Source organism: Bradyrhizobium sediminis (genome assembly GCF_018736085.1).
In the GTDB taxonomy this organism is placed as follows: Bacteria; Pseudomonadota; Alphaproteobacteria; order Rhizobiales; family Xanthobacteraceae; genus Bradyrhizobium; species Bradyrhizobium sediminis.
Map to the genome: position 1 here is coordinate 1,002,501 of NZ_CP076134.1, position 111,890 is coordinate 1,114,390.

General features: G+C 64.3%; 112 protein-coding genes, 1 tRNA gene and 2 pseudogenes (1 of these 115 only partly in view). 69 read left to right on the forward strand and 46 right to left on the reverse strand.

The features are described from left to right. The first annotated feature begins 379 nt into the window (after positions 1-379). The gene (locus tag KMZ29_RS04790; protein ID WP_249779824.1) at positions 380-583 is read left to right on the forward strand and encodes a hypothetical protein; all 204 of its coding nucleotides are present in this window, start codon (positions 380-382) and stop codon (positions 581-583) included. 2 nt (positions 584-585) lie between these two features. Here KMZ29_RS04790 and KMZ29_RS04795 read toward each other — a convergent pair whose 3' ends face one another. The 3 genes from KMZ29_RS04795 to KMZ29_RS04805 all read right to left on the reverse strand — a co-directional run bounded on the left by KMZ29_RS04795 (position 586) and on the right by KMZ29_RS04805 (position 3,638). Continuing rightward, on the reverse strand, positions 586-1,893 hold the full coding sequence (locus KMZ29_RS04795) for an NAD(P)H-dependent oxidoreductase (protein ID WP_215622678.1): 1,308 nt from the start codon (positions 1,891-1,893) through the stop codon (positions 586-588). A gap of 131 nt (positions 1,894-2,024) precedes the next feature. Next, positions 2,025-2,825, reverse strand: a complete 801-nt coding sequence (locus KMZ29_RS04800) for a phytanoyl-CoA dioxygenase family protein (RefSeq protein WP_215622679.1) — start codon at positions 2,823-2,825, stop codon at positions 2,025-2,027. A gap of 138 nt (positions 2,826-2,963) precedes the next feature. Further along, positions 2,964-3,638: a GntR family transcriptional regulator gene (locus KMZ29_RS04805; protein WP_215622680.1), complete on the reverse strand. Its 675-nt coding sequence runs from the start codon at positions 3,636-3,638 to the stop codon at positions 2,964-2,966. A 171-nt stretch (positions 3,639-3,809) separates the two neighbouring features. Here KMZ29_RS04805 and KMZ29_RS04810 point away from each other — a divergent pair, with 171 nt between their 5' ends. After that, a complete protein-coding gene (locus KMZ29_RS04810; RefSeq protein WP_215622681.1) occupies positions 3,810-4,619 on the forward strand; it encodes a class I SAM-dependent methyltransferase in 810 nt (269 codons plus the stop codon). 28 nt (positions 4,620-4,647) lie between these two features. On the opposite strand, the gene KMZ29_RS04815 is transcribed toward KMZ29_RS04810, so the two are convergent. From KMZ29_RS04815 to KMZ29_RS04830, 4 genes are all read right to left on the reverse strand, one after another. Beyond that, positions 4,648-5,169: a GNAT family N-acetyltransferase gene (locus tag KMZ29_RS04815; protein ID WP_215622682.1), complete on the reverse strand. Its 522-nt coding sequence runs from the start codon at positions 5,167-5,169 to the stop codon at positions 4,648-4,650. A 48-nt stretch (positions 5,170-5,217) separates the two neighbouring features. Continuing rightward, on the reverse strand, positions 5,218-5,532 hold the full coding sequence (locus KMZ29_RS04820) for a hypothetical protein (RefSeq protein WP_215622683.1): 315 nt from the start codon (positions 5,530-5,532) through the stop codon (positions 5,218-5,220). Positions 5,533-5,536: 4 nt separating this feature from the next. Next, positions 5,537-6,109, reverse strand: a complete 573-nt coding sequence (locus KMZ29_RS04825; protein ID WP_215622684.1) for a helix-turn-helix domain-containing protein — start codon at positions 6,107-6,109, stop codon at positions 5,537-5,539. Between the two features lie 65 nt (positions 6,110-6,174). After that, a complete protein-coding gene (locus KMZ29_RS04830) occupies positions 6,175-6,987 on the reverse strand; it encodes an alpha/beta fold hydrolase (protein ID WP_215622685.1) in 813 nt (270 codons plus the stop codon). 257 nt (positions 6,988-7,244) lie between these two features. On the opposite strand from KMZ29_RS04830, the gene KMZ29_RS04835 reads away from it, so the two are divergent. After that, the gene (locus KMZ29_RS04835) at positions 7,245-7,787 is read left to right on the forward strand and encodes a methylated-DNA--[protein]-cysteine S-methyltransferase (protein ID WP_215622686.1); all 543 of its coding nucleotides are present in this window, start codon (positions 7,245-7,247) and stop codon (positions 7,785-7,787) included. Positions 7,788-7,830: 43 nt separating this feature from the next. Here KMZ29_RS04835 and KMZ29_RS04840 read toward each other — a convergent pair whose 3' ends face one another. The 4 genes from KMZ29_RS04840 to KMZ29_RS04855 form a co-directional block, all read right to left on the reverse strand. Further along, entirely contained in the window at positions 7,831-8,700 is an 870-nt protein-coding gene (locus KMZ29_RS04840; RefSeq protein ID WP_215622687.1) for an MBL fold metallo-hydrolase, read from the reverse strand. Positions 8,701-8,726: 26 nt separating this feature from the next. Further along, positions 8,727-9,341 (reverse strand): glutathione S-transferase family protein, encoded by a 615-nt coding sequence (locus KMZ29_RS04845; RefSeq protein ID WP_215622688.1) that lies wholly within the window; start codon positions 9,339-9,341, stop codon positions 8,727-8,729. Between the two features lie 173 nt (positions 9,342-9,514). After that, positions 9,515-10,357, reverse strand: coding sequence for a fumarylacetoacetate hydrolase family protein (locus KMZ29_RS04850; RefSeq protein ID WP_215622689.1), 843 nt, complete (start codon positions 10,355-10,357; stop codon positions 9,515-9,517). A gap of 118 nt (positions 10,358-10,475) precedes the next feature. Next, complete coding sequence (locus tag KMZ29_RS04855; RefSeq protein ID WP_215622690.1) at positions 10,476-11,324, reverse strand: MBL fold metallo-hydrolase; 849 nt, start codon at positions 11,322-11,324, stop codon at positions 10,476-10,478. 116 nt (positions 11,325-11,440) lie between these two features. Between KMZ29_RS04855 and KMZ29_RS04860 the strand changes: the two genes are divergently transcribed. Continuing rightward, the gene (locus tag KMZ29_RS04860) at positions 11,441-11,851 is read left to right on the forward strand and encodes a DUF3775 domain-containing protein (RefSeq protein ID WP_215614744.1); all 411 of its coding nucleotides are present in this window, start codon (positions 11,441-11,443) and stop codon (positions 11,849-11,851) included. Positions 11,852-11,854: 3 nt separating this feature from the next. Here KMZ29_RS04860 and KMZ29_RS04865 read toward each other — a convergent pair whose 3' ends face one another. Continuing rightward, on the reverse strand, positions 11,855-12,844 hold the full coding sequence (locus KMZ29_RS04865) for an NADPH:quinone reductase (protein WP_215622691.1): 990 nt from the start codon (positions 12,842-12,844) through the stop codon (positions 11,855-11,857). Next, a complete protein-coding gene (locus KMZ29_RS04870; protein ID WP_215622692.1) occupies positions 12,845-13,630 on the reverse strand; it encodes an SDR family oxidoreductase in 786 nt (261 codons plus the stop codon). Positions 13,631-13,776: 146 nt separating this feature from the next. Between KMZ29_RS04870 and KMZ29_RS04875 the strand changes: the two genes are divergently transcribed. Then, positions 13,777-14,538: an SDR family NAD(P)-dependent oxidoreductase gene (locus tag KMZ29_RS04875; RefSeq protein ID WP_215622693.1), complete on the forward strand. Its 762-nt coding sequence runs from the start codon at positions 13,777-13,779 to the stop codon at positions 14,536-14,538. A 200-nt stretch (positions 14,539-14,738) separates the two neighbouring features. Here KMZ29_RS04875 and KMZ29_RS04880 read toward each other — a convergent pair whose 3' ends face one another. Both KMZ29_RS04880 and KMZ29_RS04885 read right to left on the reverse strand, forming a co-directional pair. Beyond that, positions 14,739-16,340, reverse strand: a complete 1,602-nt coding sequence (locus KMZ29_RS04880) for a GMC family oxidoreductase (protein ID WP_215622694.1) — start codon at positions 16,338-16,340, stop codon at positions 14,739-14,741. Between the two features lie 144 nt (positions 16,341-16,484). After that, entirely contained in the window at positions 16,485-17,918 is a 1,434-nt protein-coding gene (locus KMZ29_RS04885; RefSeq protein WP_215622695.1) for a coniferyl aldehyde dehydrogenase, read from the reverse strand. A 297-nt stretch (positions 17,919-18,215) separates the two neighbouring features. Here KMZ29_RS04885 and KMZ29_RS04890 point away from each other — a divergent pair. The 4 genes from KMZ29_RS04890 to KMZ29_RS04905 all read left to right on the forward strand — a co-directional run bounded on the left by KMZ29_RS04890 (position 18,216) and on the right by KMZ29_RS04905 (position 23,484). After that, positions 18,216-18,292: transfer RNA gene (locus tag KMZ29_RS04890), tRNA-Met, on the forward strand. 121 nt (positions 18,293-18,413) lie between these two features. Next, positions 18,414-19,730: an aspartate aminotransferase family protein gene (locus KMZ29_RS04895; protein ID WP_215622696.1), complete on the forward strand. Its 1,317-nt coding sequence runs from the start codon at positions 18,414-18,416 to the stop codon at positions 19,728-19,730. A 44-nt stretch (positions 19,731-19,774) separates the two neighbouring features. Further along, positions 19,775-21,439, forward strand: a complete 1,665-nt coding sequence (locus KMZ29_RS04900) for a hydantoinase B/oxoprolinase family protein (RefSeq protein WP_215622697.1) — start codon at positions 19,775-19,777, stop codon at positions 21,437-21,439. A 2-nt stretch (positions 21,440-21,441) separates the two neighbouring features. After that, the gene (locus tag KMZ29_RS04905) at positions 21,442-23,484 is read left to right on the forward strand and encodes a hydantoinase/oxoprolinase family protein (RefSeq protein WP_215622698.1); all 2,043 of its coding nucleotides are present in this window, start codon (positions 21,442-21,444) and stop codon (positions 23,482-23,484) included. Positions 23,485-23,592: 108 nt separating this feature from the next. Here the strand turns inward: KMZ29_RS04905 and KMZ29_RS04910 are convergent, their stop codons facing one another. Continuing rightward, positions 23,593-24,807 carry a mandelate racemase/muconate lactonizing enzyme family protein gene (locus KMZ29_RS04910; RefSeq protein WP_215622699.1) on the reverse strand — a complete coding sequence of 405 codons (1,215 nt, stop codon included), beginning with the start codon at positions 24,805-24,807 and terminating at the stop codon, positions 23,593-23,595. Positions 24,808-24,964: 157 nt separating this feature from the next. Between KMZ29_RS04910 and htpG the strand changes: the two genes are divergently transcribed. Then, entirely contained in the window at positions 24,965-26,842 is a 1,878-nt protein-coding gene (gene htpG, locus KMZ29_RS04915) for a molecular chaperone HtpG (protein WP_215622700.1), read from the forward strand. A gap of 12 nt (positions 26,843-26,854) precedes the next feature. Here htpG and KMZ29_RS04920 read toward each other — a convergent pair whose 3' ends face one another. Next, positions 26,855-27,070, reverse strand: a complete 216-nt coding sequence (locus KMZ29_RS04920) for a Fis family transcriptional regulator (RefSeq protein ID WP_369810077.1) — start codon at positions 27,068-27,070, stop codon at positions 26,855-26,857. A 47-nt stretch (positions 27,071-27,117) separates the two neighbouring features. After that, positions 27,118-27,489, reverse strand: coding sequence for a type II toxin-antitoxin system RelE/ParE family toxin (locus tag KMZ29_RS04925; RefSeq protein ID WP_215622701.1), 372 nt, complete (start codon positions 27,487-27,489; stop codon positions 27,118-27,120). A gap of 228 nt (positions 27,490-27,717) precedes the next feature. On the opposite strand from KMZ29_RS04925, the gene KMZ29_RS04930 reads away from it, so the two are divergent. Next, positions 27,718-28,872 (forward strand): DUF3095 domain-containing protein, encoded by a 1,155-nt coding sequence (locus KMZ29_RS04930; protein WP_215622702.1) that lies wholly within the window; start codon positions 27,718-27,720, stop codon positions 28,870-28,872. Positions 28,873-29,229: 357 nt separating this feature from the next. Here the strand turns inward: KMZ29_RS04930 and KMZ29_RS04935 are convergent, their stop codons facing one another. Further along, entirely contained in the window at positions 29,230-29,673 is a 444-nt protein-coding gene (locus KMZ29_RS04935; protein WP_215622703.1) for a hypothetical protein, read from the reverse strand. A gap of 186 nt (positions 29,674-29,859) precedes the next feature. Continuing rightward, complete coding sequence (locus KMZ29_RS04940; protein WP_215622704.1) at positions 29,860-30,648, reverse strand: SDR family NAD(P)-dependent oxidoreductase; 789 nt, start codon at positions 30,646-30,648, stop codon at positions 29,860-29,862. 225 nt (positions 30,649-30,873) lie between these two features. Between KMZ29_RS04940 and KMZ29_RS04945 the strand changes: the two genes are divergently transcribed. From KMZ29_RS04945 to KMZ29_RS05030, 18 genes are all read left to right on the forward strand, one after another. Then, on the forward strand, positions 30,874-31,287 hold the full coding sequence (locus tag KMZ29_RS04945) for a YciI family protein (protein ID WP_215624139.1): 414 nt from the start codon (positions 30,874-30,876) through the stop codon (positions 31,285-31,287). A gap of 146 nt (positions 31,288-31,433) precedes the next feature. Further along, a complete protein-coding gene (locus KMZ29_RS04950; RefSeq protein WP_215622705.1) occupies positions 31,434-31,850 on the forward strand; it encodes a YciI family protein in 417 nt (138 codons plus the stop codon). 72 nt (positions 31,851-31,922) lie between these two features. Then, complete coding sequence (locus tag KMZ29_RS04955) at positions 31,923-32,657, forward strand: TetR/AcrR family transcriptional regulator (RefSeq protein ID WP_215622706.1); 735 nt, start codon at positions 31,923-31,925, stop codon at positions 32,655-32,657. 105 nt (positions 32,658-32,762) lie between these two features. Next, positions 32,763-33,239 carry a DUF2852 domain-containing protein gene (locus tag KMZ29_RS04960; RefSeq protein WP_215624140.1) on the forward strand — a complete coding sequence of 159 codons (477 nt, stop codon included), beginning with the start codon at positions 32,763-32,765 and terminating at the stop codon, positions 33,237-33,239. A gap of 171 nt (positions 33,240-33,410) precedes the next feature. Next, positions 33,411-34,169, forward strand: a complete 759-nt coding sequence (locus KMZ29_RS04965; RefSeq protein WP_215622707.1) for a serine acetyltransferase domain-containing protein — start codon at positions 33,411-33,413, stop codon at positions 34,167-34,169. Between the two features lie 411 nt (positions 34,170-34,580). Then, positions 34,581-35,294, forward strand: coding sequence for a protein TolQ (gene tolQ / locus KMZ29_RS04970; RefSeq protein WP_215622708.1), 714 nt, complete (start codon positions 34,581-34,583; stop codon positions 35,292-35,294). Positions 35,295-35,390: 96 nt separating this feature from the next. Further along, positions 35,391-35,861 carry a biopolymer transporter ExbD gene (locus KMZ29_RS04975; protein ID WP_215605006.1) on the forward strand — a complete coding sequence of 157 codons (471 nt, stop codon included), beginning with the start codon at positions 35,391-35,393 and terminating at the stop codon, positions 35,859-35,861. Between the two features lie 54 nt (positions 35,862-35,915). After that, on the forward strand, positions 35,916-36,848 hold the full coding sequence (gene tolA / locus KMZ29_RS04980; RefSeq protein ID WP_215622709.1) for a cell envelope integrity protein TolA: 933 nt from the start codon (positions 35,916-35,918) through the stop codon (positions 36,846-36,848). 117 nt (positions 36,849-36,965) lie between these two features. Beyond that, positions 36,966-38,264: a Tol-Pal system beta propeller repeat protein TolB gene (gene tolB, locus KMZ29_RS04985; RefSeq protein WP_369810113.1), complete on the forward strand. Its 1,299-nt coding sequence runs from the start codon at positions 36,966-36,968 to the stop codon at positions 38,262-38,264. A gap of 194 nt (positions 38,265-38,458) precedes the next feature. Then, on the forward strand, positions 38,459-40,792 hold the full coding sequence (locus KMZ29_RS04990; protein WP_215622711.1) for a putative bifunctional diguanylate cyclase/phosphodiesterase: 2,334 nt from the start codon (positions 38,459-38,461) through the stop codon (positions 40,790-40,792). Between the two features lie 166 nt (positions 40,793-40,958). Then, the gene (locus KMZ29_RS04995) at positions 40,959-41,702 is read left to right on the forward strand and encodes an N-acyl amino acid synthase FeeM domain-containing protein (RefSeq protein ID WP_215622712.1); all 744 of its coding nucleotides are present in this window, start codon (positions 40,959-40,961) and stop codon (positions 41,700-41,702) included. A gap of 3 nt (positions 41,703-41,705) precedes the next feature. Beyond that, positions 41,706-41,891 carry a hypothetical protein gene (locus KMZ29_RS05000; protein WP_215622713.1) on the forward strand — a complete coding sequence of 62 codons (186 nt, stop codon included), beginning with the start codon at positions 41,706-41,708 and terminating at the stop codon, positions 41,889-41,891. Positions 41,892-41,992: 101 nt separating this feature from the next. Continuing rightward, a complete protein-coding gene (gene pal / locus KMZ29_RS05005) occupies positions 41,993-42,484 on the forward strand; it encodes a peptidoglycan-associated lipoprotein Pal (protein ID WP_215605009.1) in 492 nt (163 codons plus the stop codon). 164 nt (positions 42,485-42,648) lie between these two features. Beyond that, positions 42,649-43,665, forward strand: a complete 1,017-nt coding sequence (gene ybgF / locus KMZ29_RS05010; RefSeq protein ID WP_215622714.1) for a tol-pal system protein YbgF — start codon at positions 42,649-42,651, stop codon at positions 43,663-43,665. A 91-nt stretch (positions 43,666-43,756) separates the two neighbouring features. Continuing rightward, positions 43,757-44,881 carry a tRNA lysidine(34) synthetase TilS gene (tilS, locus tag KMZ29_RS05015; protein ID WP_215624141.1) on the forward strand — a complete coding sequence of 375 codons (1,125 nt, stop codon included), beginning with the start codon at positions 43,757-43,759 and terminating at the stop codon, positions 44,879-44,881. 213 nt (positions 44,882-45,094) lie between these two features. Further along, positions 45,095-47,011 carry an ATP-dependent zinc metalloprotease FtsH gene (gene ftsH / locus KMZ29_RS05020; protein WP_215605012.1) on the forward strand — a complete coding sequence of 639 codons (1,917 nt, stop codon included), beginning with the start codon at positions 45,095-45,097 and terminating at the stop codon, positions 47,009-47,011. A 179-nt stretch (positions 47,012-47,190) separates the two neighbouring features. Next, positions 47,191-48,435: a glycosyltransferase family 87 protein gene (locus KMZ29_RS05025; RefSeq protein WP_215622715.1), complete on the forward strand. Its 1,245-nt coding sequence runs from the start codon at positions 47,191-47,193 to the stop codon at positions 48,433-48,435. Positions 48,436-48,664: 229 nt separating this feature from the next. Beyond that, positions 48,665-49,339: a TetR/AcrR family transcriptional regulator gene (locus KMZ29_RS05030; protein ID WP_215622716.1), complete on the forward strand. Its 675-nt coding sequence runs from the start codon at positions 48,665-48,667 to the stop codon at positions 49,337-49,339. Between the two features lie 26 nt (positions 49,340-49,365). On the opposite strand, the gene pyk is transcribed toward KMZ29_RS05030, so the two are convergent. Both pyk and KMZ29_RS05040 read right to left on the reverse strand, forming a co-directional pair. Continuing rightward, positions 49,366-50,802 (reverse strand): pyruvate kinase, encoded by a 1,437-nt coding sequence (gene pyk / locus KMZ29_RS05035; protein ID WP_215622717.1) that lies wholly within the window; start codon positions 50,800-50,802, stop codon positions 49,366-49,368. After that, on the reverse strand, positions 50,799-51,395 hold the full coding sequence (locus tag KMZ29_RS05040; protein ID WP_215622718.1) for a DUF1036 domain-containing protein: 597 nt from the start codon (positions 51,393-51,395) through the stop codon (positions 50,799-50,801). The genes pyk and KMZ29_RS05040 overlap by 4 nt, the downstream gene beginning before the upstream one ends. Before the next feature lie 201 nt (positions 51,396-51,596). On the opposite strand from KMZ29_RS05040, the gene KMZ29_RS05045 reads away from it, so the two are divergent. The 3 genes and pseudogenes from KMZ29_RS05045 to KMZ29_RS05055 all read left to right on the forward strand — a co-directional run bounded on the left by KMZ29_RS05045 (position 51,597) and on the right by KMZ29_RS05055 (position 53,830). After that, positions 51,597-51,905 carry a DUF1244 domain-containing protein gene (locus tag KMZ29_RS05045; RefSeq protein WP_215614780.1) on the forward strand — a complete coding sequence of 103 codons (309 nt, stop codon included), beginning with the start codon at positions 51,597-51,599 and terminating at the stop codon, positions 51,903-51,905. A 220-nt stretch (positions 51,906-52,125) separates the two neighbouring features. Next, a pseudogene (locus tag KMZ29_RS05050) lies at positions 52,126-53,238 on the forward strand (IS4 family transposase); the annotation flags it as partial. Between the two features lie 319 nt (positions 53,239-53,557). After that, entirely contained in the window at positions 53,558-53,830 is a 273-nt protein-coding gene (locus KMZ29_RS05055) for a DUF2312 domain-containing protein (RefSeq protein WP_215605018.1), read from the forward strand. A gap of 108 nt (positions 53,831-53,938) precedes the next feature. Here the strand turns inward: KMZ29_RS05055 and KMZ29_RS05060 are convergent, their stop codons facing one another. The 3 genes from KMZ29_RS05060 to KMZ29_RS05070 form a co-directional block, all read right to left on the reverse strand. Then, positions 53,939-55,537, reverse strand: a complete 1,599-nt coding sequence (locus KMZ29_RS05060) for a peptidoglycan L,D-endopeptidase MepK (protein ID WP_215622719.1) — start codon at positions 55,535-55,537, stop codon at positions 53,939-53,941. Between the two features lie 258 nt (positions 55,538-55,795). Further along, entirely contained in the window at positions 55,796-57,886 is a 2,091-nt protein-coding gene (locus KMZ29_RS05065; protein ID WP_215622720.1) for a L,D-transpeptidase family protein, read from the reverse strand. A gap of 408 nt (positions 57,887-58,294) precedes the next feature. Next, a complete protein-coding gene (locus tag KMZ29_RS05070; RefSeq protein ID WP_215622721.1) occupies positions 58,295-59,806 on the reverse strand; it encodes a sigma-54-dependent transcriptional regulator in 1,512 nt (503 codons plus the stop codon). A gap of 139 nt (positions 59,807-59,945) precedes the next feature. Here KMZ29_RS05070 and KMZ29_RS05075 point away from each other — a divergent pair, with 139 nt between their 5' ends. From KMZ29_RS05075 to KMZ29_RS05135, 13 genes are all read left to right on the forward strand, one after another. Then, positions 59,946-61,811: a M3 family oligoendopeptidase gene (locus KMZ29_RS05075; RefSeq protein WP_215622722.1), complete on the forward strand. Its 1,866-nt coding sequence runs from the start codon at positions 59,946-59,948 to the stop codon at positions 61,809-61,811. Positions 61,812-61,824: 13 nt separating this feature from the next. Beyond that, positions 61,825-62,412 (forward strand): dioxygenase family protein, encoded by a 588-nt coding sequence (locus tag KMZ29_RS05080; protein ID WP_215622723.1) that lies wholly within the window; start codon positions 61,825-61,827, stop codon positions 62,410-62,412. Positions 62,413-62,522: 110 nt separating this feature from the next. Beyond that, positions 62,523-62,726 carry a hypothetical protein gene (locus KMZ29_RS05085; RefSeq protein ID WP_215622724.1) on the forward strand — a complete coding sequence of 68 codons (204 nt, stop codon included), beginning with the start codon at positions 62,523-62,525 and terminating at the stop codon, positions 62,724-62,726. Positions 62,727-62,770: 44 nt separating this feature from the next. Next, positions 62,771-62,995 (forward strand): AbrB/MazE/SpoVT family DNA-binding domain-containing protein, encoded by a 225-nt coding sequence (locus tag KMZ29_RS05090; protein WP_215605024.1) that lies wholly within the window; start codon positions 62,771-62,773, stop codon positions 62,993-62,995. Between the two features lie 13 nt (positions 62,996-63,008). After that, positions 63,009-63,413, forward strand: a complete 405-nt coding sequence (locus tag KMZ29_RS05095) for a type II toxin-antitoxin system death-on-curing family toxin (RefSeq protein ID WP_215605025.1) — start codon at positions 63,009-63,011, stop codon at positions 63,411-63,413. Between the two features lie 96 nt (positions 63,414-63,509). Next, the gene (locus KMZ29_RS05100; protein ID WP_215622725.1) at positions 63,510-63,662 is read left to right on the forward strand and encodes an aa3-type cytochrome c oxidase subunit IV; all 153 of its coding nucleotides are present in this window, start codon (positions 63,510-63,512) and stop codon (positions 63,660-63,662) included. A 132-nt stretch (positions 63,663-63,794) separates the two neighbouring features. Then, complete coding sequence (locus tag KMZ29_RS05105) at positions 63,795-64,925, forward strand: Re/Si-specific NAD(P)(+) transhydrogenase subunit alpha (protein WP_215622726.1); 1,131 nt, start codon at positions 63,795-63,797, stop codon at positions 64,923-64,925. 145 nt (positions 64,926-65,070) lie between these two features. Then, entirely contained in the window at positions 65,071-65,388 is a 318-nt protein-coding gene (locus tag KMZ29_RS05110; protein ID WP_215605028.1) for a proton-translocating transhydrogenase family protein, read from the forward strand. 43 nt (positions 65,389-65,431) lie between these two features. Then, positions 65,432-66,829 carry an NAD(P)(+) transhydrogenase (Re/Si-specific) subunit beta gene (locus KMZ29_RS05115; protein ID WP_215622727.1) on the forward strand — a complete coding sequence of 466 codons (1,398 nt, stop codon included), beginning with the start codon at positions 65,432-65,434 and terminating at the stop codon, positions 66,827-66,829. Between the two features lie 19 nt (positions 66,830-66,848). After that, complete coding sequence (locus KMZ29_RS05120; protein WP_215622728.1) at positions 66,849-67,655, forward strand: alpha/beta hydrolase; 807 nt, start codon at positions 66,849-66,851, stop codon at positions 67,653-67,655. 43 nt (positions 67,656-67,698) lie between these two features. Then, positions 67,699-69,120, forward strand: a complete 1,422-nt coding sequence (locus KMZ29_RS05125; protein WP_249779825.1) for a sodium:proton antiporter — start codon at positions 67,699-67,701, stop codon at positions 69,118-69,120. A 52-nt stretch (positions 69,121-69,172) separates the two neighbouring features. Beyond that, entirely contained in the window at positions 69,173-69,457 is a 285-nt protein-coding gene (locus tag KMZ29_RS05130; RefSeq protein ID WP_215622729.1) for a cupin domain-containing protein, read from the forward strand. Positions 69,458-69,647: 190 nt separating this feature from the next. Continuing rightward, positions 69,648-70,565 carry a flagellar biosynthesis protein FlhF gene (locus tag KMZ29_RS05135; protein WP_369810078.1) on the forward strand — a complete coding sequence of 306 codons (918 nt, stop codon included), beginning with the start codon at positions 69,648-69,650 and terminating at the stop codon, positions 70,563-70,565. A gap of 19 nt (positions 70,566-70,584) precedes the next feature. On the opposite strand, the gene KMZ29_RS05140 is transcribed toward KMZ29_RS05135, so the two are convergent. The 4 genes from KMZ29_RS05140 to purE form a co-directional block, all read right to left on the reverse strand. Next, positions 70,585-71,142, reverse strand: a complete 558-nt coding sequence (locus KMZ29_RS05140; RefSeq protein WP_249779826.1) for a tetratricopeptide repeat protein — start codon at positions 71,140-71,142, stop codon at positions 70,585-70,587. Between the two features lie 199 nt (positions 71,143-71,341). Beyond that, a complete protein-coding gene (gene rpsU / locus KMZ29_RS05145) occupies positions 71,342-71,641 on the reverse strand; it encodes a 30S ribosomal protein S21 (protein ID WP_215622731.1) in 300 nt (99 codons plus the stop codon). 174 nt (positions 71,642-71,815) lie between these two features. Next, a complete protein-coding gene (locus KMZ29_RS05150; RefSeq protein ID WP_215622732.1) occupies positions 71,816-72,925 on the reverse strand; it encodes a 5-(carboxyamino)imidazole ribonucleotide synthase in 1,110 nt (369 codons plus the stop codon). Beyond that, a complete protein-coding gene (gene purE / locus KMZ29_RS05155; protein WP_215622733.1) occupies positions 72,922-73,410 on the reverse strand; it encodes a 5-(carboxyamino)imidazole ribonucleotide mutase in 489 nt (162 codons plus the stop codon). Before purE ends, KMZ29_RS05150 begins: the two co-directional genes overlap by 4 nt. Positions 73,411-73,646: 236 nt before the next feature. Here purE and KMZ29_RS05160 point away from each other — a divergent pair, with 236 nt between their 5' ends. After that, the gene (locus tag KMZ29_RS05160; RefSeq protein WP_215622734.1) at positions 73,647-74,342 is read left to right on the forward strand and encodes a GGDEF domain-containing protein; all 696 of its coding nucleotides are present in this window, start codon (positions 73,647-73,649) and stop codon (positions 74,340-74,342) included. Between the two features lie 77 nt (positions 74,343-74,419). Here the strand turns inward: KMZ29_RS05160 and KMZ29_RS05165 are convergent, their stop codons facing one another. Together KMZ29_RS05165 and KMZ29_RS05170 are read right to left on the reverse strand one after the other, a co-directional pair. After that, positions 74,420-74,671 (reverse strand): hypothetical protein, encoded by a 252-nt coding sequence (locus KMZ29_RS05165; RefSeq protein WP_215605036.1) that lies wholly within the window; start codon positions 74,669-74,671, stop codon positions 74,420-74,422. 28 nt (positions 74,672-74,699) lie between these two features. After that, positions 74,700-74,900: a hypothetical protein gene (locus KMZ29_RS05170; RefSeq protein WP_215614796.1), complete on the reverse strand. Its 201-nt coding sequence runs from the start codon at positions 74,898-74,900 to the stop codon at positions 74,700-74,702. A 216-nt stretch (positions 74,901-75,116) separates the two neighbouring features. Here KMZ29_RS05170 and KMZ29_RS05175 point away from each other — a divergent pair, with 216 nt between their 5' ends. Next, positions 75,117-75,497: a response regulator gene (locus KMZ29_RS05175; protein ID WP_215622735.1), complete on the forward strand. Its 381-nt coding sequence runs from the start codon at positions 75,117-75,119 to the stop codon at positions 75,495-75,497. Positions 75,498-75,566: 69 nt separating this feature from the next. Here KMZ29_RS05175 and KMZ29_RS05180 read toward each other — a convergent pair whose 3' ends face one another. Beyond that, on the reverse strand, positions 75,567-75,773 hold the full coding sequence (locus KMZ29_RS05180; RefSeq protein WP_029581811.1) for a YdcH family protein: 207 nt from the start codon (positions 75,771-75,773) through the stop codon (positions 75,567-75,569). A gap of 236 nt (positions 75,774-76,009) precedes the next feature. Here KMZ29_RS05180 and KMZ29_RS05185 point away from each other — a divergent pair, with 236 nt between their 5' ends. After that, a complete protein-coding gene (locus KMZ29_RS05185) occupies positions 76,010-76,195 on the forward strand; it encodes a YdcH family protein (protein WP_215605039.1) in 186 nt (61 codons plus the stop codon). Between the two features lie 125 nt (positions 76,196-76,320). On the opposite strand, the gene KMZ29_RS05190 is transcribed toward KMZ29_RS05185, so the two are convergent. Beyond that, on the reverse strand, positions 76,321-77,424 hold the full coding sequence (locus tag KMZ29_RS05190) for an NAD(P)/FAD-dependent oxidoreductase (protein ID WP_215622736.1): 1,104 nt from the start codon (positions 77,422-77,424) through the stop codon (positions 76,321-76,323). Positions 77,425-77,716: 292 nt separating this feature from the next. On the opposite strand from KMZ29_RS05190, the gene KMZ29_RS05195 reads away from it, so the two are divergent. Together KMZ29_RS05195 and KMZ29_RS05200 are read left to right on the forward strand one after the other, a co-directional pair. Beyond that, the gene (locus KMZ29_RS05195; RefSeq protein WP_215622737.1) at positions 77,717-80,410 is read left to right on the forward strand and encodes a sensor domain-containing protein; all 2,694 of its coding nucleotides are present in this window, start codon (positions 77,717-77,719) and stop codon (positions 80,408-80,410) included. A 128-nt stretch (positions 80,411-80,538) separates the two neighbouring features. After that, on the forward strand, positions 80,539-82,008 hold the full coding sequence (locus KMZ29_RS05200; protein ID WP_215622738.1) for a glycerol-3-phosphate dehydrogenase: 1,470 nt from the start codon (positions 80,539-80,541) through the stop codon (positions 82,006-82,008). A 249-nt stretch (positions 82,009-82,257) separates the two neighbouring features. On the opposite strand, the gene KMZ29_RS05205 is transcribed toward KMZ29_RS05200, so the two are convergent. Continuing rightward, the gene (locus tag KMZ29_RS05205; protein ID WP_215622739.1) at positions 82,258-82,683 is read right to left on the reverse strand and encodes a rhodanese-like domain-containing protein; all 426 of its coding nucleotides are present in this window, start codon (positions 82,681-82,683) and stop codon (positions 82,258-82,260) included. A gap of 89 nt (positions 82,684-82,772) precedes the next feature. Then, complete coding sequence (locus KMZ29_RS05210) at positions 82,773-83,441, reverse strand: ArsR/SmtB family transcription factor (RefSeq protein WP_215622740.1); 669 nt, start codon at positions 83,439-83,441, stop codon at positions 82,773-82,775. 72 nt (positions 83,442-83,513) lie between these two features. Here KMZ29_RS05210 and KMZ29_RS05215 point away from each other — a divergent pair, with 72 nt between their 5' ends. The 15 genes from KMZ29_RS05215 to KMZ29_RS05285 all read left to right on the forward strand — a co-directional run bounded on the left by KMZ29_RS05215 (position 83,514) and on the right by KMZ29_RS05285 (position 96,530). Further along, the gene (locus KMZ29_RS05215) at positions 83,514-84,254 is read left to right on the forward strand and encodes an MBL fold metallo-hydrolase (RefSeq protein ID WP_215622741.1); all 741 of its coding nucleotides are present in this window, start codon (positions 83,514-83,516) and stop codon (positions 84,252-84,254) included. A 3-nt stretch (positions 84,255-84,257) separates the two neighbouring features. Continuing rightward, positions 84,258-85,559, forward strand: a complete 1,302-nt coding sequence (locus KMZ29_RS05220; protein WP_215622742.1) for an MFS transporter — start codon at positions 84,258-84,260, stop codon at positions 85,557-85,559. A 27-nt stretch (positions 85,560-85,586) separates the two neighbouring features. Next, positions 85,587-85,952 carry an SHOCT domain-containing protein gene (locus KMZ29_RS05225; RefSeq protein WP_215622743.1) on the forward strand — a complete coding sequence of 122 codons (366 nt, stop codon included), beginning with the start codon at positions 85,587-85,589 and terminating at the stop codon, positions 85,950-85,952. 74 nt (positions 85,953-86,026) lie between these two features. Continuing rightward, positions 86,027-86,386, forward strand: a complete 360-nt coding sequence (locus KMZ29_RS05230) for a DsrE/DsrF/TusD sulfur relay family protein (protein WP_249779827.1) — start codon at positions 86,027-86,029, stop codon at positions 86,384-86,386. Positions 86,387-86,448: 62 nt separating this feature from the next. Next, positions 86,449-87,558: a YeeE/YedE family protein gene (locus KMZ29_RS05235; protein WP_215622745.1), complete on the forward strand. Its 1,110-nt coding sequence runs from the start codon at positions 86,449-86,451 to the stop codon at positions 87,556-87,558. Then, entirely contained in the window at positions 87,555-88,688 is a 1,134-nt protein-coding gene (locus KMZ29_RS05240) for a cysteine desulfurase family protein (protein WP_215622746.1), read from the forward strand. Before KMZ29_RS05235 ends, KMZ29_RS05240 begins: the two co-directional genes overlap by 4 nt. Beyond that, positions 88,685-89,410: a class I SAM-dependent methyltransferase gene (locus tag KMZ29_RS05245; RefSeq protein WP_249779828.1), complete on the forward strand. Its 726-nt coding sequence runs from the start codon at positions 88,685-88,687 to the stop codon at positions 89,408-89,410. The genes KMZ29_RS05240 and KMZ29_RS05245 overlap by 4 nt, the downstream gene beginning before the upstream one ends. A gap of 26 nt (positions 89,411-89,436) precedes the next feature. After that, a complete protein-coding gene (locus KMZ29_RS05250; RefSeq protein WP_249779829.1) occupies positions 89,437-90,243 on the forward strand; it encodes a nucleoside phosphorylase in 807 nt (268 codons plus the stop codon). A 162-nt stretch (positions 90,244-90,405) separates the two neighbouring features. After that, positions 90,406-91,497, forward strand: coding sequence for a helix-turn-helix domain-containing protein (locus tag KMZ29_RS05255; protein ID WP_215622747.1), 1,092 nt, complete (start codon positions 90,406-90,408; stop codon positions 91,495-91,497). A gap of 113 nt (positions 91,498-91,610) precedes the next feature. Beyond that, positions 91,611-92,507: a sterol desaturase family protein gene (locus KMZ29_RS05260; RefSeq protein ID WP_215622748.1), complete on the forward strand. Its 897-nt coding sequence runs from the start codon at positions 91,611-91,613 to the stop codon at positions 92,505-92,507. Further along, on the forward strand, positions 92,504-93,154 hold the full coding sequence (locus KMZ29_RS05265) for a class I SAM-dependent methyltransferase (protein WP_215622749.1): 651 nt from the start codon (positions 92,504-92,506) through the stop codon (positions 93,152-93,154). Before KMZ29_RS05260 ends, KMZ29_RS05265 begins: the two co-directional genes overlap by 4 nt. A gap of 138 nt (positions 93,155-93,292) precedes the next feature. Continuing rightward, entirely contained in the window at positions 93,293-94,468 is a 1,176-nt protein-coding gene (locus KMZ29_RS05270) for an ABC transporter ATP-binding protein (protein ID WP_215622750.1), read from the forward strand. Continuing rightward, on the forward strand, positions 94,465-95,379 hold the full coding sequence (locus KMZ29_RS05275; protein ID WP_215622751.1) for an ABC transporter permease: 915 nt from the start codon (positions 94,465-94,467) through the stop codon (positions 95,377-95,379). The genes KMZ29_RS05270 and KMZ29_RS05275 overlap by 4 nt, the downstream gene beginning before the upstream one ends. After that, positions 95,379-96,194: an ABC transporter permease gene (locus tag KMZ29_RS05280; RefSeq protein ID WP_215622752.1), complete on the forward strand. Its 816-nt coding sequence runs from the start codon at positions 95,379-95,381 to the stop codon at positions 96,192-96,194. Before KMZ29_RS05275 ends, KMZ29_RS05280 begins: the two co-directional genes overlap by 1 nt. A gap of 105 nt (positions 96,195-96,299) precedes the next feature. Next, a complete protein-coding gene (locus KMZ29_RS05285) occupies positions 96,300-96,530 on the forward strand; it encodes a hypothetical protein (RefSeq protein ID WP_215622753.1) in 231 nt (76 codons plus the stop codon). Here KMZ29_RS05285 and KMZ29_RS05290 read toward each other — a convergent pair. After that, positions 96,527-98,482 (reverse strand): AsmA family protein, encoded by a 1,956-nt coding sequence (locus KMZ29_RS05290; protein ID WP_215624146.1) that lies wholly within the window; start codon positions 98,480-98,482, stop codon positions 96,527-96,529. The genes KMZ29_RS05285 and KMZ29_RS05290 overlap by 4 nt on opposite strands. Positions 98,483-98,921: 439 nt before the next feature. Here KMZ29_RS05290 and KMZ29_RS05295 point away from each other — a divergent pair, with 439 nt between their 5' ends. Next, positions 98,922-99,641, forward strand: coding sequence for a CoA transferase subunit A (locus KMZ29_RS05295; RefSeq protein ID WP_215622754.1), 720 nt, complete (start codon positions 98,922-98,924; stop codon positions 99,639-99,641). A gap of 11 nt (positions 99,642-99,652) precedes the next feature. After that, positions 99,653-100,303, forward strand: coding sequence for a 3-oxoacid CoA-transferase subunit B (locus tag KMZ29_RS05300; RefSeq protein ID WP_215622755.1), 651 nt, complete (start codon positions 99,653-99,655; stop codon positions 100,301-100,303). Between the two features lie 215 nt (positions 100,304-100,518). On the opposite strand, the gene KMZ29_RS05305 is transcribed toward KMZ29_RS05300, so the two are convergent. The 7 genes from KMZ29_RS05305 to KMZ29_RS05335 all read right to left on the reverse strand — a co-directional run bounded on the left by KMZ29_RS05305 (position 100,519) and on the right by KMZ29_RS05335 (position 107,160). Next, entirely contained in the window at positions 100,519-102,117 is a 1,599-nt protein-coding gene (locus KMZ29_RS05305) for an ABC transporter permease (protein ID WP_215624147.1), read from the reverse strand. A gap of 138 nt (positions 102,118-102,255) precedes the next feature. Next, the gene (locus KMZ29_RS05310) at positions 102,256-103,284 is read right to left on the reverse strand and encodes a Fe(3+) ABC transporter substrate-binding protein (protein ID WP_215622756.1); all 1,029 of its coding nucleotides are present in this window, start codon (positions 103,282-103,284) and stop codon (positions 102,256-102,258) included. Between the two features lie 173 nt (positions 103,285-103,457). Then, positions 103,458-104,348 carry an SUMF1/EgtB/PvdO family nonheme iron enzyme gene (locus tag KMZ29_RS05315; RefSeq protein ID WP_215622757.1) on the reverse strand — a complete coding sequence of 297 codons (891 nt, stop codon included), beginning with the start codon at positions 104,346-104,348 and terminating at the stop codon, positions 103,458-103,460. Between the two features lie 74 nt (positions 104,349-104,422). Next, the gene (gene nirK / locus KMZ29_RS05320; RefSeq protein ID WP_215622758.1) at positions 104,423-105,517 is read right to left on the reverse strand and encodes a copper-containing nitrite reductase; all 1,095 of its coding nucleotides are present in this window, start codon (positions 105,515-105,517) and stop codon (positions 104,423-104,425) included. Between the two features lie 250 nt (positions 105,518-105,767). Further along, the gene (locus tag KMZ29_RS05325) at positions 105,768-106,346 is read right to left on the reverse strand and encodes a TetR/AcrR family transcriptional regulator (protein ID WP_215622759.1); all 579 of its coding nucleotides are present in this window, start codon (positions 106,344-106,346) and stop codon (positions 105,768-105,770) included. Between the two features lie 59 nt (positions 106,347-106,405). Further along, positions 106,406-106,792, reverse strand: a complete 387-nt coding sequence (locus KMZ29_RS05330) for a cupin domain-containing protein (RefSeq protein ID WP_215605068.1) — start codon at positions 106,790-106,792, stop codon at positions 106,406-106,408. 155 nt (positions 106,793-106,947) lie between these two features. Beyond that, positions 106,948-107,160 carry a hypothetical protein gene (locus KMZ29_RS05335; protein WP_215622760.1) on the reverse strand — a complete coding sequence of 71 codons (213 nt, stop codon included), beginning with the start codon at positions 107,158-107,160 and terminating at the stop codon, positions 106,948-106,950. Positions 107,161-107,390: 230 nt separating this feature from the next. Between KMZ29_RS05335 and hemN the strand changes: the two genes are divergently transcribed. Further along, positions 107,391-108,743: an oxygen-independent coproporphyrinogen III oxidase gene (hemN, locus tag KMZ29_RS05340; protein WP_215622761.1), complete on the forward strand. Its 1,353-nt coding sequence runs from the start codon at positions 107,391-107,393 to the stop codon at positions 108,741-108,743. An 81-nt stretch (positions 108,744-108,824) separates the two neighbouring features. On the opposite strand, the gene KMZ29_RS05345 is transcribed toward hemN, so the two are convergent. Both KMZ29_RS05345 and KMZ29_RS05350 read right to left on the reverse strand, forming a co-directional pair. Then, positions 108,825-109,556 (reverse strand): PilZ domain-containing protein, encoded by a 732-nt coding sequence (locus KMZ29_RS05345; RefSeq protein WP_215622762.1) that lies wholly within the window; start codon positions 109,554-109,556, stop codon positions 108,825-108,827. Between the two features lie 146 nt (positions 109,557-109,702). Continuing rightward, positions 109,703-110,425, reverse strand: a complete 723-nt coding sequence (locus KMZ29_RS05350; protein ID WP_215622763.1) for a Crp/Fnr family transcriptional regulator — start codon at positions 110,423-110,425, stop codon at positions 109,703-109,705. Positions 110,426-110,608: 183 nt separating this feature from the next. Here KMZ29_RS05350 and KMZ29_RS05355 point away from each other — a divergent pair, with 183 nt between their 5' ends. Then, a complete protein-coding gene (locus tag KMZ29_RS05355; RefSeq protein WP_215622764.1) occupies positions 110,609-111,808 on the forward strand; it encodes an NnrS family protein in 1,200 nt (399 codons plus the stop codon). A gap of 48 nt (positions 111,809-111,856) precedes the next feature. On the opposite strand, the pseudogene KMZ29_RS05360 reads toward KMZ29_RS05355, so the two are convergent. Then, positions 111,857-111,890, reverse strand: a pseudogene (locus KMZ29_RS05360) (metallophosphoesterase family protein); its annotated part runs 77 nt beyond the window's last position; the annotation flags it as partial.

A 111,890-nucleotide genomic window follows, 5' to 3' on the forward strand; every position in this document is an offset into this window, starting at 1 on the left:
GCTTCCTCCTCTGTTTTTTTTATGTCGCGTTATCGACGAGGGGCAACGATCTTGAATGTCGCTTTTTTATCGCCGACGGCCGACGTTGAGATTGGTACCGGAAACCCGGACCTCGAAAGCAAACCCCCTGATTCTTGGGTGCGATCGAAACCTGAACATCCCGGACCGCCGGCAGGATGACCAATCGGTTCCCAGGAATCAAGGGCGTCGCTCCGCTTCTGCTTTACAACGCAGTTGCGAAGAGACCCGGCATGGTGGCGCCCTCCACCCAAGCCGAACGATCGATGCACGTTTTGCGGGCAATAGCTCGTGACGCAGCAGACTGACGCGCTCCCCCTTCATCTGCTAGGCAGGGGCAGGAAATCGCACCGAAGAACGTGTGAATGGCAGTCAAGAAGGTCGTGGTCGCGGGCGCGACGGGTCAAGCCAGATCAGCACCAAGGACGCGATGCGCCGCAACCTGATGGCGGTGCTCAAGCCGGCGGCGCCGTCGCTCAACCACGTCGCGTTGCTGCAGGGCAACAAAGCCTACGGCGTGCATGTCCGCCCGCTCAAGGTGCCGGCGCGGGAGGGCCGCTCTTAACGTCATTTCGAAAACGCCGCTTCCATCGCCCGTCGCGTCTTCACGGTGTCGCTACCGGCATCGATCTCGACGTCGCTCCAGCGCACCACGGCGCCGTGGGCGACATCGTTCTTCAGCTTCACCCGGTGCGCGAGCCCGATCGGCAACGCTCCGGCCGCAACGCTGGCCGCGGCCGGCATCAGTTTGCCCCACACTGTATAGCCGCCTTCGCCGTCGAGCATTTCGCCGGCGCGCAGGTCGCGCTTGGCAACGGAGGCGACGTCGCCGCGAAAACCGTGCGGTTGCCCGGTCGGCTCGTTGCGCAGCGCCGCCGACAGGATCGAGATGTTCAGCTCCAGCCCGATCAAATGATACGGCTTGTACATCGCCGCATAGCGACCCGATGAATCCGTCTTCAAGCCGTATTGCCTGAAACAGTCCGCGGCGTAGTCGTTCGGCGCTTCCAGCACGACATAGACGCCCCAGCGCAGATCGCGGAACACCGGCCGGCCGTCGCGCTCCAGCGACGACACCACTTCGACGACGCCGGATTTCTCCAGCACGCCGCCTTTGTCGCGCGGCCGCATCACATGCGGCAGGTCGTCGACGCCGCAGGGCGGAAACAGCAATCCGCCGCCGGGCACATCGAGCCCGGTGGCGTTGGCGATCGCCGCCATCTCGATGGCGGACTTGGTGCCGTCGAGAAACGAGTTGAACATCTGCGGATTCATGCCGGCCGACTGCGCCTCGCCGGCGGTGAGCCCGTAATGGCCCCAGACGCCGGCTGGCGTGACGTCGTGATAGGCAGGCAGATATTTTGTCCCCTTGCCGGCGGCGACCACGCGAAAGCCGGTGGCGCGGGCCCAGTCCACCATTTCGGCTGTCAGCGCCGGCTGGTCGCCATAGGCCAGCGAATAGACCACGCCGGCCTTGCGGGCTTCCTCCGCCAGGAGCGGCCCCGCCAGCACGTCGGCCTCGACATTGACCATGACGATGTGCTTGCCGGCCGCGATCGCCGCGCGGGCATGCCGGATGCCGACCGCGGGATTGCCGGTGGCCTCCACGATCACGTCCATCGCGCCGCCCGCGATCGCCCGCACGCCGTCGTCGGTGAAGGCGGTGGCCGCGATCCGCGCCTCGTCCCAGCCGACCGTGCGGCAGGCTTCGCGGGCGCGATCGCGGTCGAGATCGACGATGACAGGCACTTCCAATCCCGGCGTGTGCGGCACCTGCGCGAGGAACATCGAGCCGAATTTGCCGGCGCCGATCAGCGCGACGCGGACCGGTTTGCCGGCTTCGCGGCGGGCGTTGAGGAGGTGCGAGAGGTTCATGGGAATCCGATCAAATTTTCACTCGCGTCATTCCGGGCCACGCGTCTTCGCGTGGACCCGGAATTCCGAGATGATTTGCGCGAGATTCCGGGTTCGCGCCTTCAGCGCGCCCCGGAATGACGGGTGAGAGGCTACTCCGCCGCCTGGCGATGCGCCCGCGCCAAATGCAGCAGCGCGTCGTCATCCACGGTCTTGATCGGCGTGAAGTCGCGATGGGCGATATATTCCGGCCGCGTCGGGGTGCGGATGTAGTTCGAGATCGCATTCAGCGTCAGATAGACGATCTTGCGCGGATAGGGCGTGATGTTGCCGGCCGAGCCGTGCACCAGATTGCCGTGGAACATCAGCATGCCGCCGGCCTTGCCGGTCGGCGCGACGATGCCGCCCTCCTTCACCAGCCGCGTCACGGTTTCCTCGTCCAGCGTCCACAACGGATAGCTGGTGGTCTCGAGGTCGTGCGAAGCCTTGAGGTCGCCGGCGTGCTGGCTCTTCGGCACCAGCATCAACGGGCCGTTGATCGGCATCACCTCGTCGAGGAAGATCGCGATATTCATCGCGCGCGGCTGCGGCATGCCGTCGTCGCGCTTCCAGGTGCCGTAGTCCTGGTGCCATTGCCAGACGTCGCCGGTGAAGGCCGATTTGGCGTTGATCTTGTACTGGTGCATGTAGACCCTCTCGCCGAAGATCTGCTCCACCGGCTCGATCATGCGCGGATGTGCGCCGAGCAGCCCGAACGCCTCGTTGTAGAGATGGGCGGCAAAGGCGGTGCGCGGTGCGCCGCTCTTCTCGCGCCATACCTCCGGGCGGTTGGTGTCGTAGATGCTGACGGCCTCGCGCGCCAGCAGGTCGACTTCCTCCTGGCTGAACAATTCAGGCAGGAACAGCCAACCCTCGCGATTGAAATAGTCGATCTGTTCTGGAGTGAGTTTCATCGGTTTCCTCCCTTGAGTTTTCTATCGTTGTCATTCCGGGGCGCGCAAAGCGCGAACCTCAGATGTGCAATTGCACATCGGGGAATCTCGAGATTCCGGGTTCGAGGCTGCGCCTCGCCCCGGAATGACGGCGTCTAGCTACGCCGCCTGATCGGTCGCCTTCAGTCTCTCCTCGGTCATCCGTCCGGCGCCCAGCGCATGCGCCAGCGCCGCGCCTTCGGCCGCCCTGGCGTTGCTGGAAAGAATATGCGCGGCAATGGTCTCGTGCTCGGCCCAGGCGCTTTCGCGATAGTCGAGTTCGGCCAGCACCGTCGCCATCGAGCGCCGCATATGCGGCCACTGCGGCGCGATCATTTCCTCGATCGCGGGATTGCCGGACAGCGCGTAGATCGCGCGATGGAAGTCGACGTCGAGCGCGATCAGCCTCGCCAGAGGCGCCTTGCGGTTCGTGGAGCGCCCGGCCTGCAGCGCCGCCTCGAGCTGCGCGCGTCCGGCAGCATCGGTCCTGGCCCGCCCGGCCGCGAGCCGGGCCGCCAGCGCCTCGATGGCGCCGCGCACTTCGTAGAGCTGGCGGATGCGCAGGGGATCGAGCCGCGTCACTTCGAAACCCCGGCGGCCGCTTTCGGCGACCAGGCCCTGCCGGTGCAACAGATGCAGCGCGTGGGAAACCGGCTGGCGCGACACCCCGAGATTTTCAGCGAGTTCGTTCTGCCGGATGCGCTGCCCCGGCGGCAGGGTGCGGTCGATGATGGCTTCGAGGATCCGCGCATAGACCTGGTCGATCAGGTTGGGGAGCGGGTTCAACGGAATCATGCCGGCCGTCCTCATTCGGAATACGGAATTCCGTATTCCATACAAAATATCGAGGGGGCGCGGCAGGGTCAAGTGTCAGGCTGGTGGTTCCGGATTGAACCCCGGGGGGCCGGCTACTTGCTGGACCGGGGCCCCGCGCTATGCTGCGGCCGGGGCGATCGGAGGTTCGTCATGAGCAACGACGCAGCCGGCTTCATCGGCAACATCCCGCAGTACTATGATCAGGGCCTCGGCCCTAACATCTTCGCCGATTACGCCGCCGACATTGCGCAGCGCACCGCCGCCGGCAATCCGTTGCGGGTGCTGGAGACCGCGGCCGGCACCGGCATCGTCACCCGCAGGCTGCGCGACGCCTTGCCCGCGGATGCTCATCTGATCGCGACCGATCTCAATCCGCCGATGCTCGACATCGCCCGCGCCAAGTTCGGGGCCGGCGAGCGCGTAGCGTTCCAGCCGGCCGACGCCGTGGCGCTTCCCTTCGCCGAGGAAAGCTTCGACGCGGTGGTCTGTCAGTTCGGAATCATGTTTTTTCCGGACAAGGCCAGATCCTGCGCCGAGGTTTTTCGCGCGCTCGCCCCCGGCGGCCGCTACCTGTTCAGCGTCTGGGATTCCCATCGCCACAACCCGTTCGGCCGGATCGCGCACGAGGTCGCAGGAAGTTTCTTTCCCGCGGATCCGCCGCAGTTCTACAACGTGCCGTTCTCCTGCCACCAGATCGATCCGATCAAGGAGATGCTGCTGGCGGCGGGTTTCGATGATCTCGGCATTGCCGTCGTCAGGCTGAACAAGGTGATTGCGGACACGGCGGGTTTTGCGCAGGCCCTGATCTTCGGCAATCCGCTGATCGAGCAGATCCGGGCGCGCGGTGGCGTCGAACCCCAACGTATCGTTGACGCGATGCTGCAAGCGGTTCGGCGTGAATTCGGCGGCGGCCGTATGCCGCTTCAGGCGATCGTGTTTTCCGCGACCAAGCCACGATGACCGTGCTCACCTGTCGCCGACGTCCGTCTCAGGCGCCGATCCGCTTCCAGTAGATCAGGGTCCCTGTCAGGCCGCCCTGCGGCTTCAGGGCATAATCCGGAATCTCTCCGGTCAATCTGAAACCCAGTTTCTCGTACAGTCCCGCCGCGCCGCCGTCGGTCGCGGTGTCCAGCACCAGCAGCGTGCGGTTTCGCTCGATCGCGCAGGCCTCCGCCGCCCGCATCAAGGCGGTGGCCACGCCGCGGCCGCGATGGCTGAGGCGGGTCATCATCTTGGCGATCTCGGCGCGATGCGGCTGATTGGGCGGACAATCCAGCAGCAGGGTGACGGTGCCGGCGAGCACATCGCCATCCCAGGCGCCGAGGATGATGCGTTCGTCGCGGCCGGCGGCCGCCAGCGCGCCGTCCCAGAACGCGCCTGCCGCATCCTGCGGCAGCGGATGCATGAAGCTGACCGATCCGCCGTTCGCGACCGTCTCGATCAGGATTTCGCTCAGCATCTTCCGAATATCGGGTGAGGCGTTCAGCGCGCTAATTTCGATCGCGGACATTTGGTTGGTCCCGGTGAATCAAAGCCGCCTTGTTGCGGTCCTGTTCGCTCATCTGCGCTTCAACGATCGCGCCGTCTTGATCTCGGCAATTCTCTCGACGTCCTCGATCTGGAGATGGCGGCCGCGTTCCAGAATTTCCAAGGTGTATTCCTCGTAGGTGAGCCCGAGCCGTTCCGCCTTGCGCAGGCGAAACATGACGATTCCGGGCGAGACGTTGTGCCAGGCCGCGCGGTGCGCCGCTTTCCAGTAGAAGTAGTTTCCGATTCCGCCGTCGCCCCATTCCGGCCGGTGCTCCTGCTCCAGCGGCGGCCCGCCATTGTGGCCGACCGAGGCGTCCGAGGCTTTGGCGTCGATCCCGGCCATCGCACTAGCTCCGCGCGAGCACGACGAGATAGGTGCAAGGGGATTTCGTTTCGTTGGCGAAGGTGGTCTCGGCGGGCGCGCCGAATCCGAGGCAGTCGCCGGTGGCCAGCACATTGCGTTCGCCGTTCTCGATGATGACGAGTTGGCCCGACTGCACCCAGACCGCCTGACGGATCCGCGCGTAGGAGGAGGCCGGCAGCACCACTTTCTTCCCGGCGGGCATTTCGACCTGGATGACCTCGACCGGATGGTCGGGCCGGGCGAACACCTGCTTGCGCGAATATCCCGTGGCGGGATCGTGCCACACCGGCTGGTCGGCGGCGCGCGACAGCAGCGGCTGGACGCCTTCACCCTCGGCGCGCACCAGCAGCCCGGCGAGGGTGAGGTCGAAGGCGCTGGCCAGCCGCACCAGGATCACTGCGGTGGGGCTCAATTCCTCGCGCTCGATCTTGCTGATGGTCGCCTTGGAAACCCCCGACCGCTCGGCGAGGTCCGCCAGCGACCATCCCCGCGCATCCCGCTCCAGCCGAAGCCGTCGCGCGATACGGGTGCCGGTATCGTCTCCTATAATAGACATATGTTTCGTATAATAGAAAATTGCGTTTCTTGCAAGGGCGGGTGACGGACCGCCGTCGGGCGCGATCAGCTCGCTGCCAGAAACTCCAGCACGATCTCGCAATATTTTTGCGGCGCCTGTTCGAACATCGGGTGCGTGGCGCCCGGGATGACAGCCGTCTTCGAACCCTTCACATGCGCCGCCAGAGTGTGCAGCACCTGCGGCAGCGCGCCCTTGGTTTTAGCGCCGCCGATGAACAGCGTCGGCGTCCTGATCGCTTCCGCGTCGGCTCTCGAGAACGGCGGGCGCTCGTCCCTGACCTGGCCGATCAGCGTCATCGCATTGTCGCGCAGCAACTGCTTCGGCGTCGCGGGCAGCCGGTTCCAGGCGCCGGGGCCTTCCAGCGTATCCATGAAATAGGCCAGCCCGCCGTCGATATCGCCGGCCGCGATTTTCTCGGCCGATACCGCGAACCGTGCCGCCAGCGGCGAGGGCCCGGGCTTGAAGGCCGGATCGAGTGAGGCGTCGAGCTCGCCGCCGGGTTCGGCCAGGATCAGCCGGCGCAACAGGTCGGGCCGGCGCTGCGCGACCCGAAACGAGATATGCCCGCCGCGCGAATGCCCCATCAGGTCGACCGGCCTGGTGTCCAGCTTCTCGATGAAGGCGGTGACGTCGTGGACATGCTGCGCGATCGAATAGGTGTCACCGACGCCGTCCCAATGCTCGGGAAAGAAATGCCGCAACGACACCGCGATCACGCGATGTCTTCGCGACAGCGGTCCGAGCACCGCCGACCAGATCCGGAAATCGCACAGCGAACCGTGTACGCACACCAGCGGCGGGCCCTCGCCGACCTCGAGATAGGCCATGTCGTATCCATTGACGTGCAGCTTTTGCATGGGGGTCTCGCCGGGGGCTGGGCTATGGCGCCTGTACACATCCGGACGTCATACGCGGGCTTGACCCGCGTATCCATCCGTCTTCGCAAAGAAGCGCTTTTCAAAGATGGGTCACCGGGTCAAGCAGTGACGGCGGCGTTTCGCGGGGGACGGCACAAAGTTCCCCCGGAATCCGGGTGGATCGCAACAATCTCCAAGCCTATCTTCCGGGCCAGCATCAAGCTCACAGCATGGGGCGATCAGATCTGGAGCCAGTCATGACCGGTCACACTTTTGCAATCTTCGACACAGCGATCGGCCGCTGCGGCATCGTATGGCGCGCGCGCGGCATCAATGGGGTGCAGCTGCCGATGGGCAGCGAAGACAAGACCCGCATCCGGATCCGCCAGAGCCACGGCGATATCGCGGAGGCGCCGCCGCCGGCGGAAGTGCAACGCGCGATCGACGGCATCGTCGAACTGCTCGCGGGCAAGCCGAACGATCTCACGGACATCGTGCTCGATCTCGACGGCGTTCCCGAATTCAACCGCGGCGTCTACGACATCGCGCGCACCATCCCGCCGGGCAAGACCATGACCTATGGTGATATCGCCAGGCGGCTCGGCGGGGTCGAGCTGTCGCGCGACGTCGGCCAGGCGCTCGGCCGCAATCCCTGTCCGGTCGTGGTGCCGTGCCACCGCGTGCTCGCCGCCGGCGGCAAGCCCGGCGGCTTCTCCGCCAACGGCGGCGTGGTGACGAAACTGAAAATGCTCGCGATCGAAGGCGCGGTGGTCAATCACACGCCGAGTCTGTTCGACTAAATCCTACTCCCTCGCCCAGCAAGCGGGGAGAGGTGAGAGCAGGCTACATTGCCTCGCAGGTAAAACCCTTGCCCGAGCGGCGGATCTTCCCGGTGGACGGCGAAGGGAAATGCGCGGTGCAGCACAGCGTATCGGTATCGCAATAGCGCTCCAGGAAAGCGCGCCGCGTCTTCGCCGCCTGTGCCGCATCGACGTCGAATCTCGGCGACAGTTCCGGGTAGCGTGTCTGCAGCGGGGTGTGCATCAGGTCGCCGCTGACGACGGCGAGATCCCTGCCGCGGCCGAAGGCGAATGCCATGTGCCCCGGCGTATGGCCCGGCGTCGGCAGGATGCGCAGATGATCGCCGATCTCGTAATCGTCGCGCACCATCTCGGCCTGCCTGGCCGCGACCACCGGCAGCACGCTGTCGGCAAACGGCGGCACTTCCGCCTTGGCGTTCTGCTCGGTCCAGTAATCGAACTCGCTTTTGCCGAACACGTAGCGCGCGTTCGGAAAGGTCGGCAGCCAGCGGCCGTTCTCTAGCCGCGTGTTCCAGCCGACGTGATCGACATGCAGATGCGTGCACATCACGAAGTCGATGTCGTCGACCGAAAAGCCGGCCGAAGCCAGCGCCCGCATGTACCCGTTGTCGGTCTTCATGTTCCATTTCGGCCGCAGCGGCCGCGGCTTGTCGTTGCCGATGCAGCTGTCGACCAGGATAGTGTGATGCGGCGTCTTCACCACGTAGGACTGGAAACACAGGATCAGCGTGTCCCCGACGTCGAGCGCGCCGGCCTCTCGCATCCACGCCCGGTTCTCTGCAAGCTGCTCCGGCGTCAGTGCCGGAAACATGTCCAGCGCCGGCAGGAAGCTGGTTTCCTGCTCGATGATGCGATGGATGGTGAGATCGCCGACGGTGAACTTCAGGCTCATGGAAACTTCCCTGGCAACTTCCTGCTTCAGGCCGGCGGCGGCAGCGAGATCTTCACCGACGGCCGCTCCAGCATCTTCTGGTGGAAGGCGTCGAGTTTCGGAAACGCCTTGCGCCAGCCGCAATCGGCGAAGCGGAAATCGGCATAGCCGAGCACGCAAGCGAGCGCGATCTGCGCGATGTCGAGCGGGCGCGACAGCGTCTCCGCCTGCTTCTCGAATCGCGCCATGCCGTTCCAGGCCCGGGCCCAGTGGTCGTCGGCCCACGCCTGCCAGCGCAGCGGCTCCGGCCGCACCAGGTTCTCGTAGCGGCACAGCAGCATCGAATCGAGCATGCCCTGCAGCATGGAGTGCTCGGTCTTTACCTTCCAGCGCATCGGCCCTGAAGCCGGGATCAGCTTGCCGCCGCCGGCCAGCTCGTCGAGATATTCGACGATGACATACGAATCGAGGATCACGTCGCCGTTGTCGAGGATCAGGACCGGCAGCTTCTTCAGCGGCGTGATCTTCGAATATTCGTCATTGGGCTGGCCCGGCACCACGGTCGCCGGAATGAATTCGATTCTATCGATCAGCCCGAGTTCGATCGCGGCGATGCGCACCTTGCGGGCGAACGGCGAGGCCGGGGAGAAGGAGAGTTTCATGTTGTTGTTCCTTGTTCTTTCCTTCGTCATGGCCGGGCTTGACCCGGCCATCCACGCGTTTCTTTCCGCTAGACGGCTAAGACGTGGATGCCCGGGTCATAGGCGAGCGGAAGCGACGCCGTTCTTCGAACGGCTATGCCCGGGCATGACGAGTGGATGGAAACGGCAGCGCCTCACGCCGCGATGATTTCCTGGCGCTGTTCGCCGAGGCCCTCGATGCCGAGCGTGACTACGTCGCCGACGTTGAGGTACTGCGGCGGCTTCATGCCGGTGCCGACGCCGGGCGGCGTGCCCGTGGTGACGATGTCGCCTGGCAGCAGCGTCATGAACTGCGAGACGTAGGAGATGCATTTCGCCATGTTGAAGATCATGGTCGAGGTCGATCCGGTCTGGCGGCGCTGGCCGTTGACGTCGAGCCACATCGACAATTTCTGCACGTCCGGGATTTCGTCCTTGGTGGCGACCCAGGGGCCGAGCGGGCCGAAGGTGTCGTGCGACTTGCCCTTGGTCCACTGGCCCAGGCGCTCGATCTGGAAGTTGCGCTCGGAAACGTCGTTGCAGACGCAGTAGCCGGCGATGTGATTGAGCGCGTCGGCCTCGGAGACATATTTGGCGCGGGTGCCGATGATGGCGGCGATTTCGACTTCCCAGTCTAGCTTGGTCGAACCGCGCGGCTTCTCCACCGGATCGTTGGGGCCGGAGAGCGCCGTATTGGCCTTGATGAAGAAGATCGGCTCGGACGGAATCGGATTGCCGGTTTCCTTGGCATGGTCGCTGTAGTTGAGGCCGATGGCGACGAATTTGGAGATGCCGGTAACGGGCGCGCCGAACCGCGGCTTGCCGCTGACGGCCGGAAGCTTGGATGGATCGAGCGCGGCAAGCCTGGCCAGCGAGGCCGGCGAATAGGCCTCGCCATCGAGATCCCTGATGTGCGCGGAGAGATCGCGCAACTGGCCCGATTTGTCGATCAGGCCGGGCTTTTCCTGGCCTTTTGCCCCGTAACGAACAAGCTTCATTTATCGCTCCCTTTTGAAGGTCTTATTGGCTTGAATGCTTCATGGAACAGCGCGCCGGGAAATTCAACCACGGACTGCGCGCTGCATTGCAGCCCTCCTCATCCTGGGGGAGCCAGGCTCACACATGGGCCACGAATTTGAAGGCGTCGCCGTCGCGCTTGATATGGCCGGCGTTGAAATGACCGCCGATCACCAGTGTCGGCGTATCGGCAAAGCGCGAGAACAGCTCGCGCCGCGTCACGGCCGATTGGGCGGGATCGGAATCCGCGGTCGACGACCAGTCGAGATGCGCCATCTGGCAGGGGTGATGGGCGACGTCGCCGGTGAGCAGGCCCTGTTCGCCTGCCGACTGGATATGGATGCTCATATGGCCCGGGCTGTGGCCGGGCGTCGGGATCAGGGTGATTTCGTCGCAGACCCGGGCGTCGCTGGCGACCAGATCGGCCCTGCCGACGTCCGCGACCGGCTTCACGGAATCATTGAACACCGCCACCTTGTCGGGCGCGTCGCTGTGGTCGCGCCAGTGCTCATATTCGCTTCTGCCGAACAGGTAGCGCGCGTTGGCAAAGGTCGGCACCCACTTTCCGCCGATCAGCCTGGTGTTCCAGCCGACGTGGTCGACATGCAGATGCGTGCACAGCACGGTGTCGATGCTGTCGGGCGGAAATCCCGCCGCCGTCATGGTTTCGAGGAAGGGTTCTTTCCGGTTATTCCAGGTCGGCACGTTGCGGCCTTCCTTGTCGTTGCCGAGCCCGGTGTCGACCACGATCCGCCGCGACGGCGTTTCGACGACAAGCGAATGGATCGACATCTTGAGCCGGCCTTCGTCGGTCGCGAAAGGGGGAATGAGCCAGGGGTGTTTCTGGATTTCCTCGTTGGTGGCCAGTGGCAGGATGAACCTTGTGCTTCCGACCGTCTCCAATTCGACGATTTTGGTGATTTTGACCCGGCCTATGGTCCAACGCATCCGGTATTCCCCGTATCTTGTTTGTTGGGGGCAAAGATGCTGGTTTCCTGAAGTCTGCGCAATGGATCATCTCGTCTCGGAACGCGTTGGTCGGGCACGGAAAAGAGGAGCGGAGCATGCCAGAACTAGCCATTTCGGCCGAAAAAGTTCGCTTTCTGATCGAGAAAATGCGGGAATTCGACGTCAAGGAGGGGGACTCCGATCCGGATTCCGGCTCGAACGCCGCCGACGACAACATGATCGACGTGCTCGAGGATAATGCCGACGACCCCGTGGTGGGCGAGATCACCGGCTTCATCAACGCCATGAGCGAGGACGAGCAGATCGATCTGGTCGCCCTGATGCGGCTCGGGCGCGGCGACGGCACCATCGAGGATTGGGACGATCTGCGCCGCGAGGCCGCCGACGGCCGCAACAATCGCACCGCCAGCTACCTGCTCGGCGAACCCCTGGTCAGCGATTACCTCGCCGAAGGCCTCGATGCGTTCGGCGAGACCTGGACCGACGAGCGCACCACGCCGGTGTGACGGTCAGCGCGCGCAGTCGACGATGACGGTGCCGAGCTTGTCGCCTTTCTCCACTGCGAGATGGGCCTGTGCGGTGTCCGACAGCGGAAATTGTGCGGCGACGTTGTGGATGCGCTTTCCCGCGGCGAGCCATTTCGAGATGTCGGCCTGCGCCGCCGCCAGCACAGGCTGCGGCAGCGCGAACAGCACCAGCGCGCGCAGCGCGATGCATTTCTCCATCAGCTCGCGCATCGGCACCACGGGATTGCGATTGCCCTGGGTGGCGTAGACGGCGATGGTCGAATTGAGCGCCATCAGCTTCAGCGTGGTGGCGATGTTGCCGCCGAAATCGACATCGACCACGCGATCGACGCCGCGCCCTTCGGTGAAGGCCATCGTCCTGGCCACCACGTCCTCGGTCTTGTAGTCGATCACGAGGTCGGCGCCGGCAAGCCGCGCCTGTTCCGCCTTCAGCGCCGAACTGACGGTGGCGATCACCCGCGCGCCGCCCCATTTCGCTAGCTGCACGGCGTAATGGCCGACCGCGCCGGCGCCGCCGGTGACCAGGACGGTCTGGCCCGCAACCGGTCCGTCGCCGAACAGGCAGCACCACGCGGTCATGCCGGGAATGCCGAGCGTCGCGCCGGCCGCGAACGACACGTTGTCCGGCAGCGGCGTCACCAGATGCCCGGCCAGCGCAATATATTCCGCGGCGGTGCCGAAGGCGCGGCCGTTGCGCTGGCCGTTGAACAGCCAGACCCGTTCGCCGACTTTGAGCCGCGTCACGCCGTCGCCGACCTGATCGACGATCCCGGCGCCGTCGCTGTCAGGGATCACGCGCGGGAACTCCATCGCGCGATAGCTGCCGGCGCGGCGGCCGACATCGGCGGGATTGACGCCGGAGGCCTCCAGCCGGACCCGGACTTCGCCGGGCCCTGGCACCGGCGTCGGCATCTCGCCAAAGGTCAACACATCGGGCGCGGCGCCCGTGCGCTCGTACCAGACCGCCTTCACTTACAGCGTGCCCGGGAACGCGCCGCCATCGAGCAGGATGTTCTGCCCGGTGATGAAGCCGGCCTTGGCGCCGCAGAGAAATGCGCAGGCCTGACCGAATTCCTCGGGGTCGCCGAAGCGTCCGGCCGGATTGAGTTTGGCGCGCTCCGCCAGCAACTGGTCGACCGTGATGCCGCGTCGCTCGGCTTCCGTCTTCGCGACCGCGCCGCGCAGGCGGTCGGTGTCGAACGGGCCCGGCAACAGGGCGTTGATGGTGACGTTGTTGGCAACGGTCTTGCGTGCGATGCCGGCGACGAAGCCGGTGAGGCCGGCGCGCGCGCCGTTGGAGAGGCCCAGCACCTCGATCGGCGCCTTCACCGCCGCCGAAGTGATGTTGACGATGCGGCCGAATTTGCGCGCCATCATGCCGTCCACCGTCGCCTTGATCAGCTCGATCGGGGTCAGCATGTTGGCGTCGATCGCCTTGATCCAGTCGTCGCGGGTCCAGTTGCGGAAATCGCCGGGCGGCGGGCCGCCGGCGTTGTTGACCAGGATATCCGGATCGGGACAGGCTTTCAGCGCGGCTTCGCGGCCCGCGGGCGTGGTGATGTCGCCGACCACCTCGGTCACGGTGACGCCGGGATTAGCCTTGCGGATTTCGTCGGCGGTCTTCTTCAGCGCCTCGGCGCCGCGCGCCGTCAGGGTGACATGGACGCCTTCGTTGGCGAGCGCCATGGCGCAGGCGCGGCCCAGCCCCTTGCTCGATGCGCAGACGATGGCGCGGCGGCCTTTGATTCCAAGATCCACTATCTCACTCCCGTTTTTTCGGATGTTTTTGAAAAGCCTGACGCGGCCACTCTAGCCAACATCACCGGCCCTGATAAGACCCCGGCTTTGCGCGGGCCGAAATCGTCTGTATCAAGGCGCGCATATCACGCTTGGAGAAATTCGTCATGTCCGGCCTGTTCGACGTCAGCAAGGAAGTCATTCTCGTCACCGGCGCCAGCCAGGGGCTGGGACGGCAGTTCGCGCGGGTGCTGTCGGCCCATGGCGCCGCGGTGGTGCTGGCGGCGCGCCAGACCGCCAAGCTGAAGAGCCTGGAGGATGAGATCCGCTCCAAGGGCGGCCGCGCCGTCGCGGTGCAGATGGACGTGACCGACATCGCCTCGATTCCCAAAGCATTCGACAGCGCGGAATCAGCTCTCGGCCCGGTCAGCGTGCTCATCAACAATGCCGGCATCGCCATCGAGAAGCTCGCGATCGACCAGACCGAGGCGGACTGGGACGCCGTCATCAACGCCAACCTCAAGGGCGCCTATTTCGCGGCGACCGAGCTGGCGCGGCGGATGATCGCGCGCAAGCAGGAGGGCAATATCGTCAACGTCGCCTCCGTGCTCGGCTTCGGGGTGATGAAGTTCCTGTCGCCCTACACGGTCTCCAAGGCCGGCATCATCCAGGCCACCAAGGCGATGGCGCTGGAACTGGCCGGCAACGGCATCCGCGTCAACGCGCTGGCGCCGGGCTATATCGACACCGAGATGAACCACGAATTCTGGTCGACGCCCGCAGGCGAGCGGCTGGCAAAGCGGATTCCGCAGCGCCATGTCGGCGCCGAATCCGATCTCGACGGCGCCATCATGCTGCTGGCGTCCAATGCCTCGCGCTACATGACCGGCAGCGTGGTGACGGTAGACGGCGGGTTCTTGCTGACGTGAATTGAACGACAAGCGAAGCTTAGGGCTTACTTCCCCTCTCCCCTTGTGGGAGAGGGTGGCGCCTCACGAAGTGAGGCGACGGGTGAGGGGTCTGTCTCCGCGGATAGAGACCCCTCATCCGGCGCGCTCAGGAGCGCAAGTGCGCTCCAAAGCGCGCCACCTTCTCCCACAAGGGGAGAAGGAAGAAGTGCCGCAATCAACTACGCCCGCAGCTCCGCCTTGATCATGTCGGCGGCCTTCTCGCCGATCATGATGGTCGGGGCGTTGGTGTTGCCGCCGATCAGCGTCGGCATCACGGAGGCGTCGACGACGCGCAGGCCTTCCAGGCCGTGGACCTTCAGCTTCGCGTCGACCACGGCCATCGGGTCGCTGCCCATTTTGGCGGTGCCGACCGGGTGATAGACGGTATCGACGCGCTGGCGCAGCAGGTCGCGGATCTGGTCGTCGGTCTCGACGCCCTCGGTGAACATGTCCTTCTTCTGCAGGGCGCGCAGCGCCGGCGTCTCCAATAGCCGCCGCGTGACCTTGAAGCCTGCGACCATGGTTTCGAGATCGGCGGGATCGCCCAGGAAATTCGGATCGATCAGCGGCGCAGCAAGCGGATCGGCGCTGCCGAGCGCGACGTTGCCGCGGCTCTTGGGGCGCAGTAGGCAGACGTGCATGGAAAAGCCGGTGCCGTTGTGGCGCTTGCGGCCGTGATCGTCGGCCATCGCCATGCCGAAATGCAGCTGGATGTCGGGCACGTTGAGGTCGGGGCGGGTTTTCAGGAAGCCGCCGCACTCGGCGAAATTCGAGGTCATCGGCCCGCGGCGCTCCCGGCGGTACTGGCTGATGGCGCGCAGCAGCCGCGGAATGCCTCCCAGCGAGATGCCGTTGAAGTTCGGGTTGTCCGACATGTAGCCGAACACGAAGTCGGGGTGGTCCTGCAGGTTCTGTCCGACGCCGGGCAAATGATGCACGCCGGCGATGCCGTGCTTGCCGACTGCTGTGGCGTCGCCGACGCCCGACAGCAGCAGCAGTTGCGGGGTCTGGAACGCGCCGGAGGAAACGATCACCTCGCGCCGGGCGCGGATCTGCTTCAGCTCCTTGCCTTGCCTGTATTCGACGCCGACCGCGCGCTTGCCTTCGAACAGGATGCGGGTCGCATGCGCTTTGGTTTCGACGCGCAAATTGGCGCGGCTGCCCATATGCGGGTGGATATAGGCGCGCGCCGCGCTCCAGCGCTCGCCGTTCTTCTGCGTCACCTGGTAGATGCCGAGGCCTTCGTGCTCATCGGCGTTGAAGTCCTCGCGGTAGCGGAACTGGCCCTCCTGCGCCGCCTGCAGGAAGATATGCTGCACCGGATTGTCGGTGCGCAGCTTGTTGACGGACAGAGGCCCGCCCTTGCCGTGGTACTCGCCGCCGAAATCGGCGTTATCCTCGGAGCGCTTGAAATAGGGCAGCACGTCGTTGAACGACCAGCCGGGATTGCCGAGCGAGGCCCATTGATCGTAATCGCTGCGATGGCCGCGGATATAGACCATGGCGTTGATCGCGGACGAGCCGCCGAGCCCCTTGCCGCGCGGCTGATAGCCGATGCGGCCGTTGAGGCCTTTCTGCGGCACCGTATCGAACGCCCAGTTGTTGATCTTCCCCGGCACCATCAGCGCCAGCGCGAAGGGGGTGGTCACCACCCAATTGTCGTTCCTGCCGCCGGCGTCCAATACCGCCACCGAGGTCTTGGGATCCTCGGAGAGGCGCCCCGCCACCGCGCAGCCGCCGGAGCCGCCGCCCACCACCACGAAATCGACTGTATCCGTCACGCGTATTTCCCTCCCCAAGGTTCGTTTTCTTGCGCCGCTCTTTGTCTTCCGTCATTGCGAGGAGCGTTAGCGACGAAGCAATCCATACTTGTCTTGTGGCGATATGGATTGCTTCGCTGCGCTCGCAATGACGTTGATGCAACACTACGACAAAAATCGCAGCATCTTTTGCAGCCGCGCGATCTTGGCGCCGTAGGGCGGATAGAGATCGGCGAGGCGGTTGAACGGCGAGCGGTAGAACACCGGCTTCAGCTTGCTCAGATTATCAAAACCCCATTCGCCGTGATAGGCGCCGGTACCGGACGCGCCGACGCCGCCCATCGGCTGGTACATCTGCGCGAAGTGAAACAGGCAGTCGTTGACGGTGACGCCGCCGGACACGGTGCGGTCCAGCACCTCGTCGCGCGCCGCGTCGTCCTTGCCGAACCAGTACAGCGCCAGCGGCCGGTCGTGCTTGTTGACATAGGTCACCGGTTCGCTCGCGTCCCTGTAGCCCATCACCGGCAGCAATGGCCCGAAGATTTCCTCCTGCATGATCGCCATCTCGGGCGTCGCGCCGACCACGATGGTCGGCGGAAATTTCCGTTTTGATTTCCAGGCGGGGTCGTCGGGTTTTGCGCCTTGCATGATCCGTGCGCCCTTGGCGGCGGCGTCCGCCACCAGGCCTTCGAGCCGCGCATAGTGCCGTTCGGAGACGATGGAGGTGTAGTCCTTGTTGTCAGGGTCGGTGCCGAACATCCGTTGCATATTCGCCTGCAGTCTGTCGGCGAAATCCTGCACGGAGGCCTCCTGCACCAGCACATAATCGGGCGCGATGCAGGTCTGGCCGGCATTGAGCAGCTTTGCGTAGGCGATGCGCTCGGCGGCCTCGGCGAGATCGGCGGAGCGGTCGATGATGACAGGCGACTTGCCGCCGAGTTCGAGCGTGACCGGCGTCAGATTGCGTCCCGCCGCCTCTGCCACGAGGCGGCCGACCCGGGTCGAGCCGGTGAAGATCAGGTGGTCGAACGGCAGCGAGGCGAACGCCTTGGAGATCTCGTCCTCGATGCCGGTGACGATGATCTCGTCGGCGCTGAACCTGGCCGCGATCACTTCCCTGAGCAGCGCGGAAAATCGCGGCACCAGTTCGCTCGGCTTGATCATGACGCGGTTGCCGGCGGCGATCGCCCCGACCGCCGGCGCCAGCGTCAGCTGCAGCGGATAATTCCAGGGCGCGATGATGCCGACCACGCCGAGCGGCTGCGGCATCAGGCGGTTTTTGGCGGGAAAGAACTGCAGCGAGGTCGCCACCCGCTTCGGCGCCATCCAGTTCTTCAGGCTCTTGGCGGCGTGCTTGATCTCGCCCAGTAGCATCATGGTTTCGGCGATCGTGGTCTCGATCGTGCAGCGATGGCCGAAATCCGCCGAGATCGCCTGCTCGAAGCGGGCTTCATTGTCCGAAACCGCCGCGCGCAGCCGCGCCAGCCGGTCCAGCCGCTCGGCGAGGCCAGGCGCCGGCGCCGTCCGGGTCAGTTCGAACAGGCGGTGAAAGGCGTCCTCCAGGGCGTTTTGCCCAGGGCTTTTCAGTGACTGGTCCATGGCGTTTCCTTCGGGTTCCCCGGCCGGAAGCTGGGCTTTTGCGATGTTTCTGGCAAGAGCGGCCTGCGCGGCCTGATTTGGCGCAACAAATGCGCGGTTCGGCCGTCATAAAAAGCTCAAAAGATCGCCCTCGGCCCTTTCCAAAGCGGGTTCGCATTGGTACATACCGCTCGCACCCGATGGCGTCAGCCAAGGGAAGCCTTCTCAGGAAGCCTCCGGACCAGATCAATCGGCGCCCCCGGGCGTTGGGCCAGATTCGCTTCGGTATCGTTTTCCTGAAGGCGCGCAACGGTTTATCGCGGGGTGGAGCAGCCCGGTAGCTCGTCAGGCTCATAACCTGAAGGTCATAGGTTCAAATCCTATCCCCGCAACCAAGATCAATCCTTCCAAGCCATAGGCTTGGAAGGATTTTTTTTGTTATGTGCTGGCTGTAGCGAATTGCGGCCGTGTCGGCGGCATCGCTTATTCGGTGCCGAGACCTGGTGAGAGCCGTCCATGTACCCAGATCCGAACTCCCATTCCCAACACCTCTACTCCCGCGCCCTCGCCAGCCTGCCCGGCGGCAACACGCGCACCACCGTGTTCATGAAGCCCTATCCGATCTACGCCGCGCGCGGCGAGGGTTGCCGGGTGATCGATGTCGACGGCAACGCCTATATCGACTGCATCAATAATTTCACCTCGCTGATCCATGGCCACGCGCACCCCGTGCTGGTGGCGGCGGCGACCAGGCAGCTTGCGCTCGGGTCGGCGTTCGGGCTGTCGACGGAGTCCGAGATCGATCTCGCGGAATTGCTGGTATCGCGATTGCCCGGCGTCGAGCAGGTGCGCTTCACCAATTCCGGCACCGAGGCGGTGATGATGGCGCTGAAGGCCGCGCGCGCCTTCACCGGCCGGCCGAAGATCGCCAAGTGCGAGGGCGCCTATCACGGCTCCTATGATTACGCCGAAGTCAGCCTCGATCCGACGCCGGAGGCCTGGGGCCGCAATGCGCCGGTTTCGGTGGCGTATGCGAAGGGCACGCCGGACAATGTGCTGGCCGATGTCATCACCATCCCCTTCAACGACGCCGAGGCAGCGGTTAGCCTGATCCGCGAGCACGGTGCGGAGCTGGCTTGCGTGCTCGTCGATCCCATGCCGAACCGCGCCGGGCTGGCGCCGGCCGACAAGGCCTATCTCGCGGCGCTGCGCGCGGTCACATCGGAGGTCGGCGCGCTGTTGATTTTCGACGAGGTCATCACCTTCCGCTTAGGCTATCGCGGCGCGCAGGGGCTGTGGGAGATCGACCCCGACCTGACCACGCTCGGCAAGATCATGGGCGGCGGCTTTCCGGTCGGCGCCGTCGGGGGAAAGCGGGAGTTCATGGCGGTGTTCGATCCCACCTCCGGCAAGCCGGCGCTGCCGCATGGCGGGACGTTTTCGGCCAATCCGGTGACGATGCGCGCCGGTCTCGCGGCGATGGAATTGCTCGATGAAGCCGCCTTCGCGCGGCTCGATGCGATCGGGGAGGCGGTGCGCGGCGGCATCGACGACGCCTTCCGCCGCCATGGCGTGCCCGGCCGCACCGTCGGGCTCGGCTCGCTGTTGAAAATCCATTTCGCCGATCGTCCGATCCGCGACTACCGGTCGGCCTATCTCAGCGAACAGGAAGCGCAGCGTCAGGCGATCTTCAACCGCGGCCTGCTCAATCGCGGCGTGCTGGCGGCGGGCTATGGATTGATGGCATTGTCGACGCCGATGCTGGATGAGGATATCGACACCATCGTCACCGCGGCCTCGGAATCCCTCGCCGAGGTGGCGGCCTCGGCCTGACCAGGCCACTTGATCGTTCCGCCATTTTTTGCCAGCAACAGTCCATGTCCAGCAAGATCGACCCCATCACGCGATCCGTCGTCCAGCACCGCCTGAGCTCGATCGTGAAGGAAATGGGCGAAGCCATGCTTCGCACCTCCTATTCGCAGATCCTCAATTCCAGCCGCGATTTTTCGCTGGCGATCTGCGACACGCGCGGCCGCCTGATCGCGCAGGCCGATCACATCCCGGTGCATGTCGGCGCGCTGCCCTGGGCGACGCTTGCCGTCGAGCAGCGCTTCAAGGACGTCAAGCCGGGCGACGTCATCCTGCTCAACGATCCCTATCATGGCGGCAGCCATCTGCCTGACCTCACCGCCTTCGTGCCGATCTTCGACGGCGAGCGGCGTCTGCTCTGGACCATCGTCCGCGCCCACCAGAGCGACATCGGCGGCGCCACCCATGGCGGCTATAATCCCGGCGCCACCGAGATCTATCAGGAGGGCATCCGCGTCCCGCCGATCAAGCTGTACGAGGCCGGAAAGCTGCGCGACGACCTGCTCGACCTGCTGGCGCTCAACATCCGCAACCCCCGCGAATTCCGCGGCGACCTCGCGGCGATGGTCGGCGCGGCGCATCTCGGCGAACGGCGGCTGTCGCGGCTGTTTGCCGAGTTCGGCGCCCCGGTCGTGGAAGCCGCGGTGGAAACCATCCTGGATGCCGCCGAGGCGCAGACCCGCGCCGTGATCTCGACCTGGAAGGACGGCGTGTTCTACGGCGAGGCCTTTCTCGACGACGACGGCCATGGCCGCAGCGACATCCGGATCGCCGCCAAGGTCATCAAAAAGGGCAGCGACATCGAGATCGATCTTTCTGATTCCGATCCGCAGACGACCAGTTTCGTCAATTCCTCGCATGCCAACATGCAGGCGGCGGTGGTGATGGCCTTTGCCTATCTGATCGACGCCGATACTCCGAAGAATGCCGGCGCGCTGCGCCCGCTCAAGGTGGTTGCAAAACAGGGCACCATCGTCTGGGCCGATCCGGGCCGGCCGGTGACGCTGTGCACCAGCCATCCCTCCAATGAGATCGTCGAGGCCATCGTCAAGGCGATGTCGGCGTCCTGTCCGGACCGCGCCATGGCCGGCTGGAGCCGCCGCTTCCGGATCGCGATCCAGGGCGAGGATCCGCGCTCGGGGCGCAATTTCATCTGGCACATGTTTCAGGCCCGCCCCGGCGGCGGCGCCTCGTCCGGCGGCGACGGCTGGTCGTCGATCGGCGAATGGCACACCGTGGGCGGCATCAAGTTCGGCAGCATCGAAGTCGCCGAGGTGCGGTTTCCGCTGTACTTCCGCCATCACGAGTTCCGCGAAAACTCCGGCGGCGACGGCCAATTTCGCGGCGGCCTTGGCGTCGCGCTCGATCTGGTGCTGGAAACCGCAAAGCCGGCGCGGGCCAACACCGCCGGCGACGGCGTGCGCTACGGTCCCTGCGGGATGCTCGGCGGCAAGGACGGCGTTCCCCACGATTACCGGCTGATCTCCGAAGGCCGCACCCCGCGCGTGCTGCGCACCAAGGAAGTCGGCATCGAGATCCGTCCCGGCGACTGCCTCGAAATACGATCGTCCGGCGGCGGCGGCTGGGGACCGCCGGCCGAGCGCTCGCCCGATGCCCGTGCGCGCGACCGCGAACAGGGACTTGTGGCCGCCGACGTGAAGCAGGGCGCCTGACCATGTTCACCATCGGAATTGACGTCGGCGGCACCTACACGGATCTGGTCGCCATCGACGAGAACGGCAAAACCATCTTCGCGAAATCGCCGTCGACGCCGGCGGACCAGTCGGTCGGCGTCATGGCGGGGCTGGAGGAGCTGGCGCGGCGATTGAAACTGACGCGCGCGGCAATGCTTGGGCAAACCGACCGGATCGTGCACGGCACCACGGTTGCGACCAACGCGCTGCTCGAGCGCAAGGGCGCCAGGGTGGCGCTGCTCACGACCGAGGGCCATCGCGACGTGATCGAGATGCGCGAGGGCCTCAAGGGCGACCGCTACGATCTGCGTTCGCCGCCGCCGCAGCCGCTGGTGCCGCGCGAACGGCGGTTCGGCGTGAAGGAGCGGCTCAAGGCCAACGGCGAGGTCGCGATACCCCTAAGCGATCGCTCGCTCGATGAGGCCATCGCCGCCATCCGCCGCTCCGGCGCCACTTCGGTCGCGGTCTGCTTCCTGCACTCCTATCTCAACCCGGTGCACGAACTCGCCGCCGTCGAGCGGCTGGCGCGCGAACTGCCCGACGTCAGCATTTCCCGCTCCAGCGACGTGCTGCCGCAGATCAAGGAATATGAGCGCGTCTCCACCACGATCGTGAACGCCTATGTCCGGCCGCTGGTGCGGCACTATCTGGCCAATCTGGAGCAGCGCCTTCACGAAGCCGGCTTCGAGGGCTCGCTCTTCATCATCTTGTCGCATGGCGGGATGGCGCCGGTGGAGGAAGCCTCGCGCCTGGCCGCCGGCACCGTGCTGTCGGGTCCCGCCGGCGGCATTTCCGGCGCCAGGCGCTGCGCCGACCTGCTCGGCATTCCCGATCTGGTGCCGTTCGACATGGGCGGCACCTCAACCGACATCTCGCTGGTTTCGGAAGGCCGCGCCTCGCTGTCCGCCGACGGATCGCTCGCCGGCGAACGCATTGCGCTACGCAGCCTCGACATCGCCAGCATAGCCGCCGGCGGCGGATCGATCGCGTCGGTCGATGCCGGCGGCACCTTGCGCGTCGGCCCGGAAAGCGCGGGCTCGGTGCCGGGACCGGCCTGCTACGGCAATGGCGGCGAAGCTGCCACCGTCACCGACGCCAATGTCGTGCTCGGCTACCTCGATGCCGCGGCTTTCATGGGCGGCAAGCGCCCGCTGGACGCTGCGGCAGCCGAAGCCGCCGTCGACCGGGTTGCGGCGTCGCTGGGGCTGTCGCGGTATGAGGCCGCCGCCGGCATCTTCAGGATGATCAACCTGAAGATGGCCGACGGCATCCGGCTGATGACCCTGCGCCGCGGCGTCGATCCCCGGAAATTCGCGCTATTGAGTTTCGGCGGCGCGGCGGGCCTGCATGCCGCCGAGGTCGCCCGCGAACTCGATATCAAGCGCATCATCGTGCCGATCGCCGCCTCGGTGCTGTCGGCCTGGGGCATGCTGACCAGCGACCTGCGCTACGAAGTGAGCCGGACCCATTACGGCGCCGGCGCGCGGATCGCGGCGGACGAGGCGCGCAAGCTATTTGGCGATCTGGAACGTGAGGCCACCGGCCGGCTGCGCGCCTGGTTCGGCGGGCCGATGACGACGGAGCGCTCGGCGGAGATGCGCTACGGCGAGCAGATCTTCGAGATCGATGTTCCGCTCGACGGTCTCGACTGGAACGCGGCCTCGGTGGTCGATCAAATCGAGGATCGCTTTCATCGCCGCCACGAGGAACTCTACACCTATGCCTCGCGCGACCAGGAAGTGGTGTTCGTCAATGCGCGGGTCGCTGCGATCGGCGAAGTGTCGCAGCGCGGCCAGGATGTGAAACCGGCACCGTCAGCCGCCCCTTGCGCGCCGCGAGCCACCCGGCAGGCCTGGTTCGGCCAGTGGCGCGAGGTCCCGGTCCATGCGCTCGACGATCTGCGGCCGGGCCACGCGCTGGCGGGCCCCGCGATCATCGAGGCCGAGACCACCACGGTCGTCATCAATGAAGGCGACAAGGTCAGCGTGAATGCGCTGGGATGGCTGGATATTGAGCTGCGTTGACACGACGGGACCACTTCCCCCTCTCCCGCTTGCGGGGGAGGGCAGGGGTGGGGGTGCCTCCGCGCATTCGGCCTCGCGGATAGTCCCCCTCACCGAAGTGATGGCCCGCTACGTCTTCCTCCCATAATTCAACAACCCGCCCAGCCCCTTCGGCGGATGGGCGCGCAGCGCTTCCTCGTTCGGTTCGGTGCCCCAGCCGGGCCGGTCGGGGATCACGAGATGGCCGTCGACGATCTCGGGCACGTGGGTGAACAGCTCGTCGTCCCAGGCCAGCCGGTCGATGTCGATTTCCATGATCCGCAAATTCGGCACCGCCGCGCAGAAATGCGCGTTCATCATGCTGCAGAGATGGCCGTAGAAATTATGCGGCGCGACGTTGACCTCATGGGCTTCGGCGGACGCCGCGATCTTCATCGACTGCCAGACCCCGTTCCACGGCGTGTCGATGATCGCCACATCCATCGCCTGCTCGCGGAAATAGGGCAGGAACTCGCGCAGGCCCAATAGCGTCTCGCACGACGAGATCGGGTGCGGGCTCTGCCGCCTGATGTAGCCGAGCGCTTCCGCGTTGAAGCTGTCGATCTCGACCCAGAACATGTCGAGATCGGCGATCATGCGCAGGATCTTCAGATAGCCTTCGGTCTTGGCGTTGAAGTTGAGGTCGAGCAGGATATCGACATCCGGCCCGGCGCCGTCGCGAATGGCTTCGAGGTGCATGCGCAGGTCGCGCAACACCTTGCGGTCGACGTTGATCTCCGGCTCGAACGGCGAGCCAAAACCGGGCCGCCAGCCCTGCGGCTTGCCGTCGGTGTAGGTAAAGATGTTGGTCTTCAGCGCGGTGAATTTCTTTTCCCGGACCTCGCGGCCGATCGCCTTGACGCCGTCGAGGCTGGTGATGGCGGGCGTGTACCAGGACGGATGGTTGATGCGCCAGGTGGCGCAATGCGACCAGTAGACCCGGACGCGGTCGCGGATCTTGCCGCCGAGCAGTTCGTAACAGGGCACGCCCAGCAGCTTGCCCTTGGCGTCGAGCAGTGCGTTCTCGATCGCGCCTAGCGCCAGCGCCACCACGCCGCCGGTGGCCGGGCGGGTCGCCGCGGTAAGTTCTGCAAAGATCCGTTCATGGGCGAAGACGTTCTGCCCGACCACGCGGCCCGACAGGCGCTGGATCGCGGCGCCGACGCCGGGCGCGCCGAAACCCTCGTCATATTCGCTCCAGCCGACGACGCCGTCCTCGGTCGACAGCTTGACGAAATGGTAATTCCGCCAGCCCGCGTCGCAGGCGAGGATTTCGACGCTGGTTACTTTCGATATTTTCGTCATGGCGTTTCCTTATGTTTCTTGGTTCGGGACCGGATCGCGCCGTTCGCCGGTCCCTGTTTTCGTTTCTCACGGGGCCACAGAACTTGCTATCGAAGATGGTATCGCTATATCGGAATTTTCCGCAATCTGCCGCAAGCGCCATTAAGCGAGATCGATCATGACTGCCACCGCGACCGACACCGCCGCCGTCTCCCAGCCGTTCCAGGCCGAGGTCGCCGAACTGCTGCATTTGATGGTGCATTCGGTCTATTCGGAAACCGATATCTTCCTGCGCGAGTTGATCTCGAACGCTTCCGATGCCTGCGACAAGCTGCGCTACGAGGCGATCGCGAATCCTGCGCTGATCGCGGACGGGGCGCCGCCCGAAATCCGCATCGTGCCGGACAAGAAGGCCGATACGCTCAGCGTGATCGATACCGGCATCGGCATGGACCGGCAGGAGCTGATCGACCATCTCGGCACCATCGCCCGCTCCGGCACCAAATCCTTCCTGGCGCGGCTGACCGAGGCCAAGGACGGCGCCGGCCTGATCGGCCAGTTCGGCGTCGGCTTCTATTCCGCCTTCATGGTCGCCGACCGCATTGTCGTCACCAGCCGCCGCGCCGGCGCCGACGAGGTCTGGACCTGGACCTCGTCGGGCGGGTCCGGTTTCGAAATCGCGCCGGGCAGCGAAGAGGATGCCAAGCGGATCGCGCGCGGTACCGAGATCGTGCTGCACCTCAAGCCCGACGCGAAGAAATACCTCGAGACGCACGAGATCGAGCGCATCGTCCGCGCCTATTCCGACAACATCCAGTTTCCGATTCAACTGGTGCCGGAAGAAGGCGAGCCGAGCCAGATCAATTCGGCGAGCGCGCTGTGGCAGCGGTCGAAGTCGGAATTGAAGCCGGAAGACTACGCCACGGCCTACAAGCAGATCGCGCACGCCTTCGACGAGCCGGCGATGACGCTGCATTATCGCGCCGAGGGCCGCTATTCCTATGCGGTGCTGCTGTTCGCGCCCTCGACAAAGCCGTTCGACCTGTTCGAGCCGGAGCGCAAGGGCAGGGTGAAGCTCTATGTCCGCCGTGTCTTCATCACCGACGACGCCGACCTGTTGCCGGCTTACTTGCGCTTCATCCGCGGCGTGGTCGACAGCGAGGACCTGCCGCTCAACCTTTCGCGCGAGATGCTGCAGAACAATCCGCAGCTGGCGCAGATCCGCAAGGCGGTGACCGGCCGCGTCGTCAGCGAGCTGGAGGCGCTCGGCGACAAGGAGCCGGAGAATTTCGCCAAAATCTGGGACGCCTTCGGCCCCGTCATCAAGGAAGGCATCTACGAGGATTTCGAGCGGCGCGAGAAGCTGCTGGCGCTGTCGCGCTTCACCACCACAGCAGGCGAGAACCGCTCGCTGAAGCAATATATCGCCGACCTCAAGCCCAACCAGACCGAGGTGTATTTCCTGGCCGGTGACAGCATCGAGCGGCTGAAGTCCAATCCCAAGCTGGAATCGGCCGCCGCCCGCGGCATCGAGGTGTTGCTGCTGACCGATCCGGTCGATGCGTTCTGGACCTCGGCAGCCCTCGATTTCGAAGGCAAGCCGCTGAAGTCGCTGAGTCAGGGCGATATCGATTTCGGCCTGGTCCCGCTGCTCGACGAGCACAAGGACGAGACCAAACCGGACGCCGACGAGGCTGCGATCATCGCCGTGATCAAGGCGACGCTCGGCGAGCGCGTTTCCGACGTGCGCGCCTCGCAGCGGCTGACCTCGAGCGCCTCCTGCCTGGTCGCCGGCAGCCACGGCCCGGACCGCGAACTCGAGCGCCTGCTGGCTCGGCAAAATCGCGGCGCCGGCGCGAAGCCGATCCTCGAGATCAATCTGCGGCATCCGCTGGTGGCGGCGATCTCCGCCGGCAACGCCGCCGCCGCCGACCTGTCGTTCCTGCTGCTGGAGCAGGCGCAGATCCTCGACGGCGAATTGCCGGAGGACCCGGCGGCCTTCGCCGGCCGGCTCAACCGGCTGGTGCTGCAGGGGGTGGCGAAGGGGAGCGGGTAGGCGCGACGAACTTCATACCAGTTGAAGCCGCAACTCGCGCCCGACAATTCTCGCAGCTCGCTGCAGGCTTTCGATCGTCGCGCTGCCATTGTCGGGATCGAGCAGTCGATCGACTTGCGCGCGGCTGGTTTTCATCAGCTCGGCCATGCGCTGCTTGGTGATTTTCTTCTTCTTCATTTCGCTGGCAAGCTGCCGCGCGATCACCGCCTTGATCGCGGCGGCGGTCACCTCCTCGCGGATTCCGCCTTCTTCGAGCCAGCTCTCAAAGCTCGAACCTATGTGCGGGTTTTTCCTGGCCATGATTGCAACTCCTTAAATCTCTGCCGTGCCAGCGCCAGATCTTCCGTTGGGGTTTTCTGTGTCTTTTTGACCATCGCATGCACGGCAATCAATATGCCGTCGTGAAAACCAAAGAATACCCGAGCCTCGCGCTTGCTCGGCAGCGACGTACGCACCTCCCACAAGCCAGCGCTCAAAGGACGGCATAGCGGCAGACCCACCGGCCAGCCATACTGAACCTTGGCGATGTCGCGCCCGATCGTCCGCTTGTCCTCGCGGGACAGTTCATTCAGCCATTCCCGCACCGGCTCTCGGCCGGTTACCGATCGCCAAAATACGAAAGGGATGGGCTTGAGGCTGTCAGCCATTCACAGAAACTGTACCAAAAAAGATACGCCGGGGCAACCAAGAAGCACCGACCTTGGCGGATATTGTGAGTATCTGAGCAGGACAGCCATCGAAAACATTTTTGTTGGGGGCGGCTTTGGTCAATATGGTTGGGCGCCCCGGCATTTAATGTAGGGGACGCGAACCGATTTTCGAAGCCGGCCGTAGCTATGCTCGGCAACCTTGAACTCCGGACCATCCTAGGACCCATGACCACACCCACCGGCCACGACACCTTCTACGGCGGCATTCAGGTCTTTCGCGGCTTTTCCAGCCTGATGGAGCCTGCGCTGTATTCGGCGCTGCCGGATGACTGGACCATCGGGATCGCCGATATCGTGGAATCGACCAGGGCGATCGCGCAGGCGCGCTACAAGGCGGTCAACATGGCCGGCGCCTCGGTCATCGCGGCGGTCGCCAATGCGCTGGAGGGGCGCGAGTTTCCCTTCGTGTTCGGCGGCGACGGCGCGAGCTTTGCGGTCGCGCCCGACGATCTCGAACGCACCCGCGAGGCGATGGCGGCGACCGCAACCTGGGTCGAGGAGAGCCTCGACCTCGTGATGCGGGTCGCGCTGGTGCCGGTTGCGGCGGTGCGGGCGCAGGGCCTCGATGTCCGCGTCGCCCGGTTCGGTCCGTCGGCCAATCTTTCCTATGCGATGTTTTCCGGCGGCGGTCTCGGCTGGGCGGAAGCCGCAATGAAGCGCGGCGAGTTCGCGGTGGAGAAGGCAGTGCCCGGCACCCAGCCCGATCTCACGGGATTGTCGTGCCGGTTCGAGGAAATTCCGTCCGCGCGCGGCCTGATCCTGTCGGTGCTGGTGGTGCCCGCGCGCGATGCCGATCCGGCTGCCTTTCGCAAGGTCATCGAGAACCTCGTCGCGCTGGTCGAGCGCAGCCCGGATGCCGGGCGGCCGGTGCCGGCGGACGGCCCGCCGCTGAAATGGCCGCCGGCGGGAGTCGAGTACGAAGCACGCGCGGGGCGCGGCGGATCGCTGTTGCGGCGGCGCGCCTTCGTGCTCGCCAACACGCTGTTCGTCTATGTCATCATGCGCTTCGGCATCAGCGTCGGCGGCTTCGTGCCGAAGACCTATGTGCGGCAGGTGGTGGAGAATTCCGACTTCCGCAAATATGACGACGGATTGCGCATGATCCTCGACTGCACTCCGGAACTGGAAAGCGCGCTGACGAAGGTTCTGGCCGCGGCGGCTGCGGCGGGAACCGTGCGCTATGGACTGCACCGGCAGGACGCGGCGATGATGACCTGCTTCACACCCTCGGCGCTGCGCAGCGATCACGTCCATTTCATCGACGGCGCGCGCGGCGGCTACGCCTCGGCGGCATCGGCGCTGAAAGCGATGGCGGCGTGAAAGTGTTTGATCCCTCATGGCGAGGAGGCGCGTTCCCGGCAGCGCAATTGCGCTGTCCGGTGCGCCGTCTGAGGGTCGTGGAAATTGATAGCAAAACTTCGGGAGCCACGAGATCGCGAAGGCATGTGTGCGGTTAAACCCTCTTGCGTCGTCCCTGCGAACGCAGGGACCCCAGCGTGAGCGCAATTGCGCTCATCGCGGCGCCGCGGCCCATCGGTGAGACGCAGGCGTGAGATACCTTCTGCAACAACAAACGACGGTGGTTATGGGTCCCTGCGTTCGCAGGGACGACATTGAGAGAGCCAACGGGTCGGCGCGAAGCGCTGCCCAATGACAGGCTCCGCAAAATCCGGTGCTTCACCGGCACGCAGGATAGATCGCCGCGAGTTCGCGCCCGCGCAACAGCAGCAGGCGTGAGGTCAATCCGCCGCGGCGACTGATCCAGCCCTGTACGGCGGAGGGATAGGCGGCCAGCACCAGCCTGGATGCTTCCGGCTCGGCTGAGATGCGGCCGCGCCGGTCGATCGATCGCGCGGCGTGGAACCCGAGCACCGCCCGGCGCGTCACGCAGATGCGGTCGTTCGGCACCGTGCTCAGCACCAGCGTGCAGGCCGACAGGCACGGCCCGTCGATCACGACGCGTTCGCCCGAGGCGCGCACGCGCTCGAACAGATCGAGAAACGGGCCGACCTCGCCGCCCGGGCTGGAGAGGATACGGATCTCGGCCCCGGCCGGCGGCGAGATCATTGCCCACAGCACGGCTGCGAGAAGGATTGTTTTCATGACGGCCGATCGCATCATGAGCGGCTTCCCCAAAACGATCGCGGATGAATTTATCAACCGCGATCCGCCGGACAAGGTTCCGTCATGGTCAACCGGCGCTGACGGCTAGAGCTTTTCCGTTCCGATTGAATCGGAACGGGCTCTATCTTTTGTCTTGACGCGTTTTCTTCGCGCGAACCGGTATCCACTTCGCTTGAAAACGCTCTACCCGTTGCGCCGCTCGCCGCGCAGCGTCGGCAAGCCGATCCCGGCGGCATCGAAACCGCCGTCGACGGCGAGAATTTGCCCGGTGATGTAGCTGGCGCGGTCGCTGCACAGGAAGAACACCGCCTCCGCCAGTTCTTCTTCGAGGCCGTAACGGTTGAGCGGGATGGCGTCGTGATAGTCGGCGCGTATTTCCGGGGTGTGAACCTGCTTGGCCATCGCGGTCTCGACCGGGCCGGGCGCGACGCCGTTGACGCGAATGCCGAGCGAAGCCAGTTCGACGGCGAGTTGCTTGGTCAGATGCGCGAGCCCGGCCTTGCTGGTGCCGTAAGCCGAGCGCAGCGTCGAGGCGCGCACCGCCGAGATCGAGGTGATATTGACGATGGCGCCGCCGCCATGTTCGCGCATCAAGGGCGCTGCCGCCTTGGTGCACAGGAACGGCCCGGTGAGGTTGACCGACAGAATCCGGCTCCAGTCCGCATCCGACGTTTCCAACAGCGGCGCGAACACCGCGATCCCGGCATTGTTGACCAGCGCGTCGAGCCGGCCGAAGCGTTGGCCGGTCCTGGCAATCGCGTCCGCGACGGCAGCGGCGTCGGAGACGTCGCAATGCAGCGCCATCGTGGCGTCGGGGTTGGAAAGCCCCGCGACAGCGCCCTGCAGCAGGGCGCCCTCGATGTCGAGCAACGCCACGCGCCAGCCGTCGGCGAGAAACCGTTTGGCCACCGCGAGCCCGATGCCGCGCGCGGCGCCGGTGACGAGTGCGACTTTTTGCGGGGCAGGGGGCATCGGTGTTCCATTCGCGATTGATGAATTTGCGTCTCTATAGCCGATGCCGGCGGCCGTGTCCCGGATCGGTACCGCGTCGCTTGCATGCTGCGCTGTGTCCGCGACAAACCTCCGAAATAATTTCGCAGGACATGTCGGTGCCGCAAAACCTCGCTCGTCTTGTTGACGAGCGACGGTTCGGCAAGCAACTGGCGGAACCGGCCAATGACAGAACGGAGCGTGACGATGCGATTTATGGTGATCGTGAAGGCCAGCCAGGACAGCGAAGCCGGCGTGGTGCCGAGCACGGAACTGCTGACCGCGATGGGCAAGTTCAACGAACAGATGGTCAAGGCCGGCGTCATGCTCGCGGGCGAGGGCCTGCACCCGACGTCGAAGGGCGCCCGAATCAAATATTCCGGAAAAACGCCTGATGTCAGCCATGGTCCGTTCCCCCTGACCAACGATCTGGTTGCCGGGTTCTGGCTGATTCAGGTGAAGTCGCGCGACGAGGCGATCGAATGGATGAAGCGCGCCCCGTTCGACGGCGGCGCGGAAATCGAAATCCGGCAGATCTTCGATGCCGAGGATTTCGGCGAGGCGCTGACGCCCGAACTGCGCGAGCAGGAAGAACGTCTGCGCGCGCAGGCGGGGCGGTAGGAAGCCGCCTGCCGTCATTCCGGGGCAGCCCGCAGGGCTGAACCCGGAATCCAGAGATTACTGTTCGAGATTCCCCGATGTGCAATTGCACATCTGAGGTTCGCTTCGCGCCCCGGAATGACAAACTCAAGCAAGGACCGCCGACCATGCGATTCATGATGCTGATGATTCCCCTGGGCTACGAGACCGCGCCGCCGGATATCCAGCTCGACCCCGAGCGGGTGGCCGCGATGATGAAATACAACGAGGCCCTGAACGACGCCGGCGTCCTGATCACGCTCGACGGCCTGCATCCGCCGTCGATGGGCGCGCGGGTCTCGTTTGCGGCCGGCAAGCCGCTGGTGACCGATGGTCCCTTCGCGGAAGCCAAGGAAGTGCTCGGCGGCTATTGGATGATCGAGGTGGCTTCGCGCGACGAGGCGATCGCCTGGGCCACGAAGTGCCCGGCCTCCGAGAACGAGATCATCGAAATCCGCCAGGTGCAGGAAATGACCGATTTTTCGGAAGAAGTGCAGCAGGCGGCCGCCGGGTTTGCCGAGCTGCAGAAGGGGAGCGGGCGTTAATCTTTGTGAGCGGCCGTTCCCGGAATACGCCGCTAGTGACCTTTACCGCCGGCTCATGTAAAAGCTTTTCACATGAGTTGGCGCAAGGAACAGCGCCGCGCCGAGCGCGGCTACCACCACGGCAATCTGAAAGAGGCGCTGCTGCAGGCGGCGCTCGGGCTGATTGCGGAAAAAGGCGCGGCCGGATTCACCTTTGCCGATGCCGCGCGCATGGCCGGCGTCAGCCCGGCCGCACCCTACCGGCATTTTCGCGACCGCGACGAACTGCTTTCCAGCATCGCCCAGCGCGGCTTCGAGCAGTTCGAGGCGACGCTGACCCAAGCATGGGATGACGGGCGTCCGGACACCGTCACGGCATTCGAACGGGTCGGCAAGGCCTACCTCGCCTTTGCCCGCAACGAGCCGGCGTTCTATTCGGCGATGTTCGAATCGGGGCTTCCTGTCGACCATAATCCGACATTGCAGGCGGCCAGCGAACGCGCCTTCGGCATCATTCGCGCCGCCGCCGAGCGCCTTGCGGCGCTGGCGCCGCCCGGTGTGCCGCGGCCGCCGGCGATGATGATGGCCCTGCATATCTGGTCGATGTCGCACGGCGTGGCGTCGCTGTTCGGACGCGGCGACGCGGCGCGCCGCAAGCTGCCGATGTCGCCGGAAGATCTGCTGGAAGCGCAGGTGCTGATCTATCTGCGCGGTCTCGGCTTCCCGACCGACCGCAGGCCGACTGGGCAGAAAGACCCGGCGGCGGCAACTCCGCCGCCCGTCCCGCCCGCAGGCGCGCCATCAGGTCCCTGGGGCACCCCAAAATAAATTCGCGGGCGCCGCCTGCGCCCGGCTTGACAAAAATCCGGGATGGTTTACGAATGTAAATGTTATTTACATTCACAACGGCGTGATGCCGTCATGGAGAGGGAAATGGCCTACACCGCAGATGTCAATCGATGGCGCGGCCCGGATAGCGAGTCCCACCGCCCGCATATGCTGGATTCGCCCTGGCACCCCGGCTGGATCGCCGTGACCGTGCTCGGCTTCATCATCTGGTGGCCGATCGGGCTTGCCCTTCTCTTTTTCACACTCGGGAGCAGAAAAATGGGTTGCTGGAGTCATCAGGACCGCTGGTCGAACAAGATGGAGCGCATGCAGGACAAGATGGAGCGGATGCGCGGCCGCATGGAGCGTCGCGGCTTCGGCTTCGGCGGCCCGCCGTCGAGCGGCAACCGCGCCTTCGACGAATACCGCTTGGAAACGTTGCGGCGGCTCGAGGAAGAGCAGGTCGAATTCCGCGACTTCCTCGATCGCCTGCGCCACGCCAAGGACAAGGCTGAGTTCGACCAGTTCATGGCGCAGCACAAGCAGCGTCCGACCCCGCCGAACGATCAGCCCCAGGGCTGAACGATCTGAAAGCCAAAGCCTCAGGCGTAGTGCCCCCATAGCGCCTGACGGCAACGAGCCGCCCGTTTGCGAAAAGCAGACGGGCGGTTTGCTTATGCGCATTCCCTTTGTGCTGGTGCTGTTACCCGATGCGGCTTAAATTTCGGACCGGCGCGGTCGAGGGCGAACGGCATGAACGCAATTGCATCGGGTGACCAGCTTTGGCTGTCCGTTCGCCGTGAGGCCGAAACCGTCCTGGCCAGCGATCCCGGTTTTAGCGCCTCATTATCGGCCGCGATCCTCGATCACCCTGACCTCGGTAGCGCGGTGGCTCATCAAATCGGCCAACGACTGGGCAAGGGCGCGGCCGACCGCCGGCAGTTCGCCCGCGTCGCCCGTGAGGTGTTTCGCGCCGCGCCCGATCTGGTCGATGCGGTGAGCCGCGATCTGCAAGGCATTGCCATCCACGATCCCGCGACGACCGGACTGCTGCCGCCGCTCCTGAACTTCAAGGGCTACGTCGCCCTGCAGGCCTGGCGCGTTTCCAATTGGCTCTGGCGTCAGGACCGCACCGACCTCGCTTTGATGCTGCAAAGCCTGTCATCCGATTCCCTTCAAGTAAGCATCCACCCCTCGGCGTCGATCGGAACGTCGGTTTTCCTCGATCATGCCACCGGCATTATCGTCGGCGCGTTCGTCACTATCGGTGACGAGGTGACGATCATGCAGAGCGTGACTATCGGACGGAAGCCGGAAAATCCGGACCGCGCCCCGAGGATCGGTAAAGGCGTCTTGCTCAGCTCCGGAGCAACCATTCTCGGCGATGTTCACATCGGCGACTTTGCCAAGGTTGGCGCCGGGGCGGTGGTGACCAGCGACGTGCCGAGTGGCTGCACCGCTCTCGGAATTCCCGCGCGCCTTATCAACTGCCCCGAAGAGGTATCCCGTTAGGGCGCGAGGGGGATGGGACGACGGCTAATTTCCTTCTCTGAACAAGTGCATCCTTACTTTGCATGGGGTCGTTTTAGCGATTTTTGAAAGCACCCTGCGGCAGGCCTCGCGCCGGGTCGGGGGCGCCGGATGGCAATGTTCCGCCGCCGCATTCCCCGCCCCCAAATTCCCCTTTGGTAACTGCCCGTTAACCATGATTAGCGTCTGGTTAGGGTCGTAATGACGCGCGAAAAGCCCTCGTTTTGACATGTTGGCAGGGGATGCAGGGTTCGGCTTTGGACGGGCCCCCCATGCGACACACAACAAGGCTCTCGCGCTGGCGTTTACCGCCGCGGCTGACGCGCGGCTATGGAACGGGCAGCCAATTGCTCCCGGGGGATTTGGGACACTTGCGTTGAGAGGATACCGGACATGAATCCCGCCGACGTGGCTCAGTCAGCCTTGCCGCTGGCATCCACCGACGTATCGCTGATCACCCTGTTCCTGCAGGCCCATTGGGTCGTGAAAGCGGTCATGCTGGGGCTGCTCGCCTGCTCGGTATGGGTCTGGGCGATCGCGATCGACAAGATATTCCTGTATGCGCGCACCAAGCGCGCGATGGACCGTTTCGAACAGGCGTTCTGGTCTGGCCAGTCGATCGAGGAGCTTTACCGCGCGCTGTCGGCCAAGCCGACGCAATCGATGGCGGCGTGCTTCGTTGCGGCGATGCGCGAATGGAAGCGGTCGTTCGAAAGCCAGTCGCGGTCGTTCGCCGGCCTGCAGATGCGGATCGAGAAGGTCATGAACGTCTCGATCGCCCGCGAAGTGGAGCGTCTGGAACGGCGGCTCCTGGTGCTGGCGACGGTCGGCTCGGCGGGTCCCTTTGTCGGCCTGTTCGGCACGGTCTGGGGCATCATGTCGAGCTTTCAGTCGATTGCGGCCTCCAAGAATACCTCCCTGGCGGTGGTGGCCCCGGGCATCGCGGAGGCGCTGTTTGCCACCGCCATCGGCCTTATCGCCGCAATTCCGGCGACTATTTTCTACAATAAGTTCACGTCCGAGGTGAACCGCCAGGCCCAGCGGCTGGAAGGCTTCGCCGACGAATTTTCAGCGATCCTGTCGCGCCAGATTGACGAACGGGCATGATCCCGAAAAGTGGAAACCGGTTTTCGGACAAGATCATGCCCCCGGACAAACGGCGTGAGGGGCGGTATATGATGGGCACATCGTGAGCAGCAGATCATGGCGATGAACATGGCAAGTTCGTCCGGCGGCGGCGGGCGCCGCGGCCGGCGCAAGCCGATAATGGCCGAGATCAACGTCACGCCGATGGTCGACGTCATGCTGGTGTTGCTGATCATCTTCATGGTGGCGGCGCCGCTGATGACGTCGACCATCGATATCGACCTGCCGGTCGCCAGCGGCGGCAAGTCGTTGGCATCCAACCAGCCGCCGTTGACGTTGTCCGTCAAGCGCACCGGCGGAAGCTGCAATTCGAATGTCGAGCTCTACCTCGGGGATACGCCGATTTCGGCCGCCGACTTGCCGTCAAAAATCAAGGCTATCCGGGAAACGCGGTCCGATGCCGAGAGCGTCGTCTACCTGCGGGGCGACAAGGACGTCTGCTATACCGATATGATGAAATTGCTGGGCACCATTCGAACCGCGGGTTTCAAGGCGAATATCGTCATCATTCCCGAGCAGGGGGGTTGATCGTGAGGCGGCACCAGATCAGCCTTCGGCTGAAGGCGGAGCGGGAAAGCTGAAGTGAAGGTCAAGGTCGACAAGACGCTGGTTGCCTCGGTTGCCCTGCACGTCCTCGTGCTGGGGTGGGGACTGGTGTCGTTTTCGTCCAAGGCCTTCGACCTGATGCCGGAAGAGTCCGTGCCGGTGGACGTCATTTCGTCCGACCAGCTCGCCAAGGTCATGGCCGGCATGAAGACCGGCAAGAAGGAAAATCCCAAGCCGCTGGTGGAGAAAGTCGCCGAGGCCAAGCCCGTCGAAGACGCCGTCGGCAAGATCACCGAGAAGGCGCCGGTCGTGACCGACACCGCGCCGCCGCCGACGCCGAAGGTCGAGGAAAAGCCGGTCGAGAAAAAGCCCGATCCGCCGAAGCCGGTCGCCGAGGCCAAGCCGAAGGAAGAGCCGAAGCCGGTCGAAAAGAAGCCGGACCCCAAGGTCGATCCGATCGCGGAAGCGATCAAGAAGGAAGAAAAGAAGCCGCCGAAACCGCCGGTGCAGGCCGCCAAGCCGCCCGAGCCGCCCAAGCCGAAGACCGAGCGGCACTTCGATCAGTCGAAGATCGCAGCCCTGCTCGACAAGCGCGATCCCTCGAGGCAGGCGGTGACCGGCGACACGCTGAATTCCAACGCCGCGCTCGGCCTCGCCAAAGGCAAGGCTGCCGATAATTCCGCGACCTGGGGCGCGATGTTCCAGTCGCAGGTCGAGCGCTGCTGGAAGAAGCCCTATGGTGGTATCGAGGCCCAGAAATCCGAGGCCGTTTTCGCGATCAGATTGAAGCGCGATGGCACGCTGGAGGGCATGCCGGTTCCGGAAGGCACGCCGGCCACGCCTTACCTGCGCGTCTATCAGGAGAGCGCCTTGCGTGCGATCATCGAGTGCCAGCCGTACAAGCTGCCCGTGGCCTATTTCGATGAATGGAAATATTTTGCGCCGGTGTTCACCGAGCGAAAGACTTGAAAGCTGGTCGCGCTGTCGACGACCGCCAATATGGAACGAAGTCCGCAAACAATGACTGACAAGAACGAATTGCCTGAGATCCCGTTTCGCCTGAGCCGCCGGCGGCTGATCGCTGGAATGGCCGCGCTCGGGATGGTGACGGGCGGTTCAGCTCGCAATGCCTTCGCCCAGGGGCCGAAGCGAGTGGTCATTCCCGAGGGCGACTTCGCGCCGCTTCCGATCGCGATCCCGAATTTTGCGGCGGGAACGCCTGGTGATGCGGAGGTCGGCGTCGGCGTGACCCAGGTCATCACCAACAACCTCAAGCGCAGCGGACTGTTCGCGCCGATCGACCAGTCGGCTTATATCGAAAAGGTCATCAATATCGACGCAGCGCCGCAGTTCCAGAACTGGAAGACCATCAACGCGCAGGCGCTGGTGACCGGCCGCATGACCCGCCAGAACGACGGACGGCTGAAGGCCGAATTCCGCCTCTGGGACGTCAACACCGCCCAGCAGCTCGCCGGCCAGCAGTACTTCACCTCGCCGGAATACTGGCGGCGGATCGCGCACATCATTTCCGACCAGATCTACGAGCGCCTGACCGGCGAGAAGGGCTATTTCGACAGCCGCGTGGTGTTCGTGGACGAGACAGGCTCCAAGGAGCGGCGCGTCAAGCGGCTGGCGCTGATGGACCAGGACGGCGCCAACGTCCGCTATTTGACGAGGGGCGCCGATCTGGTGCTGACGCCGCGGTTCTCGCCGTCGACCCAGGAAATCACCTATATGGAATTCGGCCAGGGCGACCCGCGCGTCTACCTGTTCAACATCGAGACCGGGCAGCGCGAGATCGTCGGCAATTTTCCCGGCATGTCGTTCTCGCCGCGCTTTTCGCCGGACGGCCAGCGCGTCATCATGAGCCTGCAGCAGGGCGGCAATTCGAACCTGTTCGTGATGGATCTGCGCTCGAAATCGACCACCCGCCTGACCGACACGCCGGCGATCGATACCTCGCCGTCCTATTCGCCCGACGGCACACGGATCTGTTTCGAATCCGACCGCGGCGGCAAGCCGCAGATCTATGTGATGGCGGCGACCGGCGGACCGGCGCAACGCATTTCGTTCGGCGAGGGGAGCTATTCCACGCCAGTCTGGTCGCCGCGCGGCGATTACATCGCCTTCACCAAGCAGGGCGGCGGACAGTTTTCCATCGGCATCATGAAGACCGACGGTTCAGGCGAGCGGCTTCTCACCTCCGGGTTCCATAATGAGGGCCCGACCTTTGCGCCGAACGGCCGCGTCGTGATGTTCTTCCGCGATCCCGGCGGCAGCGGCGGACCTTCGCTCTACACGGTGGACATTTCCGGACGCAATGAACAAAAGGTTCCCACCCCGGGTTTCGCGTCCGATCCGGCCTGGTCGCCGCTGTTGTCCTGAGTGCGGCGCCGCCGCCCTCCGCTGCAAACAACGCTGCTGCCGATGCCAGGCAAAGCTTGCCTAGCTTGCTGAATTAGCGGGCAGATTTTCATTTTTCGAAGACCGTGAAAAGGTTACGGTAACGATATTCCCTCAGAAAGACTTCATCTGCGGCAGGTAGAACTACGCCCTGAAAAAGGACGTATGCGCGCGCGATGCAGCTTGCAAATGAAACCAAAGGCCCCGATCAGAAGATGTCGCCGTCGATATATGCGGCGCTGATCGATTCTCTATTTCAAGATCCGGGACCAATGTTTGCCGGCGCGCTTTGTGCCGCAGTCGCCGCGATCATGACCGCTGTAAAGACCGGCAACGCATGGCTCTGGCCATGCGTCGCGCTTCTCGTGGTGACGGGCGCCGTCCGCGCGCTCGACACGCGTCGATATTTGCAGCGCAGATCGGAATTGACGTCGAATGAAGCCGCGCGCTGGGAGGTTCGCTACCAGGTGGGCGCGATGCTCTATGCGGCCGCGCTGGGGTTATGGTGCGTCGTGGGGTTGTTGGGCAGTCCAGATGCCGTAGCACACCTGATCTGCATATCGGTCACGCTTTGCTACGTGGCGGCCGGGAGCGGTCGGACGTACGGGCGTCCGTGGATCTTTCACGTGCAAATGCTGCTGGCTTGCGGGCCGCTGACATTGGCGTTGGCCTTCTATGGAAGCCCGTATTACTTCGGGATGGCGGTCCTGAACGTGCTGTTCTTCTTCTCGCTCAAGCACATCTCGACAAGCCTGCAAAAGATTTTCGTGCGGGCGCTGATCGCGCGCGAGCGCGAGGCGGCCTTGGCCGGGCAGTTCGACACCGCCCTGAACAATATGCCACACGGCCTGTGCATGTTCGCGGCCGACGGGCGGCTTGCCGTCATGAATCACCGCTTCAGCGCCATGATGAACCTGTCCGACGATCTCGTGCAGCGCGGTGCCAGCGCGCGCGACATCATCGCGGCCTGTGTCACCGGCGGATCGGTCTCGGCCGCGAGTGGCAAGATGATCCTTTCGGAAATCGAGAATACCCAGGCGAGGGACATCATCACCACCGATCCCGACGTGGCCAGAGGCCGGTCGCTATCCTGGACGTTCCAGCCGATGGCCGGCGGCGGCGCGGTCATGCTGCTGGAAGACATCACCGAGCGGCGCAATGCGGAAGCCAGAATTACGCATCTGGCGCGTTACGACGAACTGACGGCGCTTCCCAACCGGGTCAATTTCCGCGACGAGATCGAGCGTCTGCTGGCGATACCGCACGATGCCGAGCAGTTGTCGGCCTTGCTGTTCGTCGACCTCGATCAGTTCAAGCAGGTCAACGATACCCTGGGGCATCCCTGCGGCGACCAGCTGTTGTGCGCGGTCGCCGACCGGCTGCGTGCCATGCTGCGCCCGGAAGATTTCGTGGCGCGCTTCGGCGGCGACGAATTCGTGGTGTTTCAGCAGAACATCAAATCCAACGAGGAAGCCGCCAGTCTCGCCCGGCGCATCGTCGAGCATCTGAGCGAGCGCTACAAGATCGACAACCACCTGGTCGAGATCGGCGCCAGTGTCGGCATCGCGATGACGGCGCCGGGCATGAGCGCCGATACGCTGTTGAAGAACGCCGACATGGCGCTCTACCGCGCCAAGGCGGACGGCCGCGGGACCTTCTGCTTCTTCCGCTACGAGATGGCGCAAACCGTCGAGGCGCGCCGCATCCTGGAACTCGACCTGCGCAAGGCGCTGGCCAACGAGGAATTCGAGCTGTTCTATCAGCCGCTGGTCAATCTCAAGTCGGGGCGGATCGCGACCTGCGAGGCGCTGCTGCGCTGGAATCATCCGGTGCGGGGCACGGTTTCCCCGATCGACATTATCCCGGTCGCCGAGGATATGGGTCTGATCGTCGACCTCGGCCGCTGGATCCTGCGCAAGGCCTGCATGGAATGCATGAAATGGCCCGAAACCGTCTGCGTCGCGGTCAACTTCTCCCCGCAGCAGTTCCATCAGCGTGACGTGCTGAGCGAGGTACGTTACGCGCTCGAGGTCTCCGGCCTGCCCGCGCACCGTCTCGAAATCGAGATCACGGAATCCTCGCTGTTGCGCAACACCCAGCTGACCCACGACGTGCTGTCCCAGTTGCACGCGCTCGGGGTGAGAATCTCGCTGGATGATTTCGGCACCGGCTATTCGAGCCTGAGCTATCTGCACAATTTCCCGCTGCAGAAGGTGAAGATCGACCGTTCGTTCCTGGAGGGCATCGATACCGACCGTCCGCTGACGCTGCTGCGCGGCGTGGCGCGGCTTTCCGCCGATCTCGGAATGTCGGTCGTGGTCGAGGGCATCGAGACCAACGAGCAGCTGGAATTGATCAGCGCCGACGGCACCGTGACCGAGGCGCAGGGCTACCTGTTCAGTCGGCCGGTGCCGGCGGTGCGGGTGCGCCAGCTCCTGAATGCTTCCCACGGCCGCCGTCTGCCGGAGGAGCCGCAGGTGCTGGTGCTGCCTTCACGATCGATCGCCTGAATCCTCCCAGAGCCCGCAAATGGAATTTCGTTCCCCGGCTGTCGGCACGATAGTTCAAGCCGCTCAGGTTAACCCTAACACCTCGATTCCTTTGCATCCTTGTTAAGGAGCTGTTAATCTTTTTAAATACGCGCATAAGTTGTCTGGAAGTTGTAAGGAGTATCATATGAGGTCGGCGGCTGAAGCAATCGCCCTTGCCCCCGAGCGCAGCACGTACCCCCTCGAGCACGTCGACTACCGCCTCGCCGAAACGCCCGAAGAAAAAGACAGGATCTACCGTCTCCGCTACCGGGCATATCTGCGCGAGGGCGCTATTTTGCCGTCGGAAACCATGCGCGTCACGGATCGGTATGATGATCTGCCGAATAACTGGACCTTCGGCATCTATATTCATGGCGAACTCTATAGCTCGATTCGCATCAGCGTCCTGACGTCCGAATGGAGAGGCTCCCCTTCATCCGAAATGTTCGCCGATCTTCTGCACCCCGAACTGGACCGGGGGAAAGTCATCATTGATCCGACTCGCTTCGTTGCAGATCCGGAAAAGGCGAAGGCGTTTCCCGAACTTCCCTATGTAACGGTAAGGCTGGGCTGGATCGCGTGTGGCCATTTCAATGCCGATATCGGGCTTGCCAACGTCCGCCCCGAGCACCGGGCATTTTACAAGAAGGTATTCTTACAGCAGCCGTGGGGTGAACCGCGATTGTTCCCAGGCCTTCTGAAGCCCGTCGGACTAATGGCCGCCGATTATCGATCTATTCGGGAAAAGGTATTCCAGCGCTTCCCGTATATGCGATCGAGCGCCTTCGAACGACGGATGCTGTTTCAGCGCAGCGGCGAGCGCCGTTCGTCCTCGCTGGATGCGCTGGTGTCTCCGTTTGAGCGCGCATCGATTGTCCCGAACTCCTGACAAGTGAAGCTCGGGCGCTGGCTTGCGGGCCCGTTCCCGGGCGCCCATGGGCCAGCCGGCACTGCGACCACGATTCTTTCAGCTGAAAAGCCGGTGATCCCGGATGCGCGGCCGCTTGCCTTCACCCTCGCGCCACATTTACAAATCATTAACTATCGCGATTGCTTTTCGCCGTTTGTCGGCATTTGATCGGGTCTGGCAACATCCCATCAAGGTTGACGGAACGTTCGCTTAACCATCGCCCTGTAGACCGGATAACAGTCGAAAAACGTGAGCGTGGAGGCTCCGGAATGAAATACCAGATGCGTATCCTCCAGGGATTGAAGCTGGCCGCGGTGCTCGCGGTGGCGCTGTCGATGGGCGCCTGCGCCAACAAGAACGTCGGTGCCGACGGCGCGATGGCGAGTGCGGCGACCCCGGGCAGCCAGCAGGATTTCGTGGTTAATGTCGGCGACCGCGTGTTCTTCGAGAGCGACCAGACCGAGTTGTCGCCGCAGGCGATCGCGACCCTGGAAAAGCAGGCGCAGTGGCTGCAGACCTATAACCGCTATGCCTTCACCATCGAAGGCCATGCCGACGAGCGCGGCACCCGTGAATACAACATCGCGCTCGGCGCGCGGCGCGCCCAGTCGGTGCGCAGCTATCTCGCCTCGCGCGGCGTCGATCCGAGCCGGATGCGGACGATCTCTTACGGCAAGGAACGCCCGGTCGCGGTCTGTAACGATATCTCCTGCTGGTCGCAGAACCGCCGTGCCGTCACGGTGCTGAACGCCAGCTCGTAAGCGTTCGCTTCCTGCAAAGTTGTTCGCCGGCGCCCCTGGGGCGCCGGTTTCGTTTTGGGCAGGCTGTTTCCGCCGGTAGTCTGTCTCAGTCACAATTCTGGCGTACTCGCTCTCTCAATGTGGTTCCGCTTTCGATGTCACGCCGATCTCGTCGTCAGGCCAAAATGTCATCCAGGTTTCATGGAATTACCCGCGCTGCGGCGATCGCCGCGATCCTGGCGCTGTGTTCGCCCGCGCTCGCGCAGCAGTACGGCGATGCCGATGCGGAAATGCGAATCCAGCAGCTCGAGAACCAGCTGCGGCAACTCACCGGCCAGAACGAGGAACTGCAATACCGCAACCGGCAGCTCGAGGAGCGGCTGAGGGCGCTGCAGGGCGGCGCGCAAGCCGTGCCCGGCCAGGCCCCGGTCGTCCAGCCCCAGCCCAGCGTCGCGGCCGCCCCGCCGGTGCAGCCCAATCCGCCGCTGCGGCAGCCCCAAACGGCTTACGACCAGCAGATTGCCGCGCCGGCGCCGATCGTCCAGGAACAGGGCGTGCCGGCGGCACCGGGCCGGCGCCGTGGCGATGCGTTCGATCCCGCCCAGAATCCGAATGCCCCCGGCGCGCCACGCGCGCTGGGCGGTGGCCAGCTGCCGATGCCGGCCGAGGCGCCGATCGGCGCTCCCGGCGGCCGCGGAGCGGGGGAACCACTCGATCTGGCGAACACCGGAGGCCAGCGCAATCCACCCGGCGCCTTGCCGCCGCAGGCGCCGCGAAGTCCCGGCGCGGGCGCGGCGCTGACGACGCTGCCGCCGTCGGCGACCCCGAAGGACGAGTTCGACCTCGGCATCGGCTATATGCAGCGCAAGGACTACGCGCTGGCCGAAGAGACCATGCGCAGCTTCGCGCAGAAATACCCCGGCGATCCCCTGATGGCGGATTCGCAATACTGGCTGGGCGAGAGCTTCTTCCAGCGCCAGCTCTATCGCGACGCCGCGGAATCCTTCCTCGCAGTGACCACCAAATTCGACAAATCGGCGAAAGCCCCCGACGCCCTGCTGCGGCTCGGCCAGTCGCTGGCGGCGCTGAAAGAGAAGGAAGCCGCCTGCGCGGCGCTCGGCGAGGTGATGCGGAAATATCCCCGCGCTTCGGGCGGCGTCAAAGCGGCCGTCGACCGTGAGCAGAAGCGGATCAAGTGCTAAAGTCTTTCGGGTTCGAAAAAATCCTGTTTTGACGTTTTCTTCACGCCAACCGGTATCCACCTCGCTTGAAAGCGCTATGGTCGGCGGCGCCATGCCCGACGACGACAATTTCCCGATCTCGGTGAGGGACGCGAAACGTCTGTTCGCGGACTGGAAAACCGCGCCTGCGCTTCTGCTCGCGGTTTCCGGCGGCCCCGATTCAATCGCCCTGATGTGGCTCGCGGCGCGCTGGCGCAGCGCTTTGGCGCGCGGTCCGCGCCTAGTCGCCGTTACCGTCGATCATGGCCTGCGCAAGGAAGCTGCCGCCGAGGCGCGTGAGGTGAAGCGGCTGGCGCGCACGCTCGACCTGGAGCACCGCACGCTGCGCTGGACCGGCCCGAAGCCAAAGACCGGATTGCCGGCGGCGGCGCGCATCGCGCGCTACCGCCTGCTGGCGAAGGCGGCGCGGCAGAGCGGCGCCACCCACATCCTCACCGCGCACACCCGTGACGATCAGGCCGAAACGCTGCTGATGCGGCTGCTGCGCGGCAGCGGCATCCATGGTCTTGCGGCGATGGCGCGGGAAACCGAACGCGACGGCGTGCGGCTGGCGCGCCCGTTTCTCGACGTTTCGAAGTCGCAGCTTATCGCGACGCTGCACAAGGCCAGGCTCGGCTTCGCCGACGATCCGACCAACCGCGATGTGAGCTTCACGCGTCCGCGGCTGCGCGCTCTGATGCCCGCGCTCGCCGCCGAGGGCGGCGATGCGCGCAACCTGGCGCGGCTGGCCCAAAGGCTGGCCAGGGCCAACGCCGCGGTGGAAGTGCTGGCCGATGGCGCCGAGCGCTATCTGGCGCTGCGGGACCGCGCGGCCACGGGCGCCAAATCCCTTGATGCCAAATCCCTTGATGCCAAGTCTTTTGATGCCAAGACCTTTGACGCAACGGCCTTTGCCGCCATGCCCGAGGAAATCCGGCTTCGGCTGCTCAAGCGCGCGATTGACCGGTTCGGCCATGAGGGGCCGGTGGAACTCGGCAAGGTCGAAGCCCTGCTGGCGGCCCTGGACCGGGCGCTGACGGAAAAGCCCGAAAGCCGCCGGCCGAGGCCCGATCGGGCAGCGAAACGGCCAATGATTCGACCAGGGCTGAAGCAGACGCTCGCCGGGGCGCTGGTGAGCCTGACCGGCGGCCGGATTCGCGTCGAGCCGGCGCCGCCGCGTCGCCGCCGGCCGGTATGACGGCCGGATCGGAGTCTTAACCACCCCGGAAAACACCGGTTTCACTGCCATTATTTGAGCAGGAATCCGGCTAGGATGCGTTAAATAGTCCTGCGTGGTTCCCTTGGCATCGACCGGGGCGGCACCTAGATTGTAATGCAGCCGACCGGGGGATTCCCTCGTGCCTGCCCAAGGACATAAGGCCGCGATCCGCGCGACCACGAAGGAAGATCAATGAACGCCAATCTGCGCAATTTCGCCCTCTGGGTAATTATTGTTTTGCTGTTGTTGGCACTGTTCACGCTCTTCCAGAATCCGGGTCAGCGCGCGTCCTCGCAGGACATCTCGTTCTCGCAGCTCCTGACCGAGGTCGATAAAAACACCGTACGCGATGTCGTGATCCAGGGGCCGGAGATTCACGGCACCTTCACCAACGGCTCCAGCTTCCAAACCTATGCGCCGAATGATCCGACGCTGGTCAAGCGCTTGTATGATGCCAAGGTGAACGTCACCGCGAAACCGCCCGGCGACAACGTGCCGTGGTTCGTGTCGCTGCTGGTTTCCTGGCTGCCGTTCATCGCGCTGATCGGCGTCTGGATCTTCCTGTCGCGGCAGATGCAGGGCGGTGCCGGCAAGGCGATGGGTTTTGGCAAGTCGCGGGCCAAGATGCTCACCGAAGCGCATGGCCGGGTGACGTTCGAGGACGTTGCCGGCGTCGACGAGGCCAAGCAGGACCTGCAGGAGATCGTCGAATTCCTGCGCGATCCCGGCAAATATCAACGGCTCGGCGGACGGATTCCGCGCGGCGTGCTGCTGGTCGGCCCTCCCGGCACCGGCAAGACGCTGATCGCGCGCGCGGTGGCGGGCGAAGCCAACGTGCCGTTCTTCACGATCTCGGGTTCTGACTTCGTCGAAATGTTCGTCGGCGTCGGCGCCTCTCGCGTCCGTGACATGTTCGAGCAGGCCAAGAAGAATGCGCCCTGCATCATCTTCATCGACGAAATCGACGCGGTCGGCCGCCATCGCGGCGCCGGTCTCGGCGGCGGCAATGACGAGCGCGAGCAGACGCTGAACCAGTTGCTGGTCGAGATGGACGGCTTCGAGGCCAATGAAGGCGTGATCCTGATCGCCGCGACCAACCGTCCCGACGTGCTCGATCCGGCGCTGCTGCGCCCCGGCCGCTTCGACCGCCAGGTGGTAGTGCCGAATCCGGACGTCGTCGGCCGCGAGCAGATCCTCAAGGTTCACGTCCGCAAGGTGCCGCTGGCGCCGGATATCAACCTCAAGACCATCGCCCGCGGCACGCCCGGTTTCTCCGGCGCCGACCTGATGAACCTCGTCAACGAAGCCGCCCTGACCGCCGCGCGCCGCAACAAGCGCATGGTGACCCAGGCCGAGTTCGAGGAAGCCAAAGACAAGGTCATGATGGGCGCCGAGCGCAAGTCGCTGGTCATGACCGAAGAAGAGAAGATGCTGACCGCCTACCACGAAGGCGGCCACGCCATCGTCGGCCTCAACGTGATTGCGACCGATCCGATCCACAAGGCCACCATCATTCCGCGCGGCCGTGCGCTCGGCATGGTGATGCAGCTGCCCGAGCGCGACAAGCTGTCGATGTCGCTCGAGCAGATGACCTCGCGCCTTGCCATCATGATGGGCGGACGCGTCGCCGAAGAACTGGTGTTCGGCCGCGAGAAGGTCACCTCGGGTGCTGCCTCCGATATCGAGCAGGCCACCCGGCTGGCCCGGATGATGGTGACGCGCTGGGGTCTGTCGGAAGAGCTCGGCACCGTATCCTATGGCGAGAACCAGGATGAGGTTTTCCTCGGGATGTCGGTATCGCGCACCCAGAATGCGTCCGAGGCCACCGTGCAGAAGATCGACAGCGAAATCAGGCGACTGGTCGAGGAAGGCTACAACGAAGCGACCAAGATCCTGACCGAGAAGCGCGGCGACCTCGAAGCGCTGGCCAAGGGCCTGCTCGAATTCGAAACCCTGAGCGGCGACGAGATCATCGATCTGCTCAACGGCAAGAAGCCGAACCGCGAGTCGGTGCTGGAGCCGACCACCCCGCGCGCCTCCGCGGTGCCGCCGGCCGGCAAGCCGCGCCCGCGTCCCGACGCCGGGCTGGAGCCGCAGCCGCAGGCGTAAAGCGGCCTGTCATTGCTGATTTCAAGAACGCGGCGGAAACGCCGCGTTTTTGTTGATGCGCACCACCGCCATAATCCCGCCGGCACGCCCCCAAAACCTTAAGATTTCCTAAGGGCTGTTTGCCTATTGGTGAAGGCGCGCGTTTCCCGCGAGGCTGCGGCGCGCGCAAGGGACCTTGCATGGCCACGCCCGTATCCGCCGCGACACTTCCAGGCGAGCGCAGCACCATCCCGGCGGCGCTGGTCAACGTGTGCTTTGTGCTGTTCGTCATCAATGCATCGTTTTTCCCAACGGCGTTCTTCGCCCATTGGTGGATATTCGACGAAAAGGGCCTGGGCATCCCGACCGATTTCGTCAACGTCTGGTCCGCCGGCAAACTGGTGCTCGATGGCCACCCCGCCTGGGCCTATGACTGGGAGATCCAGAAACAGGTGCAGATCGCGGTGCTCGGCCGGAGCTATGAGGGCAACTTTGCCTGGCACTATCCGCCGCCCTTCTTGTTCGTCGCAAGCCTGCTGGCGCATTTTCCCTATGCGGCGGCCTTCATCGGCTGGGCTGCGATCAGCCTCATGCCCTACCTCGCCGTCATGCGTGCGATCGTCGGGCGGCCGTTCGGCCTGCTGCTGGCGGCGGCGTTTCCGGTGGCGCTCACCAACACGCTGGTCGGGCAGAATGGCTTCCTCACGGCGTCGTTGATCGGCGGCGCGCTGTATTGGCTGCCGGCGCGGCCAGTGCTCGCCGGCATCTGCCTCGGATTATTGAGCTACAAACCGCAATACGGGCTCCTGTTTCCGCTGGTGCTGATCGCAGCGTCGCAGTGGACGGTGTTCGTCACGGCCGGGATCGTTGCCATCGCGATGGCGGCGCTGTCCTGGCTCGCCTTCGGCACCGAGAGCTGGCAGGCCTTCTTTCATTGGATGCCGATGTTTTCGCAGGCCTTCCTGACCGAAGGCCGCGCGCCCTGGGGCAAGATGCAAAGCATCTTTGCGCTGGTTCGGTATTTCGGCGGCGCCGAGCAACTGGCATGGGTGTTTCAATGGATCCTGAGCGGCACGGTTGCGGTGTTGCTGGCGCTGATGTGGCGCAGCCGCGTCAGCTATCCGTTGAAGGCCGCGGCACTCGCCGCCGGCACATTGCTGATCACGCCATATCTGTTCCTCTACGACGTCATGGTGCTGGCGATTGCGGTGGCGTTCCTGGTCCGCATCGGATTGAGCCAGGGCTTTCAGCGCTATGAATTGCCCGCGCTCGGACTGGTCGCGGCGTTGCTGATGTTTTACCCACTGGTGAGAGCGCCGACCGGCCTTGCGGCCACGCTGATCGTGTCGGGATTGATCGCGCGCCGCTGCGGGCTTTGGCGCAGCCGGCCGGCGTCATCGGCGTCGCCGGACAGTGGCCTTGCCCGGCGATCGAGCGCATTTTGAACGGCGAATTGGTCGGACCTCGGCTCTCCAGGTTGCTGCGGGGTATCGAGGCTGCGCCCCTGCAAATCTTCCTGAAAAGGGCTGCGATTCGTATTGTCATCAGGCCTGAATAAGTGTTCAGTTCTTCAAAGCGATCTGTGCCAGATCGCCCAAAACAACTGAAGACGCACGCGTTCAGGACCGAGCCCGGTTTGGCCTTGAGCGCATGCCGGGACGAGAAACGCGCGCCATGGTCTATCGGCGAACCCATCAGGTAGTGAAGCGGCTGGCGGCGCGGCGCAGCGCCATTCTGGCGGCGGCGCGGGATGCCGCCGCCGAAGGCGGCATGGCCGCGGTACAGATCGCTCCGGTCGCGGTCCGCGCCAATGTCGCGGCCGGCACCGTCTACCGTTATTTCCCTTCCAAGGCGGATCTGATTTCGGAACTGATTGCCGAGGTTTCGCGCGACGAACTGGCCGCGATCCGCCGCGCCGCGGACGCCGCTCCCGGACCGTCATCGGCGCTGGCGGCGGCCGTCACCACGGTCGCGGTGCATGTGCTGTCGCAGCGCAAGCTCGCCTGGGGCATTCTGGCCGAACCGGTCGATGTCGACGTCACGGCTTCAAGGCTCGCCAGCCGCCGCGAGATCGCGGGAGAGATCGCTGCCCGGATCGACGCCGCGGTCCGCGCCGGCCATCTTCCGGCGCAGGACACGCGGCTGGCCGCGACCGCGCTGCTCGGCGCGCTGCATGAATCGCTGGTCGGGCCGCTGGCGCCGGACAACATGGACGATTCCGCGAAACTGCGCGACGCCGTCCAGACCGTGACGCTATTGGCGCTGCGCGCCGTCGGCGTGATGGATGCCCGCGCCCGCGGCCTCGTGGTGCAGGCGGTGCTGCCGGCGAAGGCGCTGGTAGGCGCGTAAGGGTCTGCGGACCCCCGCTGCCGAACTCACATATCCGCGTCGCCGTCGGGGCCGACGGAAGCGATGCGCACCATGTTGGTGGTGCCGGGCGTGCCGAGCGGCACGCCGGCGACGATGATGACGCGCTGGCCGGCGCGCGCAAATCCATCGCGGAACGCGATCGAGCCGGCGCGGCTGACCATGTCGTCGAGATCCTTGGCGTCTTCAGCGACTACGCAATGCACGCCCCAGACCGCGGACAGCTTGCGCCCGGTGGCGAGGTTCGGCGTGATCGCCACCACCGGCGGCTTCGGCCGCTCGCGTGCGACGCGCAGCGCCGTCGAGCCCGAACTGGTCCAGCAGATGATCGCGGACAGATCGAGCGTTTCGGCGATCTGCCGCGCGGCGTCGGCAATGGCGTCGCCGACGGTCGGCTCCGGCTCGGCGCGCTGCGCCGTGAGCACGCCGCGGTAGGTCGGATCGCGTTCGACCTCTTCGCCGATCCGGTTCATGGTCGAGACCGCTTCGACCGGAAATTTGCCGGCCGCCGATTCCGCCGACAGCATGATGGCGTCGGCGCCATCATAGACCGCGGTGGCGACGTCGGAGACCTCGGCGCGGGTCGGCACCGGCGACTGGATCATCGATTCCAGCATCTGGGTTGCGATCACCACCGGCTTGCCGGCGCGCCGTGCCAGCCGCGTCATTTGTTTCTGCAGGCTCGGCACCCGCTCCAGCGGCAGTTCGACGCCGAGATCGCCGCGCGCCACCATCAGCGCGTCGGACACCTCGATGATTTCGGGAAGCCGGTCGATCGCCTGCGGCTTTTCGATCTTGGCCATCACCGAAGCGCGGCCGCGGATCAGCTTCTTGGCCTCGATGACGTCTTCGGCGCGCTGCACGAACGACAGTGCCACCCAGTCGATACCCGTCACCAAGGCTGCCTCGAGATCGGCGCGGTCCTTCGGCGTCATCGCCGAGACCGGCAGGTCGGTGTCGGGCAGGCTGACGCCCTTGCGATCCGACATCTTGCCGCCGATCACGACGCGGGTGACGGCGCGCTCGGGCGAGGTCTCTTCCGCGATCAGGCGCACCTTGCCGTCGTCGAGCAACAGCGCGTGGCCCGGCCGCAGCGCCGCCAGAATTTCCGGATGCGGAAGCTGGATGCGGCTGTGGTCGCCCGGCGTCTTGTCGGAATCCAGAACAAAACTCTCGCCGTTCTTGAGCTGGATCGAGCCCTCGGCGAACGAGCCGAGGCGGAGTTTCGGCCCCTGCAGGTCCACCAGGATGCCGATCGGACGGCCGTAGCTCGATTCGACATTGCGGATGGTCTTGACCAACTCGCGCATGGTGTCGTGCGAGGTATGGCTCATATTGATGCGGAAGACGTCGGCGCCGGCCTCGAACAGGCGGCGGATCATCGCGCTGTCGGAAGATGCGGGGCCAAGCGTTGCCAGGATCTTGATGCGGCGCAGACGTCTCATGGCTTGGTTCCGGGCGCTGGCTGCAGACCAGACGCGCCCGGAGCCGTCCCGCCCGGCGGATTGGACATGCCCGGAAGATTTCCGGGGCCGCCCGGACCGACCGTTCCCGGAATTCCCGGCACCCGCTGCGCGGGCTGCTCGTTGGCTTCGGTGAGTTGTACGGTCCAGGCGCGTTGCTCCCCGGTGTCGACCTCGAAGAAGCCGGTGCGGTCGAAACCGCGCGCCAGGCAATTCTCGGTACCCTTGATGGTGAATTCCTTGTCGCGCGAGCACATGAAGGCCTGCCCCGACCATTCGCCGCCGCGGTCGTAATCGAGCGCGTAGATGTAATAGAACCGGGCGACCAGCGTTCCGCGCAGCAGGGTTTCGCAGCTCTTCGAGGATACGTTCCACCAGCCCTCGGTGGTCCAGCCCTCGGCGTCCTTGTAGCCGAGCGCGATGCCGACCCGGCTCGACGTATTGTTACAGAGCCGGAAGTCGGCCGCCGCCGGACTGCTCCACAGGCACATCGCCGCAAGCGCCAGCGCCGGGACCAGACCGGCGGTCATGCGAGCGGGAAGGGGATGGTGGCGGTGGGAATCTCTTGCGATCATTTAGTGAAGCTATATCAATTCCTTGAGGATTTCGCGAACGCCAGCGGCGGCTCTCGGCGGCGGAAAACGCCGTTTTCGGGCAAGGGCAGCCGAATTCCGCCCAAGAATTCCCTCTTAACGCTGCGATATGGCAAAATCTGTGACAACTCCCACCTAATATCAATATCCTCCGGGTCATTCCCGGAAAACGGCGAGGCGGCCATGGCGATCGATGACAAGACCAGAACGGAACTCGAAGCGGCGGCCTTCCGGCGGCTGGTCGCGCATCTGCGCTCCCGCACCGACGTCCAGAACATCGACCTGATGAATCTGGCCGGCTTCTGCCGCAACTGCCTGTCCAACTGGCTCAAGGAAGAGGCCGACGCCAAGGGAGCTGAGATGACCCGGGACGAGAGCCGCGAGGCCGTCTACGGCATGCCCTACGAGACCTGGAAGTCGACCTATCAGGGCAAGGCCACGCCCGAGCAGCTCGAGGCGATGAAGAAAGCCCACGGTGGGCACGGGCACTGAGCTTTCCTCCGGTTCTTCTTCTCATCCATTCGATTTTCCGTCATGGCCGGGCCTTGTCCCGGCCATCCACGTCTTTCTTGCGGCTCGCCTGCCAAGACGTGGATGCCCGGCACAAGGCCACGGCTGTCCGGCACGTTTTCTGCTTGATGAAGTGCACGGCATTGATTCTGCTTGGGTTCAGTTGGTTGCGAATCATCTGAACAGCAAGAGGATCAACGCCGTGCCGCACCAGAATATCGTTTTTCACTGCCTTCTGAAGCAGATTCCGTGGGCGACGTTTGATCGTCTTGTGGACCGGCACAATGCCGATTGGGACGATCGGGTGACGAAGAGCCGTCCGCATCTGATCGCAATGCTGTACGCACAGTTTTGCGGGGCGCGCGGCCTTCGGGAGATCGAAGCCGGCCTGAGAAGCCACGCCGGTAAGCTTTATCACCTTGGCGGCTGCACGATCTCGAAGTCGGCCTTGTCGACCGCGAACGCTTCGCGCCCTGTGGAAGTGTTTGCCGACCTGCTCTCGGCGCTGATCGCTCAGTTGCAGAACGGCTATCGCAGGAAGATCGGCGATTGCGTTCGCCTGATCGATTCGACCAGCGTGCGGCTGAGCAGCCTGAGCGGCCATTGGGCGACATTTTCGGCCGGCGTTTGCGGCGCCAAGGCCCACATCATCTACGATCCCGATGCCGACCAGCCGCTCTACCTGATGGTGACGCCTTGCAACGTCAATGACATCACGGCGGCCAAAGCGATGCCGATCGAGGCGGGGGCGACCTATGTTTTCGATCTCGGCTATTACGATTACGGGTGGTGGGCGACGCTCGATCAGGCCGGCTGCCGTATCGTAACGCGGCTGAAGCGCAACACGCCCTTTGAGGTCGTCGAGGATCGGCCGGTTGCGGTGGGATCGCCGGTCCTGAGCGATCGGACCGGATATCTTCCGAAGCGGCTCGCCGCCTCCCGCTGCAATCCAATGTCGGGCCTGGTCCGCGAAGTCCAGGTCACGATAGAGACCGGCAAGGTGCTGCGCATCTTCACCAACGATCTGACCGCCAGCGCAGAGGAAATCGCCGATTTGTACAAGCGTCGCTGGGCGATCGAGCTGTTCTTTCGATGGGTCAAACAGACCTTGAAGATCACTCACTTCCTCGGCACATCCGAAAATGCGGTTCGCATTCAGATCACGGTCGCCCTGATTGCCTTCCTGTTGCTGCGCCTGGCTCACGACGCCAACAAGATCGTCAAAAGCCCGCTCGCCTTCACCAGGCTGATCCGTGCCAATCTTATGCATCGGCGGCCGATTGCAGGACTTCTTCAAAAAGCCTCCCCGCCAGGCCCAACACCACACCAGGCCAAATTCGATTTCGAGCCCTCCGCTACCCGGACGGCGCGACGTCGTCGCACCGCCCGCGGTTGCGTCACATTGGAGAAGGCGGCATGAAGCATAACCCGTGCCGGACAGCCGTGGCACAAGGCCGGGCATGACGATGAGAGAGAACGGGAATCTTTCTCCTGTGGGCGCGCTGTGGATGAGCGCGATGTTGCCTTGACGCAAGGCGCGCCACTCTTGAGGGTCATTTTCGGGATGCGGTGCGTGGATCAGCGTGCGGCGCTTCTCCCCACACCTCAACCATCAGTTCATTCAGGAGTACCCGATGGCCACCACTGCCGCTGCCGTCAAGGAAGAGCCCGCGACCAAATTCGCGAAAGACCAGCTCAAGGCCATCATCGAGCGCATCGAGCGGCTGGAAGAAGAAAAGAAGACCATCTCGGACGACATCCGCGACGTCTATGCGGAAGCCAAGGGCAACGGCTTCGACGTCAAGGCGCTGCGCACCATCGTTCGCTTGCGCAAGCAGGACGCCAACGAGCGCGCCGAACAGGAAACCATCCTGGAAACCTACATGCAGGCGCTGGGGATGCTGTGAGGCGTGACGGTGTCATACGCGGGCTTGACCCGCGTATCCATCAATCTTCAGAACCATTCTTGAGAAGCAGATGGATTGCCGGGTCAAGCCCGGCAAAGACGATCTGAGTTAGCGCAGCGAAGCTGTCCGCATCACGAACGACTGGGTCGCAAGCTTCGCGGTGGCCGATCCGGTAAACCGGTCGGTGACCAGGCCCAGCTGCGGATCGTCCGAGAAGCTCATGGCGACGATCGCCTGCGGCTTGACGAAATAGGCGCGCATGATCGTCATGTCGGTGTCGCCCAGCACGGTCGCGGACATCGACGTGCTCGCGCTCGGCGCCAGGATCATGGCGCGCATCCAGATGTCGTTGCCCTTGAAAGCCGCGATCCGCGTCGAGGTCGCGATCAGGCCGGGCTGGCCCTGCGCTCCCTTGACCGCCACCGTATCGATCGTCGTCGCGGCCACCGGGTTGCGGGGGGCCGGGCGGGCGCTGCGCGGGATCGGCGCGCTGGCTGCGACGATATTGGCGCGATCGACCGGCGAGGAAGCCGCCGGCGCATAGGCCAGCGCCTTCTTGAAGGCTTCGGAAATGCTGGCGGTCGATTGCGGGTCGGCGGAATTGACGGCCTTGCGGGCGTTGATGGCGGCGACCTGCTCGGGCGTGGCCTGCTTCGGCGCTACATCCCAGAAGCCGCGGGCGTTGATGATGTCGGCGGGCGTCTGCGGCTTCGGTTCGGTCGTCTTCTCAGCCGAAGCGGCCTGCTTCGGCTTCGACGGCTGGACAATCTGGGCGTCGGCCGAGGCGAGCTGCAGCATCGAGGCGGCGGGCTTGGCGCGCGGCACCGGCACGGGGTCGGCGGCCTTGGCGGGGGCTGCCGACGCCACTACGCCGGCTGGAGCGGCCTTTTCACGGACGGCGGGAGCGCTGGCGCCCTCGTCATCCTCGTCGTTTGACTTGCTCTTGAACAGGGAGGCGAACAGCCCGGGCTTGCTCTTGCTCGAGACCTCATCGCCATTGCCGCGCTTCTCGATGTCGGCCAGCGCAAGCTCATATCCCTTGAGCGGCTTGCCGTCCGAGGGAACATGCACGGTGCGGCCGTTGGGGAATACACGCGCCAGCTGGTCGTGGTTCATGCGCGGCCAGTGACGGATGCTGCCGGTGTCGAGATGGACGAAAGGCGATCCCGAGGTGGGATAGAAGCCGACGCCGCCGCGTTGCTGGCGAAGCCCGGCGTAGCGGATCTGCTCGAGCGGCACTTCCGGAATGTAGAAATCGATGGCATGGCCGAGCATGTGCTGGCTGAAGCGCGCTACCCCTGAGGAGCGGCGGCGGAGCATGGCGTTGGTGGCGGGAGAGCGGTAGGACGAGATGATGTTGATGGGCTTCTTGCCGTCGACGTCGCGGTAGACTTCCCAGAGAATGTCGAACAGGCGACGATCCATCGTGGTCTGGTCCTGGCTGCGCCAGTCGCGGAGGAAGTGATTGAGTTTTTTCAGCGCTTCCTCGTCGTAGCGCCCGTCGCGCTTGAAGGTGACGGTCAGGTCTTCATCGGAATGGGTGTGGTGGAACGAGAGGGTGCGGGTTTCGTTGAGCGCGGTCGCGTCCTGCACCGCCCCGGCTCCCGCCAGGAGCAAAAGGGAGGCCAGCCCGGCGTGACACCCGGCCTTCGGAAACGATAGCGAATTGAATTGGCGTGCGAAACCAGACAGCACGAATGAGCCCACCCAGAGGACGACCGATCGAGGAACTCTTCCGCTACCCCGTGTGGCGGAAGAGGGTTAACGCAGTCTTAACGCTGGGTGGGTTATTTGAGATTTTAGTCCCACCCCCCAAGTCGGCTTAACCTAACCCGTCGAGTGTGGCGAAAAAGTGCCCGCAGGTTAAATCCAGGTGGAGAATGGTTAACGTAAACGATCTCTCCCGCCAGGAGAGGTCGTTGATTTCGTTTAAGAATTTACAAAAAATAGCAAAGACCAAAGCGATCAGCGGGTGATCACCCGGCGCTGTTGCGGACGGCCGACCGGGGCCGGCGGCGTCGGTGGTCCGCCGAACAGTCGCTCGAAGAACGATGGCCCCGACGAGCTGCCGAAGTCGTTGTTGAAGGCGACATTGGACGGCAATGCCGATCCGCTGGGCCGGGCATAGCTCGGATTGGCATGCGCGACGACATTCTCCAGATCCCTGTTCCTGGAGTTCTTGAGCAGCGCCAGCATTTGCGCGTCGCGGCCATAGAGGTCCTTGCGCAATTGCAGCTTGCCGGCGTCGTCCACGAACGCGGTCTGGTAGGTGATGTTAACCGGCAGCGGGGTCGGGAATTTCAGGTCGATCTCGCTGCGGCCGTACATGCTGCGGATTTTTTCCGGCGTGTATTTGTCGTTCGGCATCACGATGTTGAGGATGGTCGCGGCGTACTGATCCGGATTCTGTACCCGCATGCAGCCATGGCTGAAGGCGCGCTCCTCCTTGGCGAACAGGTGCTTGTCCGGCGTGTCGTGCTGATAGACCAGGAACTTGTTCGGGAAGTTGAAGCGGATGCGGCCGAGCGCATTGGCTTCGCCGGGCGGCTGCGAAATGTGGATGCTGCCGTCACGGGCGCGCTCGAGCCGCAGGCCCATGCGTTGCAGCACGGTCGGATCCTGCTGCAGCGCCGGCAAATATTCGTTGTAGATGATCGACGGCGGCACATTCCAGGTCGGGTTGACCGTGATGAACTTCATCGTCTCGGTCAGCATCGGTGTGGCGTGCGATCCCGGCTTGCCGGTCACCACGCGGGTGGTCCAGACCGGCGCGCCGCCCTGCATCACCTTGAGCGTGAAGTCGGGGATGTTGAGAATGACATAGGCGTTGTTCAGCGAAGCGACGCCGAGCTGGCGCGGCAGCCAGCGCCAGCGCTCCATGTTGACGATCACGGTATCGATCTGGCGGTCGCGCTTCGGGCTGTTGATCGCCTTGACGGTCTTGTCGTCGAGTACGCCGGTGGCCTTGAGGTCGGCGCTTGCCTGGAACTTGCGCACGGCTTCGGCGACCTTGGCGTCGTAATGGATGTCGTCGGGGTTTTCGGTGATGCCGAGCTTGGCGCGCAGTTGCGGCACCCGCGGATCTTCCGGCGCGACCGCCGGCTGCTTCTTGGTGGCCGCCTTGAACGCCAGCGGCGCGCCCTCCGCGATCTGCACCACCGGTCCGTCGCCCTGACCGCGCAATTCGGCGAGCTTGGCCTTTAATTCCTTGTAGAGCTTGTGCGGCGGGTTATAGCCCGCGAGCGCGACCGATGCATCCTTGGCGGCCGTGACATTCGCCAGCACTTCGGCGGGGTCGGTCGGATGCTCGGGATAGAGGATGTCGCCCGAGACCTGCGACCAGTGCATCCGGCCGCTCTGCGCCTGGCGCGCGTAGTCCAGCATGCTGGCGGTCAGCTTCAGCTCGGCTTCGGCAAGCGCGTCCGGCGTGGTCGCGGCGGCGAAATCCGGCACCGAATAATCGGCGGCGTTCAGGCCCTCGGCGGCGGCATCCTTGAGCCGCGCAATGACGCCCTTGCCACCGGCGGTCAGGGCACCGGCTTGCGTCCAGACCGGTGCGTATTCGCGCGCGGTGTAGAACTTCTCGACAGCGGCACGTTCAGCCTTGCGGTCGAAATAGCGCAGCGACTTCGCGCCCAGCATGTCGCGCAATTTGTCGGCGACCGGCTGGTCCGCGGGCAGGACGTTGCTTGCGGCCTTGACCGGTTCGGTGGCCGGCGCTGCGGCGGCCGCAGCCGGCGGCGTCGCGGCGGGAGCGGTCGCGGTATCCGACGGTTTCGGTTCGGCGGCCTTCTCAGTCGTCCTGTCAGCCGTCTTGGGCTCGGTGGCCTTGGCCGCATCGGGCACCGAGGCGGTGGAGTCCAGCTTGAAATCGGCGGCGGTCGGGGGCGGCACGTTGGCGGGTTCGGGGCGCGGGATCGCCGCATCGATCGCGAGTTCCGCGGCGCTGCTGCGGGGACCGCTCTGAGCCAGTGCCGAGGATACCGTGAGGAAGGTCGCCGCGACAGCCATCAGCACGCGGTCGTAGCCAGCACGGTTCTTCGAACAGTCACGCATCGTCACACCCCTTGGGCGAAACTGCCCCGGCATGGAGCAGCTCTGATATCGTCCGTACAGCTTTCGCTAAAGCGCCGGCCTTGTTGGTTCGGAAGCAACATTCAGTGACGTGATTGATTCGCTCCTGAACGTGTTCCAGGTCTCTCCAGTTGCTACGCCTGCACGCTACGATTCATACGCAGACGATACATGCGCCCCGTTGATGCAGCCAGCGCCACCCGGGGCAAGTCACGACAAACTGACTTCAAAGAGCCCCCTTTGCAACGGATCGCGCCCTTTTGCCACGGTCTTTTCCCTTTGTCTGTCACCGTCAGGCAACGGTTCAAAGGTTCTGGAATAGCCGATGTTCCTGAATGTTCTTGGGCTGTTTCGCTTGCGGACACCTGATCGCCACAATCGGACCTGCGTCTAGTTTGCCTCGTCCGCGCCGCCGGCGGCCGGATCGTTGGCGGCGGCCTCATCGAGCTTGCGGTAGAGCGTCGAGCGGCCGATTTTCAGGCGCCGCGCCACCTCGGACATCTGGCCGCGGTAATGCGAGATCGCGAACCGGATGATCTCGCTCTCCATTTCCTCCAGCGGCCGCATCTCGCCGGCGCTCGTCAGCATCGCCAGCGTGCCTGTGGACGGCAGCGGAGCGATAGGTATTTCATTACCGGATACCATGGCGGGCACCGTCGAATGGAACGCCGGACCGACGATCAGGGGTTCGGCATGCTGGAGCGCGTCCGGCGTTGAAGGCGACTGCGCCGCACTTTGCGGAAAATCGGCCAGGCCGAGCTGGTCGTGGTCGCTCATGACTACGGCGCGATAGACCGCGTTCTCGAGCTGGCGGATATTGCCGGGCCATTCGAGCTGCGAAAGGTGCGCCATCGCCTCGCCGCTGATGCCGGTGATCGGGCGATTTTCCTCGGCGCAGAACCGCGCCAGGAAATGCCGCAGCAGATGCGGAATGTCTTCGCGCCGTGCGCGCAGCGGCGGGATCGTCAGCGGCAGCACATGCAGGCGATAGAACAGGTCTTCGCGAAACTTGCCTTGCTTGACCTGGTCGAGCAGCCTGCGGTTGGTGGCGGAGATGATGCGGACGTCGACCTTGACCGGCTTGCGCCCGCCGACCGCCTCGACCGCGCCCTCCTGCAGCGCGCGCAGCAGTTTCACCTGGGCGGCCAGCGGCAATTCGCCGACCTCGTCGAGGAACAGCGTGCCGCCGGAGGCTTCGACGAACTTGCCGGTGTGGCGCTCGGTGGCCCCGGTAAAGGCGCCCTTCTCGTGGCCGAACAGGATCGACTCCACGAGATTGTCGGGGATCGCGCCGCAATTGACGGCCACGAACGGCTTCGATTTCCGTTCGCCGCTGCCATGGATGGCGCGGGCGAACAGCTCCTTGCCGACGCCGGATTCGCCCTCGATCAGCACCGGAATGGTCGAGGCGGCGGCCTTTTGCGCGGTGCGCAGCACGGCGGTCATGGCTTCGCTGCGGGTGACGATGTCGGCGAAGGTCAGCCGGCCTTCCTTGCTGTGGCGGATGCGCTGCAACTCGCCTTTCAGCGCGCTGGCGTTGAGTGCGTTGCGCAAGCTTACCTGCAGCCGCTCGATCCCGACCGGCTTGACCACGAAGTCCTGGGCGCCGGCGCGCATCGCCGACACCACATTGTCGATGCCGCCATGGGCGGTCTGCACGACGACGGGGATGTTGAGGCCGGCTTCACGGATTTTGGCCAGCACGCCCATGCCGTCGAGGCCGGGCATGACCAAGTCGAGCACTACGGCGTCGATGGCTTGCGCGTCCGGCGCGGTCAGTGCGGCGACCGCGGCATCCCCGCTTTCGACCACGACCGTCTCATAACCGCATTTCTGCACCATGTTTTCGACCAGGCGGCGTGCCACCGCATCGTCATCGGCAATCAAAATGGTCGCAGCCATGGCTTTCCCCGCAGGTTACAACTATCTGTCTCGAATCGGGGCACTCTCGCCGATGCCGATTAACGCCCGCTTAAACCTTGCCATCCCGCATCCATTCCAAAGTCGCCATTTCTCCGGTTGAACACAGGTTTCCAACAAGATGACCCCGCGCTCCTCGTCCACCCTTCGCAAATCGACCGCCACGAAATCCGCGGCCAAATCCAAAGCCGTGCCGAAGGCCGCAGCAAAGCCAGGCAAACTGCCGGAATGGAATCTGGCCGATCTCTATTCCGGGATCGACGCTCCGGAAGTCGTCCGTGACCTGCAGAAGATGGATGCCGAATGCGTCGCGTTTGAGACCGACTACAAGGGCAAGCTCGCGGAAAAGGTGGCCAAGGACGACGGCGGCAAATGGCTTGCCGAGGCGGTCAGGTGCTACGAGGCGATCGATGATCTTGCCGGCCGCCTTGGATCCTATGCCGGCCTGATTCATGCCGGCGACAGCGTCGATCCCGCGATCACGAAATTCTATGGCGACGTTTCGGAGCGGCTTACCAATGCGTCGGTGCACCTGTTGTTCTTCGCGCTCGAACTCAACCGCGTCGACGATGCGGTGATCGAACGTGCGATGGCGACGCCCGAGCTCGGGCACTACCGCCCGTGGATCGAGGATCTGCGCAAGGAAAAGCCGTATCAGCTCGAAGATCGCATCGAGCAGCTGTTCCACGAAAAATCCCAGAGCGGCTATGCCGCCTGGAATCGGCTGTTCGATCAGACCATCTCGGGACTGCGCTTCAAGGTCGGGGGCAAGGAACTGGCGATCGAGCCGACGCTGAGCCTGCTGCAGGACCGCGCCCCGGCCAAGCGCAAGGCGGCGGGGCAGGCGCTGGCGAAGACCTTCAAGGCCGATGAGCGGACCTTTGCGCTGATCACCAATACGCTCGCCAAGGACAAGGAAATTTCCGACCGCTGGCGCGGCTTTGCGGATATCGCGGATTCCCGGCATCTCGCCAATCGCGTCGAGCGCGAGGTCGTTGATGCGTTGGCAGGCTCGGTGCGATCGGCCTATCCAAAACTGTCGCATCGCTACTATCGGCTCAAGGCCGGCTGGTTCAAAAGGAAGAAGCTCGCGCATTGGGACCGCAACGCGCCGCTGCCGTTTGCCGCCACCGGCACGATCGCCTGGCCCAAGGCGAGGAACATGGTGCTATCGGCCTATCGCGGCTTTTCGCCGGAAATGGCCACGATCGCCGAGCGCTTTTTCACCGACCGCTGGATCGATGCGCCGGTGCGGCCGGGCAAGGCGCCGGGCGCGTTCTCGCATCCGACCACGCCCTCGGCGCACCCCTACGTGCTGATGAATTATCAGGGCAAGCCGCGCGACGTGATGACGCTCGCCCATGAACTCGGTCATGGCGTGCATCAGGTGCTGGCGGCGAAAAATGGGGCGCTGATGGCGCCGACGCCGCTGACACTGGCGGAAACCGCCAGCGTGTTCGGCGAGATGCTGACCTTCAAGCGGCTGTTGGCGGAGACCAAGAGCGCCAGGCAGCGCCAGGCGCTGCTCGCCGGCAAGGTCGAGGACATGATCAACACCGTGGTGCGGCAGATCGCGTTCTATTCGTTCGAGCGCGCCATTCATACCGAACGGAAGAACGGTGAATTGACCGCCGAGCGGATCGGCGAGATCTGGCTCAGCGTGCAGGGCGAGAGCCTTGGGCCGGCGATCGACATTCGGCCGGGCTACGAGAATTTCTGGATGTACATCCCGCACTTCATCCATTCGCCGTTCTACGTTTACGCCTATGCGTTCGGCGATTGCATGGTGAACTCGCTCTATGCGGTCTACGAGAATGCGCAAGGCGGCTTTGCCGAGCGCTATCTGGCGATGCTGGCGGCCGGCGGTACCAGGCATTATTCCGAGCTGCTGAAACCGTTTGGGCTCGACGCCAAGGATCCCAAATTCTGGGACGGCGGGCTGTCGGTGATCTCGGGCATGATCGATGAGCTGGAAACGATGGGCTGACGAGATAGCGCTCATGATCGACACGCCGACGCGGCGCGCCGTACTCGAAGCGGGGGTCTTCGCGGCCGGTTCATGGCTCACGATCGATAGCAGCCTCGCTCAGGCTCCGCTTTCGCTCACGCCCGCCTGCCACGACGGCGACCAGGCAACATTGCGACAGACCGAAGGGCCGTTCTTCAAGCCATCCTCGCCCGAGCGGATCGAACTGCTCGAAACGGGCATGGAGGGGCAGCCGATCGAACTGGTTGGCTTCGTACTGTCCCGCGCCTGCAAACCCCACGCCGGGGCCTTGCTGGATTTCTGGCAGGCCGACGATAAAGGCCGGTATGACAATTCCGGTTTCCGCCTGCGCGGCCATCAATTCACCGACGCGGAAGGGCGCTATCGATTGCGCAGCGTCGTGCCCGGCGCCTATGCCGGCCGTACGCGTCATATCCATGTCAAGGTGCAGCCGCGCGGCGGCCGCATGCTGACCACCCAGCTCTATTTCCCCGGTGAGTTACAGAACCGTTCCGATGGCCTCTTTCGCCGCGAGTTGCTGGTACGCACGGCCAAGAACGCGGGATGGCTCGCCGGCCGGTTCGACTTCGTGCTCGATTAGGCGCTTCGGGTCAGCGTTTCCGGCGCCGATGAGCCGATCAATTGCCTGGGTTCGCCGTCCGCCCGAGCGTGTCGGGACCGGCCGCCGGTACCGCGCACGGTTTTCGGGCGATGGCGCTGAAGCGTCCGAAACTGTTTCCGTTCTTCGCAGTGCACCGCCTCAATACCCCTTCGGGCGTCGGATATATCGACGGCATCATCGGCAATCCCGCGGGTTCTCCGACCGCGACGCTGCCAGGTATTTTCGCGAGAGGCTTGGGCGAACGTAAAACGTTTGTTGAACAGGCCAGCAAAGCATGTTATACAATTGTATAACGAACTCGGCGGTAGCTGTGCCAACTTCAAAGAACAGGTTTCCAATGAAGATCGAAATCAAGAAGATCGGCAATTCCGACGGCCTTCTCTTGCCCCGCGAGTTGATGCAACGGCTTGACCTCAAGCGAGGCCAGGAACTGCACATCACCGAGCTCGCTGGAGGGGGATTTCAGGCGATGCCCTACGATCCCGACTTCGAGAAGACCATGGAAATCGCCGACCAGATTATGGACAAGTACAAGGACACGCTCGCGGCGCTTGCAAAATGACCGGGAGCGCCAGGTGAGCGAGCCGAAAGAGCCGCTTTGGGTCAGCTACGAGCAGGCCATCGCGATCCATAGCCGGCAGTTGCGTCGCTTCGGTGGAGCCCCCGGCCTGCGCGACGAAGGCATGCTTCGATCGGCCCTTGAACGTCCGATCAACAAATGGCGTTACGAACAATCGGACATGGCCGAACTTGCCGCTGCCTATGCATTTGGGCTGGCGAAAAACCACGCCTTTGTCGACGGCAACAAACGCATCGCTTTCATGGCCATGATGGTTTTCTTGCTCAAGAACGGCGTCCCCTTTGACCCTCAACCGGCGCACGCCACAGCCATCATCCTCTCCCTCGCCGCCGGCGAGGTCAGCGAGGAAAGCCTGACCCGCTGGATCAGGGACAATTGGCCGGCGGAGCCTGCCAAATAGGGCCGCCGGACGTGCACAAGCCGCCCGCCGCCGTTGCCCTCCCGGGTGGTTTGCGGTAATTGCCACGCCAGAGCCGAAACCTGACTGGGGATACCGATGGCAGAGCATAACGAAGTGGCCTACACGACCGCCGACGGCAACGATTATCCGGCCCATGAGCAGACCTATGAAGGTTTCATCATGCTGGTGAAGTACGGCACCGCTGCCGTCATTCTCATCGTGGCCATGATGGCGATTTTCCTGACCTGATCGCTGCCCGATCGCCGCCACCCGGCGATCGGAAAGACTGCCCGCCTTCCGGTCTCAAAACCGGGTATCCATCCTTGCGCAATAAGCGCTAGTTTGCTTGCGCAGCGTGCTGCTCGCGCCGCCGGAGGCCCCATGAAGATTGCCGTCGCCAAGGAAATCGATGCAGCCGAGCCGCGGGTCGCCGCTTCGCCGGACACGGTGAAAAAATATAGGGCGCTGGGCGTCGATGTCGCGGTCGAGCCGGGGGCGGGCATCAAGTCCGGCCTGCCGGATTCCGAATTCACCGCGGCCGGCGCCGCCGTCAGCGCCGACGCGCTTGTCGACGCCGACATCATCATCAAGGTGAAGCGGCCCGAAGCTTCCGAACTGGCCAGGTACAAGCGCGGTGCGCTGGTCATCGCCATCATGGATCCTTACGGCAACGACGCCGCGCTGAAAGCGATGGCGGACGCCGGCATCTCGGCGTTCGCGATGGAACTGATGCCGCGCATCACCCGCGCCCAGGTGATGGACGTGCTGTCGAGCCAGGCCAATCTCGCCGGCTACCGTGCCGTGATCGAGGCGGCGGAAGCTTTCGGCCGCGCCTTTCCGATGATGATGACCGCGGCCGGCACCATCCCGGCGGCCAAGGTGTTCGTGATGGGCGTCGGCGTTGCCGGCCTGCAGGCGATCGCGACCGCGCGGCGGCTAGGCGCCGTCGTCACCGCGACCGACGTGCGGCCCGCCACCAAGGAGCAGGTCGAAAGTCTCGGCGCCAAATTCCTCGCGGTCGAGGATGAGGAGTTCAAGAACGCCCAGACCGCCGGCGGCTATGCCAAGGAAATGTCGAAAGAGTATCAGGCCAAGCAGGCCGCGCTGACCGCCGAGCACGTCAAGAAGCAGGACATCGTCATCACCACGGCGCTGATCCCGGGCCGCCCGGCGCCGAAGCTCGTCAGCGCGGAGATGGTGAAGTCGATGAAGCCCGGCTCGGTGCTGGTCGATCTCGCCGTCGAACGCGGCGGCAATGTCGAGGGCGCCAAGGCCGGCGAAGTGGTCGATACCGACGGCGTCAAGATCGTCGGCTACACCAATGTCGCCGGCCGCGTCGCCGCGTCGGCCTCGAGCCTCTATGCGCGCAATCTGTTTTCGTTCATCGAGACCCTTGTCGACAAGGCCAGCAAGTCGCTCGCGGTGAACTGGGACGACGAACTGGTGAAGGCGACCGCGCTGACCAAGGACGGCGCCGTTATCCATCCGAACTTCCAGCCGAAGAGCGCGTGAATGAGACTGCGTGATCAGCAATCGTTTCGTCATTCCGGGGCGCCTCGAAGAGGCGAACCCGGAATCTCGACCGCAAGACAATCTCTAGATTCCGGGTTCACGCCTGCGGCGTGCCCCGGAATGACGAGCTAACAGGAGAGCCGCCATGGATCATATCGCGCAGGCCGTCGACCCCTTCGTGTTCCGGCTGTCGATTTTCGTGCTCGCCGTGTTCGTCGGCTATTTCGTGGTGTGGTCGGTGACCCCCGCGCTGCATACGCCGCTGATGTCGGTGACCAATGCGATCTCCTCGGTGATCGTGGTCGGCGCGCTGCTCGCGGTCGGCGTTCCCATGATCTCAAGCGGCAGCGGCTGGGCGCGCGGGTTTGGCTTCGTCGCGCTGGTCTTCGCCTGTGTGAATATCTTCGGCGGCTTCCTTGTCACCCAGCGCATGCTGGCGATGTACAAGAAGAAGGCAAAGTGAGCGGCGTGCACCTCGGGGTGACGAAGACAATGGGGGACCTGAGATGAACGCCAATCTGGCTGCAGTACTGTATCTCGTGGCGGGTGTGCTGTTCATCCTGTCACTGCGGGGGCTGTCCAGTCCCGCCTCATCCCGCCAGGGCAATTTCTTCGGCATGATCGGCATGGCGATCGCGGTCGCGACCACGCTCGCGAGCCATCCGCCGGCGGACGGTCTTGCCTGGGTGCTGGTGATCCTGGGCGTCGCCATCGGCGGCGGCGTCGGCGCCGTGATCGCGCGCCGGGTGCCGATGACGTCGATGCCGGAGCTGGTCGCGGCGTTTCACTCGCTGGTCGGCATGGCGGCGGTGCTGGTCGCGGCCGGCGCGTTCTATGCGCCCGAAGCCTTCGACATCGGCAAGCCCGGCCATATCCACGGCGCCAGCCTGGTCGAAATGTCACTCGGCGTCGCCATCGGCGCGCTGACTTTCACCGGCTCGGTGATTGCGTTCCTGAAACTGTCGGGCCGCATGAGCGGCGCGCCGATCATCCTCCCCGCGCGTCACCTCATCAATATCGCGCTCGGCGTGGCGCTGGTGGTGTTCATCGTCCGCCTCGTGATGTTCGGCAGCGCAGTCGACTTCTGGGTCATCACCATCATCGCGCTGGTGCTCGGCGCGCTCCTGATCATTCCGATCGGCGGCGCCGACATGCCGGTCGTGATCTCGATGCTGAACTCCTATTCCGGCTGGGCCGCCGCCGGCATCGGCTTCACGCTCGGCAATTCGGCGCTGATCATTACCGGTGCGCTGGTCGGCTCGTCGGGCGCGATCCTGTCCTACATCATGTGCCATGCGATGAACCGCTCCTTCATCTCGGTCATCCTCGGCGGGTTCGGCGGCGAGACCGCGGCGGCGGGCGGCGGCACCGGCGAAGTGCGCCCGGTGAAACTGGGCTCGGCTGACGATGCGGCCTTCATCATGAAGAACGCGCAGAAGGTCATCATCGTGCCCGGCTACGGCATGGCGGTGGCGCAGGCGCAGCATGCGCTGCGCGAGATGGCGGACAACCTCAAGAAGGAGGGCGTCGAGGTCAAATACGCGATTCATCCGGTTGCCGGCCGCATGCCCGGTCACATGAACGTGCTGCTGGCCGAAGCCAACGTGCCCTATGATGAGGTGTTCGAACTCGAGGACATCAATTCCGAATTCGCCCAGGCCGACGTCGCCTTCGTGATCGGCGCCAACGACGTCACCAATCCGGCGGCCGAGGAAGACAAGACCTCGCCGATCTACGGCATGCCGGTTCTGCAGGTCTGGAAGGCCGGCACCGTGATGTTCATCAAGCGCTCGCTGGCCTCGGGCTATGCCGGCATCGATAATCCGCTGTTCTACCGCGACAACACCATGATGCTGCTCGGCGACGCCAAGAAGATGACCGAGAACATCGTCAAGGGGATGTAAGCTCAAGCAGCGAGAGCGCATGACCGTCCTGAAATGGCTCCTGATTGTCGTTTCGGTCGGCTATGTCGGCGGCCTCGCTGCCCTGTTCCTGCTGCAGCGATCGTTCCTGTTTCCGATCCCGCAGGCCGTGCGCACGACGCCGGCCGCCGCAGGCTTTCCGCAAGCCGAAGAACATGTGCTGACCACCGATGACGGCGAGAAGGTCATCCTTTGGCATGTTCCGGCCAGACCGGGACATCCGGTCGTGCTCTATTTCCACGGCAACGGCGATTTTCTCGCCGGGTTCTTCGGCCGCTTTCTCGACCTTTTCGCTGACGGGACCGGCATCGTCGCGCTGTCCTTTCGCGGCTATGCCGGCTCGAGCGGACATCCGAGCGAGCAGGGGCTGCTAAGGGATGCCGCGGCGGCCTATGCCTTCACCACGGCGCGATACAGTGCTGACAGAATAGTCGCCTGGGGCTTTTCGCTCGGCAGTGGCGTTGCGGTGGCGCTGGCTGCAGAACAGCCGGTCGGAAAACTGATCCTGGAGGCGCCCTACACCTCGACCGTGGATGTCGCGGCTTCGCTGCTTCCGATCTTCCCAATGCGTCTGATGATACGGGATCCGTTCCGCTCCGACCAGCGCATTGCGCGGGTAACGGCCCCTCTCCTGATCATGCATGGCGCCCGCGACTTCACGATCCCGATAGCCTTCGGCGAGCGCCTGTTTGCACTCGCCCATGAACCAAAGCGGTTCATCCGGTTCCCCGAAGGCGGCCACAACGATCTCGACAGCTTTGGCGCGCTTGAAACGGCGCGACAATTCATTGGTGGTTCAAAGATCTGACGACAGTGGCTGCCGAATGCTCAAACTCTATGGATGCGATGCAATGAAAGCGCGGGGCCTGACGCTCGCCACTTCGGTACTCGTTATCCTGCCTCAGGACGTGCTCGCAGCCACGCTCGACGGCGCGGCCATGAAGTTGCCATTCGCGCTGCCCTTCGCCGGCCTGCTACTGTCGATTGCGCTCGGGCCGCTGCTGTTTCCGAAACTGTGGCACGCCCACTATGGAAAGATCGCCGCGGCGTGGTCTGCTGCGGCGCTGACGTCGATCGCGTGGCTGGCCGGCGGCTCGGTGATGCTGGCCGCGTTTGTCCACGCCATGCTGGGCGAATATCTGAGCTTCATCGTGCTGCTGTTCGCCCTCTATACCGTCGCAGGCGGCATTCTCGTCAGCGGCGATATCAGGGGCACGCCATGGAATAATGCAGCCATTCTCGCGCTCGGCACCGCGATGGCCAGCATCGTCGGCACCACCGGCGCTGCCATGATCCTGATCCGGCCGTTGATCCGCGCCAATGTCTCGCGCCGATACAACGTTCATGTCATGATCTTTTTCATCATTCTCGTCGCCAACGTCGGCGGCGCATTGAGCCCGTTGGGCGATCCGCCGCTCTTCATCGGCTTTCTGAACGGCGTTGATTTCTTCTGGACCACCAGGAATCTCTGGATCCAGACCGCCATCGTCGCCGGGCTGCTGCTGGCGATGTTCGTCGCGTTCGACCTTTGGCGCTTTCGAAGTGAGCCGATCGACGGCCGGATCGAACCCGCAGACCCGGTTCGCATTCGCGGCCTCGTCAACGTCGTGCTGATAGCCGCCATCATCGGCTGCATCCTGCTGTCGGCCAACTGGCGCCCGGGCGTTGCGGTCGAAATTCTCGGCACCAGACTGGAGTTGCAGAATCTGATGCGCGACGGGCTGCTGGTCGCGATCGCATTGCTTTCGTTGTGGTGGACGCAGGACGAGCATCGTGAGGCGAATGGGTTCACCTGGGAGCCGATCAGGGAAGTGGCCAAACTGTTCGCAGGCATCTTCACGGCCATTATTCCGGTGCTGGCCATGCTCGATGCCGGCCGGAACGGCGCCTTCGCGTGGCTTCTCACCGCGGTGACGGACCGCGGCGGTACCCCGCATGAGGTTGCCTATTTCTGGTACACAGGAGTGATGTCGGCGTTCCTCGACAACGCACCTACCTATCTGTTGTTTTTCAAGCTTGCCGGCGGCGATGCGCGCGAACTGATGGGCGAGCTTACAGGAACGCTGGCGGCGATTTCCATGGGCGCCGTCTATATGGGCGCGCTGACCTATATCGGAAACGCACCAAACTTCATGGTCGCGGCCATCGCGGCCGAACGCGGGATCAGGATGCCGAGTTTCTTCGGCTATCTGCTGCGGGCCGGGGCAATCCTGGTACCTCTGTTTCTGCTGTTGACCTTCCTGCCGGTCGCGCCTGTTCTCAAGCTGCATTGAGTGCGGTATGGATGCCTGAAAGTTTGTCCGCCGCGACCTGGAGAATCCAACGATGATCAGCGCCAAATCGGACGTTCAGGTCGATACCCCGGAGGTCCGCGTCACCGAGTGGCGGCTGGCCCCGGGCAGCGCCACCGGCCATCACACCCATGGGATGGATTATGTCATCGTTCCCGTGACCTCGGGCGAAATGACCATCGTGGCGCCCAACGGCGACCGCTCCAAGGCGCACCTCGCGGTAGGCAAATCCTATTTCCGCAAAGCCGGCGTCGAGCACGACGTGCTCAACGAGACTTCAAGCGAAATCGTGTTCCTGGAAGTCGAGCTGAAGCCCTAAGTCCTCGCCTTGGGGCGAGGAGACTGGCGGGCATGGCACCGACCTGAGCCGCCTCGCGCGGCGGCTGGCTGACGCGGCCGTGAACGGATTGTTACGCGGGATCAGCCAATTGCCACCGATCTGTCGCAGTTGATCCCTTAATGCGCCTCAAAGTTCCCGCATCAAAACCGGTGCGGGGAGAGTTGCCGGCATGCTGAAGAAGTATCTGACGAAGTTTGCGGTGGACATTCTGCCGTCGGTGGCTGCGACCGTCATCGGGGCTTACATCGTCAATCATTTCATCGTGGCCAAGCCAAGCGCGGACACCCCGGCGGCCGTGGTTTCGACTGCAGTCCCCGAGGTTGCGAAGGCGGACGCCAAGGCATCTGCTACGACATCCGCCGCTACGACATCCGCCAAGGCATCTCCCAAGGCGCCCGAGGCATCCTCCGATCTCGCCAACGTCCGGGGGCCGGGCGTGACGGCGAAGGGGATTTCCGAAAAGGCCATCCTCGAAAAGACCGCCGCCGAAAAGCCTGCCGAAAACATCGTCGAAAAGCCGATGGAGACCGCCGCCATCCCGGTCGAACCGCGGCGGCATCAGCCCGCGCCGCGTGAAAAAACCGTCGCGAAGTCCGTTCCCGCGCCGGCCCCGGCTGTTGCGCCGGTGGTGTCGGCGCCTGCTACGCCGCCGCCGGCTGATGCCGCGAGCGCTGCCGACGAGCGCCGCGACGCCAACGATCTGGCGCGCGCCGCGATCGATCGCCTGCGCGGCAGCAACGAAGCTTCGCCGCGGGTCCAGGAAGCCGCGCGTGCACCGGAAGCCGTCCGCATCCCGGATGCGCCACGCGTTGCGCCCGCGGTCCGGCCGCTGCCGCCGCCGATCATGGTTTCCGCGCCGCCCCCCAATGAGGCGCTCGATGCGCAGGCGGGCTCATCGCCGAGGCCGCCATATGGGGCCACGCGAAGCGATGATCCGGGCCGCCCGACGCCGCCGGCCGAGATCCCCTCGCGGCCGCTCGATCTGCGGGCCGAAGCCGCAGAGCCGGCGGTCCGGGAACGCACCACGGTTGCCGAGGACGTGCTGTCGGCGGCCAAATCGGTGTTCCACGCGGTATTGCCGAAATAGTCCCCGGCCGTTGGCCGATCTAGCCGCCGAGGCGCGCCAGGCCGTTTCGCGCGGCTTCGTCCTTGGGACGGATGGCCAGCGCCCGGGCATAGGAGGCCTTGGCCTTGTCCCTGTCGCCGAGGCGCTCATAGGCCAGTCCCCGCGTGGTCCAGGCCTGCGCGTTCTGCGGGTCGGCCTGCACGGCCTCGTCGAGGTCGGCCGCGGCTTCCTTGAACCTTTCCATGGCGATGTAACTGATCGCGCGGCCGAGCAATGGTTCCGCCCGCTGCGGGGTCAGCCCGTTGGCCGAGGTGAAATCGTCGATCGCCAGTTGATGCTGCCGCTGCCGCTGGTAGAGCAGGCCACGGTTGTACAGAGCTTCCGCATGGTGAGGATCGATCGCGATCGCCTTGTCGAACTCAGCCAGTGCCTCTTCGGTTTTTCCGGATTTTGCCAGCGCCTGCGCCCGCGCCGTGGCAGCCTGCGCGTCGCCGGTGCCGGTCTCCGCCGGGGCCGCCTTCGCAGGCGTCTCCTTCTCCGGCGCCGATGACCACAAACTCAGATCGAAGGAGCATCCACAAAGGGTAATGGCGAGCATCGCGATCAGCGCCGATGTGCGGCCGCCGGAACGCACAATTTCGGAAGATACAAAAGGCGGCGGAATGACCATTTTTGCAGAATACTCGCGCGGCTAGTGCAGCATTGGTAGCCCGCCGCGCCGGAAAATGCATTGACCAAAAACAACAACGCGGACCCAAGGGCCCGCGTTGTCGGATTCGATTCGGTGGTTTTTCGTCTCAGCGCGGTCCGCGCGGACCGGCGCCCGGGCCGCCACGGCCACCGCCACGCTCTGCGCCGGGACCGGCGCCGAACACCGGCTTCGGCTTCATCGGCAGCAGGCCTTCGCGCTGCAGCTTCTTGCGGGCCAGCTTGCGTGCGCGGCGCACGGCTTCGGCCTTTTCACGGGCCTTCTTCTCGGAGGGCTTTTCGTAATGGCCGCGGAGCTTCATCTCGCGGAAAATGCCCTCGCGCTGCATCTTCTTCTTCAGCGCCTTGAGGGCTTGATCGACATTGTTATCGCGAACGAGAACCTGCACGCGGCATCCTCTTTCAATTGGTCGGATTTGAATTCTGGTAAAGCGAAAGGCTGGCGAAAGGCCAAGCCCTTAACCCTGAGCGCGCGGATGTATCAGACAAAGCCGGCAATGTCCACCGGCGAGAGCCCAAATGAGCCGGTTTCACGGGGCCAAATCAGCCTTTTTTGATCCCGATCAGCCGGTTTTGGGCGGTACGGCGCCGACCTGCGTCACATGCCCCATCTTGCGGCCCGGCCTCGCCGGGCCCTTGCCGTAGAGATGCACGGTCGCGCCGGGCACGGTCAGCCACCGCTCGTAGTCGTTGACATCGTCGCCGATCAGGTTGGTCATGGTGACCGGGCCGTGGCGGACCGGCTTGCCGAGCGGCCAGCCGGCGATGGCGCGGATATGCTGCTCGAATTGCGAGATCGACGCGCCGTCGAGCGTCCAGTGCCCGGAATTGTGCACCCGCGGTGCAATCTCGTTGACCAGAATCTGCGGCCCGCCCGCTCCCTGCACCACGAACATCTCGACCCCCAGCACGCCGACATAGTCGAGCGCGCTGGCGATCTTCTCGGCGATGCCGCGCGCTTCTGCCGCCAGCTCTTCCGGGATATCGGCCGGCGCGCGCGAGATCTTCAGGATGTGATCGCGATGTTCGTTTTCGGTGACGTCGTAGCATTCGACCGTACCATCGGCGGAACGCGCGGCGATCACGGAGATCTCGCGATCGAACGGAATGAAGGCTTCGAGGATCGCGGATTTGGTGCCGAGGTCCTGCCAGACCTGGACGATATCGTCGCCCTCGCGGATGATGGCCTGACCCTTGCCGTCATAGCCGAAGCGGCGGGTCTTGATGACGGCGGGAAGCTTGATGCGCGCGATGGCAGCGCGCAGGGTTTCGATCGAGGAGACATCGGCGTAGTCGGCCGTGCCGATGCCGAGCTTCTTCACGAAGTCCTTCTCGATCAGCCGGTCCTGCGTGGTTTCCAGGATCTTCTGCGCCGGCAAAACCGGACGCCGCGCCGCCAGCACCATCGCGGTCGCGGCCGGCACGTTCTCGAATTCGTAGGTGATGACGTCGACGTCGCCTGCGAACAGTTCCAGCGCCTCGACATCGGCATATTCGGCGCAGGTCGCGTTCAGCACCACGTCGAATGCCGGCGAATCCGGGTCCGGCGAAAACACCTGGCAGCGCAGCCCGAGCCGCGCCGCCGCCATGGCCAGCATCCGGCCCAATTGTCCGCCGCCGAGAATTCCGATGGTGTCGCCGGGTTTCAGCTTCACCCGATGTGAGGCCGTCACGCAGAACCCTCCGGGCGCGCGGCCACCGCCTCGGCCTGCGCCTTGCGCCAGGCCGCCAGTCTTGCCGCCAGCGCCGGGTCGTTCAGCGCGAGCACGCTGGCCGCGAGCAGCGCGGCGTTGATGGCGCCGGCCTTGCCGATCGCCAGCGTCCCGACCGGAACGCCCGCGGGCATCTGGACGATGGAATAGAGCGAATCGACTCCGGACAACGCCTTGGATTCGATGGGAACGCCGAACACCGGCAATTCCGTCAGCGACGCGGCCATGCCCGGCAGGTGGGCCGCGCCTCCGGCGCCGGCGATGATGATCCTGAAACCGGCAGCCTTGGCGCCCCTGGCAAAGGCGAACAGCCGGTCCGGGGTGCGGTGCGCCGAGATAATCTGCTTGTCGCAGGCCACCTCGAGGGCTGTGAGCGTTTCGGCGGCATGGCGCATGGTTTCCCAGTCGGACTGGCTTCCCATGATAATGGCGACGGGGGCGGTCATGAGGTCAATTCTTTTCGGGAATCCAAAAACATAGGCCGGATTATAGGGTCGGCCCGAGGTCTGGCCAAGGCGTGGCAAGGGGTCCGGAATGGACTATCCTGTCTTGGTGAATTCCGGCAAGCCTTCTTAAAGCATGATCCCGAGAAGTGGATACCGGTTTTCGGAAAAGATCATGCGCAAGACAACAAACCAGGGGGTCCGATCCAGCGAAACTGGATCAGATCCCGAGGATGCCCATGAAAAAGAAAACCAGGGCGACGGCAGCGGGCCCGGCGAAACGCGGCAAAGGCAGCTTGGCGGGACGCAAGGCCGCCCCAAAGCGCACCAGGGCGGCGAAGGTACCAGCATCGCTGCCCCGGCTTTCGGCCGCGCCCGACGATGCCAGACTGACGATCCGCCGGCTCCGGGCCCAGCTCGCCAAGGCCCTGGCGCGAATCGAGGAACTGCAGGCTTCCGCCGATATCGACTTCCTGCTGGATATTCCCAACCGGCGAGGCTTCGAGCGCGAGCTCCATCGCTCGATCGCCTATATCAAACGCTATCATGCCAGCGGCGCGCTGATCGTGCTCGACGTCGATCGCCTGAAGCCGATCAATGACGCCTTCGGGCACGCTGCGGGCGATCAGGTGTTGAAGGCTGTGGTGTCGGCTTTGTTGAGCCAGGTGCGATCGTCCGACGTGATCGGGCGGCTGGGCGGCGACGAGTTCGCGCTGTTGCTGTGGAACCTGAGCGAGACCGATGCGAAGGCCAAGGCAGCCGCACTGGAGCAGGCCGTCGACCGGCTCAGCTTCACCTTTCGCGGTCGCACCATCACGGCCGGCGCGTCGGCAGGCGTCGCCATTCTCGGGCCGCATGCGGAAGCCGGCCGGGCGCTGGAAGAAGCCGACAGCGCGATGTATGTGCGCAAGGCACAGCGGCGGCACGAAACGTGATGCGATAAGCTGCGGCGAACCCTGATTTTGCGCGTATTGCTATCGCCAAACCGGTTCCGGCTATTGCGGAATACGCGCTACAGCCCGCTCAGATCGTCCGGCACGCTGCCGAATTTCCGGATCAATTGAGCGTCGCCGAATTCGCCGATCATGGGATCGCCGGTGCGGCTGAACGCGACCGCGCCGATCGAGCCCGCGACCCGCGACAAGGCTTCCGCGCGTCGCAACGCGCCCGACGAACTCTGGCATTCTTCCGCCGCACCCGCGACCGGCGAACCGGTGTCGTCCTGCAGGAAGGGCATCGCAACGTAATAGGTGACATCGGCCATCGGAGTCGCTCCGGCTTTGGTTGATCGCTCAGGCGGCGTCGCTGTTGGTGCGCGGCGCGCAGCCGCACGCGACCGCCGCCTGCAGTTCCTGCAATTCCGTTTCCAGGTATTCGTTCGCCATGATCAGCGCCTTGATCGTGCTGCGCAGGTTTCCGTCGCACATGGCTATCGCCTGGTCGCAGGCCTGTTCGTAACGATCGATGTCGGGCAGGGCAGCGGATTCGGACATGGCGAAATTCCCGGGCTGATTGAGGGGCAGTGGAATGTTCCTATTTTGTTCCTATCGAGTCAAGCTGCTCCTGAGGGGGCGGTTGCCGGTTTTCCACTGCGCCCTGCCCAGGACAGGGCGAGCCCGGCACCCCCAGCGGTGGCGCGGTTCGGAGGTCCGGGACGGGAACGAAAACAATATCCAGCGCTTAATGCCTATTCGTAAGGAGTGGGACGTATGGGCCTAGCCGAAATCAGAACACGCGTGGTGCTGATCGTCGAGGACGAGTTTCTGCTGAGAATGGACGCGACCGACATGGTCAGGGCAGCCGGGTTCGAAGTTCTCGAAGCCGCCAATGCCGACCAGGCCATCGAAATTCTCGAAACCCGCCCGGACATCACGGTCGTGTTTACCGACATCCAGATGCCCGGCTCGATGGACGGGTTGAAACTCGCTCGCGCGGTCAGGGGCCGCTGGCCGCCGATCAAGATCGTCGCCACCTCCGGCCACCACCATGTCGGGGAAAGCGATCTGCCCGAAGGCGGCCGGTTCCTGCCCAAGCCCTACAGCCCGAACCAGGTGACGGGCCTGCTGCGGGAGTTGATGGGCGGCGGGTGAATTTGAACGCCGTCGTTTCCGGCGAACGGCGCGTGTTCCGGAATACGTCGCGTTTTCCGGAATGACGGCCTACGCGATGATATCGGGCGTGATCTGGTCTTCGATGAACGCGATGCGGTCGCGCAGCTGCAGCTTGCGCTTCTTCAACCGCTGCAGCCGCAACAAATCCGGCGCGGGCGACTGATGCAGCGCGTCGATCGCCGCGTCGAGGTCGCGGTGTTCCTGCTGCAGCCGTGCGAGTTCGGTTTCGAGCTCGCGCTCATCTTCGTCGGTCATGGTGTACGTTAACTGAAAAACGCGATGAGGTTGCGAAAGGTTAGGGAAGCCGCTGGGAGAATATCCTCCTTGCCGGGCCCTCGCGCAAGCGGGCGCGGTTCCCTACTCACGATTGGTTACACATGGCTGCGAAATATGAGCGCAGGATTTTGATTTCCATCGACAGCTTCCCCGGCTCGTGTACACTTCCTTGTCCGGATCGAATCTGAGGTCTCATTCAACCGAGGAGGTTTCGTATGGCAATTCAGGCGCATCTCGTTGAACTTGAACGGAAACACAAAGTTCTTGAAAACGAATTGCATGAAGCTCTCGTACACCTTTCAACGGACGACCTGCGAATTGTCGAACTGAAGCGCCGGAAATTGATGGTCAAGGACGCGATCGAGCGGTTGAGGCATACCGCGGGCGAAACGCTGCACTAGCATCGCCGCCGCAGTCTCGGAATATCCCACCATTTATCTCAGGATGAGCGCGATAGCGCTCACCCCGGAGTTCTTCGGGAGCAGGTTGCTTTCGCGCGACATCGCCGAAGCCGCGCGGCAAGAGCTCATACCCCTGCCAGTTCACCGACATGGTCCGCGATCGCCAGCGATGATGTCAGCCCCGGCGACTCGATCCCGAACAGATTGATCAGCCCGGCGACGCCGTGATCCTGCGGGCCCTGGATCAGGAAATCCTGCGACGCCACCGCCGGCGGCACGATCTTCGGCCGGATTCCGGAATAGCTCGGCATCAGCGCGCCGTCCGGCAGCGTCGGCCAATACCGCCGGATCGCCGGGTAAAATCGTTCGGCCCGCGCCGGATCGACGGCGTAGTCGATAGCATCGACCCATTCCACGTCGGGACCGAACCGGGCCTGGCCGGCCATGTCGAGGGTGAGATGGACGCCGAGCCCGCCGGGCTCGGGCACTGGATAGATCAACCGCGAAAACGGCGCCCGCGCGCTGCAGCTGAAATAGTTTCCCTTGGCGAGATAGGCCGGCGGTATCAGGCCGATCGGCATGCCGTCAATGCTGCGCGCGACCGGGGAAGCGCCGAGCCCCGCGGCATTGACCAGCAGCCCGCATTCGAGACCGATCGGCGCGTCGCCGCCAGCGTCGAGTTCTATTCCACCCGCCGTCGCCCTGGCGCGCAGCAGCGGGGTGTGGAACGCGAACGCCGCGCCGGCATCCTCGGCGTCGCCGCGCAATGCCAGCATGTAGGCGTGGCTGTCGATGATGCCGGTGGAAGGCGAGAGCAGGGCGGCGTCGCAGTTCAGCGCCGGCTCCAAAGCGCGCGCGGCATCGCCCGAGAGGATTTGCATATCGGAGACGCCGTTGGCCTCGGCATGCGCCCGGATCGACTGCAGCTTTTCAGTCTCCTTCGGCGTGGTTGCGACGATCAGCTTGCCGCAATTGCGATGGGGAACGCCGTGCTCCCGGCAATATTCATAGAGCGCCCGCCGGCCGCTGACGCACATCCGCGCCATCAGGCTGCCGGCCGGATAGTAGATGCCGGCGTGGATCACCTCGCTGTTGCGCGAGGAGGTGACGGTGCCGATGCCTTCGGCGGCCTCCAGCACGATCACCTCGCGGCCCGCCTGCGCCAGCCGCCGCGCGACGGCGAGGCCGATGACCCCCGCCCCGATTACAACGCACTCAACCTTGTCCATTCGAAAATCTGATCCGCAAGTAGCCGGCCCGTCGACCCCGTGTGCGCCCTTGTGGACGGCCGCGCGTCCGGGATCAATCGCACCAGCCAATCATCGCCCGGTTGAGGGAATGTTCACAGGGAACCCGTTTAGTATCGGAATGCTTGCCCGGCCACGCCCCGTTAGTGAACGATTAATCATGTCAGGGCATTTGCCGTAATTTAAGTCACATTTTTGGGTTGTAAGGGTAGGCGTTTACCCGATCCAAACCCGTCAGGTTAGACACTCCGCCGCAGAAATCCGCGGGTGACTGATGGCTGACAAGAATTGGCAGGCAGGCGGCAAGATTCTGATTCCTGCGCGGGCCGTCGTTTGCGCAGCCGTCGCCGTTGTGCCGTCCGCATCCGCCTGGGCCGCATCCGGTGACTTTGCGCCGCCGAGCTACGTCGGCTCCGCCGATCCCAACATGATCTGGGAACTGCTGATCGGCGGCGTAGTCATCGCGTCTTTCCTTGGCGCGATCGCGCTGTGGGTGCATTCGGCGCTGCGCAAGGTCAAGCGAGCGCAGTTGCGCAGAAATGCCTTCGTCAGCTCCGCCCTCAACAACCTCAGCCAGGGTGTGATGATGACGAATGCGCAGAACCGCGTCGTATTCTGCAACGATCGCTTTCTCGAGATCTATGGGCTGACGCGTGCCGATATCCGAAAGGACATGACCGGGCGGGACTTGATCGAACTGAGGCGGCAGCGCGGGCAGATCAGCGTCAGCTTCGAGGAATTTGTCAGGCAGGCTCGCCAGCCGGATGGCCATGTCGCTGAACTGCCCAACGGACGGGCGGTCATCGCCAAACTGTTTCAGCTGCCGAACGGAGGGACGGTCGGAACCCACGAGGATTGCAGCGAGCAACGCAAGCTTTCGCGGCAGCTTGCTTCGACCAAGCAGTTCCTGGAATCGGTGCTCGACAATGTCCCGGTCTGCGTCGCCGCCAAGAATATCGACGACGGCCGCTACATCTTCGCCAACCGCGCGTTCGAACGGTTCTCGCGCTTTTCCCGCGACCACATCATCGGCAAGCGCGCCGATGAGATTTTCCGCCCCGAGACGACGGCAAGCATACAGGCGGCGGACCAGGCGGCGCTCAACTCGCCCGAAGGGCAGTTTCGCAGCGAATTCGCGGTCGAGCGCGGCTCGGAGAAGCGCACCCTCTCGAGCGTCCGCGTGGTCGCGCGCGACGACAAGAACCGCCCTGAATTCCTGATCGCGTTGTTCGACGACGTCACCGACCGCCGGTCGCTTTCCAAGGAGCTCGAGAACACCAAGAAATTCCTCGAACTGGTGGTCGACAACATTCCGGTGTCGCTGATCGTCGAGCGTGTCAGCGACGGGCGATATCTGCTGGCCAATCGCAGCGCCGAGACCATCCTCAACCGGCGGCGCGAGGACGCCACCGGATTGACGGCAGCCGATATCTTCAATCCGAGAGAAGCCAAGCTGATCATCGCGCGCGACGAGGCTGCGATCAGGAAGCGCGGCCTGCTCACCGAGGAACATCCGATTTCCACCAAGGACGGGCTGCGGCTGTTCCTGACCCGCCGCATGACGGTGCTCGACGATTCCGGCGAGCCGCAATACCTGATCAAGACCCATGAGGACGTCACCGACCGCCGCCAGACCGAGTCGCGGATGGCGCATATGGCGTATCATGACGGCCTGACCGACCTGCCGAACCGCGCCGCCTTCCTGCAGGCGCTGGCGCAGATGATCGAGGCCTGCGCAGGCACCGATGAGGAATTCGCGGTGCTGTCGGTCGACCTCGACGGCCTCAAGGAAATCAACGACGTGTTCGGCCATGCGGTCGGCGACAAGCTCTTGGTCGAAGTGGCGCGCCGGATCCAGGACTCGGCGCGCGGCGGGGTCGTCGCCCGGCTGTCCGGCGACGAGTTCGGAATGATCATCGACGGCAAGCAGCCGGTCGCCGGGATGCTGCTGGCCGAACAGCTTGCCGAAGCGCTGTCCAGCGAATTCCTGATCGACGGCAAATCGGTCCGCACCGGCTGCACCACCGGCATCTCGATCTTCCCGCATAACGGGGCGGACGCCGCTTCCCTGCTTGCCAATGCCGGTGCGGCGCTGTTCCGCGCCAAGGCGAAATCGCGCGGCTCGATCAGCATCTATGAGCCCGAGATGGACCAGCAGATCCGCGATCGCCGGGTGCTGCACCAGGATCTGTCTGTCGCGATCAGGAACGGCGAACTCTCGCTGCATTATCAGCCGCAGGCAATGGCGCACCAGACCGTCGCCGGCAGCAAGGTGACCGGCTTCGAGGCGCTGGCGCGCTGGATGCATCCGGTGCGCGGCTTCGTTTCGCCGGGCGACTTCATCCCGCTCGCGGAAGAAAGCGGGCTGATCGTCGAGATGGGCGAATGGATCCTGCGCGAGGCGTGCCGCGAGGCTGCCTCCTGGCCGATGCCGCTGCAGATCGCGGTCAACCTGTCGCCGGCGCAGTTCATGCATGGCGACGTGGTCGGCCTCGTGCACTCGATCCTGCTCGAAACCGGTCTCGCGCCGGGCCGGCTCGAACTGGAAATCACCGAGGGCGTGCTCATCGAGGATTTCGATCGCGGCCTGGCGCTGTTGCGGCGGCTGAAGGCGCTCGGCGTGCGGATTTCGATGGACGACTTCGGCAGCGGCTATTCCTCGCTGAGCTATCTGCAGGCGTTTCCGTTCGACAAGATCAAGATCGACCGCGATTTCGTCATCAATCTCGGGCGAAATCCGCAATCGGCCTCGATCGTGCGCGCCGTGATCGGTCTCGGCCACGGCCTCGAAATGTCGATTGTCGCCGAAGGCGTGGAAACCCAGGAACAGCTCGCTTTCCTCGCCGATTCGGGCTGCGACGCGGTGCAGGGCTATTTCCTGGGCAGGCCCGCGCCGATCGGCCAGTATGGGGCGCTGGTCGGCCGCAATCCTGGCGATACGATGGAGCCCGCGCGCAAGGCCGGCTAGAGCTTCTGTTCCGATTGAATCGGAACCGAGGCGCGATCTTGTCGTTGACGCATTTTCTTTATGCAAACCGGTATCCATCCCGCATCAAGTGCGGGACAGGCTCCGCCTGAAAACGCTATAGCTTGCGCATGGCGGACTACGATCTTGCTGTCATCGGCGGGGGTTTGAACGGCGTCAGCATCGCGCGCGACGCCGCCGGACGCGGCTTGCGGGTGATCCTGCTGGAGCAGGGCGACCTTGGTGCCGGCGCATCCCAAGCCTCGCCGCGGCTGATCCATGGCGATCTGTCGGTGCTGGAGCGCCGGGCGTTCTTTCGCGTGCGGGCGGCGCTGAAGGAGCGCGACACTTGGCTGCGGACCGCACCGCATCTGGTGCGCCCGACCCGCTTCGTGATCCCCGCCCATTCCGACGGGCGTCAGCCCTGGGTGCTGCGGGCGTGGCTCTTGCTCTACGACCGCCTTGCCTCGCGCCCGCGCCTGCCGGCGTCGGCGACGATCGATATCACCCACCATCCGTACGGCAACGCGCTGCAGCGGCCGATCGGCACCGCGTTCGAATATTCCGACTGTATGGTCGACGATTCCCGGCTGGTGGTCCTCAACGCCGTCGATGCCGCGGAGCGCGGCGCCGTGATCCGCACCGGCGCGCGCTGCGTCCGCGCCGACCGGCTCGATATCTGGCGGCTGGCGGTGATCGATCGCGGCCACCGCCAGGTGATCACGGCGCGCGCCCTGGTCAACGCATCGGGCGCCTGGACCGCATCAGTGGCGGAAACCGTGTTGCGCATGCCGCCGCCTCGCGTCGGCACGGTCCAGATCAGCCAGATCGTGGTCAGGCGGTTGTTCGATACCGACAATGTCTATGTTTTCCAGAACAGCGACCGGCGGCTGATCTTCGCAAGCCCCTATGAACGCGATTTCACGCTGATCGGCACCGTCGGCCACGCCTTCACGGGTGACCCGGCGATCGTGTCGATGGCCGCGAGCGATGTCGCCTATCTCTGCGACGCCGCCAACCGCTATTTCCGCGAGCGGCTCGAACTGGTCGATGTGATCAGGACCCTGTCCGGCGCCAACCTGGTGGCGGGCCCGGGGCGCGATGGCGCGATGCTGTTCGGCCGCCCGCGCGGCAAGGCGCCGCTGGTGACGATCTTCGGCGGCGACGTCACGACCTCGCGGCTGCGCGCGGAGCGAGCGGTCTCAAAGCTCACGCCGTTCTATCCGATGTCGCCGCGATGGACCGCGAAGACCCCGCTGCCGGGCGGCGACTCTGCCTGGGAGCGGTTCGACGCCGAGGTCGATGCGGCCGTGGAGCGCTGGCGGTTTCTGTCCGAGCCGCAGGCCCGGCGCCTGGTCGCCGCCTATGGCTCGCGCCTCAACATGGTCCTCGGCGACGCCAGGGAGCGGGTCGATCTCGGTCCGGCCTTCGGGCCGGAACTGACGGCGGCCGAGGTGCGCTATCTCATGGCCAAGGAATGGGCGCGCTTCCCGGATGACATTCTGTGGCGGCGCTCGAAACTCGGCCTCACCATGCCGTCGGCGGATCGCGACGCGCTGGCGGCGTTCATGGCCGCCAAGGGATCGTGCAAGGCATCGTGAATTCCGCTGGCGCCGTTCCAGGCTGCAAGCATGCAATCGACGCCATTACGATAAAATGCCGCAGCGCGGTCGGACCCGGTCGTCAGCGGGAGGTCATAGCTGTCCCGGTTCATTTCCACTCCACCGAAGGCTGGAATGTACTGCAGCACGAGACCGGCTGACTGTGAACCCCCGATGAGTCGACGCGAGCGGTAGCGGTTGCCAAGAGCCGGTTGAGACGTGCCCTCATTCAAGTTGCCGCCTCTGTTCTCAAGGCTTGTAGGCGGCGTCCCTTTTCCATCCGTCGAAACCGGTTTGCAGTACGAGGACATTGTCGCGTCCCGCAACGCGCAGCGCGAATGCGGCCTGGGCGGAGAGGCTGCCGGTGTTGCAGAACAGAATGACTTTCTTGTCTTTTGGTATCTCACTGATGCGGCTGAGCACCTCGCGCCATTCGATATTGCGCGCGCCCGGGATCGAGCCTGCGGCGAATTGCGCCGCATCTCGCGTGTCGATGAACACAACGCTATCGAAAATTTCCTTCGAAAGCTGCTGCGGCACAATGATGCCCGCCTCATAGGGAGCGAACTCCATGTAATCCTGCATGGCCTTGACGGCCGGGCTCTCGGCAAGAGCCGGACTGAACAGAAGTGTCGCGCCCAGCAGGGCTGCCGACAGGCGGCTTGCGAAGGTCATAACACTCGCTCCTTGTTCCAATAATCCTGGTTCACGCCATCGTTTTCGCGCGGTGTGGCGTCAACGGCACCTGTTCAGTGTCGCCTTGTTCAGGCCACAGCTTCGATCGGCAAGCCCGCGGCCTTCCATTCGGGATAACCATCCTCAAGCCGACGGACGAGATAGCCTCGTGCGCGCAGCGCCGCGACCGCCTCGAACGAGAGAACGCAATAAGGACCGCGGCAATAGGCAATGACCTCGCGGTTCGCCGGAAGCTCACTCAACTTCTGTTCCAGCTTGCCAAGCGGGATATTCAACGCGCCGGGAAGATGCCCAAGCGCAAACTCGTCCTCGGGACGTACGTCGAGGACGGTGACAAGGCCATCGCGCAGCCGGGAGACCAAATCCTCTCTCGACACAGCCTCCAGCGCGTCGCGAGCACGGAAGTAGTCGGTCATGATGCGACTGACCTCGGCCACGTTGCGCTCGCCGACACGCCCGAGCGCCCGCATCAGGTCCACCACCTCATGGTCGCCGGCGAGCCGGTACAGCACGTGCTTGCCGCGACGCTCGGTATCGACGAGGCGCGCGCGCCGAAGGATCTGCAGGTGCCGCGAGGTGTTGGCGAAGCTCAGATTGGCCCGCGCGGAAAGCTCTTCAACGCTGCGCATGCCCTGGGCGATGTGCTCCAGCAGCTCCAGCCGGTGAGGGTGGCCGAGCGCCTGCGCCACTTCCGCCAAGCCGGTAAGGATCGCTTGTTTAGGTCCAACGCTTGACACGGCTTCCCCTCAGTGAAACATTCACCAGAATGATTGAATGTATTTACCCCGGGGAATTCAGGAGCGCAAGCCATGATCGTCCGTCAATTCCTGCACCATGAGCCCGTCGGCATCTCCTATCTGTTCGGCTGCGGCGGACGCGCGGCCGGTGCGGTCGTCGATCCCGTCGGCGAGATCGAGCCTTATCTGCGTGCCGCAGAGACCGCCGGCATGCGTATCCACTTCGTCATCGACACCCACGTTCATGCCGACCATCTCTCGGTGGGGCGGCAGCTCGCCGAGGCGGCCGGCGCGGAATATGTGCTCGGCGCGCGCGCGGAAGTCTCGTTTCCGTTCAGGGCGGCGCGCGACGGAGAGGAGCTTCCGCTCGGCAACGTCATCGCGAAAGTGTTGCACACCCCGGGCCACACCCCGGAACACATCTGTATTCTCGTGAGCGATCGCACCCGGGCCGACGAGCCCTGGTTCGTGCTGACCGGACACACTTTGATGGTCGGCGACCTCGGCCGCACGGAGCTCGCCGTCAGCGCCGAGCAGGGCGCAAAGGACCTGTTCCACAGCGTGGGACGGCTGAAGGCGCTGCCGGACTACGTTGAGGTTCTGCCCGGCGCCTATGCCGGCTCGGTGTGTGGCCGGCGCCTGAGCGGCAAGCCCTGGTCGACCATCGGCTTCGAGCGACGCTACAACGAGGCGTTCAGGATCGGAGAGCAGGCCGAGTTCATCCGCTTCATGCTCGCCGAGATTCCGCCGGCCCCGCCAGAGGCGGCCGCACTGAGGGCTGCGAACTCCGGCGCGACGGCTGTGGCAGCCTGACCGATGAGCGAATCGCCATCGATTTCACAGTCGACGGGCTCGCGTGTCAGGCTCGGGCTCAAGGATAACTGGCGGCAGTTCGCGCTGCTCATCCTGATCAATGCCTTTGTCGGCGGCATGGTCGGGATCGAGCGAACGGTTGTGCCGCTGATCGGATCGGAAGAGTTCGGCATTGCCTCGACGACGATCGTGGTTTCCTTCATCGTCAGCTTCGGCGTCGTCAAGGCCCTTGCCAATCTCGTCTCCGGGCAGCTCGCCGATAACTGGGGCCGCAAGCGTGTCCTCGTCCTCGGCTGGCTGGTCGGGCTGCCCGTCCCCTTCATGATCGTATGGGCCCCGAGTTGGGGATGGATCATTGCGGCCAATGCGCTGCTCGGCATCAATCAGGGGCTTGCCTGGTCGATGACGGTGATCATGAAAGTCGATCTGGTCGGGCCGAAGTCGCGCGGTCTTGCGGTCGGCCTCAACGAGTTCGCCGGCTATCTCGCCGTAGGTGTCACGGCATTCCTCACCGGCTATCTCGCCTCTCGATACGGCCTTCGGCCGGTGCCGATCTATCTCGGTATCGGCTATGCGGTCCTGGGGGCCTTGCTGTCGATCGCGCTGGTTCGCGACACGCGTGAACACGTCCGGCTCGAAGCCGCCGGGTCTTCAAAGCCACCAACTTCGATGAGCTTTCGTGAAATCTTCGTCCTCACCTCGTTCCGGGACCGCAATCTCTTCGCCGCGTCGCAGGCCGGTCTCGTCAATAACCTCAACGACGGCATGAGCTGGGGCATCTTCCCGCTGTTCTTTGCCTCCTTCGGCCTCGGCGTCGAGCGCATCGGCATTCTGAAGGCGATCTATCCCGCGACATGGGGAATCCTGCAGGTCGCCACCGGTCCCTTGAGTGATCGCTGGGGCCGCAAGGGCCTGATCGCCGCCGGCATGTGGATCCAGTCAGCCGGCCTGTTCCTCACCGCTGCGACGCGCCAGTACCAATGGTGGCTGGTCGGCAGCCTTCTGCTCGGACTCGGAACGGCGATGGTCTACCCGAGCCTGATTGCGGCCGTCTCCGATGCCTCGCATCCGACGTGGCGGGCGCGCTCGCTCAGCGTCTACCGCTTTTGGCGCGACCTCGGTTATGCCATCGGCGCGCTCTCGGCGGGTATCATCGCCGACATTTTCGGGATGGCGTGGGCGATCGGGTCGATCGCCGCGCTGACTTTTCTTTCCGGTGTCGTCGTGGCCGTGCTCATGTGTGAGCGTGCGAGCCCCTCTCTTGATCTTGCGCAAGATCCAAAACCACTCGGCCAATTAAAATAATGTTAGTTGCAAAGATGGAGGCAACCAATGCCAAAAGCTTTGATCAAGATCGTCGCCCCAGCGGGGGCCGCTCTCGCGCTTTTATCCAGCGCGGCATGGGCGCAGACGCCCTCGGACGCCGACAGATACGCCTATGGGCCGCATATGATGTGGTGGGGCGGAGGAGGGTACGCCATGATACTCGGTCCGCTGTTCATGATCCTTGTACTTACGGCGTTGATCGCTGCCGTAGTCCTGCTCGCACGCTGGGCCGGTGGGCCATGGCAGGGAACAATCCCGCCGCATTACATGCCGCCGGGTCGCACCGCCCTCGACATTCTCAAGGAGCGCTTTGCGCGAGGCGAGATCGATAAGGACGAGTTCGAGCAGCGGCGGCGCGTGCTCGGCGATTGAGCTGTCCGCATTGGACGATTGGTAGATGCGGAAACCGCATGCCGACCGAGCTTGCTCGATAGAGAGAAGGAAGGATGCCTGTGCAGATCCTGTTCATCCTGAATGACCCGCCCTACGGTACCGAACGTGTCTACAATGGCCTGCGGCTGGCGCAGGCGCTGCTCAAGAGCGATCCGCAGGCGAGTGTGACCGTGTTCCTCATGGCAGACGCGGTCATTGCCGGCAAGGCGGGCCAGAAGACGCCGGACGGCTACTACAATGTCGAACGAATGCTGAAGCGCTTGCTCGCCGGCAGCGGCAAGGTGCTTCTGTGCGGCACCTGCATGGACGCGCGCGGCCTCGAAGAATCTGCCGTCGTGCCGGGCGCGCGCCGGAGCACCATGGACGAACTCGCGGCGGCAACCTTAGAGGCCGATAAGGTGCTGGTCTTCTAACAGCACGTTGTCTCAACCTCGAAAGAGCGTTTGCACGCTCATCGACATTCAAGGAACAAGGCATGGGTCAGTGGGAACCAACGCAGCTTGCCACGCTTGGCGGTCTGGCGATCGGCATGCTGTTTGGAGGTGTCGCTCAAGCCACAGCGTTTTGTAGTAGCGGGGCTATCCTTGATTTCGTGCGATCAGGCGACGGCAATCGCCTGCGTGCCTGGCTGTTGGCGATGGCGGCGGCGATCTTTTCCGCTCAGTTGTTGCTGGGCTTCGATGTCCTGGATGTGCGCAAGGCGGTCTACCTGACCGCCCCCTTGAACCTCGCCGGCCCCGTGCTGGGCGGTCTCATGTTCGGAATTGGCATGATGCTGGCGCAAGGTTGCGCCGCGCGGAATCTCGTTCGTCTCGGCGGCGGCAACCTGCGGGCTCTCGTGGTCGTTCTTGTCTTCTCCATCTCCGCCTATGCTGCCATGCGCGGGATTCTTGGGCCAGGCCGTATCGAACTGGAACGCCTCACGCGCGTCAATCCCGGCGCTGCCGGCGTGCCGGAACTCCTTGCCGGAGTTTTGGGGGTGGCGGCTGAACAGGCGCGCTGGATCGTCGCCCTTGGCACTGCGGGCGCCCTCGCGGTGTTCTGCTTCGCAAGCTCGGCCTTTCGTTCTTCGCCGCGCAATATAATCACTGGTCTGGCGATCGGTTTGCTTGTGATCGCGGGCTGGTATCTCACCGGCGTCCTGGCGCAGGACGAGTTCAACCCGACGCCGCCTTCGAGCCTGACCTTCGTCGCTCCGCTTGCCGACAGCCTGCAATACGTCATGCTCTTCACCGGGATGAGCGCCAATTTCGGGATAGCGGTGGTGGGCGGCGTCATCCTTGGGGCCTTCCTGATGGCGCTGGCTCGCCGCCGCTTTCGGATCGAGGGATTTGGCGACCAGCGGGACTTCATTCGTCAGTTAGCCGGAGCCGTACTGATGGGTACGGGCGGTGTGTTCGCCATGGGCTGCACGGTCGGCCAGGGATTGACGGGGCTCTCGACATTATCGCTCGGCTCAGTTCTCGCGGCACTTTCAATCGGCGCGGGCGGTTTTCTGGGAGCCCGGTTGTTCGAGGCGCCTACCGACGTAGCTAATGAACGTCGCACAGCTTCCGCGGCAACGAGCAGGGTCAGGGCGACATGACCGCGCAACGCATCTATCTCGACTACAACGCCAGCACGCCGATCGATCCGGCAGTCTCCGCTGCAATGATGCCGTTTCTGGCGGATCATTTCGGTAACCCGTCGAGCGGGCATTGGGCCGCCGCGCCAGCGAAAGCCGCGCTTGAAAGGGCGCGTGGGCAAATTGCGGCCGTGCTTGGCTGTGAGGATGATGAAGTCGTCTTCACCAGCGGCGGCAGCGAGGCCAACAACCTTGCGCTCAAAGGCGTGTTTTTTGCACGGCGCAGCGGTGGCGATCACATCATCACTACCAGGATCGAACACCCGGCGATCATCGAACCGTGCCGCTTTCTTGAACGCCTGGGCGCGCGGATAACCCGTCTGCCGGTAGATGGATTCGGGCGCGTCGATCCCAATGACCTGCGCCGGGCCATCACGCCGCACACCATCCTCGTCAGCATCATGCACGCCAACAACGAGGTGGGCACCATCCAGCCGATTGAGGAGTGCGCGCGCATCGCCCGCGATCATGGCATCCTGTTTCATACCGACGCCGCCCAATCGGTCGGCAAGATTGCAACAGACGTGAACGGGCTCGGCGTCGACCTGCTCTCGATCGCCGGGCACAAGCTATACGCCCCCAAGGGTGTCGGCGCCCTGTTCGTTCGCCGTGGCGTCCAACTCGAGCCGCTCATTCACGGGGCCGGACACGAGAGCGGGCGGCGCGCCGGGACCGAGAGCGCGTTGCTGGCGGTCGGTCTCGGCAAGGCTTGCGAGCTGGCGTGCGATCTCTCGCCGATGGATCGGGTGCGCGCCTTGCGCGACCACTTCTGGCGTGAACTGCAGTCGCGGTTCGGCAATGGCATCGCTCTCAACGGACATCCGACGCATCGCCTGCCGAACACGCTCAATGTTTCCTTCATCGGCCGCGCCGGCGGCGAGATACTGGAACGGCTGGACGGCGTCGCCGCCTCGACGGGCTCGGCGTGCCATTCGGGGCACATCGAACTGTCGCCCGTCCTTGCGGCGATGTGCGTCGCGCCCGAAGTGGGCATGGGGGCCATCCGCTTCAGCCTCGGGCGCGGAACGACCCGCGAGGAAATCGACGCGGTTGCCGAACGCCTGAGTGGCGCCCTCGCAGTTGTTTCATGACCCGTGGCGCGGAACGCGGCATGGGCGGTGCACAACCGGCCGAAGAGCTGACAGCGTCGTATGTCCGGTGGCGATCGAGCCGTCTCGGCCGGATCACCGACGCCCTTGAGCGGCAACTGCTCGCGAGACTTCTCGGCAAGGTCGATGGCAAGAAGCTGCTCGACGTCGGGTGCGGCGATGGCGCAATGGCATTCGAACTGGCGCGGCAGGGCGCAAGCGTAACCGCGCTCGATGCCGATCCGTCCATGATTGCAGCCGCCCGCCTTCGCGCGGAAAGCGAAGCCACCCGCGCTCAGTTCGTGGAAGGCAACGCCGAGAGCCTGCCCTTCGATGACGCGACTTTCGATATCGTGGTGGCGGTGACCGTGCTTTGCTTCGTTCGAGACGCCGAGCGCGCGGTGAAGGAAATCGCCCGCGTTCTCAAGCCCGGAGGACGGCTTGTCATCGGCGAACTCGGACGCTGGAGCCTTTGGGCCACGCAACGGCGCATCCGCGGCTGGCTCGGACATCCGGTCTGGGGTGCAGTGAAGTTCCGGACGGCGGCGGACCTGCGAAGCCTCGCGGAGGCGGCGGGGTTGCGTGTCGTTGCGATACACGGAGCCGTGCATTATCCGCCGTGCGGCCTCGCAGCACGGCTCCTTGCCCCGGTTGATCCATGGCTTGGGCGGAAGACGACATTCGGAGCCGCATTCCTGGCCATGTCTGCGGTCAGGCAGCGATGAATTTGCGGCGGATACGGAGAACCACTTTGGAAAAGACGGAAACGCCGCCAATCCTCGCGAACAAGCATTACGGTACCGCCTCCGCCTTCAAACCCGAGAACCTGTTGCGCGAAGCACGGCGCCAAAAAGGGCTTCCGACGGGCTCCGTACCGGAGATCTGCATTCTCGATCCCGATGGCGACATGGTTCGATATCTGCGCGCCGCAGGCCTGGCTGACCGTCACCCCGATTGGGCGTGCTACCACACCGATCTCCATGTCTTCCGCAAGGGCGGGCATGAATATGGCATCGTCGGCGGCGTTGTCGGAGCCTCGTTTGCGGTCCTGGTCGCAGAAGAGTTGTTCGCATCGGGCTGCCGGTTTCTTGTAAGCATGACCTCCTCAGGTCAAATCTTGCCCGTGCAGGCACCGCCGTATTTCATTGTCATCGAACGTGCGCTTCGCGACGAAGGGACCAGTTACCATTACCTGCCCCCTTCCGATTACAGCGAAGCGGCCCCTGATCTGACGCGGATGGCAAGGAAAGCGCTGATGACGGCGGGCATTCCAATTCAGTCCGGCGCGACATGGACCACCGATGCTCCATTCCGGGAAACCGAGCAGGCGATCGACGCGGCAAGGAACGCCGGCATTCTTGCCGTGGAAATGGAGGCGGCGGCGCTCTATGCGTTTGCGAGGGCCCGCGATTGCGCGGTGCTTTGCCTGGCGCACGTGACCAACCAGATGGGTCGGATCGAGGGAGACTTTGAAAAAGGCGTTGCGGATGGAGCCGAGGAATCGCTCGAGGTAATCGCCTCGGCCGCGGCGGGCTGGCGGACGGAGGTGCGGTCATGAATCTCCATGAGCGCTGCATCCTGCCACCCATTCGTGCAGGCGGGTGTGTCAGGCCTTCTTGAGTCGACGCAGGCGGCAGCCGTTGTTAGAAGATGATTGATGTCTGTCGCAGCGGGCGCGGCCTGTTGTCGGGATGAGTGGTGATGCGTTCGAGCCTGCCCAATGCTTGAGATCGACGGCTTCTTCCGACCAGCCGCCGCCACATTGGCGCTGCTGACCGCGTTCCTGCTGCTGCGTGACGCAAGGTCCGATTTGCGGGCGCGCTTGGGCGCGCTGTTTGCAATCGGGACCGCCGCCTATATGTATTGCTCGGGCGCTCTTGGGGGCTGGGGTGTCGGCTCGTTGCTGCTGCCGCTATGCATCGGCAACAACGTGTTTTTCTGGTGGTTCGCGCTGGCGCTGCTCGATGACGACTTTCGCCTCGAGGCGGTCCATGCCGGCGTCCTGATAGCCGTGCTGGCCCTGGGTTTCGCCCGTTTCGGATCCCGCCTTCTTGAATACGCCGCCCTTGGGCAAGCGCTCGCTATCGTCCATAACCTCATCATTCTGACCCTCGGCGCTCACGTATTGCTGCTGGCCTGGCGCGGCTATGACAACGACCTCTCGGAGAGCCGGAGGCGGTTCAGGCTGCTTTTTCTGATCGGTGGAAGTCTGGCGGCTGTGGGGATTGCGGTCGCCGAGGTCGCCCTTGCCGGGCGGCCTCCAGTGGCCTGGATGCTGGCGCTGCAATCCGCATTTGTTACGATCCTCGCGGCGGCGGCGGCGGCATGGTTGCTCGGCGCGTCCGCATCGCGCCTGGCGTTTCAAAGCATCACGGCTGCCGGGCAGGCCGAACCCGTTCCGGTTCCGGATCGCCAGAGGCTGATCGATGAAACCCTTGCCGCGGCCCTGGAGCGTGCCATCAATATCGACAAGCTGTATCTCGAACAGGGTTTGACGATCGCCGCGCTGGCCAGGAGATTGGGGGTGCCGGAGCATCGTCTGCGCAAACACATCAACGAGGCGCTCGGCCACAGCAATTTCAACGCTTACGTGAACCGGCATCGCATTGCCGCCGCCAAGGCCGCCTTGCGCGACCCCCAGCTGGCGCATTTGCCGGTGCTCACCATCGCGCTCGACTCCGGCTTTGCCTCGCTGCCTCCCTTCAATCGCGCCTTCCGTGCCGAAACCGGTCAGTCCGCAACGGCCTACCGAAGCACCGCGCTGGCGGAGGCACGCGGCGTCAATGGGCGGGTCGAATCTGAAAAAAGCTAGCCGATTTCGAAATCGACCGCATTTGGCCAGAAATCGAGCGGACGGGCCGGGGTTTGGCGGCTAGTTCCGGCGGCGGTTCTCGTGGAGGACCAACGCAAGGAGAGTTCCGCGCCATGACGCAATTGACATCGATCCTCGATGAATTCCGCCAAATCTGGCCCTATATTTTTGCCGGCGACCTCGCCCGCTATCTGATCGGCGCCGGCTCCGTATTCCTTCTCATCTGGGTGCTCTTCCGGTCGCGACTGGCAGCCCGGAAGATCCGGAAAAATACCCCACCGGCCGGTCAAATCTGGCGGGAGATCGGTCATTCGCTGGTGACGGTCTGCATCTTCGCGACTGTCGGGACATCGATCGGGATCGGAGCGATGCATGGCGTATTTCAGGTCTACACCGACGTTTCCCTTTATGGCTGGCCTTATCTCGCTGGAAGCGTCGTTGCCATGATCGTGGTGCAGGATGCCTATTTCTACTGGGTGCATCGGCTGATGCACCGCGTGCCGCTGCTGTGGAAAGTGCATGCCACTCACCATCGCTCGCACAATCCAACCCCGTGGACGGCCTACGCGTTCGATCCGGGCGAAGCCCTGATCCACGCGCTGTTCATGCCGATGTTCGTCGCGATCGTTCCGATGCACGTCGGCGGCCTGTTCGCATTCACGGCCCACATGATGCTGCGCAATGCCGTCGGTCATTGCGGCTACGAGCTGTTTCCGAAGGGTTGGGCGGATCGTCCGATACTGGGTCTCGTGACCATGGTCACCCACCACGACATGCACCACGAGCACGCGCCGCGGAATTTCGGGCTGTATTTTACGTGGTGGGATCGGCTGATGGGAACCGAGCATCCGGAATACCGGGCGCGCACCAAATTGATGACGCCGGACAATGGGATGCTTGATAGCCTCAAAGGCGCCTACGCGTCACAGGTCGGAGCGGAAAGTCCAGCCGGGGAATCGCTTGAGGCCATCGCCCTGGTGGGCTGGAGAGCGAATGAGGAACGTCGATGAATTTCTATGAGCGCTGGATATTGCCGCCCATTCTCGATCTGGTGATGCGACAGAAGCACCTCACGAAATATCGCCGCGAGGTGATCGCCGCCGCCCGCGGGCGCGTGCTCGAAATCGGCGTCGGCTCCGGATTGAATCTGCCGCTCTATGGCAAGCAGGTGGAGCTGGTCTACGGGCTCGATCCTTCGGCCAGACTGCTGGCCATCGCGCGCCGGCGTGCCGCCGCATCGGCGGTGCCCGTTGACCTCCTGCTGGGCTCGGCGACCGCGATCCCGCTTGCGGATGACAGCATCGATACCGTTGTGATGACGTGGACGCTTTGCTCGATCCCGGATCCGTTGGCTGCGTTGCGCGAGATGCGCAGGGTACTCAAGCCCGATGGCACTCTCTGCTTTGTCGAGCACGGACTGTCGCCCGAGCCGGGCATCGAACTCTGGCAGCACCGGATCACGCCGGCCTGGCGCCGCATGGCAGGCGGTTGCCATCTGGATCGCAAGATCGACGAACTCGTCCGTGTCGCCGGCTTCGATCTGACCAGCCTGCAGGCGGAATACGCGCCAGGGCCCCGCACCATGTCCTACATGTATGAAGGGTGCGCGTGCCGCAGTCATTCCGGCGGCATCGGCTCGCCCGTATCAGCCGATTGAGGAGGACCCCCGTTACCTGCCGAAGCTTGCCGGAGACGCGATCAACGCCCCGATAATGTTGTGGCCGCGCCCCGGGTACCGGTTGAGCCGATGCCGATCCGCCGCTAGCGTGCGGTGGCGACCGGGCTGGCGGGGAACATGGCTGAGGACCTACCGAACATCGGCGCCGGCGAGGCGGTATCGAAAGCCGCGCCGCAGGCGGACGAACCTGACCTGCCGCTGCTGCGCATCGACGCGGTGGTGAAGAAGTTCGGCGGCTTCCGCGCGGTGGACCGGGTCTCGCTCGACATCAGGGCCGGCGAGTTTTTCGCGCTGCTCGGCCCGTCAGGCTGCGGCAAGACCACGCTGCTGCGGATGATCGCCGGTTTCGAGACGCCGGACGAGGGCCGGATCCTGCTCGACGGCATGGACATCGCGCAGGTTCTGCCGCATCAGCGGCCGGTCAACATGATGTTCCAGAACTACGCGCTGTTTCCGCATCTTTCCGTGCGCGACAATATCGCGTTCGGACTGAAGCGCGCCGGCATGCCGCGCGCCGTGATCGACGCCCGCGTGGCCGAGATGGTGGCGCTGGTCAAGCTCGAGGGGCTCGAGAAGCGCAAGCCCGACCAGCTTTCCGGCGGCCAGAAGCAGCGCGTGGCGCTGGCGCGCTCGCTGGCGCGCCGCCCGCAGATCCTGCTGCTCGACGAGCCCCTGGCCGCGCTCGACAGGAAGCTGCGCGAGAGCACTCAGCTCGAATTGATGGAGCTGCAGCGGCGGCTTGGCATGACCTTCATCATCGTCACCCACGACCAGGAAGAGGCGATGACGGTGGCGAGCCGGATCGGCGTGATGGATCACGGCCGGCTCGAACAGGTGGCGGCGCCGCGCGAACTTTACGAGGCTCCCAACTCGCGCTGGATTGCCGAGTTCGTCGGCGACGTCAATCTGTTCGAGGGGCAGGTGGCGTCGAGCGAGGGAAATCGCCTGGCGATCTGGACGCGGGACGCCGGAACGATCACGGTCGCCGGGCCGCGCCGGCCGGTCACGAAAACCAATGTCAGCGTTGCGATCCGCCCCGAGAAGGTGAAGCTGTCGCGCCGCGGTCCGGTGCCGGATGCGGACCATGCCCATGCCATCAACCGGCTGGAAGGCATCGTGACCGATGTCGGTTATCTCGGCGGCTTCACCACCTACAAGGTCAGACTCGACACCGGCGCGGTGCTGCGTTCGTCGATGGCGAACACGGCGCGGATCGATATCGACGCCTACAGCCCGAGCCAGCGCGTGGTGGCGTGGTTCACGCCCGACGATTGCGTGGTGCTTGAGCAATGAGCGCCCGCCGCATCTTCGCCCGCCCGGCGCGCCTGGCCGCGATCGCGCCGTATTTGTGGATGGCCTTGTTCTTCCTGGTGCCGTTCGGCTTCGTGCTGAAGATCGGCCTGTCGCAGACCGCGGTGGCGCAGCCGCCCTATCTGCCGGTGTTCGATTTGACGCAAGGCGCAGCCGCGCTGAAGGCGGCCGCCGCCCAACTGTCGCTGGATAATTTCCGCCTCTTGGTCTCCGACAATCTCTACATCCTGTCCTATCTGCGCAGCCTGATCGTTGCCGCGGTCTCGACGGCGATCCTGCTCGGAATCGGCTACCCCATCGCCTACGGCATGGCGCGGCTGCCGCGGCACTGGCAATCGATCGCGATGATGCTGGTGATCGTGCCGTTCTGGACCTCGTTCCTGATCCGGATCTACGCCTGGATCAACATCCTGCAGCACGACGGCCTGCTCAACAAAATCCTGCTGGCGCTGCATCTGGTCTCAGCACCGGTGGTGTGGCTGTCGACCGACAGCGCGATGTATCTCGGCATCGTCTATTCCTATCTGCCGTTCATGATCCTGCCGCTCTATGCGACGCTGGCCAGGATGGACCCGGCGCTGCTGGAGGCGGCGAGCGATCTCGGCGCCTCGCCACGCAGCACGTTCTGGCTGGTGACGTTCCCGCTGTCGCTGCCGGGCGTCGGCGCCGGCGCGCTGCTCTGCTTCATTCCGATCGTCGGGGAGTTCGTGATCCCGGACCTGCTGGCGGGCTCCAATGCAATGATGATCGGCCAGACCCTGTGGCTGGAATTCTTCACCAACAAGGACTGGCCGGTGGCCTCCGCCGCCGCGGTGGTGCTGCTGGTGCTGCTGGTGGCGCCGCTCGCGCTCTACGACCGGATGCAGCGGCGCCAGCTCGAGGGCGTCAGCTGATGGCCCGTCCGCTCAACCGGATATCGCCGTTCAACGTCGTCTCGCTCGCGCTCGGCCTTGCGTTCCTCTACCTGCCGATCGTCATCCTCGTGATCTATTCGTTCAATGCGTCGCGGCTGGTCACGGTGTGGGGCGGCTGGTCGCTGCGCTGGTACCGCGAATTCCTGCATGACCGCGCCATGCTGGATGCGGCCTGGATGAGTCTTAAGGTGGCGGCGGTCTCGGCCACATCAGCGACGCTGCTCGGCACGCTCGCCGCGGTGGCGCTGTCGCGCGGCGAGCGCTTCAAGGGCCGTACGCTGTTTTCCGGCATGCTCTATGCGCCGCTGGTGATGCCCGAAGTCATCACCGGGCTTTCGCTGCTGCTGCTGTTCGTCGCGGTCGGCGCCGAGCGCGGGTTCTGGACGGTGACGATCGCGCATACCACGCTGACGATGTGCTTCGTTGCGGTGGTGGTGCAGTCGCGGCTGGCGCCGCTCGACCGCAGCCTGGAAGAGGCGGCGATGGATCTCGGCTGCAATCCGGTGCAGGCGTTCCTCCGCGTCACGCTGCCGCTGATCTTCCCCGCCATCGCCGCCGGCTGGATGCTGGCGTTCACGCTGTCGCTGGACGACGTGGTGATCGCGAGCTTCACCACCGGCCCCGGTTCGGCGACGCTGCCGATCCGGATCTATTCGGAGGTGCGGCTCGGGGTGAAGCCCGAGATCAACGCCATCTGCACGCTGGTGCTCGCCTTGATCGCGGTGGTTATCATTGTGGCTTCGTTCGCCTCGAAGCTCACGAGCGCGCGGGGCGAGAGCGCCGCGCCGCTGTAAGGCGAGCAGTTGCGCGGAGCCCCCATCGATGCCGCGGATTGAGGTCGTCATCACCGGGCTCGACCCGGTGATCCCCTTCTTCGAGACAACTTGTTACGAAGAATGATGGATGCCCGGATCAAGTCCGGGCATGACGAACTCTCTTCAGGGAGACAACGCAGTCTCATCTCGATTCAGTTTTCAAACAGCCAGGAGTTCGTCATTGCGAGCGTTAGCGAAGCAAACCAGCTTGCTGCACAAGGAAAGAAGCTGGATTGCTTCGTCGCTGCGTTCCTCGCAATGACGGCGGTATATGTGTGGTGGGTTTCGCCGCAAAAGCGGTTAAGGCAAACCTAGTTCGCCTTCGGCGCTTCGGCCGGTGCGCTGGCGGCGGGCGCCGGCGCAGCCGCTTCCGGCGCCGCGGCCGGCTTCGTGCCGCCGCCGGTGAAGCGCTCCAGCACCGAGCGCACGGCGTCGCGGGTCTTGCGATCCTTGACGGCGTCGAGCAGCGGGGCCGCGCCCGGCGAGCGCCGGATCAGGCTTTCCGGATCCGGAAAGATCAGGGGATCGTCCCATGGCCCCTGCACCACGAACGGCAATTCGAAGCTCGAGGCGGCATTCGGCGCCGAGACCAGACTGGCGATGCCCTTCATGTCGTATTCGCGCGCCGGCACCGAAGCGGTGCCGGTCAGGGTCAGGCGCGCCGCCGGGCCTTCGACGCGGATATCCTCGGCAGTGGCGATCCCGTCGCTGAATTTCACCGCGATGGTCAGCTTGTCGTAGGGCGTCGAGCCGGAGCGGAAATTGCCGGCGCCGGACAGCGGCCGGCGCTCCAGCCGCTTCAACAGTTGCTCGGCATTGAAGCCGGCGATGGCGCCGTCGTGGCCGGTGAGGGTGGCGGTGCCGTCGAGCGATTGGGCGAGGCCGAACGGGCTCGCGCCCGAGGCCACCAGCGAGACGTTGAGGTTGCCGCGGCCGGATAGTTTGGTGACGCCGAACAATTCGGATGCACAGGCCTGCAGATCGACGTCGATGAACTGGAACTGGGCCTTGACGTCGGCGACGGCGTCGGAGCGAGAGATTCCGAACGAGCCCCTGGCGATGCCGCCATACATCTGCGCCTCGCCGACGGAGAGCGCCAGCGCGCCGCTGCGCAGGTTGGCGCCGAACGCTGTACGGCCGAGTTTCGACGACCCGACCGTCACCTTGGCGGCCGACAGGCGCATGTCGAGATCGGTGGTGTTGAGCGCGTTCAGATCGAACAACTGCCGGTTCCAGTCGCGCGCGCCGCTGGCGAGCAGGCGGAAGGTGGAGATGTAGGGGGTGAAGTCGAGGTTGCCCGCGGCCAGCGTCGCCTGCAGCGTCTGACGGCCGGTGTTGGCGTAGGTCATCACGCCCTCGGCGACATTGCCGTCGAGTTCGACATTGACGTTGGTCAGCGCGATCGACGAGCCGACGAGGTTGGCGCGCGCCTTCAGCGCGAAGCGGCCGAACCCGCCGGTGCCCGGCGGCGGCTGGCCCGCCCAGCGCAGCGCGTTGCGCAAGCTGGGGCTGTCGACAGTCATCGTGCCTTCCATCATCATGCTGGTGCGGTTGGCGACGGTGCCGTCGAAGGCGAGTTTCAGCGGCGCGCTGGCAAGCCGCGCCTTCAGCCCGGAGCGGTCGCCCGAGAGTGCGGCGACGAAGTCGCTGATGCTGACCGAGCCGTCGACCCGTTCGCCGCGCCAGTCGAATTGCCCGGTCGCCGCGAACGAACGCGAGATCGACGGCCACGCCAGCGAAAGGTCGATATCCCCGAGCTTCTCCGACACGCGATTGGCGGCGTCCTCATAGGCGAGCACGCCGTCCTGGATCCGGATCTCCGAGAACGACACCTGGTTCTCGGCGCCCGGCTTCATGGTCCGCGCGATGGTGTCGATGAACGGGGTCCAGTTGCTCTCGCCATTGGCGTCGCGGACCACGCTGATGTGGGGACGCAGCATCATGACGTCCGATATCTCGAACCGCCGCAGCAACAGCGGCAGGAGGCGCAGGTTGGCGGTCAGCACATCGACTGATAGCGCGGGGTCGGAGGTCGCCCCGCCCTTCAGCCCGACGTCGTGAAACGAGACATAGCTTCCCGGAAACACCGAAACCTCGATCGGGCCCTTGACGACCAGGTCGAGGCCGGTCACGGCGCGGATTTGCGCCTCGACCGCCTGGCGCAGGGCGTCGCGGTTGAGCAACCAGGACGTCGCGATCAGGCCGATCAGCGCCACGCCGAAAAAGGCCGCAACCGGCATCCCGAGGCGCTTCATTCCTTGGGCCATCGTCAATGACATATCCAGGTCTGGTTAAACCCAAGTCGGTTAAGCTGAAGTCCGGTCAAGCTGAAGTCTGGCTAAGCTGAGGCCGGGTTGATGCGGCCGGGCCGCTGTTGGATGGAGTCGGGCGGCGAGCCAACCCTCACAACTTGATAGGTTTTCTTGACGCTTTCAAGGCCGGCTTCGTTCCCTCTCCCGCTTGCGGGGGAGGGTGCCGAGCATTAGCGAGGCGGGTGGGGGCTCTCTCCGCGAGTCCCATTGCGGAGAGAGCCCCCACCCCGCCCTCCCCCGCAAGCGGGAGAGGGGGCGCACTTCCGATGCCGTTATAGAGCAATCTAATCTCCGGCCCGGCGCAAACGCCCCGTCATTGACGCACTGCGAAGATTTCGCCTAATAATCCCGGCTCATGCGGGCCGCAAGCCTCCCTCCCATCAGGTCGTATTTCATGAACAAGGTCTATCCTGACGCCAAATCGGCACTCGACGGCATCTTAAGGGACGGCATGATGATCATGTCCGGCGGTTTCGGCCTGTGCGGCATCGCCGAGGCCTTGTCGGATGCGATCCGCGACTCCGGCGTCAAGAACCTGACCGTGGTTTCCAACAATGCCGGCGTCGACGGTATCGGGTTGAGCCGGCTGCTCGAGACCCGGCAGATCAAGAAGATGATCTCGTCCTATGTCGGCGAGAACAAGCTGTTCGCCCAGCAGTTCCTCGCCGGCGAACTGGAACTCGAATTCGCGCCGCAGGGCACGCTGGCCGAGCGCATCCGCGCCGGCGGCGCCGGCATTCCGGCCTTCTACACCAAGACCGGTGTCGGCACCCTGATCGCCGAAGGCAAGGAAGTGAAGGAATTCGACGGCGAGAAATACATCATGGAGCGCGGGCTGTTCGGTGACCTCGCCATCGTCCACGCCTGGAAGGGCGATACCGCCGGCAATCTGGTCTACCGCAAGACCGCGCGCAATTTTAATCCGATGATGGCGACCGCCGCGAAAATCACCGTGGCCGAGGTCGAGCACCTGGTGCCCGCCGGCCAGATCGATCCCGATCACATTCATACGCCCGGCATCTTCGTGAAGCGCATCATTGAAGTCGGAAACGGCCTGAAACGCATCGAGCAACGCACCACGCGCAAGCGTGAGGCGGCTGCCGCCGCAACCTGAGAGGAAGTCTGATGGCCTGGACCCGCGAACAAATGGCTGCCCGCGCCGCGAAGGAATTGCGCGACGGCTTTTACGTGAACCTCGGCATCGGCATTCCGACGCTGGTTTCGAACTTCATCCCCGCCGGCGTCGACGTCTGCCTGCAGAGCGAGAACGGCATGCTCGGGATGGGGCCGTTCCCTTTCGAGGGCGAGGAAGACCCCGACCTGATCAATGCCGGCAAGCAGACCGTCACCGAACTGCCGGACACCAGCTATTTCTCGTCGGCCGATTCCTTCGCCATGGTGCGCGGCGGACATATCGACCTGTCGATCCTCGGCGCGATGCAGGTGGCCCAGAACGGCGATCTCGCCAACTGGATGATCCCCGGCAAGATGGTCAAGGGCATGGGCGGCGCGATGGACCTCGTCGCCGGCGTCAAGCGCGTCGTGGTGGTCATGGAGCACTCCGCCAAGGACGGCCCGAAACTGCTGAAGCAGTGCAACCTGCCGCTGACCGGCGAGCGGGTGGTCGACATGGTGGTGACGGATCTCGCGGTCTTCACCATCGACAAGCACGGCAAGGACGGCATGGCGCTGATCGAACTCGCCGACGGCGTCACGCTCGACGAGGTCAAGGCCAAGACCGAAGCCGATTTCCGGGTCGCGCTGAAGAACGCGTGAGGGCCGGCGCATAATTATCGTCGTCCCTGCTTACGCCGGGACCCATACGCCGCGGCGGTTGTCATTCGAAAGGTCTCTAACGCCAACATTCTTGTCGATAGGCCGCGGCGTATGGGTCCCGGATCGGCGCTCGCGGAGCCTGTCATCGGGCCGGCCGAAGGCCGGACCCGTTGGCTCGCTTGTCCGGGACGACGGGTTTCTGTCTTGATCGAAACCTACGCCGGCCCGCTCGGCACGTCCGAAAACCGGGTCAGCCACGCCACCGGGCCGATGCTGGCGGCGACGATCAGCAAGGCCGCGAGCGCGCCGTCTTCAAAGCTGCCGCGGCTGGCGAACTGGTAGATCGAGGTCGCCAGCGTGTCGACGTTGAGCGGCCGCAGCAGCAGCGTCGCCGGCAATTCCTTCAGGCAATCCACGAACACGATGATGACGGCGCCCAGCATCGCCGGCCGCAGCAGCGGCAAATGGATCAGCCGCATGGTGGTCGCCTGGCCGGCGCCGGCGGCGCGCGCACTGTCGTCATAGTCGCGCGGAATCCGTTCGTAGCCGGCCTTGATCAGTCCGGTCGGCACCGCCAGGAACCGGATCACATAGGCGATCACCACGGCGGCACCCGAGCCGACCAGGATCAATCCCGGCAGCGAACGTCCCAGCCATCCGGCAATCGCATTCAGCCCGTTGTCGATGGCCAGCACCGGCGTCAGCAGGCCGAGCGCCAGCACCAGTCCGGGCAGGGCGTAGCCGGTCTGCGAGATGTTCATCGCGACCAGCCGCAGCAAATTCGGCCGCCAGCGCCATGCCAGAATGGTGGCAAATCCGAGCGCGAGCGCCACCAGCGTGGCAAGGGTGGCGAACGCGACCGAATTGAAGGCGTCGCGCCCCAGCGACAGGTCGAAATTCGCCAGTAGCCCGCGCCTGAAACTCTGCTGCAGCAGGAACAGCACCGGCACGACGAACCCGAGCAGCACCGGCAACAGGCAGGCGGCGAAGGCCGACCAGCCCCTGATGCCGACGAGCCGGGTTCGCGGCGTCAGCCGCGGGCTTTCGGCGGAAAATTCCGTCTCGACATTGCGGCGGCCGTAACGCTCGATCGCGATCAGGCCGGCCACGATCGCCAGCATGAAGCAGGAAAGCTGCGCCGCGCCGGCGAGGCTGCCGCGATTGAGCCAGGTCGTGAAGATCGACACCGTGAGCGTGCGGACGCCGAGATATTCGGTGGCGCCGATGTCGTTCAGGGTTTCCAGCGAGACCAGCGCCAGGCCGACCGCCAGCGCCGGCCGCGCCATCGGCAGCGAGACGCGCCAGAACACGTTCCAGCGGCTCGCTCCCAGCGTCCGCGCCGCCTCGCCGAATTCGGCGCTCTGGAACTGGAACATGGTCCGCGCCGACAGATAGACGTAAGGGTAGAGCACGAGGGCGATGACGACGATCGCGCCCGGCATCGAGCGCAGGTTGGGAAGCACCGCCACCACGTCGCGCAGCGGAAACCACACCGCGAGCGTGCGGTGGACCAGGCCGAGCGGCTCGAACAGGTCGGCGTAGACATAAGCGGCCATATAGGTCGGGATCGCCAGCGGCAGCGGCATCAGCCACAATAGCAGCGCGCGGCCGCGAAAATCATGCAGCGAGATCAGCCAGGCGGTGCCGGCGCCGATCGACAGCGCCAGGGCCCCGACGCCGCCGAGCAGCAGCGCGGTATCGATCATGGCCAGCGGCAACACATAGGCGGTGAGCTCCCGCCACACGTCGGGCGCGGGATGCATCGCGAGCGCGAAGATGGAGATGACGGGAGCAGCAACCAGGATCGCGGTCATCACCGCGATAGCTGCTGCGATCCGTCCGGCGTGCGTGGAATGGTTCACGTCAGTCCGCGCCGGCTTGAAGTCAACAATGCGTACGGCTTGCCGTTGCTCCCGCAAGCGGGGTGGAAGGCAGGCAGGACGCTGGGAAGATCAATTATCAAAGCCAACCTTGTCCACCAGCGTCGCTGCCGCTTTGCGGTTGGCGGCGATCTTCGATATCGGCAGCGAATCCGCGTTCAGCTTGCCATAGCCCGCAATCGTCGGATTGATCGCGACGCCGGCGCGGATCGGATATTCGTAGTTGGAGTCGGCGTAGATCTTCTGAGCCTTCTCGCCGATGAGCCATTCGATCAGCTTCACGCCGTTGGCCCGGTTGGGCGCGTGCTTCGCCAGCAGCACGCCGGAAAGATTGACGTGGGTGCCGCCGCCCTGGAAGGTCGGCAGGATCACGCGGGTGGCTTCTGCCCACGGCTTCTTTTCGGGATCGTTGTTCATCATCAGCGCCCAATAATAGGTGTTGCCGATGCCGATGTCACATTTTCCGGCGGCGACGTCGCGCGCGGCCTCGCGGTCGCCGCCCGAGGGCCTTTGCGCGAGATTGGCCTTGAGGCCACGCAGCCATTCCTCCGCCTTGGCCTCGCCGTAGCGCGCGGCATAGGCCGCGAACAGGCCGTTATTGTAGATGTGCTGGCCGGAGCGAATGCAGATCTTGCCCTTCCATTTGGGATCGGCGAGTTCCTCATAGGTGATGGCGTCCTGCTTGACGCGATCCTTCGAGGCATAGATCACGCGGGCGCGCATGGAAATGCCGGCCCAGTGTCCGTCCGGGTCGCGATATTGCGCCGGCACGATCTTGTCGATCGCCTCCGACTTGATCGGCTGCGTCACGCCAGCCGCCACGGCTTCGTCGATGCGGCCGATGTCGACCGTCAGCAGCACGTCGGCCGGGCTGTTGGTGCCCTCGGCCTTGATGCGCTGCTCGAGTCCCGAACTGGCCGAGACGACGTTGACCTTGATGCCAGTATCCGCGGTGAAGGCATTGAACAGCGGCTGGACCAGCTTGGTTTCGCGATAGGTATAGACGTTGACTTCGCCGTTCTCGGCCGATGCCGTCGTGATGGCGGGTGAGGCCAAACCAAGCAAGGCTGCGGTTGCGGCGAAGACGCGAAACTTCATCATGAAAGCTGCTCCGGCAGAGGTGGCGATAATGCGTCTCAGTAGCGCAGCAGGTACCACGAACGCAGTGACGCGATGTCGCGAAAGGCTTCTTTTAGAGAGATTCCATGCTGTGATTTAGAAAGATTCCAGAATGCGAAGCTTGCGATGCGTGACCGGCCGTGCCGGCCGCGATGCTACGACCGCGCGACCGACAGCGCCCTGCCGAGGCCCGATGAAACGCTGCTGATCCAGGACTTGCGCTCGCGCACCAGCCGGAAGCCGAGATTGCTCGGGGGCACGCCGACCGCGCAGCCGCCGGCGCGGGCGTCGCGGATGAAATCCGTGACATAAGTGCGATGCTGGCCTTCGGCGACGCGGACGCCGCAATTCGAATTCTTCGAGGTCGCGCGACCTTCGTCGTCCAGCCTGGTGCGGACGAAGCAGGTGCTGGTCCATTCCCAGACATTGCCTGCGGTGTCGTAGAGGCCGTTCTCATTGGCGCCGAAATGGCCGAACGGCTGCGGCTCGCTGCCGGCGCCATATTCGCGGTTCGACTCGCGTTCGTAACGGGCGATCCAGCGCTTCGAAGGATCGTTGTCGTCAACCGGCAGGCTGTCGTCCTTGTAGCGGCTGCCGGCCGCATAGGCCCATTCCTCATCGGTCGGCAGCCGGTAGTGCTCACCGGTCTTGCGCGACAGCCAGGACGCGTAGGCGTCGGCGTCGTGCCAGCTGATCTGCACGGCCGGCCGGTCGGTGAGCGGTTTGACGCCCGGGCTCAACGGACGGCAACCGGCGTCATCGACACAGCGCTGATAATCGGCGGCGGAAACCTGATGCTTCATGATGGACAGCGGCCGGGTGAAGCGCACCGATGCCAGCGGCGCCTCGATCTGTTTCGATGCGCGGGTAAAATCGCCGGCCACCCGATAGGAAATCGTGCCGGGCTGCAACTCGACGAACGCCGGCGGGTCGCGAGGGGTTGTCTCGGATGAACCGGTCTCGTTGAACAACGGCGCCACCGCCAGCGGACCGGCGAGGCCGGCGGCACAGACCAGGGCCAGCTTGAGTTTGAATGCGATCAGCATGGCCGTCTCGCTTCGGTGGGGAGGGTGCCGGCTTCGAGCCGGCACCGCTGCTTCGTGAGCCTTAGTTGGTCTTCTTAGTTGGTCTGGGGGGCCGGAATTTCCGCCGGCGCCTTGACCTGGGTCATCAGGTCGTCGTTCCATTTGCCTTCGACCTTGAAGTGCGCGGTGGCGCCGAGCTCGACGGCCTCGATCAGGTTATGCGTGACATAGGCGTAGATGCCGGGCTGCAGGAACTTGTACATTGCAGCTCCCGCAGAACCGCCGCGGATGAACCAGGTCTCGAGCCCCGTCTCCGGCGCGTTGGAGAATTTGCCGGTCTCCCAGACATAGTCGCCATGGCCGCCGATCAGATGCGGACGGCTGTCGCGATTGGCCTGCGAGTGCACGATCAGCACGTTCTCGCCGACATTGGCGGTCAGCGCGTTCTTGCCGGTCAGGGCGCCTGCCTTGCCGTTGAACACGACATGGGTCGGCGTCAGCTTGCGCATCACCTCGACGGTGTCGTTGTAGGATTCGCCGGCGGATTCGTAGGACTTGAACTTGCCGTTCTCGTCGCGCGGCACATACATGTCCTGCTCGCCGATGTAATAGACCTTGTCATACTTCAGCGCGCGGCCCTTGCCGTCGGTGAGGCCTTCGCGCGGCAGCACCATCACCGCGCCGTTCATGCCGGAGACGACGTGCCAGGGGATCATCGGGCCGCCCGGCGCGCAGTGATAGACGAAGGTGCCGGTGCGCGTCGCCTTCCAGCGCAGCACCACCTGTTCGCCGGGATTGACCAGCGTCAGCTCGGCGCCGCCGAGCGCGCCGGTCGCGGAATGGAAGTCGACATTGTGCGGCATCTGGTTGGTTTCGGGATTGACCAGCGTGACTTCGACGTAATCGCCCTCATGCACCACCATCAGCGGTCCCGGCATCGAGCCGTTGAAGGTCATGGCCTGGAACGTGGTGCCCTTGTCGTCGATCACCACTTTCTTCTCTTCGATCGTGAGGGTGAACTCCATGATCTTGGGGCCCTGCCTGGTGGCCTGCTCGTGCGCATGCACGAAGGGCGGCGCGACCAGCTCGACCTTCTGCCGCGGCAGTTTGAGTTCGTCGGAAAGCGTTGGCGTCGCCAGCATGAGGACTGCGGCGGCTGCACTGAACATGGCGGCTCTGCGGGTCAACATCGGATCGTTCCTTCATCTGGATGTTTCTTTCTACCGACGCCAATCTAGGCCTTCAGGAACAAGGCTGTTTGCGCTGCAACAACGTTCGATGAATTCGCGGAGACGATACGGAACAGTACGTAGGTCACCGCTCGAGAATCGGCGACGCGACGTTAACCGTGTCGGTCGCGGAGATCGTGATGCCGAGGTCGAGCGACAGCGGCGCGGTCGGCGAAACGATGACGCCGCTCCTGCAAATTCCAAAGCGCTGTCAGCCGGCGGCCACCGAGCGGATGCAGAAGTCGAGCATCGCATTCAGCGAAGCGGGGCTTCTTCGGAGACGGCTTCGCAGGGCCGCGCCTTCCCAGCAGTCGACCAAAAGGTCTGCCATCTGCCGCACGTCACAGCCGGTGGGGATCTCACCTCTTCGCCGTGCCTCGTCAAGGCAGGTCGCCAGCCGCTCGGCGATTGAGGAGAAGCACCATTCGATCTTGCGCCGGAAAACCTCGCTGACGCCAGACAGTTCCTGTCCCAGCCCGCCCATAAGGCAGCCCAGATAGCCATCTTCCTGATACTTCTGCTGTGTCTGCTCGAAAAAGTGCCGTACGCGCGCGAGTGGAGGTCGCTCGGGGTCTCGGAGACAGGCATCGAGAGCTGCGTGGACCTCTGCGATGTACGCATCGATGACCTGTAGAGCGAAATCCTCCTTGTCCTTGAAGTGATGGTAGAAGGAGCCCTTGGGGGTCTCCGTCGCCGTGAGCAGGGCTTGAATGCCGAGACTATTGTAGCCTTGCTCAAGCAGCATGCGGAGACCCGCGTCGATCAGGCGTTGCTTGGTCGAATGAATCACTTCAACATTCTCGACTTGTGCCGTGGAATTCGGACGATCCGCGGCTCAGCCGAGGAAGTCTAGCCCTTCGTCTTTTCAATCATATGATTGATGACGTGGCTATGCTCATGCTGAGGGCTGAACATGACGACCTCCGCATCGGCATCAACCCTCACATTGTGCCCGGGTGGCCAATAGAACAGGTCACCGGTGCGGACTGTCTCTTGCGTGCCGGCCGCATCGCTCGTGGTGATCTGACCAAGAAGCACGAAGCCCCAATGGGGACATTGGCAGAGGTTTCCTTCCAGCCCCTGGAACAGCGGGGTGGTATCCACACCTGCGGATAGGCTGAAGTACTCGCCGCTGATCTTGCCGTATCCGCTTGCATCACCGAAGTCCGTTCGCTGACGGATAACAGCGCCTGGGATCGTCATCTTGACGTCTACCTGGTCCTTCGCAACCCGCATGTGCATTCTCCCTGGCTCTTTTTCTACACTAGACCGATCGGTCTAGTACGATCCTATGCCCTTGACCGGCGCTGTCAAGACAGATCGCTGCCTGATGGCGCGCGCCAAGGCTGCGTGAGGAGGAGTTTTCCGGAAGCGGCGTTCTCGGCGAGCCGCTACAGCAGCTTGATGGCGAGCCAGACGGCCGCCCACACCGCCAGCGACAGAAACGCGACCGTCACGATGACGGCCGCCAGGGCCCGCATCGGTGTAAAGGAACCGGGACCAAAGGAAGATTCTCCCGGAACCGGGCCGAAGTCGCCGTTTTGTGGGATATGGCCGCGTATTCCGAGAACCCAGATCACAGCGTCCAGCACGTACAGGCCCATAGCGTCGGCTCCGATTTGTCATTTGGTGTGTTAGTATGCTCCAAACGGCGCTTCACGCTTTGCGCAGGCTCAAATCAGGGCGGAATCTTCGGATTTGTTCCGGCCGCCCAAATCGGCGCGGGATTTGAGCGAGCGCAACGTCGCTCCCCCTCCGATCGGCTATTGAGGGCGGCCGGGGGCAGCCAAAGCCCCGATCGGCCACGGTTCAAGCCAATGGAAACAGGTACTAAATGAGGCCAGATCTTGCCGCCTGCTACGGCCAGGAGCGATTGCCCCGGTATACCAGCTACCCGACCGCGCCGCATTTCTCGGCCGCCATCGGTCCCGGCAAATACGCCGAATGGCTGAAGGCCATTCCGCAGCACGCCACCGCCTCGCTCTATCTGCACGTGCCGTACTGCCGGTCGATGTGCTGGTATTGCGGCTGCAACACCTCGGTGGTCCGCCGCGACGACCCGATCGCGGTCTATGCCTCCGCCCTCCGCTGCGAAATCGATCTGGTGTCGCGGCAGATCGATCGCCGCATCAAGGTCGACCACATCCACTTCGGCGGCGGCACGCCGACCATCATGGCGCCCGAGACCTTCAACGATCTGATGGGATCAATCCGGCAGGCCTTCTTCGTGCTGCCTTCGGCCGAGATTGCCATCGAGATCGACCCGCGCACGCTTACCGGCGAGATGATCGACGCGCTCGCCTTCGGCGGCGTCAATCGGGCAAGCCTCGGCGTGCAGAGCTTCGATCCCGTGGTCCAGCGCGCCATCAACCGGGTGCAGAGTTTCGAGGAGACTGCGGCTGCGACCGAAGGCCTGCGGCGGGTTGGCGTCACCGGCGTCAACTTCGACCTGATCTACGGACTGCCGCACCAGACGGTCGCGTCGTGCCTCGACACCGTGCGCCGCTGCATCGAGCTTCGGCCCGACCGGTTCTCGGTGTTCGGTTACGCCCATGTCCCGACCTTCAAGACGCATCAGCGCAAGATCGACGATGCGTCTTTGCCCGACAGCCTGGAACGGCACCACCAGTCCGAGGCGATCGCCGCCGCGCTGAAAGCGGCCGGCTATGTGCAGATCGGGCTCGATCATTTCGCGCTCCCGGATGACGAGATGGCGGTGGCGTTTCGCGAAGGCAGGCTGCGCCGGAATTTCCAGGGCTACACCACCGATGACAGCAACATCCTGCTCGGCTTCGGCGCCAGCGCCATCGGGCGGCTGCCGCAAGGCTATGTGCAGAACGAAGTCGGCACCCGCGCCTACGAGAAGGCCATCGCCGACGACCGGCTGGCCACCGTCAAGGGCTATGCCCTGACCGACGATGACCGGCTGCGCGCCGAGATCATCGAGCGCATCATGTGCGACTTCAGCGTCGATCTCGATCCGATCTGCGCGCGGCACGGGTTTCCGGCGGAAGCGATGCTGCAATCGGCGCCGCGTCTGCAGGATCTGATTTCCGACGGGATCGTCGAACTCGACGGTACTTCGCTGGCGGTGACGGACGATTCGCGCTTTTTGGTCCGCAGCGTGGCGGCCGCCTTCGACGCGCACCTCGACGGATCGAAGCAACTCCATAGCCGGGCGGTGTAGACGCGTGCATCGGTTGGGATGAGAGGCCGGGCCGGTGGCCGGAAGCCGGATGTTTATCGCAGTTACTCGCCGGTTTGCCGTTCAGGCATTGAGGATGATCATGCCGTCGTGAGGTTGCCATGCCCGCGTCTTGTCCCGCACGGTCTCTGCCAGCATTTCGTCATAGGAGCGAGGCGCGGCCTTCTTGACTTCCGCTGAACGTGGCGGGGCGCGGGCGATACGCCAGTGAATATCGGTGCGGTTTTGCTGTTCCACGAAATGCACCGCGAACCCGTCGGGCAGATGCCTGACGACGCGTCCGATGCAGGTTCCCACAGCCAGCGGCGTTCCGATCGCCGGCAGCACACCGGCCGAGACGGCGGCGCCGGATACCGACATATCAATGATAATGCAGTTGTGGATGCTGCCATCGACGAAGGTCAGGGCCGAATGCGGCGTCGCCGGGATGATGCGCGCCTGCTTCCTGACGTCGCGGACGCTGGTATCCTTCTGCTTCTTCTCCAACCAGGCGAGCTGGTTCGCCATCCTCTCGCGCATGGTCTTGTCCATCGAGAGTTCGAACAGGAATCCCCCAGCCATGGTGTCGCTGATGTGGCCCTCGAGCCTGCCGAAATCGCCGAAGTAGGCCGAGATTTGATCCCCGATCTTGCCGATGACGGGGACGTCAACCATCATCCGGAACGGCGAAACGCGGCTGGTCCGGCACGCGAAGGTGCGTGGCTTTCCCTGCGAGTCAAACCAGTTCGAAAGCGTGTAGCTTCCGCCCACGGCGATCTTGACGGATCGCTGCTTGAGGAACTTCTTGATAGACACGTGGAATCCCTGTGGTGACGTACGCAGTTTTACCAAAATAATCCTAGGATTGAAGATGTGGCAGGGGGCCTCTGCCTGTTGCGGTTATCCGACGCCTTCGGATTTGCCACGCATTCGAGATAAAATTGCTTCAACCACCATCGAGGTCAGGGCCGGACCGGCGATCCGCCTTCGCCGGGATCTTCCTCGGCCAGCACGAACAGCTTGTGGGGCTCGCGCAGCACGATGCGCTGCCGGCCGCTTTCGATCAGCCCGCGGCTCTCCCAGCCCGAGAGGATGCGGCTGACCGTGTGCAGCGTGGTGCCGGTCATCTGGGCGATGTCCTGGCGGCTGATCGGAAAATCGATCTCGACGCCGTGCTCGAGCTTGCGGCCGGATTGCTTGGCGAGCCGCAGCAGCGCGTGCGCAACACGTTGTTCGACCTGCTGGGTCGACATCTCGACCACGCGGGTATGGGTTTCCTGCAGGCGGTTGCCGATGGTCCGCAAGGTGTTGGTGGCCAGTGCCGGAAACTTCGCCACCAGGCGCGGCCATGTTCCCGACGGCCAGGCCAGCGCCACGCTGTCGTCAACCGCCGTCGCGGTGGCGGGATAGCGCGTAAGGCCGATCGCCATGGCGACGCCGAAGGTCTCGCCGGGCGCGACATAGCGCACCACGACCTGTTCTCCCCCCGGCGTGGTCTTGCTGGCCCGCACATGGCCATGCAACAGCACGAAAAAGGAATGCGCTTCCTCGCCCTCTTCGAAGACGGCATTGCCCTTCGGAAATCGCAGCGAGCGAGCCTCGCGAAGAATTTCGGCGAGGTCTTCCGCGCCGAATCCCGCAAACAGCGGCAGATGGGCGACCAGCGAAGGATCGACTGTGGCCATGGTTCCTCCCGTCGCATCAGCGACTTGGATTGAATCTAGACTGCGATTGCGGCTCCCGATCAAGCCCAAGTTTGCGCTGGCACAACAACGGCGCGCGGTCTTTCCCCCTAAATGATCCCGAAATCGGCTCGGACGGGTGGAGAAGGTCATGCGCAAGGTGGCGGATCGCAGATGGGTGCAGTCATGACGGCGACGGTAGAGTCGCGGCCTCGCGTCTATCAGGGCTGGCCGTTGCTCGCCGGCAGCTTTCGCCCGTTCTTTCTGCTCGGCTCGATCCATGCAGGGCTCGCCATTCTGGTCTGGCTGCCGGCGTTCTATGGCGAGCTGACGCTGACCTCGGCGTTTGCGCCGCGCGACTGGCACGTCCATGAAATGCTTTATGGCTATCTGCCGGCGGTGATCACCGGGTTCCTGTTCACGGCGATACCGAACTGGACCGGACGGCTGCCGATCCAGGGCACGCCGTTGCTGGTGCTGGTGCTGGTCTGGATCGCGGGACGGCTCGGCGTGACGTTTTCCGCCTACACCGGCTGGCTGGCGGCGCTGCTGGTCGATGCGAGTTTTCTGTTGCTGGTTGCGGCCGCCGCGACCCGCGAGATCATGGCCGGCCGCAACTGGAAGAATCTCAACGTCGTGATCCTGGTGGTGCTGCTGCTGGCGGGCAACGTCGCGTTTCACCTCGAGGCGCATTTCCATGGCCTCGCCGAGACCGGCATCCGCATCGGTATCGCGGTGGTGGTGTTGCTGATCTCGCTGATCGGCGGCCGCATCATTCCGAGTTTTACCCGCAACTGGCTGGTGCGCGAACAGCCCGGCCGGCTTCCGGCGCCGTTCGGCCGCTTCGACATGATCGTGGTCGCCATCAGCGCGCTGACGCTCGCAGCCTGGGTCATCGGTGCCACCGGCCATTTCACCGGCGCGGCGCTGGCGTTGGCCGGACTGCTGCATCTGGTGCGGCTGGCCCGCTGGGCGGGGGATCGCACCTTTCGCGAGCGGCTGCTCCTGATCCTGCATGTCGGCTACGCCTTCGTGCCGTTCGGCTTCCTGCTCAACGCCGCCGCCGCGTTCGATCTGGTGCCGCCAAGCGCCGGCATCCATGCCTGGATGGCGGGCGCCGCGGGCACCATGACGCTGGCGGTGATGAGCCGCGCCACGCTCGGCCACACCGGCCGGCAACTCACCGCATCGCGCACGACGCAGGCGATCTATCTTGCGATCATCGTCGCGGCGCTGGCGCGAATTTGCGCGGTGATCCATCCCGCCCAAAGCGAAGCGCTGCTGCATCTGGCCGCTTTTGCCTGGGCTGCCGCCTTCCTCGGCTTTGTGATCGCCTATGGTCCGCTATTGGCCGGCGCCGATCCCAGGCGGAAGGCGGTCGCGTGAACTCCGCCGGTCGATGCCGAGAATTTGAGCAGACGGCATGCATTATCCGTCCAGCGCATCGCCGGCGAAGATCACGAGGTCG

Bases quoted from the DNA above. Each gene is read 5' to 3' on its own strand.
- KMZ29_RS04795 (WP_215622678.1), bottom strand. From the start codon at position 1,893: ATGAACCTCTCGCACCTCCTCAACGCCCGCCGCGAAGCCGGCAAACCG.
- KMZ29_RS04800 (WP_215622679.1), bottom strand. From the start codon at position 2,825: ATGAAACTCACTCCAGAACAGATCGACTATTTCAATCGCGAGGGTTGG.
- KMZ29_RS04805 (WP_215622680.1), bottom strand. From the start codon at position 3,638: ATGATTCCGTTGAACCCGCTCCCCAACCTGATCGACCAGGTCTATGCG.
- KMZ29_RS04810 (WP_215622681.1), top strand. From the start codon at position 3,810: ATGAGCAACGACGCAGCCGGCTTCATCGGCAACATCCCGCAGTACTAT.
- KMZ29_RS04815 (WP_215622682.1), bottom strand. From the start codon at position 5,169: ATGTCCGCGATCGAAATTAGCGCGCTGAACGCCTCACCCGATATTCGG.
- KMZ29_RS04820 (WP_215622683.1), bottom strand. From the start codon at position 5,532: ATGGCCGGGATCGACGCCAAAGCCTCGGACGCCTCGGTCGGCCACAAT.
- KMZ29_RS04825 (WP_215622684.1), bottom strand. From the start codon at position 6,109: ATGTCTATTATAGGAGACGATACCGGCACCCGTATCGCGCGACGGCTT.
- KMZ29_RS04830 (WP_215622685.1), bottom strand. From the start codon at position 6,987: ATGCAAAAGCTGCACGTCAATGGATACGACATGGCCTATCTCGAGGTC.
- KMZ29_RS04835 (WP_215622686.1), top strand. From the start codon at position 7,245: ATGACCGGTCACACTTTTGCAATCTTCGACACAGCGATCGGCCGCTGC.
- KMZ29_RS04840 (WP_215622687.1), bottom strand. From the start codon at position 8,700: ATGAGCCTGAAGTTCACCGTCGGCGATCTCACCATCCATCGCATCATC.
- KMZ29_RS04845 (WP_215622688.1), bottom strand. From the start codon at position 9,341: ATGAAACTCTCCTTCTCCCCGGCCTCGCCGTTCGCCCGCAAGGTGCGC.
- KMZ29_RS04850 (WP_215622689.1), bottom strand. From the start codon at position 10,357: ATGAAGCTTGTTCGTTACGGGGCAAAAGGCCAGGAAAAGCCCGGCCTG.
- KMZ29_RS04855 (WP_215622690.1), bottom strand. From the start codon at position 11,324: ATGCGTTGGACCATAGGCCGGGTCAAAATCACCAAAATCGTCGAATTG.
- KMZ29_RS04860 (WP_215614744.1), top strand. From the start codon at position 11,441: ATGCCAGAACTAGCCATTTCGGCCGAAAAAGTTCGCTTTCTGATCGAG.
- KMZ29_RS04875 (WP_215622693.1), top strand. From the start codon at position 13,777: ATGTCCGGCCTGTTCGACGTCAGCAAGGAAGTCATTCTCGTCACCGGC.
- KMZ29_RS04885 (WP_215622695.1), bottom strand. From the start codon at position 17,918: ATGGACCAGTCACTGAAAAGCCCTGGGCAAAACGCCCTGGAGGACGCC.
- KMZ29_RS04895 (WP_215622696.1), top strand. From the start codon at position 18,414: ATGTACCCAGATCCGAACTCCCATTCCCAACACCTCTACTCCCGCGCC.
- KMZ29_RS04900 (WP_215622697.1), top strand. From the start codon at position 19,775: ATGTCCAGCAAGATCGACCCCATCACGCGATCCGTCGTCCAGCACCGC.
- KMZ29_RS04905 (WP_215622698.1), top strand. From the start codon at position 21,442: ATGTTCACCATCGGAATTGACGTCGGCGGCACCTACACGGATCTGGTC.
- KMZ29_RS04910 (WP_215622699.1), bottom strand. From the start codon at position 24,807: ATGACGAAAATATCGAAAGTAACCAGCGTCGAAATCCTCGCCTGCGAC.
- htpG (WP_215622700.1), top strand. From the start codon at position 24,965: ATGACTGCCACCGCGACCGACACCGCCGCCGTCTCCCAGCCGTTCCAG.
- KMZ29_RS04925 (WP_215622701.1), bottom strand. From the start codon at position 27,489: ATGGCTGACAGCCTCAAGCCCATCCCTTTCGTATTTTGGCGATCGGTA.
- KMZ29_RS04930 (WP_215622702.1), top strand. From the start codon at position 27,718: ATGACCACACCCACCGGCCACGACACCTTCTACGGCGGCATTCAGGTC.
- KMZ29_RS04935 (WP_215622703.1), bottom strand. From the start codon at position 29,673: ATGATGCGATCGGCCGTCATGAAAACAATCCTTCTCGCAGCCGTGCTG.
- KMZ29_RS04940 (WP_215622704.1), bottom strand. From the start codon at position 30,648: ATGCCCCCTGCCCCGCAAAAAGTCGCACTCGTCACCGGCGCCGCGCGC.
- KMZ29_RS04945 (WP_215624139.1), top strand. From the start codon at position 30,874: ATGCGATTTATGGTGATCGTGAAGGCCAGCCAGGACAGCGAAGCCGGC.
- KMZ29_RS04950 (WP_215622705.1), top strand. From the start codon at position 31,434: ATGCGATTCATGATGCTGATGATTCCCCTGGGCTACGAGACCGCGCCG.
- KMZ29_RS04955 (WP_215622706.1), top strand. From the start codon at position 31,923: ATGAGTTGGCGCAAGGAACAGCGCCGCGCCGAGCGCGGCTACCACCAC.
- KMZ29_RS04960 (WP_215624140.1), top strand. From the start codon at position 32,763: ATGGCCTACACCGCAGATGTCAATCGATGGCGCGGCCCGGATAGCGAG.
- KMZ29_RS04965 (WP_215622707.1), top strand. From the start codon at position 33,411: ATGAACGCAATTGCATCGGGTGACCAGCTTTGGCTGTCCGTTCGCCGT.
- tolQ (WP_215622708.1), top strand. From the start codon at position 34,581: ATGAATCCCGCCGACGTGGCTCAGTCAGCCTTGCCGCTGGCATCCACC.
- KMZ29_RS04975 (WP_215605006.1), top strand. From the start codon at position 35,391: ATGGCGATGAACATGGCAAGTTCGTCCGGCGGCGGCGGGCGCCGCGGC.
- tolB (WP_369810113.1), top strand. From the start codon at position 36,966: ATGGCCGCGCTCGGGATGGTGACGGGCGGTTCAGCTCGCAATGCCTTC.
- KMZ29_RS04990 (WP_215622711.1), top strand. From the start codon at position 38,459: ATGCAGCTTGCAAATGAAACCAAAGGCCCCGATCAGAAGATGTCGCCG.
- KMZ29_RS04995 (WP_215622712.1), top strand. From the start codon at position 40,959: ATGAGGTCGGCGGCTGAAGCAATCGCCCTTGCCCCCGAGCGCAGCACG.
- pal (WP_215605009.1), top strand. From the start codon at position 41,993: ATGAAATACCAGATGCGTATCCTCCAGGGATTGAAGCTGGCCGCGGTG.
- ybgF (WP_215622714.1), top strand. From the start codon at position 42,649: ATGTCATCCAGGTTTCATGGAATTACCCGCGCTGCGGCGATCGCCGCG.
- tilS (WP_215624141.1), top strand. From the start codon at position 43,757: ATGCCCGACGACGACAATTTCCCGATCTCGGTGAGGGACGCGAAACGT.
- ftsH (WP_215605012.1), top strand. From the start codon at position 45,095: ATGAACGCCAATCTGCGCAATTTCGCCCTCTGGGTAATTATTGTTTTG.
- KMZ29_RS05025 (WP_215622715.1), top strand. From the start codon at position 47,191: ATGGCCACGCCCGTATCCGCCGCGACACTTCCAGGCGAGCGCAGCACC.
- KMZ29_RS05030 (WP_215622716.1), top strand. From the start codon at position 48,665: ATGGTCTATCGGCGAACCCATCAGGTAGTGAAGCGGCTGGCGGCGCGG.
- pyk (WP_215622717.1), bottom strand. From the start codon at position 50,802: ATGAGACGTCTGCGCCGCATCAAGATCCTGGCAACGCTTGGCCCCGCA.
- KMZ29_RS05040 (WP_215622718.1), bottom strand. From the start codon at position 51,395: ATGATCGCAAGAGATTCCCACCGCCACCATCCCCTTCCCGCTCGCATG.
- KMZ29_RS05045 (WP_215614780.1), top strand. From the start codon at position 51,597: ATGGCGATCGATGACAAGACCAGAACGGAACTCGAAGCGGCGGCCTTC.
- KMZ29_RS05055 (WP_215605018.1), top strand. From the start codon at position 53,558: ATGGCCACCACTGCCGCTGCCGTCAAGGAAGAGCCCGCGACCAAATTC.
- KMZ29_RS05065 (WP_215622720.1), bottom strand. From the start codon at position 57,886: ATGCGTGACTGTTCGAAGAACCGTGCTGGCTACGACCGCGTGCTGATG.
- KMZ29_RS05070 (WP_215622721.1), bottom strand. From the start codon at position 59,806: ATGGCTGCGACCATTTTGATTGCCGATGACGATGCGGTGGCACGCCGC.
- KMZ29_RS05075 (WP_215622722.1), top strand. From the start codon at position 59,946: ATGACCCCGCGCTCCTCGTCCACCCTTCGCAAATCGACCGCCACGAAA.
- KMZ29_RS05080 (WP_215622723.1), top strand. From the start codon at position 61,825: ATGATCGACACGCCGACGCGGCGCGCCGTACTCGAAGCGGGGGTCTTC.
- KMZ29_RS05085 (WP_215622724.1), top strand. From the start codon at position 62,523: ATGGCGCTGAAGCGTCCGAAACTGTTTCCGTTCTTCGCAGTGCACCGC.
- KMZ29_RS05090 (WP_215605024.1), top strand. From the start codon at position 62,771: ATGAAGATCGAAATCAAGAAGATCGGCAATTCCGACGGCCTTCTCTTG.
- KMZ29_RS05100 (WP_215622725.1), top strand. From the start codon at position 63,510: ATGGCAGAGCATAACGAAGTGGCCTACACGACCGCCGACGGCAACGAT.
- KMZ29_RS05105 (WP_215622726.1), top strand. From the start codon at position 63,795: ATGAAGATTGCCGTCGCCAAGGAAATCGATGCAGCCGAGCCGCGGGTC.
- KMZ29_RS05110 (WP_215605028.1), top strand. From the start codon at position 65,071: ATGGATCATATCGCGCAGGCCGTCGACCCCTTCGTGTTCCGGCTGTCG.
- KMZ29_RS05115 (WP_215622727.1), top strand. From the start codon at position 65,432: ATGAACGCCAATCTGGCTGCAGTACTGTATCTCGTGGCGGGTGTGCTG.
- KMZ29_RS05120 (WP_215622728.1), top strand. From the start codon at position 66,849: ATGACCGTCCTGAAATGGCTCCTGATTGTCGTTTCGGTCGGCTATGTC.
- KMZ29_RS05125 (WP_249779825.1), top strand. From the start codon at position 67,699: ATGAAAGCGCGGGGCCTGACGCTCGCCACTTCGGTACTCGTTATCCTG.
- KMZ29_RS05130 (WP_215622729.1), top strand. From the start codon at position 69,173: ATGATCAGCGCCAAATCGGACGTTCAGGTCGATACCCCGGAGGTCCGC.
- KMZ29_RS05135 (WP_369810078.1), top strand. From the start codon at position 69,648: ATGCTGAAGAAGTATCTGACGAAGTTTGCGGTGGACATTCTGCCGTCG.
- KMZ29_RS05140 (WP_249779826.1), bottom strand. From the start codon at position 71,142: ATGCTCGCCATTACCCTTTGTGGATGCTCCTTCGATCTGAGTTTGTGG.
- purE (WP_215622733.1), bottom strand. From the start codon at position 73,410: ATGACCGCCCCCGTCGCCATTATCATGGGAAGCCAGTCCGACTGGGAA.
- KMZ29_RS05160 (WP_215622734.1), top strand. From the start codon at position 73,647: ATGAAAAAGAAAACCAGGGCGACGGCAGCGGGCCCGGCGAAACGCGGC.
- KMZ29_RS05165 (WP_215605036.1), bottom strand. From the start codon at position 74,671: ATGGCCGATGTCACCTATTACGTTGCGATGCCCTTCCTGCAGGACGAC.
- KMZ29_RS05170 (WP_215614796.1), bottom strand. From the start codon at position 74,900: ATGTCCGAATCCGCTGCCCTGCCCGACATCGATCGTTACGAACAGGCC.
- KMZ29_RS05175 (WP_215622735.1), top strand. From the start codon at position 75,117: ATGGGCCTAGCCGAAATCAGAACACGCGTGGTGCTGATCGTCGAGGAC.
- KMZ29_RS05180 (WP_029581811.1), bottom strand. From the start codon at position 75,773: ATGACCGACGAAGATGAGCGCGAGCTCGAAACCGAACTCGCACGGCTG.
- KMZ29_RS05185 (WP_215605039.1), top strand. From the start codon at position 76,010: ATGGCAATTCAGGCGCATCTCGTTGAACTTGAACGGAAACACAAAGTT.
- KMZ29_RS05190 (WP_215622736.1), bottom strand. From the start codon at position 77,424: ATGGACAAGGTTGAGTGCGTTGTAATCGGGGCGGGGGTCATCGGCCTC.
- KMZ29_RS05195 (WP_215622737.1), top strand. From the start codon at position 77,717: ATGGCTGACAAGAATTGGCAGGCAGGCGGCAAGATTCTGATTCCTGCG.
- KMZ29_RS05200 (WP_215622738.1), top strand. From the start codon at position 80,539: ATGGCGGACTACGATCTTGCTGTCATCGGCGGGGGTTTGAACGGCGTC.
- KMZ29_RS05205 (WP_215622739.1), bottom strand. From the start codon at position 82,683: ATGACCTTCGCAAGCCGCCTGTCGGCAGCCCTGCTGGGCGCGACACTT.
- KMZ29_RS05215 (WP_215622741.1), top strand. From the start codon at position 83,514: ATGATCGTCCGTCAATTCCTGCACCATGAGCCCGTCGGCATCTCCTAT.
- KMZ29_RS05220 (WP_215622742.1), top strand. From the start codon at position 84,258: ATGAGCGAATCGCCATCGATTTCACAGTCGACGGGCTCGCGTGTCAGG.
- KMZ29_RS05225 (WP_215622743.1), top strand. From the start codon at position 85,587: ATGCCAAAAGCTTTGATCAAGATCGTCGCCCCAGCGGGGGCCGCTCTC.
- KMZ29_RS05230 (WP_249779827.1), top strand. From the start codon at position 86,027: ATGCCTGTGCAGATCCTGTTCATCCTGAATGACCCGCCCTACGGTACC.
- KMZ29_RS05235 (WP_215622745.1), top strand. From the start codon at position 86,449: ATGGGTCAGTGGGAACCAACGCAGCTTGCCACGCTTGGCGGTCTGGCG.
- KMZ29_RS05240 (WP_215622746.1), top strand. From the start codon at position 87,555: ATGACCGCGCAACGCATCTATCTCGACTACAACGCCAGCACGCCGATC.
- KMZ29_RS05245 (WP_249779828.1), top strand. From the start codon at position 88,685: ATGACCCGTGGCGCGGAACGCGGCATGGGCGGTGCACAACCGGCCGAA.
- KMZ29_RS05255 (WP_215622747.1), top strand. From the start codon at position 90,406: ATGCTTGAGATCGACGGCTTCTTCCGACCAGCCGCCGCCACATTGGCG.
- KMZ29_RS05260 (WP_215622748.1), top strand. From the start codon at position 91,611: ATGACGCAATTGACATCGATCCTCGATGAATTCCGCCAAATCTGGCCC.
- KMZ29_RS05265 (WP_215622749.1), top strand. From the start codon at position 92,504: ATGAATTTCTATGAGCGCTGGATATTGCCGCCCATTCTCGATCTGGTG.
- KMZ29_RS05270 (WP_215622750.1), top strand. From the start codon at position 93,293: ATGGCTGAGGACCTACCGAACATCGGCGCCGGCGAGGCGGTATCGAAA.
- KMZ29_RS05275 (WP_215622751.1), top strand. From the start codon at position 94,465: ATGAGCGCCCGCCGCATCTTCGCCCGCCCGGCGCGCCTGGCCGCGATC.
- KMZ29_RS05280 (WP_215622752.1), top strand. From the start codon at position 95,379: ATGGCCCGTCCGCTCAACCGGATATCGCCGTTCAACGTCGTCTCGCTC.
- KMZ29_RS05285 (WP_215622753.1), top strand. From the start codon at position 96,300: ATGGATGCCCGGATCAAGTCCGGGCATGACGAACTCTCTTCAGGGAGA.
- KMZ29_RS05290 (WP_215624146.1), bottom strand. From the start codon at position 98,482: ATGGCCCAAGGAATGAAGCGCCTCGGGATGCCGGTTGCGGCCTTTTTC.
- KMZ29_RS05295 (WP_215622754.1), top strand. From the start codon at position 98,922: ATGAACAAGGTCTATCCTGACGCCAAATCGGCACTCGACGGCATCTTA.
- KMZ29_RS05300 (WP_215622755.1), top strand. From the start codon at position 99,653: ATGGCCTGGACCCGCGAACAAATGGCTGCCCGCGCCGCGAAGGAATTG.
- KMZ29_RS05305 (WP_215624147.1), bottom strand. From the start codon at position 102,117: ATGACCGCGATCCTGGTTGCTGCTCCCGTCATCTCCATCTTCGCGCTC.
- KMZ29_RS05310 (WP_215622756.1), bottom strand. From the start codon at position 103,284: ATGATGAAGTTTCGCGTCTTCGCCGCAACCGCAGCCTTGCTTGGTTTG.
- KMZ29_RS05315 (WP_215622757.1), bottom strand. From the start codon at position 104,348: ATGCTGATCGCATTCAAACTCAAGCTGGCCCTGGTCTGTGCCGCCGGC.
- nirK (WP_215622758.1), bottom strand. From the start codon at position 105,517: ATGTTGACCCGCAGAGCCGCCATGTTCAGTGCAGCCGCCGCAGTCCTC.
- KMZ29_RS05330 (WP_215605068.1), bottom strand. From the start codon at position 106,792: ATGCGGGTTGCGAAGGACCAGGTAGACGTCAAGATGACGATCCCAGGC.
- KMZ29_RS05335 (WP_215622760.1), bottom strand. From the start codon at position 107,160: ATGGGCCTGTACGTGCTGGACGCTGTGATCTGGGTTCTCGGAATACGC.
- hemN (WP_215622761.1), top strand. From the start codon at position 107,391: ATGAGGCCAGATCTTGCCGCCTGCTACGGCCAGGAGCGATTGCCCCGG.
- KMZ29_RS05350 (WP_215622763.1), bottom strand. From the start codon at position 110,425: ATGGCCACAGTCGATCCTTCGCTGGTCGCCCATCTGCCGCTGTTTGCG.
- KMZ29_RS05355 (WP_215622764.1), top strand. From the start codon at position 110,609: ATGACGGCGACGGTAGAGTCGCGGCCTCGCGTCTATCAGGGCTGGCCG.